Annotated in this window: 104 protein-coding genes, 5 tRNA genes and 2 pseudogenes (1 of these 111 cut by a window edge); 84 read left to right on the top strand and 27 right to left on the bottom strand. The window is 72.3% G+C overall.

Translation table 11 applies throughout. The annotated features are described in order from the left end of the window. The 9 genes from ilvC to cimA form a co-directional block, all read left to right on the top strand. Positions 1–903, top strand: the 3' portion of a protein-coding gene (gene ilvC, locus AB0K51_RS05745; protein WP_363450883.1) for a ketol-acid reductoisomerase. The gene continues 96 nt to the left of window position 1, outside the view; the window shows 903 of its 999 coding nt (coding positions 97–999); its start codon lies beyond the left edge, outside the window; it ends in the stop codon at positions 901–903. A 222-nt stretch (positions 904–1,125) separates the two neighbouring features. After that, a complete protein-coding gene (gene serA / locus AB0K51_RS05740) occupies positions 1,126–2,712 on the top strand; it encodes a phosphoglycerate dehydrogenase (RefSeq protein WP_363451041.1) in 1,587 nt (528 codons plus the stop codon). Between the two features lie 282 nt (positions 2,713–2,994). Beyond that, positions 2,995–3,153 (top strand): hypothetical protein, encoded by a 159-nt coding sequence (locus AB0K51_RS05735; protein ID WP_363450881.1) that lies wholly within the window; start codon positions 2,995–2,997, stop codon positions 3,151–3,153. 95 nt (positions 3,154–3,248) lie between these two features. Then, a complete protein-coding gene (locus tag AB0K51_RS05730; protein ID WP_363450879.1) occupies positions 3,249–6,389 on the top strand; it encodes a S8 family serine peptidase in 3,141 nt (1,046 codons plus the stop codon). Positions 6,390–6,417: 28 nt separating this feature from the next. Next, positions 6,418–6,999, top strand: a complete 582-nt coding sequence (locus AB0K51_RS05725; protein WP_363450877.1) for a Uma2 family endonuclease — start codon at positions 6,418–6,420, stop codon at positions 6,997–6,999. 63 nt (positions 7,000–7,062) lie between these two features. After that, positions 7,063–8,100, top strand: coding sequence for a 3-isopropylmalate dehydrogenase (locus AB0K51_RS05720; RefSeq protein ID WP_363450875.1), 1,038 nt, complete (start codon positions 7,063–7,065; stop codon positions 8,098–8,100). Between the two features lie 167 nt (positions 8,101–8,267). Next, positions 8,268–9,380: a branched-chain amino acid aminotransferase gene (locus tag AB0K51_RS05715; protein ID WP_363450873.1), complete on the top strand. Its 1,113-nt coding sequence runs from the start codon at positions 8,268–8,270 to the stop codon at positions 9,378–9,380. A 92-nt stretch (positions 9,381–9,472) separates the two neighbouring features. Next, complete coding sequence (locus tag AB0K51_RS05710) at positions 9,473–9,673, top strand: hypothetical protein (protein WP_363450871.1); 201 nt, start codon at positions 9,473–9,475, stop codon at positions 9,671–9,673. 332 nt (positions 9,674–10,005) lie between these two features. Then, positions 10,006–11,607: a citramalate synthase gene (gene cimA / locus AB0K51_RS05705; protein WP_363450869.1), complete on the top strand. Its 1,602-nt coding sequence runs from the start codon at positions 10,006–10,008 to the stop codon at positions 11,605–11,607. A 79-nt stretch (positions 11,608–11,686) separates the two neighbouring features. Here the strand turns inward: cimA and AB0K51_RS05700 are convergent, their stop codons facing one another. The 8 genes from AB0K51_RS05700 to AB0K51_RS05665 form a co-directional block, all read right to left on the bottom strand. Continuing rightward, a complete protein-coding gene (locus AB0K51_RS05700; RefSeq protein ID WP_363450867.1) occupies positions 11,687–12,271 on the bottom strand; it encodes an ATP/GTP-binding protein in 585 nt (194 codons plus the stop codon). Next, complete coding sequence (locus tag AB0K51_RS05695) at positions 12,252–12,887, bottom strand: DUF742 domain-containing protein (protein ID WP_363450865.1); 636 nt, start codon at positions 12,885–12,887, stop codon at positions 12,252–12,254. Before AB0K51_RS05695 ends, AB0K51_RS05700 begins: the two co-directional genes overlap by 20 nt. A 165-nt stretch (positions 12,888–13,052) precedes the next feature. Next, positions 13,053–13,466, bottom strand: a complete 414-nt coding sequence (locus AB0K51_RS05690; protein WP_363451039.1) for a roadblock/LC7 domain-containing protein — start codon at positions 13,464–13,466, stop codon at positions 13,053–13,055. A 10-nt stretch (positions 13,467–13,476) separates the two neighbouring features. After that, positions 13,477–16,899 (bottom strand): nitrate- and nitrite sensing domain-containing protein, encoded by a 3,423-nt coding sequence (locus AB0K51_RS05685; RefSeq protein ID WP_363450863.1) that lies wholly within the window; start codon positions 16,897–16,899, stop codon positions 13,477–13,479. 309 nt (positions 16,900–17,208) lie between these two features. Then, complete coding sequence (locus AB0K51_RS05680) at positions 17,209–17,793, bottom strand: ATP/GTP-binding protein (RefSeq protein WP_363450861.1); 585 nt, start codon at positions 17,791–17,793, stop codon at positions 17,209–17,211. Continuing rightward, complete coding sequence (locus AB0K51_RS05675) at positions 17,774–18,217, bottom strand: DUF742 domain-containing protein (protein WP_363450859.1); 444 nt, start codon at positions 18,215–18,217, stop codon at positions 17,774–17,776. The genes AB0K51_RS05680 and AB0K51_RS05675 overlap by 20 nt, the downstream gene beginning before the upstream one ends. Before the next feature lie 169 nt (positions 18,218–18,386). Beyond that, positions 18,387–18,800, bottom strand: coding sequence for a roadblock/LC7 domain-containing protein (locus AB0K51_RS05670; protein ID WP_363451037.1), 414 nt, complete (start codon positions 18,798–18,800; stop codon positions 18,387–18,389). A 13-nt stretch (positions 18,801–18,813) separates the two neighbouring features. Further along, positions 18,814–22,500: a nitrate- and nitrite sensing domain-containing protein gene (locus AB0K51_RS05665; RefSeq protein ID WP_363450857.1), complete on the bottom strand. Its 3,687-nt coding sequence runs from the start codon at positions 22,498–22,500 to the stop codon at positions 18,814–18,816. A 551-nt stretch (positions 22,501–23,051) separates the two neighbouring features. Here AB0K51_RS05665 and AB0K51_RS05660 point away from each other — a divergent pair. From AB0K51_RS05660 to AB0K51_RS05625, 8 genes are all read left to right on the top strand, one after another. Continuing rightward, complete coding sequence (locus AB0K51_RS05660; RefSeq protein WP_363450855.1) at positions 23,052–23,273, top strand: hypothetical protein; 222 nt, start codon at positions 23,052–23,054, stop codon at positions 23,271–23,273. 139 nt (positions 23,274–23,412) lie between these two features. Beyond that, a complete protein-coding gene (locus AB0K51_RS05655) occupies positions 23,413–24,216 on the top strand; it encodes a fumarylacetoacetate hydrolase family protein (protein ID WP_363450853.1) in 804 nt (267 codons plus the stop codon). Then, the gene (gene gltX / locus AB0K51_RS05650) at positions 24,209–25,708 is read left to right on the top strand and encodes a glutamate--tRNA ligase (protein ID WP_363450851.1); all 1,500 of its coding nucleotides are present in this window, start codon (positions 24,209–24,211) and stop codon (positions 25,706–25,708) included. Before AB0K51_RS05655 ends, gltX begins: the two co-directional genes overlap by 8 nt. 178 nt (positions 25,709–25,886) lie before the next feature. Then, positions 25,887–25,958 (top strand) — tRNA-Gln (locus AB0K51_RS05645). 21 nt (positions 25,959–25,979) lie between these two features. After that, positions 25,980–26,052, top strand: a tRNA-Glu gene (locus tag AB0K51_RS05640). Positions 26,053–26,088: 36 nt separating this feature from the next. Continuing rightward, positions 26,089–26,161: transfer RNA gene (locus AB0K51_RS05635), tRNA-Glu, on the top strand. 15 nt (positions 26,162–26,176) lie between these two features. Then, positions 26,177–26,249: transfer RNA gene (locus AB0K51_RS05630), tRNA-Glu, on the top strand. 4 nt (positions 26,250–26,253) lie between these two features. Beyond that, positions 26,254–26,328: transfer RNA gene (locus tag AB0K51_RS05625), tRNA-Gln, on the top strand. A gap of 130 nt (positions 26,329–26,458) precedes the next feature. Here the strand turns inward: AB0K51_RS05625 and AB0K51_RS05620 are convergent. After that, positions 26,459–27,172 (bottom strand): IclR family transcriptional regulator, encoded by a 714-nt coding sequence (locus AB0K51_RS05620; protein ID WP_033215067.1) that lies wholly within the window; start codon positions 27,170–27,172, stop codon positions 26,459–26,461. Positions 27,173–27,405: 233 nt separating this feature from the next. On the opposite strand from AB0K51_RS05620, the gene leuC reads away from it, so the two are divergent. The 4 genes from leuC to AB0K51_RS05600 all read left to right on the top strand — a co-directional run bounded on the left by leuC (position 27,406) and on the right by AB0K51_RS05600 (position 30,631). Continuing rightward, the gene (gene leuC / locus AB0K51_RS05615) at positions 27,406–28,827 is read left to right on the top strand and encodes a 3-isopropylmalate dehydratase large subunit (protein WP_363450849.1); all 1,422 of its coding nucleotides are present in this window, start codon (positions 27,406–27,408) and stop codon (positions 28,825–28,827) included. Positions 28,828–28,830: 3 nt separating this feature from the next. After that, the gene (leuD, locus tag AB0K51_RS05610; protein WP_363450847.1) at positions 28,831–29,427 is read left to right on the top strand and encodes a 3-isopropylmalate dehydratase small subunit; all 597 of its coding nucleotides are present in this window, start codon (positions 28,831–28,833) and stop codon (positions 29,425–29,427) included. Positions 29,428–29,649: 222 nt separating this feature from the next. Next, complete coding sequence (locus AB0K51_RS05605; RefSeq protein WP_030458857.1) at positions 29,650–29,853, top strand: hypothetical protein; 204 nt, start codon at positions 29,650–29,652, stop codon at positions 29,851–29,853. 133 nt (positions 29,854–29,986) lie between these two features. Beyond that, positions 29,987–30,631 (top strand): HU family DNA-binding protein, encoded by a 645-nt coding sequence (locus tag AB0K51_RS05600; protein WP_363450845.1) that lies wholly within the window; start codon positions 29,987–29,989, stop codon positions 30,629–30,631. A 226-nt stretch (positions 30,632–30,857) separates the two neighbouring features. Here AB0K51_RS05600 and AB0K51_RS05595 read toward each other — a convergent pair whose 3' ends face one another. Continuing rightward, a complete protein-coding gene (locus tag AB0K51_RS05595) occupies positions 30,858–31,595 on the bottom strand; it encodes a GntR family transcriptional regulator (RefSeq protein WP_363450843.1) in 738 nt (245 codons plus the stop codon). A gap of 139 nt (positions 31,596–31,734) precedes the next feature. Between AB0K51_RS05595 and AB0K51_RS05590 the strand changes: the two genes are divergently transcribed. After that, on the top strand, positions 31,735–31,980 hold the full coding sequence (locus AB0K51_RS05590) for a hypothetical protein (RefSeq protein WP_363450841.1): 246 nt from the start codon (positions 31,735–31,737) through the stop codon (positions 31,978–31,980). Next, positions 31,977–32,366, top strand: a complete 390-nt coding sequence (locus tag AB0K51_RS05585) for a hypothetical protein (protein ID WP_363450839.1) — start codon at positions 31,977–31,979, stop codon at positions 32,364–32,366. The genes AB0K51_RS05590 and AB0K51_RS05585 overlap by 4 nt, the downstream gene beginning before the upstream one ends. Before the next feature lie 30 nt (positions 32,367–32,396). On the opposite strand, the gene AB0K51_RS05580 is transcribed toward AB0K51_RS05585, so the two are convergent. Next, positions 32,397–32,618 (bottom strand): hypothetical protein, encoded by a 222-nt coding sequence (locus tag AB0K51_RS05580; protein ID WP_363450837.1) that lies wholly within the window; start codon positions 32,616–32,618, stop codon positions 32,397–32,399. Between the two features lie 17 nt (positions 32,619–32,635). Next, on the bottom strand, positions 32,636–33,253 hold the full coding sequence (cofC, locus tag AB0K51_RS05575) for a 2-phospho-L-lactate guanylyltransferase (RefSeq protein WP_363451035.1): 618 nt from the start codon (positions 33,251–33,253) through the stop codon (positions 32,636–32,638). Positions 33,254–33,616: 363 nt separating this feature from the next. Between cofC and AB0K51_RS05570 the strand changes: the two genes are divergently transcribed. Genes AB0K51_RS05570 through AB0K51_RS05560 form a run of 3 tightly spaced genes read left to right on the top strand, consistent with a single transcriptional unit; the run spans position 33,617 to position 36,591 of the window. Beyond that, entirely contained in the window at positions 33,617–34,420 is an 804-nt protein-coding gene (locus AB0K51_RS05570) for a lysophospholipid acyltransferase family protein (RefSeq protein WP_363450835.1), read from the top strand. After that, a complete protein-coding gene (locus AB0K51_RS05565) occupies positions 34,417–35,418 on the top strand; it encodes an NAD(P)H-dependent glycerol-3-phosphate dehydrogenase (RefSeq protein ID WP_363450833.1) in 1,002 nt (333 codons plus the stop codon). The genes AB0K51_RS05570 and AB0K51_RS05565 overlap by 4 nt, the downstream gene beginning before the upstream one ends. A 30-nt stretch (positions 35,419–35,448) precedes the next feature. Beyond that, positions 35,449–36,591, top strand: coding sequence for a D-alanine--D-alanine ligase family protein (locus AB0K51_RS05560; RefSeq protein ID WP_363450831.1), 1,143 nt, complete (start codon positions 35,449–35,451; stop codon positions 36,589–36,591). A 25-nt stretch (positions 36,592–36,616) separates the two neighbouring features. Here AB0K51_RS05560 and AB0K51_RS05555 read toward each other — a convergent pair whose 3' ends face one another. Both AB0K51_RS05555 and AB0K51_RS05550 read right to left on the bottom strand, forming a co-directional pair. Further along, complete coding sequence (locus AB0K51_RS05555) at positions 36,617–37,120, bottom strand: DUF3515 domain-containing protein (RefSeq protein ID WP_363450829.1); 504 nt, start codon at positions 37,118–37,120, stop codon at positions 36,617–36,619. Positions 37,121–37,139: 19 nt separating this feature from the next. After that, a complete protein-coding gene (locus AB0K51_RS05550; RefSeq protein ID WP_363450827.1) occupies positions 37,140–37,373 on the bottom strand; it encodes an Lrp/AsnC ligand binding domain-containing protein in 234 nt (77 codons plus the stop codon). 161 nt (positions 37,374–37,534) lie between these two features. Here AB0K51_RS05550 and AB0K51_RS05545 point away from each other — a divergent pair, with 161 nt between their 5' ends. From AB0K51_RS05545 to thiD, 3 genes are all read left to right on the top strand, one after another. Further along, on the top strand, positions 37,535–38,503 hold the full coding sequence (locus AB0K51_RS05545; RefSeq protein ID WP_363450825.1) for a thiamine-phosphate kinase: 969 nt from the start codon (positions 37,535–37,537) through the stop codon (positions 38,501–38,503). Between the two features lie 127 nt (positions 38,504–38,630). Then, positions 38,631–39,656, top strand: a complete 1,026-nt coding sequence (locus AB0K51_RS05540; RefSeq protein ID WP_363450823.1) for an ATP-dependent 6-phosphofructokinase — start codon at positions 38,631–38,633, stop codon at positions 39,654–39,656. Positions 39,657–39,686: 30 nt separating this feature from the next. Continuing rightward, the gene (thiD, locus tag AB0K51_RS05535) at positions 39,687–40,487 is read left to right on the top strand and encodes a bifunctional hydroxymethylpyrimidine kinase/phosphomethylpyrimidine kinase (protein ID WP_363450821.1); all 801 of its coding nucleotides are present in this window, start codon (positions 39,687–39,689) and stop codon (positions 40,485–40,487) included. 118 nt (positions 40,488–40,605) lie between these two features. On the opposite strand, the gene rpmB is transcribed toward thiD, so the two are convergent. Continuing rightward, on the bottom strand, positions 40,606–40,791 hold the full coding sequence (gene rpmB / locus AB0K51_RS05530; protein WP_014138233.1) for a 50S ribosomal protein L28: 186 nt from the start codon (positions 40,789–40,791) through the stop codon (positions 40,606–40,608). Between the two features lie 209 nt (positions 40,792–41,000). On the opposite strand from rpmB, the gene AB0K51_RS05525 reads away from it, so the two are divergent. The 10 genes from AB0K51_RS05525 to mutM all read left to right on the top strand — a co-directional run bounded on the left by AB0K51_RS05525 (position 41,001) and on the right by mutM (position 50,561). After that, positions 41,001–42,632 carry a DAK2 domain-containing protein gene (locus AB0K51_RS05525; protein WP_363450819.1) on the top strand — a complete coding sequence of 544 codons (1,632 nt, stop codon included), beginning with the start codon at positions 41,001–41,003 and terminating at the stop codon, positions 42,630–42,632. A gap of 60 nt (positions 42,633–42,692) precedes the next feature. Continuing rightward, entirely contained in the window at positions 42,693–44,897 is a 2,205-nt protein-coding gene (gene recG / locus AB0K51_RS05520; protein WP_363450817.1) for an ATP-dependent DNA helicase RecG, read from the top strand. Between the two features lie 105 nt (positions 44,898–45,002). Then, positions 45,003–45,506: a hypothetical protein gene (locus AB0K51_RS05515; RefSeq protein WP_363450815.1), complete on the top strand. Its 504-nt coding sequence runs from the start codon at positions 45,003–45,005 to the stop codon at positions 45,504–45,506. An 80-nt stretch (positions 45,507–45,586) separates the two neighbouring features. Then, the gene (gene rsmD / locus AB0K51_RS05510; RefSeq protein WP_363450812.1) at positions 45,587–46,171 is read left to right on the top strand and encodes a 16S rRNA (guanine(966)-N(2))-methyltransferase RsmD; all 585 of its coding nucleotides are present in this window, start codon (positions 45,587–45,589) and stop codon (positions 46,169–46,171) included. Between the two features lie 28 nt (positions 46,172–46,199). After that, a complete protein-coding gene (coaD, locus tag AB0K51_RS05505; RefSeq protein ID WP_363450810.1) occupies positions 46,200–46,685 on the top strand; it encodes a pantetheine-phosphate adenylyltransferase in 486 nt (161 codons plus the stop codon). Between the two features lie 125 nt (positions 46,686–46,810). After that, on the top strand, positions 46,811–47,932 hold the full coding sequence (locus tag AB0K51_RS05500; RefSeq protein ID WP_363450808.1) for an ATP synthase F0 subunit B: 1,122 nt from the start codon (positions 46,811–46,813) through the stop codon (positions 47,930–47,932). A 155-nt stretch (positions 47,933–48,087) separates the two neighbouring features. Next, positions 48,088–48,681: a DUF177 domain-containing protein gene (locus AB0K51_RS05495; protein ID WP_363450806.1), complete on the top strand. Its 594-nt coding sequence runs from the start codon at positions 48,088–48,090 to the stop codon at positions 48,679–48,681. A 49-nt stretch (positions 48,682–48,730) separates the two neighbouring features. After that, the gene (gene rpmF / locus AB0K51_RS05490) at positions 48,731–48,904 is read left to right on the top strand and encodes a 50S ribosomal protein L32 (RefSeq protein ID WP_035866499.1); all 174 of its coding nucleotides are present in this window, start codon (positions 48,731–48,733) and stop codon (positions 48,902–48,904) included. Between the two features lie 19 nt (positions 48,905–48,923). Next, complete coding sequence (gene rnc, locus AB0K51_RS05485) at positions 48,924–49,703, top strand: ribonuclease III (RefSeq protein ID WP_363451033.1); 780 nt, start codon at positions 48,924–48,926, stop codon at positions 49,701–49,703. Between the two features lie 3 nt (positions 49,704–49,706). Further along, a complete protein-coding gene (mutM, locus tag AB0K51_RS05480; protein WP_363450804.1) occupies positions 49,707–50,561 on the top strand; it encodes a bifunctional DNA-formamidopyrimidine glycosylase/DNA-(apurinic or apyrimidinic site) lyase in 855 nt (284 codons plus the stop codon). Positions 50,562–50,565: 4 nt separating this feature from the next. Here the strand turns inward: mutM and AB0K51_RS05475 are convergent, their stop codons facing one another. Beyond that, complete coding sequence (locus AB0K51_RS05475; RefSeq protein WP_363450802.1) at positions 50,566–51,486, bottom strand: hypothetical protein; 921 nt, start codon at positions 51,484–51,486, stop codon at positions 50,566–50,568. Between the two features lie 200 nt (positions 51,487–51,686). Between AB0K51_RS05475 and AB0K51_RS05470 the strand changes: the two genes are divergently transcribed. Then, positions 51,687–53,069, top strand: coding sequence for a hypothetical protein (locus tag AB0K51_RS05470; RefSeq protein WP_363450800.1), 1,383 nt, complete (start codon positions 51,687–51,689; stop codon positions 53,067–53,069). Positions 53,070–53,123: 54 nt separating this feature from the next. Here the strand turns inward: AB0K51_RS05470 and AB0K51_RS05465 are convergent, their stop codons facing one another. After that, positions 53,124–54,362, bottom strand: a complete 1,239-nt coding sequence (locus AB0K51_RS05465; RefSeq protein ID WP_363450798.1) for an MFS transporter — start codon at positions 54,360–54,362, stop codon at positions 53,124–53,126. A gap of 169 nt (positions 54,363–54,531) precedes the next feature. Between AB0K51_RS05465 and AB0K51_RS05460 the strand changes: the two genes are divergently transcribed. The 5 genes from AB0K51_RS05460 (at position 54,532) to ftsY (ending at position 61,399) form a co-directional block, all read left to right on the top strand. Next, on the top strand, positions 54,532–55,332 hold the full coding sequence (locus AB0K51_RS05460) for a hypothetical protein (protein WP_363450796.1): 801 nt from the start codon (positions 54,532–54,534) through the stop codon (positions 55,330–55,332). Positions 55,333–55,432: 100 nt separating this feature from the next. Beyond that, positions 55,433–55,726, top strand: a complete 294-nt coding sequence (locus AB0K51_RS05455; RefSeq protein WP_363450794.1) for an acylphosphatase — start codon at positions 55,433–55,435, stop codon at positions 55,724–55,726. Positions 55,727–56,110: 384 nt separating this feature from the next. Next, positions 56,111–56,314, top strand: coding sequence for a hypothetical protein (locus tag AB0K51_RS05450; RefSeq protein WP_363450792.1), 204 nt, complete (start codon positions 56,111–56,113; stop codon positions 56,312–56,314). Between the two features lie 233 nt (positions 56,315–56,547). Beyond that, entirely contained in the window at positions 56,548–60,147 is a 3,600-nt protein-coding gene (smc, locus tag AB0K51_RS05445; RefSeq protein ID WP_363450790.1) for a chromosome segregation protein SMC, read from the top strand. A 13-nt stretch (positions 60,148–60,160) separates the two neighbouring features. After that, positions 60,161–61,399, top strand: a complete 1,239-nt coding sequence (gene ftsY, locus AB0K51_RS05440; protein ID WP_363450788.1) for a signal recognition particle-docking protein FtsY — start codon at positions 60,161–60,163, stop codon at positions 61,397–61,399. Between the two features lie 127 nt (positions 61,400–61,526). Here the strand turns inward: ftsY and AB0K51_RS05435 are convergent, their stop codons facing one another. Further along, the gene (locus AB0K51_RS05435) at positions 61,527–62,192 is read right to left on the bottom strand and encodes a DNA primase (RefSeq protein WP_363450786.1); all 666 of its coding nucleotides are present in this window, start codon (positions 62,190–62,192) and stop codon (positions 61,527–61,529) included. Positions 62,193–62,626: 434 nt separating this feature from the next. On the opposite strand from AB0K51_RS05435, the gene AB0K51_RS05430 reads away from it, so the two are divergent. From AB0K51_RS05430 to AB0K51_RS05405, 6 genes are all read left to right on the top strand, one after another. Then, positions 62,627–64,081: a hypothetical protein gene (locus tag AB0K51_RS05430; RefSeq protein ID WP_363450784.1), complete on the top strand. Its 1,455-nt coding sequence runs from the start codon at positions 62,627–62,629 to the stop codon at positions 64,079–64,081. Positions 64,082–64,305: 224 nt separating this feature from the next. Then, positions 64,306–65,631 (top strand): ammonium transporter, encoded by a 1,326-nt coding sequence (locus AB0K51_RS05425; protein ID WP_363451031.1) that lies wholly within the window; start codon positions 64,306–64,308, stop codon positions 65,629–65,631. Then, entirely contained in the window at positions 65,631–65,969 is a 339-nt protein-coding gene (locus AB0K51_RS05420) for a P-II family nitrogen regulator (protein WP_363450782.1), read from the top strand. Before AB0K51_RS05425 ends, AB0K51_RS05420 begins: the two co-directional genes overlap by 1 nt. Before the next feature lie 91 nt (positions 65,970–66,060). After that, the gene (locus AB0K51_RS05415) at positions 66,061–68,499 is read left to right on the top strand and encodes a [protein-PII] uridylyltransferase (RefSeq protein WP_363450780.1); all 2,439 of its coding nucleotides are present in this window, start codon (positions 66,061–66,063) and stop codon (positions 68,497–68,499) included. A gap of 93 nt (positions 68,500–68,592) precedes the next feature. After that, the gene (gene ffh / locus AB0K51_RS05410; RefSeq protein WP_363450778.1) at positions 68,593–70,152 is read left to right on the top strand and encodes a signal recognition particle protein; all 1,560 of its coding nucleotides are present in this window, start codon (positions 68,593–68,595) and stop codon (positions 70,150–70,152) included. A 45-nt stretch (positions 70,153–70,197) separates the two neighbouring features. Next, positions 70,198–70,722, top strand: coding sequence for a GNAT family protein (locus AB0K51_RS05405; RefSeq protein WP_363450776.1), 525 nt, complete (start codon positions 70,198–70,200; stop codon positions 70,720–70,722). A gap of 7 nt (positions 70,723–70,729) precedes the next feature. Here the strand turns inward: AB0K51_RS05405 and AB0K51_RS05400 are convergent, their stop codons facing one another. Then, entirely contained in the window at positions 70,730–71,557 is an 828-nt protein-coding gene (locus AB0K51_RS05400) for an SAM-dependent methyltransferase (protein ID WP_363450774.1), read from the bottom strand. Positions 71,558–71,793: 236 nt separating this feature from the next. On the opposite strand from AB0K51_RS05400, the gene proS reads away from it, so the two are divergent. The 18 genes and pseudogenes from proS to AB0K51_RS05310 all read left to right on the top strand — a co-directional run bounded on the left by proS (position 71,794) and on the right by AB0K51_RS05310 (position 89,207). After that, positions 71,794–73,206 (top strand): proline--tRNA ligase, encoded by a 1,413-nt coding sequence (gene proS, locus AB0K51_RS05395; protein WP_363450772.1) that lies wholly within the window; start codon positions 71,794–71,796, stop codon positions 73,204–73,206. Positions 73,207–73,617: 411 nt separating this feature from the next. Further along, on the top strand, positions 73,618–74,196 hold the full coding sequence (locus AB0K51_RS05390) for a hypothetical protein (RefSeq protein WP_363450770.1): 579 nt from the start codon (positions 73,618–73,620) through the stop codon (positions 74,194–74,196). A gap of 275 nt (positions 74,197–74,471) precedes the next feature. Continuing rightward, on the top strand, positions 74,472–74,900 hold the full coding sequence (gene rpsP, locus AB0K51_RS05385) for a 30S ribosomal protein S16 (RefSeq protein ID WP_363450768.1): 429 nt from the start codon (positions 74,472–74,474) through the stop codon (positions 74,898–74,900). A gap of 2 nt (positions 74,901–74,902) precedes the next feature. Continuing rightward, complete coding sequence (locus AB0K51_RS05380) at positions 74,903–75,142, top strand: RNA-binding protein (RefSeq protein WP_363450766.1); 240 nt, start codon at positions 74,903–74,905, stop codon at positions 75,140–75,142. A 198-nt stretch (positions 75,143–75,340) separates the two neighbouring features. Further along, positions 75,341–76,009, top strand: coding sequence for a ribosome maturation factor RimM (gene rimM / locus AB0K51_RS05375; protein ID WP_363450764.1), 669 nt, complete (start codon positions 75,341–75,343; stop codon positions 76,007–76,009). A 5-nt stretch (positions 76,010–76,014) separates the two neighbouring features. Continuing rightward, a complete protein-coding gene (gene trmD / locus AB0K51_RS05370) occupies positions 76,015–76,833 on the top strand; it encodes a tRNA (guanosine(37)-N1)-methyltransferase TrmD (RefSeq protein ID WP_363451029.1) in 819 nt (272 codons plus the stop codon). A 154-nt stretch (positions 76,834–76,987) separates the two neighbouring features. Then, positions 76,988–77,338: a 50S ribosomal protein L19 gene (gene rplS / locus AB0K51_RS05365; RefSeq protein ID WP_363450762.1), complete on the top strand. Its 351-nt coding sequence runs from the start codon at positions 76,988–76,990 to the stop codon at positions 77,336–77,338. Positions 77,339–77,402: 64 nt separating this feature from the next. Then, the gene (lepB, locus tag AB0K51_RS05360; RefSeq protein WP_363450760.1) at positions 77,403–78,329 is read left to right on the top strand and encodes a signal peptidase I; all 927 of its coding nucleotides are present in this window, start codon (positions 77,403–77,405) and stop codon (positions 78,327–78,329) included. Between the two features lie 277 nt (positions 78,330–78,606). Further along, a pseudogene (gene lepB, locus AB0K51_RS05355) lies at positions 78,607–79,446 on the top strand (signal peptidase I); the annotation flags it as partial. A gap of 206 nt (positions 79,447–79,652) precedes the next feature. Further along, positions 79,653–80,576 (top strand): signal peptidase I, encoded by a 924-nt coding sequence (gene lepB, locus AB0K51_RS05350; protein ID WP_363450758.1) that lies wholly within the window; start codon positions 79,653–79,655, stop codon positions 80,574–80,576. Positions 80,577–80,743: 167 nt separating this feature from the next. Next, positions 80,744–81,490, top strand: a complete 747-nt coding sequence (gene lepB, locus AB0K51_RS05345; protein ID WP_363450756.1) for a signal peptidase I — start codon at positions 80,744–80,746, stop codon at positions 81,488–81,490. Between the two features lie 25 nt (positions 81,491–81,515). Beyond that, a complete protein-coding gene (locus AB0K51_RS05340) occupies positions 81,516–82,034 on the top strand; it encodes an NUDIX domain-containing protein (RefSeq protein WP_363450754.1) in 519 nt (172 codons plus the stop codon). 56 nt (positions 82,035–82,090) lie between these two features. Then, entirely contained in the window at positions 82,091–82,417 is a 327-nt protein-coding gene (locus AB0K51_RS05335) for a DUF2469 domain-containing protein (protein WP_030458804.1), read from the top strand. Between the two features lie 240 nt (positions 82,418–82,657). Further along, complete coding sequence (locus AB0K51_RS05330) at positions 82,658–83,128, top strand: YraN family protein (RefSeq protein ID WP_363451027.1); 471 nt, start codon at positions 82,658–82,660, stop codon at positions 83,126–83,128. Position 83,129: 1 nt separating this feature from the next. Continuing rightward, positions 83,130–84,782 carry a YifB family Mg chelatase-like AAA ATPase gene (locus AB0K51_RS05325; RefSeq protein ID WP_363450751.1) on the top strand — a complete coding sequence of 551 codons (1,653 nt, stop codon included), beginning with the start codon at positions 83,130–83,132 and terminating at the stop codon, positions 84,780–84,782. Positions 84,783–85,229: 447 nt separating this feature from the next. Beyond that, positions 85,230–86,369 carry a DNA-processing protein DprA gene (dprA, locus tag AB0K51_RS05320; RefSeq protein WP_363450749.1) on the top strand — a complete coding sequence of 380 codons (1,140 nt, stop codon included), beginning with the start codon at positions 85,230–85,232 and terminating at the stop codon, positions 86,367–86,369. Positions 86,370–87,687: 1,318 nt separating this feature from the next. Next, positions 87,688–88,491 (top strand): RNA polymerase sigma factor WhiG, encoded by an 804-nt coding sequence (gene whiG / locus AB0K51_RS05315; protein ID WP_363451025.1) that lies wholly within the window; start codon positions 87,688–87,690, stop codon positions 88,489–88,491. 59 nt (positions 88,492–88,550) lie between these two features. After that, positions 88,551–89,207, top strand: coding sequence for a helix-turn-helix domain-containing protein (locus AB0K51_RS05310; protein WP_363450746.1), 657 nt, complete (start codon positions 88,551–88,553; stop codon positions 89,205–89,207). 63 nt (positions 89,208–89,270) lie between these two features. Here the strand turns inward: AB0K51_RS05310 and AB0K51_RS05305 are convergent, their stop codons facing one another. Beyond that, positions 89,271–89,870 (bottom strand): M23 family metallopeptidase, encoded by a 600-nt coding sequence (locus AB0K51_RS05305; RefSeq protein WP_363450744.1) that lies wholly within the window; start codon positions 89,868–89,870, stop codon positions 89,271–89,273. A gap of 608 nt (positions 89,871–90,478) precedes the next feature. On the opposite strand from AB0K51_RS05305, the gene rpsB reads away from it, so the two are divergent. The 6 genes from rpsB to rlmN all read left to right on the top strand — a co-directional run bounded on the left by rpsB (position 90,479) and on the right by rlmN (position 96,245). Beyond that, positions 90,479–91,360, top strand: coding sequence for a 30S ribosomal protein S2 (rpsB, locus tag AB0K51_RS05300; protein ID WP_363450742.1), 882 nt, complete (start codon positions 90,479–90,481; stop codon positions 91,358–91,360). A gap of 160 nt (positions 91,361–91,520) precedes the next feature. Continuing rightward, the gene (gene tsf / locus AB0K51_RS05295; protein WP_363450740.1) at positions 91,521–92,360 is read left to right on the top strand and encodes a translation elongation factor Ts; all 840 of its coding nucleotides are present in this window, start codon (positions 91,521–91,523) and stop codon (positions 92,358–92,360) included. Positions 92,361–92,645: 285 nt separating this feature from the next. Next, on the top strand, positions 92,646–93,401 hold the full coding sequence (pyrH, locus tag AB0K51_RS05290; protein ID WP_363450738.1) for a UMP kinase: 756 nt from the start codon (positions 92,646–92,648) through the stop codon (positions 93,399–93,401). 79 nt (positions 93,402–93,480) lie between these two features. Then, on the top strand, positions 93,481–94,038 hold the full coding sequence (gene frr / locus AB0K51_RS05285) for a ribosome recycling factor (protein WP_030458788.1): 558 nt from the start codon (positions 93,481–93,483) through the stop codon (positions 94,036–94,038). 139 nt (positions 94,039–94,177) lie between these two features. Further along, positions 94,178–95,044 (top strand): phosphatidate cytidylyltransferase, encoded by an 867-nt coding sequence (locus tag AB0K51_RS05280; RefSeq protein WP_363450735.1) that lies wholly within the window; start codon positions 94,178–94,180, stop codon positions 95,042–95,044. A 100-nt stretch (positions 95,045–95,144) separates the two neighbouring features. Further along, entirely contained in the window at positions 95,145–96,245 is a 1,101-nt protein-coding gene (gene rlmN / locus AB0K51_RS05275; RefSeq protein WP_363450733.1) for a 23S rRNA (adenine(2503)-C(2))-methyltransferase RlmN, read from the top strand. 39 nt (positions 96,246–96,284) lie between these two features. Here rlmN and AB0K51_RS05270 read toward each other — a convergent pair whose 3' ends face one another. The 4 genes from AB0K51_RS05270 to AB0K51_RS05255 all read right to left on the bottom strand — a co-directional run bounded on the left by AB0K51_RS05270 (position 96,285) and on the right by AB0K51_RS05255 (position 100,217). Next, on the bottom strand, positions 96,285–97,427 hold the full coding sequence (locus AB0K51_RS05270) for a hypothetical protein (protein ID WP_363450731.1): 1,143 nt from the start codon (positions 97,425–97,427) through the stop codon (positions 96,285–96,287). Between the two features lie 10 nt (positions 97,428–97,437). Continuing rightward, positions 97,438–98,145 (bottom strand): ABC transporter ATP-binding protein, encoded by a 708-nt coding sequence (locus tag AB0K51_RS05265; protein WP_363450729.1) that lies wholly within the window; start codon positions 98,143–98,145, stop codon positions 97,438–97,440. 207 nt (positions 98,146–98,352) lie between these two features. Continuing rightward, positions 98,353–99,747 carry an aspartate aminotransferase family protein gene (locus AB0K51_RS05260; RefSeq protein ID WP_363450727.1) on the bottom strand — a complete coding sequence of 465 codons (1,395 nt, stop codon included), beginning with the start codon at positions 99,745–99,747 and terminating at the stop codon, positions 98,353–98,355. Beyond that, on the bottom strand, positions 99,744–100,217 hold the full coding sequence (locus tag AB0K51_RS05255) for an Lrp/AsnC family transcriptional regulator (protein WP_014138339.1): 474 nt from the start codon (positions 100,215–100,217) through the stop codon (positions 99,744–99,746). The genes AB0K51_RS05260 and AB0K51_RS05255 overlap by 4 nt, the downstream gene beginning before the upstream one ends. Positions 100,218–100,483: 266 nt before the next feature. Between AB0K51_RS05255 and AB0K51_RS05250 the strand changes: the two genes are divergently transcribed. From AB0K51_RS05250 to AB0K51_RS05230, 5 genes are all read left to right on the top strand, one after another. Continuing rightward, positions 100,484–101,929, top strand: a complete 1,446-nt coding sequence (locus tag AB0K51_RS05250; protein ID WP_363450725.1) for a gamma-aminobutyraldehyde dehydrogenase — start codon at positions 100,484–100,486, stop codon at positions 101,927–101,929. A gap of 174 nt (positions 101,930–102,103) precedes the next feature. Then, complete coding sequence (locus tag AB0K51_RS05245; RefSeq protein WP_363450723.1) at positions 102,104–103,462, top strand: aspartate aminotransferase family protein; 1,359 nt, start codon at positions 102,104–102,106, stop codon at positions 103,460–103,462. Between the two features lie 120 nt (positions 103,463–103,582). Further along, entirely contained in the window at positions 103,583–103,801 is a 219-nt protein-coding gene (locus AB0K51_RS05240) for a hypothetical protein (protein WP_363450721.1), read from the top strand. Positions 103,802–103,893: 92 nt separating this feature from the next. Further along, on the top strand, positions 103,894–104,922 hold the full coding sequence (locus AB0K51_RS05235) for a WXG100 family type VII secretion target (RefSeq protein ID WP_363450719.1): 1,029 nt from the start codon (positions 103,894–103,896) through the stop codon (positions 104,920–104,922). After that, complete coding sequence (locus AB0K51_RS05230; RefSeq protein ID WP_363450717.1) at positions 104,919–105,542, top strand: hypothetical protein; 624 nt, start codon at positions 104,919–104,921, stop codon at positions 105,540–105,542. The genes AB0K51_RS05235 and AB0K51_RS05230 overlap by 4 nt, the downstream gene beginning before the upstream one ends. 38 nt (positions 105,543–105,580) lie before the next feature. Here the strand turns inward: AB0K51_RS05230 and AB0K51_RS05225 are convergent, their stop codons facing one another. Beyond that, the gene (locus AB0K51_RS05225) at positions 105,581–107,230 is read right to left on the bottom strand and encodes a PucR family transcriptional regulator ligand-binding domain-containing protein (protein ID WP_363450715.1); all 1,650 of its coding nucleotides are present in this window, start codon (positions 107,228–107,230) and stop codon (positions 105,581–105,583) included. A 184-nt stretch (positions 107,231–107,414) separates the two neighbouring features. Between AB0K51_RS05225 and AB0K51_RS05220 the strand changes: the two genes are divergently transcribed. The 4 genes from AB0K51_RS05220 (at position 107,415) to AB0K51_RS05205 (ending at position 111,972) form a co-directional block, all read left to right on the top strand. Further along, positions 107,415–108,932 (top strand): gamma-aminobutyraldehyde dehydrogenase, encoded by a 1,518-nt coding sequence (locus tag AB0K51_RS05220; RefSeq protein ID WP_363450713.1) that lies wholly within the window; start codon positions 107,415–107,417, stop codon positions 108,930–108,932. Positions 108,933–109,057: 125 nt separating this feature from the next. Further along, positions 109,058–109,504: a hypothetical protein gene (locus tag AB0K51_RS05215; protein ID WP_363450712.1), complete on the top strand. Its 447-nt coding sequence runs from the start codon at positions 109,058–109,060 to the stop codon at positions 109,502–109,504. A 61-nt stretch (positions 109,505–109,565) separates the two neighbouring features. Continuing rightward, a complete protein-coding gene (locus tag AB0K51_RS05210) occupies positions 109,566–110,342 on the top strand; it encodes a hypothetical protein (RefSeq protein WP_363450711.1) in 777 nt (258 codons plus the stop codon). A gap of 106 nt (positions 110,343–110,448) precedes the next feature. Next, positions 110,449–111,972, top strand: coding sequence for a CoA-acylating methylmalonate-semialdehyde dehydrogenase (locus AB0K51_RS05205; RefSeq protein WP_363450709.1), 1,524 nt, complete (start codon positions 110,449–110,451; stop codon positions 111,970–111,972). Between the two features lie 93 nt (positions 111,973–112,065). Here AB0K51_RS05205 and AB0K51_RS05200 read toward each other — a convergent pair whose 3' ends face one another. Next, positions 112,066–112,707, bottom strand: coding sequence for a TetR/AcrR family transcriptional regulator (locus AB0K51_RS05200; RefSeq protein WP_363450707.1), 642 nt, complete (start codon positions 112,705–112,707; stop codon positions 112,066–112,068). Between the two features lie 22 nt (positions 112,708–112,729). Next, positions 112,730–113,461 (bottom strand): annotated as a pseudogene (locus tag AB0K51_RS05195) (DUF4166 domain-containing protein). Between the last annotated feature and the right edge of the window lie 1,302 nt (positions 113,462–114,763).

The raw sequence follows: 114,763 nt of genomic DNA, 5'->3' as shown, positions 1-114,763 counted from the left end.
GCGCTGTCGCTGCGTGACTCGGGCGTGGACGTCCGGGTCGGCCTGCTGGAGGGCTCCAAGTCCCGCGCCGCCGCCCAGGAGGCCGGGCTCCGCGTGGTCACCCCGTCCGAGGCCGCGGCCGAGGCCGACGTCATCATGATCCTGGTGCCGGACCCGATCCAGGCCGACGTCTACAAGGAGGCCATCGAGCCGAACCTGAAGGCGGGCGACGCCCTCTTCTTCGGCCACGGCCTGAACATCCGCTTCGGCTTCATCCAGCCGCCGGCCGACGTCGACGTCTGCATGGTCGCCCCGAAGGGCCCGGGCCACCTGGTGCGCCGCCAGTACCAGGAGGGCCGCGGCGTCCCGTGCATCGTGGCGGTCGAGCAGGACGCCACCGGCAAGGGCTTCGAGCTGGCGCTGTCCTACGCCAAGGGCATCGGCGGCACCAAGGCCGGCGTCATCAAGACCACCTTCACCGAGGAGACCGAGACCGACCTGTTCGGTGAGCAGGCCGTCCTCTGCGGTGGCACCGCCGCCCTGGTGAAGGCCGGCTTCGAGACCCTGGTCGAGGCGGGCTACCAGCCGGAGATCGCGTACTTCGAGTGCCTGCACGAGCTGAAGCTCATCGTCGACCTGATGTACGAGGGCGGCCTGGAGAAGATGCGCTGGTCGGTCTCCGAGACCGCCGAGTGGGGCGACTACGTGACCGGCCCCCGCATCATCACCGCCGACACCAAGGCCGAGATGAAGAAGGTCCTCGCGGAGATCCAGGACGGCACCTTCGCCAACACCTGGATCGCGGAGTACAAGGCGGGTCTGCCGAAGTACAACGAGTACAAGAACGCGGACGCCGACCACCTGCTGGAGACCACCGGCAAGAAGCTCCGCAAGCTGATGAGCTGGGTCGACGAGAGCGCCTGATCCTCTGCGGATCCGCTTGTACAACAAGGCTGTTCCCGTCCGGGTGATTTCGCCGGACGGGAGCAGTCCCGTATAGATCCCGCCGATAGACTCCCGAATACGCGTCAGGCCCACAGCGTCGTGCGTCTAGCTACGCGACATGCCACCTTCCCCCGCCACGTGTACGCCACCTTCCGTCGGGCGGGGTGAACCGGACAGTTAGGACACACTGTCGTGAGCACTGTGACATCCAAAAGCGCTGTCGTACTGATCGCCGAAGAGCTGTCGCCCGCCACCGTCGACGCGCTGGGCCCCGACTTCGAGATCCGGCACTGCAACGGTGCGGACCGCACCGAGCTGCTGACCGCGATCGCCGACGTCGACGCCATCCTGATCCGCTCCGCCACCAAGGTGGACGCCGAGGCGCTGGCCGCCGCGAAGAAGCTCAAGGTGGTCGCCCGCGCCGGCGTCGGCCTGGACAACGTGGACGTCGCCGCCTCCACCAAGGCCGGCGTGATGGTCGTGAACGCGCCGACCTCCAACATCGTCACCGCCGCCGAACTCGCGTGCGGCCTGCTGATCTCGGTCGCCCGCAACATCGCGCCCGCCAACGCCGCGCTCAAGCAGGGCGAGTGGAAGCGCAACAAGTACACCGGCGTCGAGCTGTCCGAGAAGACCCTCGGCGTGGTCGGCCTCGGCCGGATCGGCGTGCTGGTGGCCCAGCGGATGTCCGCGTTCGGCATGAAGATCGTCGCGTACGACCCCTACATCCAGGCCGCCCGGGCCGCGCAGATGGGCGTCAAGCTGCTCTCCCTGGACGAGCTGCTGGAGGTCTCGGACTTCATCACCGTCCACCTCCCGAAGACCCCGGAGACCATCGGCCTGATCGGCGAGGAGGCGCTGCACAAGGTCAAGCCGACCGTGCGCATCGTCAACGCCGCCCGCGGCGGGATCGTCGACGAGGAGGCCCTGGTCCGGGCGCTGAAGGACGGCCGGGTGGCCGGCGCAGGCCTGGACGTGTACGCCAAGGAGCCGTGCACCGACTCCCCGCTGTTCGGCTTCGACAACGTGGTCGCCACCCCGCACCTGGGCGCCTCCACCGACGAGGCGCAGGAGAAGGCCGGCATCGCGGTCGCCCGGTCGGTGCGCCTCGCGCTGGCCGGCGAGCTGGTGCCGGACGCGGTGAACGTCCAGGGCGGCGTGATCGCCGAGGACGTCCGTCCGGGCCTGCCGCTGGCCGAGAAGCTCGGCCGGATCTTCACCGCGCTGGCCGGCGAGGTGGCGGTCCGGCTCGACGTCGAGGTCCGCGGCGAGATCACCCAGCACGACGTCAAGGTGCTCGAACTCTCCGCGCTGAAGGGCGTGTTCGAGGACGTGGTGGCGGAGACGGTGTCCTACGTCAACGCCCCGCTGTTCGCGCAGGAGCGCGGCGTCGAGGTGCGTCTGACCACCTCCAGCGAGTCGCCCGAGCACCGCAACGTGATCACCGTCCGCGGCACCCTGGCCAACGGCGAGGAGGTGTCGATCTCCGGCACCCTCTCCGGCCCCAAGCAGACCCAGAAGATCGTCGGCGTGGACGCCTTCGACGTGGACGTCGCGCTCACCGACCACATGGCCTTCTTCCTGTACGAGGACCGGCCCGGCGTGGTCGGCACCCTCGGCCGGATCCTCGGCGACGCCGGCATCAACATCGCGGGCATGCAGGTCGCCCGCGACGGCGAGGGCGCGCTGGCCTCGATCACCGTGGACAGCGAGGTCTCCCAGGAGGTGCTGGCCGAGATCGCCGGTGCCATCGGCGCCAAGTTCGCCCGCGCGGTGAACCTCGGCTGACGGCCCCTCGACGGCCCTGACCGGCCCCCTCGCCCCGGCGGCGAGGGGGCCGTTCGCATGCCGCGGGGTGAACCCCGTCTCAGATACTAGGAAATCCAAGTAAATCTGCGGACAGTCGGGCCTCCCCGTCGTACCGTGGAGGGGTCATACGGTGTGCCACCCCTGCAAGCCAGGGTGCATGGCCCGTGCGGCCCGTACGCGGTGCGGCAGGCGACCCCTGCTAGGCGTACCCCCTCCCCACCCTCGTTGCGCGCCGCTGCGCCCCCGCACCAAGGAGCCGGTATGCCCTTCGTCGCAGACCGTCACACCCCCGCCGTTTCCCCCTCCGCCACCACCGCCGTCCCGCGCCGTCGCCGGCGCGCCGAGGCCGACCCCCGGGCCGCCGCCGCCCTGCAGCGCGCCCTGGACCGCCGCGACAACGGCGGCGTGACCGGCCACTGAGGCCAACTCGCCGACTACGCCGGGCGAGTGACGCAGTGTCACCCTGCGGGTGAACTTGCTCGCCCGGACCGGTGACCGCTCTCTAGCTTGGGGGCGTGCGCACCACCCCTCCCGGCGTCCTCCGCGCCCCGCTCGGCGTCCTCGCCGTCGCCCTCGCCCTGCTCGTCCCGGTCGCCCCGGCGTCCGCCCGACCGGCGGTGCCGGGCGGGCCGCAGGTGACCGTGCTGGTCGAGCTGAACGCCGAACCCGTCGCCGGGGCCTGGCGCCGCGCCCAGGACCAGGCCAAGCGCGAGCGGCGCGGCTCCGTCGAGGTGCGCCGGATCGCCGCGGACGCCGGCCGCGCCCAACGCGCCGCCACCGACCGGTCGTTGGACCGGCTGGCGGCCGCCGTGGGGGAGTCGCTGCCCGGCGTCCAGCCGCTGTACCGCACCCGCACCCTGGTCAGCGGCCTGGCCCTGCGGCTGCCGGCCGCCGAACTGCCCCGGCTCGGCACCCTGCCCGGGGTGCGCGCGGTCCACCCCGTGGCGCTCAAGTACCGCGCCAACGGCCACTCCGTGCCGCTCACCGGCGCGCCCGCGGTCTGGTCCGGTCCGGACGGCGACACCGGCGCGGGCGTGCGGATCGGCATCGTCGACTCCGGCATCGACTACACCCACGCGGACTTCGGCGGCCCCGGCACCGAGGAGGCGTTCCGCGCGGTCGACGGCGCCAAGCCCGCCCCCGCCGGGCTGTTCCCGAACGCCAAGGTGGTCGGCGGCCGGGACCTGGTCGGCGACGACTACGACCCCGACCCGTCCTCCCGCACCTTCCAGCCCACGCCGCACCCGGACGACAACCCGATCGACTGCATCCGCGGCGGCCACGGCACGCACGTCGCCGGCACCGCCGCCGGCCTCGGCGTCACCGCCGACGGCCACCCCTACGGCGGGCCGTACCGGCCCGCCCTGGACCCGGCCGCGTTCAAGGTCGGCCCCGGCGCCGCGCCCGGCGCCCAGCTGTACGCGATCCGGGTGTTCGGGTGCGACGGCTCCACCGACCAGCTCTCCGCCGCCCTCGACCTGGCCGCCGACCCGAACGGCGACGGCGACCTCGCCGACCGGCTCGACGTGGTCAACCTCTCCCTCGGCAGCGCGTTCGGCCGCCCCGGCGACGCCGACGCGCTGGCCGCCGACCGGCTCGCCGAACTCGGCACCGTGGTGGTCGCCGCGGCCGGCAACGAAGGCGACGCCTTCGGCATCGGCGGCAGCCCCGGCACCGCCGCCCGGGTGCTCACCGCCGCTGCCTCGGTCGACGCGCACGGCGACGCCGACGGCATCACCGTCACCGCCCCCGCCAGCCTGGCCGGACCGGTCCCGGCGCACTGGAGCAGCCGCTACACCGGCTGGGCGAGCACCGACGCCGAGGGCGAACTCGCCGTCCCCGCCGAGCAGTCCGACGGCTGCACGGCGTTCTCACCCGCCGACGCCGACCGCCTGCGCGGGAAGATCGCGGTGCTCGGCTGGCGGACCAAGGACGCCGACCGGGCCTGCGGCTCCGGGCCCCGCGCCGACCACGCCGCCGACGCCGGAGCGATCGGCGCGGTCTTCGCCGCCGACGGCGACTACCTCGCCGAGATCGCCGGCGACGACCGCGTCCCCGCCGCGCTGATCGCCCACTCCGACGCGCAGCGGCTGCTCGCCCCGCTCGGCACCGGCCCGGTCCGGGTCCGGCTCGCCGCCCCCGGCAACCCGCTGCACGGCGCGGTCGCCCAGGACCAGCCGCAGCGCACCGACACCCTCGCCGCCTTCACCTCCCGCGGCCTCGGCGTCCCCGGCGTGGTCAAGCCCGACCTGGCCGCGCCCGGCGAGACCATCTGGTCCGCCAAGGTCGGCAGCGGCACCGGCGGCATGCGCGAGGACGGCACCTCGATGGCCACCCCGCACCTGGCCGGCGTCGCCGCGCTGGTCCGCGCCGCCCACCCCGAGTGGAGCTCCGCCGAGGTCAAGGCCGCGCTGATGAACACCGCCACCGACACGTACGCCGGCCCCGACCGCACCGGCCCCGCGTACGGCCCCGAACGCACCGGCGCCGGCCGGGTCCGGGCCGACCTGGCCGTCCGCACCCCCGTGCTCGCCTACGGCACCGAGACCGACGGAGCCGTCGGCGTCTCCTTCGGCCCGGTCGAGGCCACCGGACCGCTCACCGCCACCCGCGAGGTGACGGTCCGCAACCTGGGCGACCGTCAACTCGGCTACGCGGTCGGCTACCGGGGCGCCACCACCGTCCCCGGCGCCTCCTTCGCGCTCTCGCCCGGCCGGATCGAGGTGCCGGCCCACGGCGCCGCCACGGTCACCGTCACCCTCCGGCTCGGCGCCGACCTCGGCCGCGCCCCCGACCCCACCCTCGACCTGCTGCAGGCCGGCCGGGCCCGCAGCTACCGCGGCGAACTCTCCGGACAGCTCACCCTCACCCCCGCCGACCCCGCCGTCCCCGCGCTGCGCGTCCCGCTGTTCGCCGCGCCGCGCCCCGCCAGCGCGCTCACCGCCCTCGGCACCGCCGCCGAGTTCGCCGTCTCCGGCGGCACCCGCCCCGGCCTGCTCACCGTCCTGCAGCCCGGCGGCGCCGGCGAACGCTGGCCGGACTGCCCCGGCCGCGACCTGTGCGTCACCGACCCGGGCGACCGCGCCGCCAACCTCCGCTACGCCGGCGCCGCCGTCGACGACCACGGCATGCTCTACCTCGGCGCCGTGCTGTGGAGCCCCGCCGCCACCCCCGCCGGAGCCTTCGGCGTCCGCGCCTCCCTCGACCTCGACGGCGACGGCACCCCCGACGCCACCGTCCTCGCCGACCGCCTCAAGGGCAGCGACGTCCTGGTCGCCCGCACCCTCGACGCCCGCACCGGCGCCGAACTCGACGTCCAGCCGCTCAACGGGCGCTGGGGCGACACCGACACCGCCCTGCTCGACTCGGACACCGTCCTGCTGCCCGTCCGGCTCGCCGCGCTCCCGCCGCTCACGGCGCCGCGCTACAGCCTCTGGACCGCCCAGTCCGACGACCCCGCCGACGCCCTCGCCACCCTCGGCCCCTTCCCCTTCGACCCCACCCGCCCGACCCCCGTCCTCCACCCCACCCACCCCGGCGACCACCTCCACACCCCCCTCCCCGACGCCCTGGTCCTGCACCACCTCAACCCCACCGGCCACCGCGTCCAACTCCTCACCCCGAAGGGTGACTCCACCGGAGAACCGGGCCGGTAGCCTGGCAGCACAGGCCAGAATCCCCACCATGGGAGCACTGATGAGCGTCGACCCGGACCCGTACCCGGACTGGCTCCGCCCGCCGGTCGGCGGCTACCGGGCCGACGACCTCGACCGACTGCCGGACCTCCCGCCGCACACGGAGCTGATCAACGGGAGCCTGGTTTTCGTGAGTCCGCAGACCCGATTCCACATGCGGACCATCCGCGCACTCGAGCGAGCCCTTGAGGACGCCACGCCGGCCGGGTGGGAGGTGTGGCGGGAGATGACCGTCAAGCTCAACTCGCGAAACCGCCCCGAGCCCGACCTGATGGTGGTGAACCAGCACGCGGTCACCGGCCCGAGGCAGACGTCCTGCGCGCCGGAGGACGTGCTGCTGGTGGTCGAGGTGGTCTCGGAGGAGTCCGAGGAACGGGATCGGGACACCAAGCCCCGGAAGTACGCGGCCGCCGGTATCCGCCACTTCTGGCGGGTGGAGAGCGACAACGGCCGACCCGTCGTCTACGTCTACGAACTGGATCCGGCGACGAAGGCCTACGGCGTCGCGGGTATCCACCACGGTCTCCTGAAACTCGACGTGCCGTTCCCGGTCGAGCTGGAGCTGAGCTGACACACCGTCCGGATGATGGACGGTGCGTGCTCATCGCCTGGGACGGGGAGTAGTGTCCGATTTATGTCTCGCACCATTCGTCTCGCTGTGATCCCGGGTGACGGCATCGGCCAGGAGGTCGTCGCCGAGGGCCTCAAGGTGCTCAGTGCCGCGCTGCCCGCCGACGTCAAGTTGGAGACCACCGAGTACGACCTCGGTGCCCGGCTGTACCACCGCACCGGGGAGACCCTTCCCGACGCGGTGCTGGAGGAGCTCAAGGGCCAGGACGCGATCCTGCTCGGCGCCATCGGCGACCCGAGCGTGCCGTCCGGTGTGCTGGAGCGCGGGCTGCTGCTGAAGCTGCGGTTCGCCTTCGACCACCACATCAACCTCCGCCCCGGCAAGCTCTTCCCGGGTGTGCGGTCGCCGCTGGCGGGCGACCCGGAGATCGACTTCGTGGTGGTCCGCGAGGGCACCGAGGGCCCGTACGTCGGCAACGGCGGCACGCTGCGCACCGGCACCCCGCAGGAGGTCGCCACCGAGGTCAGCCTGAACACCGCGTTCGGCATCGAGCGGGTCGTCCGGGACGCCTACCGCCGGGCCCAGGCGCGTCCGCGCAAGAAGCTGACGCTGGTGCACAAGAACAACGTGCTGGTGCACGCCGGCCACCTGTGGACCCGGATCTTCGAGCGGGTCGGCCAGGAGTTCCCCGAGGTCACCACCGACTACCTGCACGTGGACGCGGCGACGATCTTCTTCGTCACCAACCCCGCGCGCTTCGACGTGATCGTCACCGACAACCTGTTCGGCGACATCCTCACCGACCTCGCCGCGGCCGTCACCGGCGGCATCGGCCTGGCCGCGTCCGGCAACATCAACCCGAGCGGCGACTTCCCGTCGATGTTCGAGCCGGTGCACGGCTCCGCGCCGGACATCGCGGGCCAGGGCAAGGCCGACCCGACCGCCACCGTGCTGTCGGTCGCCATGCTGCTGGAGCACCTCGGATTCACCGCCGAGGCCGCCACGGTCGAGGCCGCGGTCGCCGCGGACCTGATCGAGCGCTCCGGCACCCGGTCCACCTCGGAGGTCGGCGACGCGCTCGCCGCCCGAGTATCCGGCTGACCGGCCGGTTCACAATTCCGGCCGGTGGGCCGGTTCATAGCGCACACAGCCTCCCGGCTGTTCGGCACGGCCCTCTTGATGCGAGTATCGACAGTGGGCCGTGCCGTCATGCGTTGTTCGCCTGGCGGAAAGGCCCAGCCCAACCCCACGGTGAAGGACAGACAGCCATGAGCACGCCCACCCAGGCGCCCATCACGTTCGACCTCAAGCCCTCCGCGCACCCGCTGTCCGACGCGGAGCGCGAGGCCCGACTGGCCAACCCCGGTTTCGGGCGCGTCTTCACCGACCACATGGTGACCATCCGGTGGACCGAGGGCCTGGGTTGGCACGACGCGCAGTTGACCCCGTACGCGCCGCTCGAGATCGACCCGGCCAACATGACGCTGCACTACGGCCAGTCGATCTTCGAGGGCCTCAAGGCGTACCGCCAGGCCGACGGGTCCATCGCGACCTTCCGTCCGGAGGCCAACGCGGCCCGCTTCCAGTCGTCCGCCCGCCGCCTCGCGATGCCCGAGCTGCCGGTGGAGACCTTCGTCGAGGCGGTCGAGCTGCTGGTCCAGCAGGATCAGGCGTGGGTGCCCAGCCAGCCCGAGCAGAGCCTCTACCTGCGGCCGTTCATGTTCGCCACCGAGGTCGGTCTGGGCGTTCGCCCCGCCAACTCCTACCTGTTCATGATCATCGCCTCGCCGGCCGGTGCGTACTTCCCCGGCGGCGTGAAGCCGGTCTCGGTCTGGCTCTCCGAGGACTACGTCCGGGCCGCGCCGGGCGGTACCGGCGCCGCGAAGTGCGCCGGCAACTACGCCGCCTCGCTGGTCGCCCAGGCCGAGGCCGCGGCCAAGGGCTGCGACCAGGTGGTGTGGCTGGACGCCGCCGAACACAAGTGGGTCGAGGAGATGGGGGGCATGAACCTCTACTTCGTCTTCGGCGAGGGCGAGGACGCCACCGTCGTCACCCCCGAGCTCTCCGGCGCCCTGCTGCCCGGCATCACCCGCGACTCGCTGCTCGGCCTCGCCGCCGACCTCGGCCACCGCGTCGAGCAGCGGAAGATCTCCACCGACGAGTGGAAGCAGGCCAACGCCGACGGCACCCTCACCGAGGTCTTCGCCTGCGGCACCGCCGCCGTCATCACCCCGGTCGGCGCGGTCAAGTCCCGCACCGCCGACTGGACCGTCGGCGCCGGCGAGCCGGGCCCGATCACCATGGAGCTCCGCAAGGCGCTGCTCGCCATCCAGGGCGGCCAGGCGCCCGACACCCACGGCTGGCTCCACAAGATCGTCTGACCCCGCGGCCCGGGCGTCCCCTGCCGGACGCCCGGGCTCGATAGCCTCGGAACCACCCACTCGTCGAGCTTCACGGAATGGAGGGAGGGACCATGACCGCCGCGACGCACGACGCGATGGCCGGAACGGACTCCCCGCTGTACCTGCTGGTGGACCGGCAGCGGAACGCCGTGGTGCTGTACAGCCACCCGGCGGGCGGCGACTACGCGGCCAGCAACGCCGTGCCGGTCGGGGACCCGCTGCCGCTGCCCAAGCCGTTCGGGTTCGACCTGGCGACCGAGCGGCTGACCTGACACGTTTCGGATGGCGAGACACGCGCGCCGCGGTCGTGGACATGTGCAAGACTCCGAGCGTGTCCTCGCTTTCGCTGATTATTAGCAGCAGGCGCGCCGGTCCGCAGTGACCGTTCCGTAGTACCACCCTGACCGCGGAGCGACCACGAGCGTCCAGACCCGCGCGCAGACCTCTCGCACCCGCGAGGGGTCTTTTGTTTTGCCCCAGGACCGGACCGGGCTCTCACGAGGGGGCCGGGGATACCGGGGCAGCGCGCGGGATGCTGGACAGTGGAGCCGGATTCCGAACCCGGCACTCAGCAGTAACTCCACCGAATGGAGAACCCAGGGCCATGACCGAGGCCAACAGCCGCCCGCAGGACGGCTTCCATGTCTTCGACACCACGCTCCGCGACGGCGCACAGCGCGAGGGGATCAACCTCACGGTGGCCGACAAGCTGGCCATCGCCCGACACCTGGACGAGTTCGGCGTCGGCTTCATCGAGGGCGGCTGGCCGGGCGCCAACCCCCGAGACACCGAGTTCTTCGCCCGGGCCGCCGCCGAGCTCGACCTGAAGCACGCGCAGCTGGTGGCGTTCGGGGCGACCCGGCGGGCCGGCGGGAAGGCGGCGGAGGACCCGCAGCTGGCGGCGCTGGTGGCCTCCGGCGCGCCGGTGGTGACGCTGGTGGCGAAGTCGCACGACCGGCACGTGGAACTGGCGCTGCGCACCACGCTGGAGGAGAACCTGGAGATGGTCCGGGACAGCGTGGCGTTCCTGCGCGCCCAGGACCGCCGGGTGTTCATCGACTGCGAGCACTTCTTCGACGGGTACAAGGCGAACCCGGAGTACGCGCTGGCGGTGGTGCGGGCCGCGCACGAGGCCGGCGCCGACGTGGTGGTGCTGTGCGACACCAACGGCGGGATGCTGCCGGCCGGGGTGCGGGAGATCGTCGCCGAGGTGCTGGCGGCGACCGGGGCCCGGCTGGGCATCCACGCGCAGGACGACACCGGCTGCGCGGTGGCCAACACGCTGGCCGCGGTGGACGCCGGGGCGACGCACGTGCAGTGCACCGCGAACGGTTACGGCGAGCGGGTCGGCAACGCCAACCTGTTCCCGGTGGTGGGCGCGCTGGAGCTGAAGTACGACCGCCGGGTGCTGCCGGCCGGCAGCCTGCCCGAGATGACCCGGATCTCGCACGCCATCGCCGAGGTGGTGAACCTGACCCCGTCGACCCACCAGCCGTACGTCGGCTTCTCGGCGTTCGCGCACAAGGCGGGCCTGCACGCCTCGGCGATCAAGGTGGACCCGGACCTGTACCAGCACATCGACCCGGAGCAGGTCGGCAACACCATGCGGATGCTGGTGTCCGACATGGCGGGCCGGGCCTCGATCGAGCTCAAGGGCAAGGAGCTGGGCTACGACCTGTCCAGCGACCGGGACCTGGCCGGCCGGGTGGTGGCGCGGGTCAAGGAGCAGGAGATGCAGGGCTACACGTACGAGGCGGCGGACGCCTCGTTCGAGCTGCTGCTGCTGGACGAGGTGAACGGCGAGCGGCGGCGGTTCTTCACGCTGGAGTCCTGGCGGACCATCAGCGAGCAGGGCCCGGACGGCCGGCCGGTCAACGAAGCCACCGTGAAGCTGCGGGCGAAGGGCGAGCGCAAGGTCGCCACCGGCGAGGGCAACGGCCCGGTGGACGCGCTGGACAGGGCGCTGCGGACGGCGCTGGAGCCGATCTACCCGCCGCTGGCCAAGATGGAGCTGGTGGACTACAAGGTGCGCATCCTGGAGGGCCAGCACGGCACCGGGTCGAAGACCCGGGTGCTGATCGAGTCCAGCGACGGCACCGCGAGCTGGTCGACGGTCGGCGTGGCGGACAACGTCATCGCGGCGTCCTGGGTGGCGCTGGAGGACGCGTACACCTACGGCCTGCTGCGGGCCGACCAGCAGCCCTAGGGCCGGTCGGGAAGCGCTGGAAGCCAGAAGCGTGAAGGGGGCGTGCGGAGCGGTCCGCACGCCCCCTTCTGACGCCGCGTCACCGGAGTCGGGCGAGGAGGGCGTGCTCGACGAGGGTGATGAGGGCGCTCTTGGCGCTGTCCCGACGGCGGGCGTCGAGGGTGATGATCGGGATGTCGGGGTTGAGCTGGAGCGCTTCGCGGACTTCCTCGGGGGTGTGGGCCTGGTGTCCGTCGAAGCCGTTGAGGGCGACGACGAAGGGGAGGCCGCTGTTCTCGAAGTAGTCGAGGGCGGGGAAGCAGTCGGCGAGGCGGCGGGTGTCGACGAGGACGACGGCGCCGATGGCGCCGCGGACGAGGTCGTCCCACATGAACCAGAAGCGGTCCTGGCCGGGGGTGCCGAAGAGGTAGAGGATGAGGTCTTCGTCGAGGGTGATGCGGCCGAAGTCCATGGCGACGGTGGTGGTCGTCTTGCCGGAGACGTGGCTGAGGTCGTCGATGCCGGCGCTGGCGCTGGTCATGACGGCTTCGGTGCGCAGCGGGTTGATTTCGGAGACCGCGCCGACGAGCGTCGTCTTGCCCACGCCGAAGCCGCCCGCGACGACGATCTTGGCGGAGGTGGTCGCGCGGCTGGGGGTGGCCGCGTTAGAGCTTGCGAAGTCCACTGAGGACCCTTTCGAGCAGCGTGACGTCGGGCTGGTTGCCGGATTCGCCGCCGGCTGCGGGCTGGTGGATGGCGACCAGGCCGGCCTCGGCCAGGTCCGCCACGAGGATGCGGGCGACCCCGAGCGGCAGTCCGAGCAGGGCGGAGATCTCGGCGACGGACTTCACGTCCGAGGTGCACAGGCCGCAGATCCGCTGGTGCTCGGGCAGCAGCGTGGCGAGCCGGGCCGGGTCGACCGAGGCGGAGACCAGGGCCTCCAGCGCCAGTTCGTACCGGGGCCGGGTGCGCCCGCCGGTCATCGCGAACGGCCGGATCAGCGGCTCGGCGTCCTCGTAGTCGTCGTACTCCTCGACGTGCCCGGGCTGGTCGTTCGGGTCCTCGTAGCGGTGCGGCAGCCCGGTCTGATCGGGGTACGCCTCCTGGCCGGGGTACGACCGGCCGTAGTCGCCCTGCTGCGGGTAGAAGCGCGGGTCGGGCTGCTGCGGCACGTACGACTGGCCACTCGGGTACTGCGGCTCGTACTGCTGACCGTGGCCGACGCCGGGAGCCCCGAATGCGTCGTGGCCGGTGCCCGGGTACGGGACGCCGAACTGGCCACTGTGGTCGGGCGGTGTCACGGTTCATCTCCTCAAGGGGTGCGGCGGTGCGGTGCGGGCCGCGTCGCCGGGGAGCGCCGTGGCCGGTGGTGCGGGGCCGTACAACGCCCGATCCCGAGGCCGCCGAAGCGACCTCGGGACGGGCAATGAGGTCTTTCGAATACCAGGACGGTATCCGACGAACCGTCAGTGCAGGAGACTGCCCTGGAGTTCGGCCCGCAGAGCGGGCGTCAGCACTGCTCCGGCGCGGTCCACGAGCAGTGCCATCTCGTAGCCGACGAGGCCGATGTCGGAGTCGGGGGAGGCCAGCACGGCGAGGGCGGAGCCGTCGCTGATGGCCATCAGGAAGAGGAAGCCGCGCTCCATCTCCACTACGGTCTGGGTCACTTCGCCGCCCTCGAAGATCCGGCTGGCGCCGGAGGTCAACGAGGTCAGTCCGGACGCGACGGCGGCGAGCTGGTCGGCGCGGTCCCGGGGGAAGCCCTCCGACATGCACAGCAGCAGACCGTCCGCGGAGACCACCACGGTGTGGGACACCCCGGGGGTGTTGTCCACGAAATTGGTGATCAGCCAGTTCAGGTTCTGTGCGGCCTGGCTCATCTGGGTCAACTCAACGCTCCTGCTGGTTCGAGCCGCCGAAGAGATCGGTGCTGCTGTTGTGCGGTCCATCTCCGTACGCCCCCTGGTCGGGGTCGATCCGGAAGCTGCCGGTGGCCTGGGTGTCGCCGCCGGCCTGGCGGCCCTGCTCGACGCCGCGGCGCAGGTTGGTCAGCCGGCCGCGCACCTCGTTCGGGTCGCGGGAGACCGCCGGGCCGTCCTGCTGGGTGGGCTTGGCGTTGCCCGGCACCAGGTTCTGCTTCGGCACCCGGCGGGGCAGGCCGGAGGCGGTGGTGCCGGCCGAGGACGGCTCGCGCAGCTTCTCGGCGCGCTGCCAGTCCCCGTCGTTCGGCGACTCCCACTCCGGGCGGCCCGCCGCGGTCGGACCGGTCGGGCCGTAGCCGCCGAGCGCCGACACGTCGTGGCCGCGCGACTCGGCGGGCGCCGAGGTGTCCTTCGCGCCGGTGAACCAGTTCGGGCTCTCGCCGGTCGACTGGCCGAACACCGGGGGGGAGCCCGCCAGCTGCTGGCCCGGACGGCGCTGCGGGAGCCCCGCGGCGGTCGCCCCGGAGGCCGAGCGGGCCGGCGGCAGCGCCGGGGTCTCCTCGGTCGGGTACGGGTGCCCGGCGGGCTCCTCGTAGCCGTAGTCCTGCTGCTGGTACCCGTCGGCGTACTCCGCCTCCTGGTACCCCTGCTCCGCGTACGGCGCCTGGCCGTAGGGAGCGGGCGCGAACGGGTCGTCCTGGTAGTGCTGCTGACCGGCGGGCGCGTACTGGTCGCGGCCGTACGGGTCCTGCTGGTAGCCGTAGGAGTCGTCCTGGTAGCCCTGCTGCGGCTCGAACGGGCGGCCGTAGGCGTCGTACTCCGGACGGCGGTAGTCCTGGCCGTAGTCGGCGGCGTAGGGCTCCGCCGGGTACTGCTCGGCCTCGTACCGCTCCTCGCCGTACGGGGACTCCAGGATCTCCGCCTCCACCGGCTCCTCGACGGCGGCCGACGGGCCCGCCTCCAGGGCGGCGAGGCGGCGCTGCTCCTCCAGGCGCTGGGAGCGCTGCATGGACTCCAGGGCGGGCGAGAAGCCGCCGCCGGCCTGGCCGGTCAGGTGGTCGTCGAAGCCGAGCTCGGCGGCGCTGCGCTGCGGCGCGTCGAAGGCGGGCCACTCACCGGTCGGCTCCTGCTCCGCGAAGATCCGGGAGACCGTGAACTCCTCCTCCGGCTCCGGCATCCGGCCGAGCTGGGTGAGCAGCTGCGGGAGCATGACGAGCGAGGTGGTGCCGGCCGACTCGCCGGACGGGCGGAGCTGGACGCGGATGTCGTGCCGCTGGGACAGCCGGCCGACCACGAACAGGCCCATGCGGCGGGAGATGGTGGCGTCGACGGTGGGCGGCTCGGCCAGCTTCTCGTTGATCTCGGCGAAGTCCTCGGCGGTCAGGCCGATGCCCTTGTCGTGGATCTCCACCAGCACCCGGCCGTCCGGCAGGCGGGTGGCGTTGACCAGCACCCGGGTCTGCGGCGAAGAGAACGAGGTGGCGTTCTCCAGCAGCTCGGCGAGCAGGTGGACGAGGTCGGTCACGGCGGGGCCGACCACGTCGGCCTCCGGGATGCCGGCGAGCTCGATGCGCTCGTAGTGCTCCACCTCGGAGGCGGCCGCGCGCAGCACGTCGACCAGCGGCACCGGGGTGTTCCAGCGGCGGCCCGGCTCCTCGCCGGCGAGGACCAGGAGGTTCTCACCGTTGCGGCGCATGCGGGTGGCGAGGTGGTCCAGCTTGAAGAGGTTCTCCAGCTGGTCCGGGTCGGCCTCGTTGTTCTCCAGGTCGGTGATCAGCGCCAGCTGACGCTGGATCAGGCCCTGGCTGCGGCGCGACAGGTTGGTGAAGATCGCGTTGACGTTGCCCCGCAGCAACGCCTGCTCGGCGGCGAGCGAGACGGCCTGCTGGTGGACCTGGTCGAAGGCGCGGGCGACCTCGCCGATCTCGTCCCGGCCCCACAGCGGGATCGGTGTCACCGAGGTGTCCACCCGCTCCGGGTCGGTCTTGGAGAGCTTGTCGACCAGCTCGGGCAGGCGGTGGTTGGCGATGTCCAGCGCGGCGGTGTTCAGGGTCCGCATGCCGAGGATCATCGAGCGGGCGATGAAGCCGGTGAGCAGACCGGCCAGCACCAGCGAGGCGATCACGATCAGCGAGTTGAGCACCCAGTCGGTGAACGCGCGGTCCTTGATGTTCTGCGCGTCGGCGACGACCTGGTCGAGCAGGGTGCTCTCCGCGCTGCGCAGCGCGTTCATGTGGCTCTTGGTGGCCTGCTCCCACAGCGGGCGGGTCAGGCCGTCCTTGCCGGCCGCGTCGATGATCGCGGCCGCGCCGTCGCCGCCGCGGGCGGCGATGGAGAGCTGGCTGGAGTAGGCCAGGCCGACGCTGAGCAGACCGCCCATGGTGGGCAGGCTGTGGCCGTCCGGCATGCGCAGCGGCAGCCGCTGGTCGGCGGTGGCCTGGGCGACCAGCGCGTCCGCGTAGGTCTTGACCTCGTCCTCGGCGGAGGCGGTGTTGAACTCGCCGATCGCGGTCGACTCCAGCTTGTTGGCGACCACCAGGCCGGAGATCAGGTCCTCGCCCTCGTGCGGGTCGACGCCGCCGACGCCGAGGCCGACCAGCAGGTTGAGCATCAGCGCGCGCTGGGTCGAGGCGGACGCCTTGGCCAGCGACATCGCGTAGATGGCGCGGCCCTTGGAGGTGACGTTGGAGGAGCCGAAACCGACCGAGTTGTCCATCGCCAGCAGCGGCGCGAACATCAGCGAGTACGCGCTGGCGGTCGCGGTGGCGAACAGCTCCGGCTTGTAGGCGTTGTCGCGCAGGTGCGGCAGGTAGACGGCGAGCTGCTCGAAGGCCGCGTTGCGGCGGGCCATCGTCGGGTCGTCCTTGATCTTGGCGAACTCGCTGCGGTAGGTGGCCAGCGCCTGGTCGGTGTTGGCGCGCAGCTTGGCGACCTCGCCCTTGTCGCCCTGCCCGGTGAGCAGCGGCACCAGGGTCTGGTCGCGCTCGGACTCCAGGGCGTCGGCGAGGTTGGTCGCGGCGCTCGCCACGTTGGCGATCTTCACCGCGCGGTCGGCCTTGTTGTAGTCGTCCAGCGAGGTGTTGACGCGCAGACCGCCGAAGACCAGGGCGATGACGACCGGGATGACCAGGATCGCCACCAGACGGGTCGGCACCCGCCAGTTCAGCGGCGACAGGAAGTCGTACCGGGATCCCGTGGCGGGGCGCTGCCTGGCGGCTCCCGGGGCGTCCTTCGCGGCACCGGGGCGCTCGGCCTCGCCGGCGGCGGGGCGGCCTGCGCCGCGTTCCTCGGCCGAGCTGAACGCCGAGAACTGGCCGGTGGGCTGAGTCCCCGGCTCCTGCTGGCGGGGCTCGGAGCGCCGCTGCGGGGTGACTGGCTGCTTACGCCTCACTCGACAACAACCTCTCGACCGACTGGCGGCCATGGATCAAAGCGGCGGCTACCCCCCGACGGGCCGCGACCCGCGTGGGTCCTACGGGGTAGCAGGAATTTCAACACGAGCCGGAGGAGCGGACAAACGGCTCCTCCACCCCGTGCGCCAGGGGTGGAAATCGGACATTCGGGGGCGATCCCCCGCAAACTTCAAGGTCATTGCCGCGCACCGGATTTGGGCCACTACGCAGTGTCAGTCAGACCCGTCAAATGCCTACCGAACTGTTACCGGGGGACGCGAACCATCTGCGGAAGCGTCCCCCGGACGTCACCGGAGTCGGGCGAGGAGGGCGTGCTCGACGAGGGTGATGAGGGCGCTCTTGGCACTGTCCCGGCGCCGGGCGTCGAGGGTGACGATCGGGATGTCGGGGTTGAGCTGGAGCGCCTCGCGGACCTCTTCCGGGCTGTGGGCCTGGTGTCCGTCGAAGCCGTTGAGGGCGACGACGAAGGGGAGGCCGCTGTTCTCGAAGTAGTCGAGGGCGGGGAAGCAGTCGGCGAGGCGGCGGGTGTCGACGAGGACGACGGCGCCGATGGCGCCGCGGACGAGGTCGTCCCACATGAACCAGAAGCGGTCCTGGCCGGGGGTGCCGAAGAGGTAGAGGATGAGGTCTTCGTCGAGGGTGATGCGGCCGAAGTCCATGGCGACGGTGGTGGTCGTCTTGCCGGAGACGTGGCTGAGGTCGTCGATGCCGGCGCTGGCGCTGGTCATGACGGCTTCGGTGCGCAGCGGGTTGATTTCGGAGACCGCGCCGACGAGCGTCGTCTTGCCCACGCCGAAGCCGCCCGCGACGACGATCTTGGCGGAGGTGGTCGCGCGGCTGGGGGTGGCCGCGTTAGAGCTTGCGAAGTCCACTGAGGACCCTTTCGAGCAGCGTGACGTCAGGCGTACCGCCCGACTCGCCCGCGGCGGCGGGCTGGTGGATGGCGACCAGACCGGCCTCGGCCAGGTCTGCGACGAGGATGCGGGCGACCCCGAGCGGGACTCCCGCCAGCGCGGAGATCTCGGCGACGGACTTGACCTCGCGGCACAGCGAGACGATCCGGGCGTGCTCGGGGAGCAGGCCGTTGGAGTTCGCGGTGCCGGTGGACGAGATCAGCGCCTCGATGGCCAGCTGGTAGCGCGGCCGGGTGCGTCCGCCGGTCATCGCGTACGGACGGACCAGCGGCTGCTGCTCGTAGCCGCCCGACTGCTGGCCGCCGTACCCGCCGGCCTGCTGTCCGCCGTAGCCGTTTCCGTACCCGTTGCCGTAGCCGGCGGGTGTCGGGGGCGGGGTCATGCGTCCTCCTTGTGCTGCAGCCGTCCGCAGCGGGTGCTCTGCCGGAGCGTTGCCGGCTGACTGGGTGTCAGCCGCGGTGCGGCGACGACTTGGGGTGGGGTGCCGGACCCGGGTCGGGAGGGTCCGGCACGGTGAGGGACGTTCGGGAGACGTGGGTGGGGACGGACCGTCAGTTCAGCAGGCTGCCCTGGAGTTCGGCCCGCAGGGCGGGGGTCAGGACGGCCCCCGCGCGGTCGACGAGCAGGGCCATCTCGTAGCCGACGAGGCCGATGTCGGAGTCCGGCGCGGCCAGCACGGCGAGGGCGGAGCCGTCGCTGATGGCCATCAGGAAGAGGAAGCCGCGCTCCATCTCCACCACCGTCTGGTTGACCTCGCCGCCCTCGAAGATGCGGCTGGCGCCGGAGGTCAGCGAGGTCAGCCCGGAGGCGACCGCGGCGAGCTGGTCGGCGCGGTCCCGGGGGAAGCCCTCCGACATGCACAGCAGCAGACCGTCGGCCGAGACCACCACTGTGTGGGACACCCCGGGGGTGTTGTCCACGAAATTGGTGATCAGCCAGTTCAGGTTCTGTGCGGCCTGGCTCATCATCTGACTCAACTCAACGCTCCTGGTGCTCGGGGCCGAAGCCGTTGTTGCCATCGGCGTCGAAACGGCCGCCCTGGGCTCCCCGGTAGCCACCGGCCGTCCCGCCGAAACCGTCGAAGCCCGGCTGCTGCGGCGCGGGCCGGCCGGAGCCGCCCTGCGTACCGCCAGCCTGGCGGCCCTGCTGGATGCCGCGGCGCAGGTTGGTCAGCCGGCCGCGCACCTCCTCCGGGCTGCGCGAGACCTGCGGACCCGTCAGCGGGGAGGCCTCGGCGCTGCCGGAGACCAGGTTGGCCTGCGGCGTGCGGCGCGGCAGCCCCGAGGTGGTCAGCCCGCTGGTGCTGGGCTCGCGCATCTGCTCGGCCCGCCGCCAGCGCTCGTCGTTGGCGGACGGCCGCCACGGCGCGTCGGCCTCCTCCGGCCGGTTGCCGAACGGCTGCGCCGGGCGCTGCTGCGGCTGGCGCGGCTGCTGGCCGGGCTGGCCCTGCGGAGCCTGCTGCGGCCGCGGAGCCTGCTGGCCCTGCTGCGGGCGCTCGCCGAACTGCTGCTGCGGCTGCGGGCGCTCGCCGAACTGCTGCTGCTGCGGAGCGGCCTGCTGCCGGGGGGCCGGGCGCTGCTGGGCCTGCTGCGCCTGCGGCGCGGCCTGCCGGGGCTGCCCGAGGCCGGGAGCGGTGGTGCCGGGACGCTGCGGCTGGTAACGGACCTGCTCCCGGCCGGCCGGGCCGGCCTGCGGCGCCGCGGCGGACTCCGTCGCGGTCGGCAGCGCCATCGGCTGCGGACGCTCGACGAACTGCTGCTGCGGAGCGGCCTGCGGGGCGGGCATCGGAGCGCCCTGGCCCGCCGGGTCCGGCAGCACCGGCTCCACCAGGCCGAGGCCCAGCGGGTCGCGCGGGTCGATGTCGGACGCCTCGAAGCGCGGGCGGGCGAACGAACCGGTGGACTCCGCCGCCGACTCGGTCGGCTGCTGCGGCAGCGGACGGCGCTGGGCGGGCGGCTGCTCGGCCCAGCCGTGCTGGGTCGGCTCACCGGCACCCGGACCGGCCGGGCGCTGCCGCTCCGGGCCGGCCGGACGGCGCTGGCCCTGTGGGGCGCCCTGCGGCGGGCCCTGCGGGGTGCGGCGCGGCGGCTGTCCGCCGCCGGGGCCGCCCTGCAGGCCGGGGGCGCCGGAGGCGCCCGGGACCCGCCGCGGCGGCAGGCCGCCGCCGGTCGGGGCACCGCCGCCGGCGGGGGCACCGGTCGGAGCGCCCGCGCCCGGCAGGCCGGGGGCGGGGTTCTCGCGCAGCGACTTGCCGACCGAACGGGTCGGCAGACCCTGGCCTGCGCCCTTGCCGAACGCGCCGCCGGGGCCGAAGCCGCCGTCGCCCTGCGGGGCGGCCGGAGCGGACGGGCCGCCCTGGCCGGCCGGGGCGAACAGGTTCCGGCCGCCGCCGTCCGGGCCCTGGCCGAGCTGCGGCCGGCCGGCCGGAGCGCCGCCGGGGCCGCCCTGGCCGAGCGCGGTGCGGGCGCCGGGCAGGTCGCCCGCGGGGCGACCCTGCTGACGCGGCGTCGGCGCCATGCCGCGCGGCGCCTTGCCGCTCTGGGCGTTGCCGCCCGGGCGGCCGCCGCGGCGGTCGGCGGAGTTGGTGACGTCCACCGGGAGCATGACCAGCGCGGTGGTGCCGCCGGAGTCGGACGGGCGGAGCTGGATCCGGATGCCGTGTCGCAGGGACAGGCGGCCGACCACGAACAGACCCATGCGGCGGGAGACCGAGACGTCCACCACCGGCGGGTTGGCCAGGCGCTCGTTGATGTCGGCGAGGTCGTCCGGGGAGAGGCCGATACCGGTGTCGTGGATCTCGATCAGCACCCGGCCGTCCGGCAGGGCGTGGCCGGTGACCCGGACGCGGGTCTGCGGGGAGGAGAACGAGGTGGCGTTCTCCAGCAGCTCGGCGAGCAGGTGGACGAGGTCGTTGACGACGCGGCCGGCGACCTCGGCGGAGGGCACCGAGGCCAGTTCGATGCGCTCGTACTGCTCCACCTCGGAGGCGGCGGCGCGGAGCACGTCGACCAGCGGGACCGGGCGGGTCCAGCGGCGGCCCGGGTCCTCGCCCGCGAGGACGAGGAGGTTCTCACCGTTGCGGCGCATGCGGGTCGCGAGGTGGTCGAGCTTGAACAGCGAGGCCAGCTGGTCCGGGTCGGCCTCGCGGCTCTCCAGCTCGGAGATCAGCGACAGCTGACGCTGGATCAGGCCCTGGCTGCGGCGCGAGAGGTTGGTGAACATCGCGTTGATGTTGCCTCGCAGCAGCGCCTGCTCGGCGGCCAGTCGGACCGCCTCGCGGTGCACCATGTCGAAGGCGTGCGCCACGTGGCCGATCTCGTCCGCGGAGTCGACGCCGACGGGCTCGACGGTGACGTCGACGTCGTGCGGGTCGCTCTCCGACAGGGTCTTGACCAGCTCGGGCAGGCGGCGCTCGGCGACGTCCTCGGCCGCGGTCTGCAGGCGGGTCAGCGAGCGCACCATCGAGCGGGCCACCAAGGCCGCGCCGGCGATGGCGACGACGAGCACCAGGGCGACCAGCGAGGCGTTGATGACCGACTGGGTGTCGGCGTCGGACTGCAGCTTCTGCGCCTTGCCGTCGAGCACGTCCAGCAGCGTGGACTGGATCTTCTGCTCGGCGTTGATCTTGGCGCTGGCCTTGTCGTACCAGTTCTTGTAGGAGATGTCCTCGGCCTGCTTGATGCCGTTCGGGTTGAGGACGGCCTTGGTGAACCGGTCGGCGTCGGCGATGACCTGGTTGTAGCTCATCTGCGCGCGCAGCGCGCGGGCCTCGGCCTCGCCGTAGATGGCGGTGAAGTTGGCGAGCGCGTTGTCCTCGGCGCTCTGCAGCCGGATGCCGAAGGTCTCGTCGGAGCTGGACAGGTTGGCCTCGACCGGGTGGGCGAGCGCGGCGGCGATCAGCGCGCGCTGCATCGAGGTCGATTCCTTGGCCAGCGAGAACTGGTGCAGGGCCCGGGTGATCTTGATCAGCTCGGTGGAGTTCGAGGTGATCGCGATGTCCTGGGTGATGCCGATCAGGTCCTTGATGATCACGTCGTAGCTGGTGATCGTGGCCTGGATGTTGTCGGCCTTGTTGTACGCGCTGTTGCGCGCGTCGGTGAGCTGGTTGAGGTCCTTGCGGACCTGCAGCAGCAGGGTCTTGGAACCGGCCTGGTCCAGGTCGTCGAACTTGTCGGCGCTGGTGGCGAACTTCCGGGACAGCGCGTTCGTCTGCTTGTACGCGTCGGCGATGTCCGGGTCGTCGTGGCTGCCGCCGGCGGTCAGCGGACCGGCCGAGACGTCGCGCTCGTACTGCAGCGCGTCGGCCAGCGAGGTGGCGTTGCGCGCGAGCTCGGCCAGGTCGCTCATCTGCGACAGCTGGCGGGAGTTCTCCATCGAGGACTGCACGCGCAGGCCGCCGAGCGCCAGCGCCACGATCACGGGGAGGAAGAGCAGCGCGATCAGGCGGGTGCGGATGCGCCAGTTGCGCATGGCGAAGCGGCTCAGGCCGGTGGCGCGGCGGCGGTTGAGCGTGCCGCGCAGCCGGGAGCGGCGGCTGGGCTTGTCGCCCTTTCTGCCGCTCTCGTCGGCGGGCGCGGCAGAACCGTCCGCGGCCTCCGTGTCTCGTCTGTCGGCGGGCGGCTCGGAGCTGCTGCCGAAGGGCCGCTCGCCGGGGCCCGTCGTCATCGGTGCTGCCTGGTGGGGGCCAGCCTTGGGCTCCCGCGACTCCGGGTCACCCGCGGCGCCGCTGCCCCTCTTGAAACGTCCCTGCACTGGCGTCGCAACCTCTGGACCGGGCGCCCTTCCCCGCCGGGCGGAGATAGGGCGGTGTCGAGTTTTTCCGTGGCATTCCAGCACAGCGGCGGAAGTCCAACAAGGGCCGTTACGACACGGTGTCCTGGGCCACCCTCTGCGCGCGGCAACTCACCGTGCGTGTCTCGAACACCCCGGAATACGGTCTTTTTCGGACACTCGGCGGAGCCATGTCAATGCGGAGGTAGATCAGCTTGTGCGGAGAATGTCTGAGATATCCGTAATGACGGATTTCACCAAAGGTCCGGAATCGCCGAGTCCATGGCATTTGCGGGCGCAATTGTGAGCAAACTCACAGCGCGATGTGTAGCTTTGGTCACGGCCACTGTGGAATGGGCTCCCTAACCTGGCAGGGTCGACCGGAGCCTGCCCGCCCGGCGGCGCTCCCAAAAGTCCAGCCGACCGAAACCAAGGTGTTGACCCTGATGTCCGAGACCACCACGCAGGCCGACGACTCCACGCTGCGCGCCGGCTCGACGGCCAACCCGCGCCGCACCACGCTGGCCTCGGTCGCGGACTTCGCCGAGCTGCCCGGTTTCGCGCCCTCCGCGCCGCGCGAGTACGCCCCCCAGCTGCCCGCCGTGACCGCCAACCCGCGCCGCACCCAGCTGATGGTCGCTCCGGCCCCCCGCCTGCCGCGGGACTGACACCCCGTCCACCCGCCCGCCGCCGGGTCGGGGAGCGGTGTGCCGATAACCTGGTGACCACGAGCCGGGCCCGGTCCTGCGGGCTCGGCAACCGTCCGGGAGCGTCCGGACGGTCGACGAACCGAGAGGTTGCCAGGCTGTGCGTATCGCCAGGTTCTCCGTCCGCGAAGGGAGCCCCGCGGCGGGCTCGGTCTCCTTCGGAATCATCGAGGGCGACGCCGCGCAACCCGAGTCACTGACGGTGCACGCGCTCGCCGGGCACCCGTTCGGCGCGATCCCGCAGCCGACCGGCGAGAGCTACGCGCTGGACCAGGTCCGCCTGCTGGCGCCGATGCTCCCCAGCAAGGTCGTCGCGGTCGGCCGCAACTACGCCGCGCACGCCGCCGAGCTGGGCAACGAGGTCCCGGCCGTGCCGCTGACCTTCTTCAAGCCCTCCACCGCCGTCATCGGCCCCACCGAGGCCGTCGCCTACCCGCCGTTCTCCTCGGACGTGCAGTACGAGGCCGAACTCGCCGTGGTGATCGGCCGGATGTGCCGCGAGGTGCCGCTGGAGCGGGTCCCCGAAGTGATCTTCGGCTACACCTGTGCCAACGACGTCACCGCCCGCGACGTGCAGCAGCGCGAGGGCCAGTGGGCCCGCGCCAAGGGCTTCGACACCTCCTGCCCGCTCGGCCCGTGGATCGAGACCGAACTCGACCCCGCCGACCTGGCCATCACCTGCACGGTCAACGGCGAACTCCGCCAGGCCGGCCGCACCTCCCAGATGGTCCGCTCGGTCGCCGAGCTGATCGTCCACGTCTCCGAGGCGATGACCCTGCTCCCGGGCGACGTCATCCTCACCGGCACCCCCGCGGGTGTCGGCCCCCTGAACATCGGCGACGAGGTCGCCGTCTCCGTCGAAGGCATCGGCACCCTCTCCAACAAGGTGATCAAGCGTGGCTGAGAAGAACCCCGGCGTCCGGGTCCGCTTCTGTCCCTCCCCGACCGGCAACCCGCACGTCGGCCTGGTCCGCACCGCCCTGTTCAACTGGGCCTACGCCCGGCACAACGGCGGCACCCTGGTGTTCCGGATCGAGGACACCGACGCCGCCCGCGACTCCGAGGAGTCCTACCAGCAGCTGCTGGACTCGATGCGCTGGCTGGGCTTCGACTGGGACGAGGGCCCCGAGATCGGCGGCCCGCACGCCCCCTACCGCCAGTCGCAGCGGATGGACGTCTACGCGGACGTCGCCGAGCGCCTGCGCGCGGCCGGCCACGCCTACCCCTGCTACTGCACCACCGAGGAGCTCGACGCCCGCCGCGAGGCGGCCCGCGCGGCCGGCAAGCCCTCCGGCTACGACGGCCACTGCCGCGAGCTGACGGAGGACCAGGTCGCGGTCTACGAGCAGGAGGGCCGCCAGCCGATCCTCCGCTTCCGGATGCCCGACACCGCCCTCGCCTTCGAGGACCTGGTCCGCGGCCCGATCTCCTTCGACCCGAAGGACGTCCCCGACTACGGCATCGTCCGGGCCAACGGCGCCCCGCTGTACACCCTGGTCAACCCGGTCGACGACGCCCTGATGGAGATCACCCACGTCCTGCGCGGCGAGGACCTGCTCTCCTCGACGCCCCGTCAGATCGCGCTCTACGCCGCCCTCGCCGAGATCGGCGTCGGCAACGGCACCACCCCGCGCTTCGGCCACCTGCCGTACGTGATGGGCGAGGGCAACAAGAAGCTCTCCAAGCGCGACCCGCAGGCCTCGCTCAACCTCTACCGCGAGCGCGGCTTCCTCCCCGAGGGCCTGCTCAACTACCTGGCCCTGCTGGGCTGGTCGCTCGCCGAGGACCGCGACATCTTCGACATCGACGAGATGGTCGCCGCCTTCGACATCGACGACGTCAACGGCAACCCGGCCCGCTTCGACCTGAAGAAGGCCGAGCACATCAACGCCGAGCACGTCCGCCGCCTCGCCCCCGAGGAGTTCGTCAAGCGCCTGGTGCCCTACCTCCAGGCCGCCGACCTGCTCCCCGCCGAGCCGACCGCCGAGCAGCTCGAGCTGCTCGCCCAGGTCGCCCCGCTCACCCAGGAGCGGATGGTCGTCCTCTCCGAGATCGTCACCATGGCCGGCTTCCTGTTCGTCGCCCCCGAGGCCTTCGCGGTCGACGAGGAGGACGCCGCCAAGGTGCTCACCGCCGACGCCCGCCCGGTGCTGGAGGCCTCGGTCAAGGCGCTCACCGAGCTGGCCGACTTCACCCCCGACCCGATCCAGGCCGCGCTGCGCGAGGCCCTGGTGGAGGGCCTGGGCATCAAGCCCAAGTTCGCCTTCACCCCGCTGCGGGTCGCGGTCACCGGCCGCCGGGTCTCGCCGCCGCTCTTCGAGTCGATGGAGCTGCTCGGCCGCGCGGAGACGCTGCGCCGGCTGACGGCCGCTCTGGAGCTGCTGCCGGCCTCCTGAACCGGAGTCGGACCGCCTGCGGGCCGGGGTCGCTGACCTGGCCCGCAGGTGTCCGGCGCGCAGCCTGCGGTTATCGATTTTGGAGCCGGGCGGGGCGTCGGGTAATGTTCTTTCTGCGCCGCCCGGGCAGGGGGGCGCAAGACACCGAGGAAGACCCCGCAGAGGGGTTGAACTCTGGTGGGGTATGGTGTAATTGGCAGCACGACTGATTCTGGTTCAGTTAGTCTAGGTTCGAGTCCTGGTACCCCAGCGCAGCACCTCAGTGCAGCAAGCCCCCGTTGTGTAGCGGCCTAGCACGCCGCCCTCTCAAGGCGGTAGCGCCGGTTCGAATCCGGTCGGGGGTACGCAATTCTTGACAATTGCACAGATGAATGAGACTCGCCCCCGTTGTGTAGCGGCCTAGCACGCCGCCCTCTCAAGGCGGTAGCGCCGGTTCGAATCCGGTCGGGGGTACTCATTCAAGCTAGGGCCCCCGTTGTGTAGCGGCCTAGCACGCCGCCCTCTCAAGGCGGTAGCGCCGGTTCGAATCCGGTCGGGGGTACTTTTGGGGTATGGTGTAATTGGCAGCACGAGTGATTCTGGTTCATTTAGTCTAGGTTCGAGTCCTGGTACCCCAGCCAAAATGCTCAGCCAATGAAGCTCCGGGAAACCGGGGCTTTTTTGCATGCCCGAATTCGGCATTTCTTCGGCCGTGAACGTGTGCCCCCCGACCTCCGGGTCGGGGGGCACACGTCGTGGGGCGCGGCGGCGTCAGCTGCGGCGGAGGGCCTCGGTGAGGCGGTTCGCGGCCTCGATGATGGCCTGGGCGTGCATCCGGCCGGGGTGGCGGGTGAGGCGCTCGATCGGGCCGGAGACCGAGACCGCGGCGACCACGCGGTTGGAGGGGCCGCGGACGGGGGCGGAGACGGAGGCCACACCGGGCTCGCGCTCGCCGATGGACTGGGCCCAGCCGCGGCGGCGGACGCCGCTGAGCGCGGTGGCGGTGAACCGGGCGCCCTGCAGGCCGCGGTGGAGGCGCTCGGGCTCCTCCCAGGCGAGCAGGACCTGGGCGGCGGAGCCGGCCTTCATCGGCAGCGTCGAGCCGACCGGGACGGTGTCGCGCAGGCCGGACAGGCGCTCGGCGGCGGCCACGCAGATCCGCATCTCGCCCTGCCGGCGGTAGAGCTGGGCGCTCTCGCCGGTGACGTCGCGCAGGTGCGTGAGCACCGGGCCGGCGGCGGCCAGCAGGCGGTCCTCGCCGGCGGCGGCGGAGAGTTCGGCGAGCCGGGGGCCGAGGATGAAGCGGCCCTGCATGTCCCGGGTGACCAGGCGGTGGTGTTCGAGTGCGACGGCGAGTCGGTGGGCCGTGGGCCGTGCCAAACCGGTGGCGGCGACCAGCCCCGCCAACGTGGCGGGGCCCGACTCCAGTGCGCTGAGCACCAGAGCGGCCTTGTCGAGAACGCCGACGCCGCTAGTGTTGTCCATGTCTCGATACTGCAGTCTCAAGTGGCGAGACGCAAGTTCAATCTCGCGAGAAAAGCGCCACTCTTGGAGTCAGCAGCCCGGGAGACACCCAGCACGGACCCGTACCACGGTGTCCACATTCTGGACGGTCCGGCGTGCAGGTCGCGACTCCAAGCGAGCCTCACAGGGCGGCACGGGACAAGACCTCGACATCCACGAGAAGGCCGGCAGAGCGGCCGGCTGGAGGGAATCCGATGGGACGGACACTCGCAGAGAAGGTCTGGGACGACCACGTCGTCCGGCGCGCCGAGGGCGAGCCCGACCTGCTCTACATCGATCTGCACCTGCTGCACGAGGTGACCAGCCCGCAGGCGTTCGACGGCCTCCGGCTGGCCGGCCGCCAGGTCCGCCGCACCGACCTGACGATCGCCACCGAGGACCACAACACCCCGACCCTGGACATCGACAAGCCGATCGCCGACCCGGTCTCCCGGGTCCAGCTGGAGACGCTGCGCCGGAACGCCGCGGAGTTCGGCGTGCGCATCCACTCGCTGGGCGACGTCGAGCAGGGCGTGGTGCACGTGGTCGGCCCGCAGCTGGGCCTGACCCAGCCCGGCATGACCGTGGTCTGCGGCGACTCGCACACCTCGACCCACGGCGCGTTCGGCGCGCTGGCGTTCGGCATCGGCACCAGCCAGGTCGAGCACGTGCTGGCCACCCAGACGCTGCCGCTGGCCCCGTTCAAGACCATGGCGATCACCGTCGAGGGCGAGCTGCCCGAGGGCGTCACCGCCAAGGACCTGATCCTGGCGATCATCACCCGGATCGGCACCGGCGGCGGCCAGGGCTACGTCCTGGAGTACCGCGGCTCGGCGATCCGCGGCCTCTCCATGGAGGCCCGGATGACCATCTGCAACATGTCCATCGAGGCGGGCGCCCGGGCCGGCATGATCGCCCCGGACCGGACCACCTTCGACTACCTGCAGGGCCGCCCGCACGCCCCGCAGGGCGAGGACTGGGACGCCGCGGTCGCGTACTGGGAGACCCTGGCCACCGACGAGGACGCGGTCTTCGACGCCGAGGTGTTCATCGACGCCGCCGAGCTGACCCCGTTCGTCACCTGGGGCACCAACCCCGGCCAGGGCGCGCCGCTGGGCGCCAACGTGCCGAACCCGGAGGACTTCTCGGACCCGCAGGAGCGGATCGCCGCCGAGAACGCGCTGAAGTACATGGGCCTGGAGGCCGGCACCCCGCTGCGCGAGGTGAAGGTCGACGCGGTCTTCGTCGGCTCCTGCACCAACGGCCGGATCGAGGACCTGCGGGCCGCCGCCGCCATCGTGGAGGGCCGTCAGATCGCCGACGGCGTGCGGATGCTGGTGGTGCCCGGCTCGGTCCGGGTCGCCCTGCAGGCCGTCGAGGAGGGCCTGGACAAGGTGTTCACCGCCGCGGGCGCCGAATGGCGGCACGCAGGCTGCTCGATGTGCCTGGGCATGAACCCCGACCAGCTGGCCCCGGGCGAGCGCTGCGCGTCCACCTCGAACCGCAACTTCGAGGGCCGCCAGGGCAAGGGCGGCCGCACCCACCTGGTGTCCCCGCAGGTCGCCGCCGCCACCGCGCTGCTGGGCCGGCTGGCCGCGCCGGCGGACCTGTCGAACAACGTTGCCGTGGAGGCCTGAGCCATGGAGAAGTTCACCACCCACACCGGCCGCGCCGTCCCGCTGCGCCGCTCCAACGTGGACACCGACCAGATCATCCCGGCGCACTGGCTGAAGAAGGTCACCCGGTCCGGTTTCGAGGACGGCCTGTTCGAGGCGTGGCGCAAGGACGAGTCCTTCGTGCTGAACCGCCCCGAGCGGCAGGGCGCCACCGTGCTGGTGGCCGGCCCCGAGTTCGGCACCGGCTCGTCCCGCGAGCACGCCGTCTGGGCGCTGCAGAACTACGGGTTCCAGGCGGTCGTCTCGTCCCGCTTCGCCGACATCTTCCGCGGCAACTCGCTGAAGAACGGCCTGCTCACGGTGGTCCTGCCGCAGGAGACCGTGGAGCGGCTGTGGGAGCTGACCGAGGCCGACCCGACCGCCGAGATCACCGTCGACCTGGAGGCCCGCGAGGTGCGCGCCGAGGGCGTCACCGCCTCGTTCGAGCTGGACGACAACGTGCGTTGGCGTCTGCTGAACGGTCTGGACGACATCAGCATCACGCTGCAGGAGGAGGGGGCCATCGACGCGTTCGAGGCCACCCGCCCGGCGTTCAAGCCGCGCACCCTCCCGGCCGCCTGACGGTCCGCTTTCTGACGGAGCGACAACAAGACCCGCCCCCACCCGGGGGCGGGTCTTCGTTGTTCGCAGGGGAGTTCGTCACCCGCGAATAGACCCTGGTGTAGCGCAACTCCGCACAGATGGCACAATCGTTGCATGCACCACAACCCCGAACCTCCGTACCCGGGTGGCGAACCCGCGTCTTCGGAGGACCGGGACGGTGCTGCCGACTCGGAAGTCACCGTGCTCTACGCACTGGTGGCCGAGCGGTTGAAGCAAGCCCACGCCCGCGTTCACGCGCTGAACGTGTCGACGGACGCAAAGACCGCTCTCACCCGACAACTGCTGATCGTCACCGAGACCGCCAAGCGTGATCTTCCGGAGGCGGCACGGCGGTTGAGTCGCTTTGTGCAGGACCTCGACGAGGGGCGGATGCCGCCCCGGTGAGCACCTCCATGCGCAAATCCATTGCGACACTAGGGTGATTCACGCGTTTGGTAATTGAAAGTCCGCAGATACATACCTAACGTGCGAAAAGAACGGATGGAATCATCCGGCGCCCGTTTCCGAAGGGGAAGACGTGAACAAGGCTCAGCTTGTCGAAGCGGTGGCCGAGCAGCTGGGCGGTCGCAAGGCTGCCGCAGAGGCCGTCGACGCAGTGCTCGACACCATGGTGCGTGCCGTCGTGGCGGGTGACCGCGTCTCGGTCACCGGTTTCGGCACCTTCGAGAAGGTGGAGCGCTCGGCGCGCTTCGCCCGTAACCCGCAGACCGGCGAGCGGGTCAAGGTCAAGAAGACCGCGGTGCCGCGGTTCCGCCCGGGCCAGGGCTTCAAGGACCTGGTCTCCGGCAGCAAGAAGCTGCCGAAGGACGGTCCGTCGGTCAAGAAGGCGCCGAAGGGCTCGCTGACCCCGGGCAAGACCGGTGTCGCCGCCACCCCGGCCGCCAAGCGCGCCGCGACCAAGCGGGCCGCCGCCGCCGCGACCCCGGCCGCGGCCAAGAAGGCCGCCGCGAAGAAGACCACCACGGCGAAGACCGCCACCGCCAAGAAGGCGACCCCGGTCAAGAAGACCACCACCGCCAAGACCACCACCGCCAAGACCACCGCGGCGAAGAAGACCACCACGGCCGCGGCGGCCAAGAAGACCGCCACCGCCAAGAAGACCGCTCCGGCGAAGAAGACCGCCACGCGCAAGACCACCGCGCGCAAGTCCACCGCCAAGTAGTCACAACCTTCCTGGCGCCGGGTCAACCCGGCGTGGGCGCACCCGGGCCGCGACGGCCCCGCGCCGGGGTTTCCGCACGCCGGAGCCCCCGGCGGGGGACGTCGCGGCCCGGTTGTGTACGGGCGGCTGACCGGGCGTCGGTTCCGGCCGCGCCGCGGCGGCGGGTCGGCCGCTTCCGGCCGGGTCGGCTCCGACCGGGGAATTCGGCCTCGTACCGCCGTGGGAATTACTCCGGCTGTTCCACCGTCAGCTCGTAGCGGATCTCCCAGCGGGAATCCGGAATCACCAGTTCGGCGGTCTCCACCGGCCGGCCGGTGTCGTCGAGGCAGGTCCGCTCGACCAGCGTCACCGCATCGCCCGCCGACAGCCCCAGCAGCGTGGCCTGCTCCGCGGTGGCCCGGGCGGGGCGCGGGCGCTCCACCACGCGCGTCACCCGCACTCCGATCTCCGCCATGCGCGCCACCACGCCCCGGCCCTTCAGCGGACCGAGCTCCGGCATCAGCACGGAGGTCCCCCCGGTGATCGCCATCGGCTCCCAGGAGTCGGCGAGTTGGACCGGCCGACCGTCCAGCAGGAACTCGTAGCGGGTGTGCACGGTCGGCGCGCCGGGCTCCACGCCCAGCCGCCGGGCGATCCGATCCGGCGCCGGCGTGCGGGCCGCCGAGTGCGACTCGCACAGCGCGTCGGCCAGTTCGGCCGGGAAGCCGCCGACCTGGCGGGTGCGCACCATCGGGTGCCGCTCGACCGGCTCGCGGACGTACGTGCCGGAGCCCGTGCGGCCCTCCAACAGGCCCTCCGCGATGAGCACTTCCTGGGCCCGCTGGAGCACGTTCGGCCCCACTCCGTAGCTCTCCGCCAGCTGTGCGCGCGACGGCAGCCGCTCGCCGATCGGCCACTCGCCGGCCGCGACCCGGCGGCGCAGGTCGTCCGCGACGCGCAGGTACGGCGGGTCCTGTGAGGGCATCTGGCAGCTCCCGGCGGAAGGCACGGCCTGCCGGATGCGGCAGGACGGGTGAGTCAGGTTGACAATCTAATGCATCAGGTGGAATCTAATGCCTTAGCTTCACTTTGCGTGATCGACTGACCTCGGGGAGAGGCGTGGCGTGCGAACCACCAGGGTGTTTGACCTCGCCGCGCAACTCGCCGCAGCCACCGGGGCCGAAGCCCGCATCCGCCGCCTGCCGGGCGGCGGCTACCGGGTCGAGGCGATCCTGCCCGGCGAACCCGCCGACGAGGACCACCTCCGGGTCCTCGAGGTCCTCGCCGCCGCCGATCGCTACGGCCACCGCTACACCGCCCGATCCCACACCGTCTGGGCCGAGTTCGACCCACCCCAGGAGCCACCGTGAAGAACACGCCTCCCGGCTACACCGTCTGCGTCGAGGGCGTCACCGAGGCGGCGTCCTTCCGCGCCCTCGCCGACGCGCTCACCTCGCTGTGGGCCGTCCTGCGCACCCTCCCGCTGGGCTGGACCCAGTACGAGGCCTACCGCTACTTCTTCGGCCCCGGCGCCCCCGAACGCACCGCGGCCTTCCTCGCCCGCGACGGTCAACTCCTGCTCACCGCAGCCCTCCTGGGCCGCTCCCACCTGATCCGCGTCACCCCCGGGCACCCCGGGCCCGGACCGCTGCGCCTCGAACCCGGGCCGCTCAAGCTGCTCGCCACCGCGGAGGTCCGGTCGCTCTGGCGCGGCGAGGCGGAGCCACCCCGACCCGAGCAGCGCAGCAGCGGGTAGCCGTACCGCGGGCACCGGGCCGACGCCGGGTCAGGAGGCCTGCGGGTCCGGGAAGGTCGGCAGGGTGAGGAAGACGACGCGGCGGTCGGAGCCTTCGCCGGTGGTGCGGATGCGCAGGCGCTGACCGGGGCGCAGCAGGCGCAGGCCGCCGGCGTCGAAGGCCGGGGCGTCGAACGGGACGGGGGTGCCGTCGTCGAGCAGGACCGAGCCGGATCGGGTGGCGGGGTCGAAGGTGAACGCGGTGGCCTGCATGGCAGCAGCATAGAGCGTCAGAGCAGGGCCGCGGTGGCCGGGCCGAGGCCGAGCGCGGCCGCGGCGGCGAGGTCCGCGGGGGTGTCGACGTCGCGTCGCACCGAGGGCACGTCGGGGAGCAGGAGCTCGCGTGCGCCGCCCGCCGCGTGGCCGTTGCGGGAGTCCGGGCCGAAGGCGGGGCGCAGCGCCACGCCGGGCGCGCCGGCGAGCAGCGTGGTGCCGGTGCCGGGGGCGTCGGCGAGGAAGGCCCGGCCGCGCGGGGGGACGGCGGCCAGCACCCGGGCGAGTTCGGCGGACCGCAGCGCCGGCAGGTCCGCGGAGAGGGTGGCGACGGGGGAGTGCGGGGCGTACCGCCGGGCGGCGCGCGCGCCGTGCGCGAGGGCGGGGTTGAGGCCGCCGCCGGGCTCGTCGGCGATCGCCGTCGCACCGAGGGCGGTCAGCGGCGCGGCGGCGGCCGCGTCCCGGGTGACCACCAGCACCCGGGCGACGGCCGGGCAGGCGAGCGCGGCGGCGACGGTGTCCAGCGCGAAGGCCAGCGCCAGCCGCGGGCGGAGTGCGCCGAGCGCCGCGAGCCGACTCTTCGCCTCGGCGAGCGGCTTCACCGGCACCACCAGCGTCCATCCCGCGTACGGCACTTCGGCCGGGGCGTCGTCCGGGGCGTCGCGGACGCCCGGCAGCGCCGCCGTCCGGCCCGGGCCGCTCCGGTCCGCCGGGCGGGGGCCGGCGAGGGTCCGAGCCTGCCCCGGGGCGGGTGGGGTGGCGGCGGCGGGGCGTACGGTGTCCTCTGTCATCGGCGCCATTGTGGCGTCGGCCGGGGAAGCCTGGCCAGCGGCCCGTGCCGCCGGCGGGGCCGCGGCGGCACGGCGGCGGCGGTGGCCGCTCGACACGGACTCGGCCCGCGGGTGAGACTGGTCGGCGCCTCGGAGCCGCAGGTCGGCCCCGGCGAGGAGAGACCGCGGCACCGTGCAGTGGCGCCGCACGAAAGAGGAGGAGCTGGGGTGGCCCGCCGCTCTAACGCCAGGTTCGGCAACGCCGACTACGGGATCTGGTACCGCTTCGCGGCGGTGCTCGTGAAGCCGGTGACCATCGCCCTGGCGAAGGCGGACTGGCGCGGCTGGGAGCACCTGCCCGAGAAGGGCGGCTTCATCGCGGCGGTGAACCACAACTCGGTGATCGACCCGGTGTTCTACGCGCACTGGCAGTACAACTCGGGCCGCCCGCCGCGGATACTCGGCAAGTCCTCGCTGTTCTCGATCCCGTTCATCGGGTTCATGCTGCGCAAGACCGGCCAGATCCCGGTGTTCCGCGAGTCCACCGACGCCGCCGAGGCGTTCCGCTCCGCGATCGACGCGATCGACCGCGGCCAGTGCGTGCAGTTCTACCCGGAGGGCACGCTCACCCGGGACCCGGACCTGTGGCCGATGACCGGCAAGAGCGGCGCCGCCCGGGTCGCGCTGATGACCGGCGCGCCGGTGATCCCGGTGGCGCACTGGGGCGCGCACGAGATCATCCCGCCGTACGGCCGCGGCGGCGGCCGCAAGTACCGCCTGTTCCCGCGCCACACGGTGACCGTGGCGGCCGGCCCGGCGGTCGACCTGAGCAAGTACCAGGGCCAGGAGCTGACCGCGCAGGTGCTGCGCGACGCCACCGAGGACATCCTGGACGCGATCACCGCCGTGCTGGCGGAGGTCCGCGGCGAGCAGGCCCCGGCCGAGCGCTACGACATGCGCAGGGCCGCGCGGGAGCGGGCCGCCGCCGCCGAGGCGAAGAAGGACCGCGCCGCCGAGGAGGGCGGCCGGTGACCCGCTGCGCCGTGATGGGGACCGGCTCCTGGGGCACCGCCTTCGCGATGATCCTGGCCGACGCCGGCTGCGAGGTGACCCTGTGGGGCCGTCGCAAGGAACTGGTCGAGGCGATCGACCGGGACCACGTCAACCCGGACTACCTGCCGGAGTTGACGCTTCCCGGGTCCATCCGGGCCACCACCGACGCCGCCGCGGCGCTGGCCGGCGCGGACTTCGCGGTGCTCTCGGTGCCGTCCCAGACGCTGCGCGAGAACCTCGCGCACTGGGCGCCGATGATCGAGCCGCAGACCGTGCTGGTGAGCCTGATGAAGGGCATCGAGCTGGGCACCGCGAAGCGGATGAGCGAGGTGGTCGAGGAGGTCGCCGGCGTCGCCGCGGAGCGCGTCGTGGTGGTGTCCGGGCCGAACCTGGCCGGCGAGATCGCCAACCGCCAGCCCGCCGCCACCGTGGTCGCCTGCACCGACGAGACGGTCGCCAAGCGCTTCCAGACCGCCTGCCACACCCCGTACTTCCGGCCCTACACCAACACCGACGTGGTGGGCTGCGAGCTCGGCGGCGCGGTGAAGAACGTGATCGGCCTGGCGGTCGGCATGGCCAACGGCATGGGCCTGGGCGACAACACCAAGGCCACCCTGATCACCCGCGGCCTGGCCGAGACGACCCGCCTGGGCCTCGCGCTCGGCGCGGACGCGCACACCTTCGCGGGCCTGGCGGGCATGGGCGACCTGGTGGCGACCTGCTCCTCGCCGCTGTCGCGCAACAACACCTTCGGCACCAACCTGGGCCGCGGCATGACGCTGGCCGAGACCATCGCCGCCACCAGCCAGACCGCGGAGGGCGTGAAGTCCTGCGAGTCGGTGCTGGACCTGGCCCGGCGCAACGGCGTCGACATGCCGATCGTCGAGGCGGTGGTCGACGTCGTGCACAACGGCCGCCCCACCCAGGAGGTACTGAAGGGACTGATGGCCCGTTCGGCCAAGCCGGAACGCCGGTGACCGAAATCGGACGGTAGTCTCAACTGCGATATGAGCATCGAACTGACCTCCCCGAACCACGCGGCGAAGCCGCGCGTCGCGATCGTCTTCGGCGGCCGCAGCTCCGAGCACGCCATCTCGGTCTCCACGGCCGGCAGCGTGCTCAAGGCGATCGACCGGAGCAAGTACGAGGTGCTGCCGATCGGCATCACCCACGAGGGCCGCTGGGCGCTGGTCGCCGACGAGCCGGCCCGGATGTCCATCACCGACGGCAAGCTGCCGGACGTCGCCCAGGTCGCCGACTCCACCGAGGGTCAGGTCGCGCTGCCGGTCTCCCCGGTCAGCCGCGACGTGGTCTGGAACGAGCCCGGCGCCGCGCCCAAGGTGCTCGGCGAGGTCGACGTGGTGCTGCCGCTGCTGCACGGCCCGTGGGGCGAGGACGGCACCGTCCAGGGCCTGCTCGAACTCTCCGGCGTCCCGTACGTCGGCTCCGGCGTGCTGGCCTCCGCGGTCGGCATGGACAAGGAGTTCACCAAGCGGATCCTGGAGTCCAACGGGATCTTCGCGGGCAGCTACACGGTGATCAAGCCGCGCGAGTGGGAGACCGAGGCCGGCCGCGCCGCCGCCCGCTCCCGCGTCGAGGCGCTCGGCCTGCCGCTGTTCGTCAAGCCCTGCCGGGCCGGCTCGTCCATCGGCATCACCAAGGTCAAGGACCTCGCCGACCTGGACGGCGCGATCGAGGAGGCCCGCCGGCACGACCCCAAGGTCATCGTCGAGCGGGGCGTCGAGGGCCGCGAGATCGAGTGCGCGGTGCTGGAGTTCGAGGACGGCCCGCGGGCCAGCGTCCCGGCCGAGATCCTGGTCGGCGGCGACTTCGAGTTCTACGACTTCGAGGCCAAGTACATCGACTCCTCCGAGGTCGAGATCCCGGCGAAGCTCACCGCCGAGGAGACCGCCGAGATCCGCCGGCAGGCGATCGCCGCGTTCGAGGCGCTCGGCTGCGAGGGTCTGGCCCGGGTCGACTTCTTCCTGCTGGACGACGGCCGGTGGATGGTCAACGAGATCAACACCATGCCCGGCTTCACCCCGATCTCCGCGTACCCGAAGATGTGGGAGGCCAGCGGCCTGTCCTACGCGGAGCTGATCGACCGCTTGCTCGCCGCCGCGCTGCGCCGCTCCACCGGCCTGCGCTGACCGGCTCCCGCCGGAGGGGCTTGGCCTACAGCCCCTCCGGCACCGTCGCCTTGATCGCCTCGGTCAGCGAGCTCAGCGGGTCGAGGTAGTTGGCGTAGGCCCCGTCGGGCACCTGCACCTCGACGTACGCCTTGCGCAGCGTCGCCACGAAGTAGTAGCCGCCCCGGCCGTCCCGGCCCATGCCGAACTGCACGCCGTTCACCTCCGGCGCCTGCTTCAGCGGGTCGTCGTCCAGGTAGTCCGGCCGCTCGATGCCGCACCTGAGCACCGTGCGCGGCGAGGAGGACCAGGCCGCGGTGTACGGCGAGGCGGGGGAGGGGTCCTGCCGGCGGTGGCCCAGCACCTGGTCGGGCAGCGCGTCGTGCAGCGCCCGGCAGTACTCCGCGGCCGCGGCGCGCGGGACCGGCGGGGTGACGTCCGCCGGGCCGCTCCACGCCGTCGCCAGCCACGCCGTGCAGCCCAGCAGGGCGGCGGGCGGGGCCAGCCAGCGGACGGGCGCGGGCAGCCGGGTCAGGACGTTGCGGGACACCCGACGATGGTAAGCGCCGCTACAGGCGCACCACCGGGCAGGTCAGGGTGCGGGTGATGCCCTCGACCTGCTGCACCTGGGCGACCACCAAGCGGCCCAGCTCGTCGATGGAGTCCGCCTCGGCCCGGACGATCACGTCGTAGGGGCCGGTGACGTCCTCGGCGGTGATCACTCCGGTGATCTTGGCGATGGACTCGGCGACCGCGGTGGCCTTGCCCACCTCGGTCTGGATCAGGATGTAGGCCTGCACCACGGTGGACCTCCAGGCGGCTGGGTGGGGGAGTTGCTGACCGGCAGTCTGATCACCACGCTACCGCGCCCGGTGCGGGGAGGGGAGCCCTCGGCGGGCCCGGAGGGCGTACGCTGCGCGCGGGGGGCGCACCCCATGACACGTGGACTCGGGAGGACGGGCTGATGCAGGGGACCGTGGGCGAGCTCGGGGAGTTCGGGCTCATCCGGGAACTGACCGCCCGGCTGTCGATGACCCCGGCGGTGGAGCTCGGACCCGGCGACGACGCGGCCGTGGTCAAGGCCCCGGACGGCCGGGTGGTGGCCACCACCGACGTGCTGATCGAGGGCCGGCACTTCCGCCGCGACTGGTCCACCGCGTACGACGTCGGCCGCAAGTCCGCCGCGCAGAACCTCGCCGACGTGGCCGCCATGGGCGCCGTCCCCACCGCGCTGCTGCTCGGCCTGGTCACCCCGCCCGACCTGCCCACCACCTGGGCCACCGAGCTGATGGACGGTCTGCGCGACGAGTGCCAGGTGGCCGGCGCCACCGTGGTCGGCGGCGACGTGGTCCGCGGCGACACCATCACCCTCGCCATCACCGCCCTCGGCGACCTGCAGGGCCGCCGCCCGGTGGTGCGCTCCGGCGCGCAGGTCGGCGACGTGGTCGCGGTCACCGGCTGGCTCGGCTGGTCCGCGGCCGGGCTGACGGTCCTTCAGCGCGGTTTCCGCTCGCCGCGGGCCTTCGTCGAGGCGCACCGCCGCCCCGAACCGCCGTACCACGCCGGCCCCGCCGCCAGCGACCTCGGCGCCACCGCGATGGTCGACGTCAGCGACGGTCTGGTCGCCGACCTCGGCCACATCGCCCGGGCCAGCGGCGTCGACATCGACGTGCGCGCCGCCGACTTCGACGTCCCCGCGCAGATGGCCGACATCGGCCAGGCGGTCGGCGTCGACCCGCTGGTGTGGGTGCTCTCCGGCGGCGAGGACCACGCGATCCTGGCGACCTTCCCGAAGAGCGTCCAACTCCCGGCCCGCTGGCGGGTGGTCGGCGAGGTGGCGCGCACCGCGCGCCCCGGCCGCGGCGGCACCGTCACGGTCGACGGCGCCCCCTGGAACCGGGCCGCCGGCTGGGACCACTTCGCCGCGCAGTAGCCGCTCGGCTTCCCCGGAACGGCCCCGCCGACCGCGTAGGCTTGGCGGGTCGGGCGGACCGACAGCGTCGACGGTCCGGTCCACCAACGCGGGGGCGCGCGCCCCCGGGAGCGGGAGAGTACGGCCCATGCGAATCGGCGTCCTGACCAGCGGCGGCGACTGCCCCGGACTCAACGCGGTGATCCGCTCCGTGGTGCACCGCGGCACCGACGTCCACGGAGACGAGATCCTCGGCATCGAGGACGGCTTCCTCGGCTTGATCGAGGGCCGCGCCCGCCCGATCTCGCACGACGACGTCACCGGTCTGCTCACCCTCGGCGGCACCATCCTCGGCTCCGCCCGGGTCCAGCGCGACCGGATCCGCTGGGCCGTCGAGCACGCCGGGGAACTCGCCGAGAAGCTCCGCATCGACGCCCTGATCGCGATCGGCGGCGAGGGCACGCTCACCGCCGCCAAGCTGTTCAGCGACGCCGGACTGCCGGTGGTCGGCGTCCCCAAGACCATCGACAACGACATCGACGCCACCGACGTCACCTTCGGCTTCGACACCGCCGTGCACGTCGCCACCGAGGCCATCGACCGGCTCAAGACCACCGCCGAGTCCCACCAGCGGGTCATGGTGGTCGAGCTGATGGGCCGTCACACCGGCTGGATCACGCTCACCGCCGGGATGGCCGGCGGTGCCCACGGCATCCTGATCCCCGAGAAGCCCTTCGACATCGAGGCGGTCGCCCGGATGATCGAGGAGCGCTTCCGACGCGGCAAGAAGTTCGCCATCATCGCGGTCGCCGAGGGCGCCAAGCCGCTCCCCGGCACGATGCGCTTCGAGCACGGCCAGGTCGACCAGTTCGGCCACCAGACCTTCGGCGGCGTCGGCACCCGGCTCGCCGCGGAACTGGAGAACCTGCTCGGCAAGGAGGCCCGGCCCGTCATCCTCGGCCACACCCAGCGCGGCGGCACCCCCACCGCCCTCGACCGGGTCCTCGCCACCCGCTTCGGCTGGCACGCCGTCGAAGCCGTCCACAAGGGCGCCTTCGGACACTTCACCGCCCTGCGCGGCGGCGAGATCCGCCTCGTCCCGATCGCCGACGCCGTGGTCCAGCTCAAGACCGTCCCGCAGGACCGGTGGGCCGAGTCCGAGGCGGTGCTCTGAGACCCCGGCCCGGTCGGTAGGTTGGGGCGCATGACCACGAACACCGCCCCGCCCCGGGTGCTCACCGTCGCCGGCTCCGACAGCGGCGGCGGCGCGGGCATCCAGGCCGACCTCAAGGCCATGCTCGCCCTCGGCGTCCACGGCATGAGCGTCATCACCGCCGTCACCGCGCAGAACTCGCTCGGCGTCCAGGGCTACTGGGAGCTTCCCGCCGAAGCCGTCCGCGCGCAGTACCGCAGCGTGGTCGACGACATCGGGGTGCAGGCGGTCAAGACCGGCATGCTCGCCTCCATCGAACTCGTCGAGACCGTCTCCGAGCTCCTCGCCGACACCCCCGCCCCGGTCGTCGTCGACCCGGTCGGCGTCTCCAAGCACGGCGACGCGCTGCTCGCCGCGGAGGCCGTCGCCACGGTCCGCGAACGCCTCCTCCCGGTCGCCACCCTGGCCACCCCCAACCTGCACGAAGTGACGCAGCTCACCGGCCTGACCGTCACCGGCGAGGCCGACATGCTCGCCGCCGCGCGGGCCCTGCGGGACCTCGGGCCGACCTGGGCGCTCATCAAGGGCGGCCACCTCGAAGGCGAGGCCGCCGACCTGCTGCTCGGCCCCGACGGCGAGACCCACTGGTACCGCGCCCCCCGCCACGACAACCGCCACACCCACGGCACCGGTTGCACCCTCGCCAGCGCCATCGCCGCCGAACTCGCCAAGGGCCACCCCGTGCCACTGGCCGTCGCCCACGCCAAGACCTACGTCACCGGCGCCATCGAACACGGCTTCGCCCTGGGCGCGGGCATCGGCCCGGTGGACCACTTCTGGCGCAACCGGTGAGCTTTTAGGGGCCCGGGGAGCCGTCAGGGGCTACTCCAGGCGGCAAAATAAAACAGCCGACCTTCCCCCGAAGGGGAGAGTCGGCTGTTGAAGGGTGACCGGGTTACCGGTCTGCGCGTCAGCGCGAGACCTTACCGGCCTTGATGCACGAGGTGCAGACGTTGAGCCGCTTCGGCGTCCGCCCGATCACAGCGCGCACCGTCTGGATGTTGGGGTTCCAACGACGGGGGGTGCGGCGGTGCGAGTGGGAGATACTGTTGCCGAAGCCCGGCCCCTTGCCGCAGACGTCGCAGTTGGCAGCCACAGGAGTCACTCCAAGACTTCAGATCAGGTACTTTGAACAGCCCGGGGTGTTCCAGGCAACCGGGAGAGCATACAACGGTGACTCCCGCTCAACGAAACTACCACGATGACGAGGGTGATCGTTTCGGGCGGGCACCGATAACCTGCCAGCATCGCCCCTCGCCACCGCGCCCCGTCGCGTTTCCGTGGCGTTCATCCGGAGGAGACCTGGTGCTGGACACCCTCGACGCCCCGGCCGTCCGCACCTGGTGCCGGCTGGCACTGGCGGCCCTCGGCCAGGCCCGCGAGGAGATCGACGCGCTGAACGTCTATCCGGTGCCGGACGGCGACACCGGGACGAACCTGTACCTGACCGTGGAGTCGGCCGCGGAGGCGCTGGACGCGGTGTTCGCGGCGGAGGAGAAGCCGGAGCTGGGCGTGGCGGCGACCGCGGTGGCCCGCGGGGCGCTGATCGGGGCGCGCGGGAACTCGGGGGTGATCCTGGCGCAGTGGCTGCGCGGGGTGGCCGAGGTGCTGGCCGAGGACGGGGCGCTGGGGGAGGCGTTGCGGCACGGCGCGCGCTCCGCCTACCAGGCGGTCGCGGAGCCGGTCGAGGGCACCCTGCTGACGGTGGCGTCGGCGGCCGCCGACGCGGCGCAGCGGGTCGCGGACGGCCTGACCGGCCAGGCGCAGGCGGCGTACCGGGCGGCCCGGCAGGCGCTGCTGCTGACGCCGGGGCAGCTGGCGGTGCTGGCCGAGGCGGGTGTGGTGGACGCGGGCGGGCGCGGCCTGGTGGCCGTGCTGGGCGCGCTGGTGGACGCCGTGTCCGGGCAGGAACCGATGGGTCCGATGGCGCTGAGCCGGTACGCCGAGCAGGGGGAGCAGGCGGCGCACGCGGCGGCGGTGGCGGCCTGCGAGGGACAGGAGCGGCCGCCCGGACCGGGCCACCCGGCGTTCGAGGTGATCTACCTGCTGGACGCGGAGGACTCCCGACTGCCCGGGCTGCGCGAGCGGTTGGGGCGGCTCGGGGACTCACTGGTGATCGGCGGCGGGGACGGGCTGTGGAACGTCCACGTGCACGTGGACGACGCCGGGGCGGCGGTCGAGGCGGGCGTCGAGGCCGGACGGCCGTACCGGATCAGGATCACGCACTTCGCGGAGGCGGCGGCCCGGGCGGGGGAGCGGGAGGAGACCGTCTCGCACGGGCGGGCGGTGCTGAGCGTGGTGTCCGGCAGCGGGCTGGCGCAGCTGTGCGAGCAGGCCGGGTCGGCGGTGCTGGCGGCCGACCCGGACCGGCCGCCGGCCAGCGCCGAACTGGTCGCCGCGGTGCACCGCTGCGCGGCCCGCGAGGTGGTGCTGGTGCTGAACGACCCCGAGCTGCGGCCCGCCGCCGGGGCCGCCGCCGACCAGCTGCGCGAGGAGGGCGTGCGGATCGCGGTGCTGCCGACCCGCTCCCCGGTGCAGGGGCTGGCGGCGCTGGCGGTGCACGACGCCGCGCGGCGGTTCGACGAGGACGTGGTCGCCATGACCTCCGCGGCCGGTGCCACCCGGTACGCCGAACTCGCGGTCGCCGAAGGGGAGTCGTGGACCATGGCGGGCGTCTGCCAGGCCGGCGACGTGCTCGGGCTGATCGACGGCGACGTGGCGGTGATCGGCGAGGACCTCACCGAGACCGCGATCACCCTGCTGGACCGGATGCTCGCGGCCGGCGGCGAACTGCTCACCCTGGTGCTGGGCGAGGAGGCCCCCGCGGACCTCGCCGAGCGGCTGATCGGGCACGCCCGGCGGATCCGTCCGGAGGTCGACGCGGTCGCCTACCAGGGCGGCCAGGAGGCGGCCCCGCTGCTGATCGGGGTCGAGTGAGGCTCGAGTGCGGGGCCGAGTGGGCCGGAACGTCGGCGCTTTGGTGTCAAATGGGATCCGATGGGCGCTCTCGATGAACCACTGACCAAGCTGGTCGGCGATCGCACCGCCAAGGTGCTCGCCGACAGCCTCAAGCTGCGCACGGTCGGCGACCTGCTGCACCACTACCCGCGCCGGTACGTCGAGCGCGGCCAGCTCACCAGCCTGGACGAGCTGGAGGTGGACGAGCACGTCACCGTGCTGGCCCGGGTGGAGAAGGTCACGCTGATCCCGTTCCGCGGCCGCAAGGGCGACCGGCTGGAGGTGGTGGTCACCGACGGGCGCTCCCGGCTGTCGCTGGTCTTCTTCAACCAGGGCTGGCGGCAGAAGGATCTGCGGCCCGGCCAGCAGGGGCTGTTCGCCGGCAAGGTCGGACTGTTCAACCGCACCCGCCAACTCGCTTCGCCCGACTACCAGTTGATCGACGACGAGGAGGGCTCCTCGGCGGCGAAGCAGTTCGCCGGACGGCTCATCCCGGTCTACCCGGCCAGCGCCCAGATGCCCAGCTGGAAGCTGTCGCTGTGCGTGGAGACCGCGTTCACCAAGCACCTGGCGGACGTCGGCGAACCGCTGCCCGCCGAGCTGCGCGCCGCCCACGAGCTGATCCCGCTGCCCGAGGCGCTGGAACTCATCCACCGCCCGCACAACCAGGTGGAGAAGGAGCGCGCCCAGAACCGGCTGCGCTGGGACGAGGCGTTCGTCCTGCAGGTCGCCCTGGCCCAGCGCCGGGCCGCCGACTCCGCGCTGCCCGCCGTCCCGCGCCGCGCCGTGCCCGGCGGACTGCTCGACGCCTTCGACGCCCGGCTCCCCTTCACCCTGACGGACGGTCAGCAGAAGGTGTGCGGCGAGATCTTCGCCGACCTGGCCACCGACCACCCCATGCACCGGCTGCTGCAGGGCGAGGTCGGCTCCGGCAAGACGCTGGTCGCGCTGCGCGCCATGCTCGCCGTGGTCGACGCCGGCGGCCAGGCGGTGCTACTCGCCCCCACCGAGGTGCTGGCCCAGCAGCACCACCGCTCGATCGTCGAGATGATGGGCGACCTCGCCGAGGGCGGGATGCTCGGCGGCGCGGAGCACGCCACCAAGGTCGCGCTGCTCACCGGCTCGATGGGCGCCCCCGCCCGCCGCCAGGCGATGCTCGACATGGCCTGCGGCGACGCCGGGATCACGATCGGCACCCACGCGCTGATCGAGGACAAGGTGCAGTTCCAGGACCTCGGCCTGGTCGTCGTCGACGAGCAGCACCGCTTCGGCGTCGAACAGCGCGACGCGCTGCGCGCCAAGGGCGGCCAGCCACCGCACCTGCTGGTGATGACCGCCACCCCGATCCCGCGCACCGTCGCGATGACCGTCTTCGGCGACCTGGAGACCTCCGTCCTCGACCAGCTGCCCTCCGGCCGCTCGCCGATCTCCACCCACGTCGTCCCCGCGCTGGAGAAGCCCAACTTCCTCACCCGCGCCTGGGAACGGGTCCGCGAGGAGGTCGGCAAGGGCCACCAGGCGTACGTGGTCTGCCCGCGGATCGGCGACGAGGAGGAGCCGGCCAAGGGGAAGAAGAAGCGGAAGGACGACCCGGAGGAGGTCGACGCGGGCGCCGACAGCGAGGAGCGGCGGCCCCCGCTCGCGGTGGTGGAGACCGCCGAGAAGCTCGCCAAGGGCCCGCTGGCCGGGCTGCGGGTGGAGATCCTGCACGGCCGGCTGGCACCCGACGCCAAGGACGACGTGATGCGCCGGTTCGCCGCCGGGCAGGTGGACGTGCTGGTCGCCACCACCGTCATCGAGGTCGGCGTCAACGTGCCCAACTCCACCGCGATGGTGATCATGGACGCCGACCGGTTCGGCGTCTCCCAGCTGCACCAGCTGCGCGGCCGGGTCGGCCGCGGCTCCGCCCCCGGACTCTGCCTGCTGGTCAGCGACATGCCCGCGGCCTCCGCCGCCCGGGCCCGGCTGGACGCGGTGGCCGGCACCCTGGACGGCTTCGAGCTCTCCCGGATCGACCTGGAGCAGCGCCGCGAGGGCGACGTGCTCGGGCAGGCCCAGTCCGGCGTGAAGTCCTCGCTCAAGGTGCTCTCGGTGCTCGACGACGAGGAGGTCATCGCCACCGCGCGCGCCGAGGCCACCCGGCTGGTCGCCGCCGACCCCGCACTCGCCGACCATCCCGAGCTGCGCACCGCGCTGGAGAGCCTGCTCGACGAGGACCGCGCGGAGTACCTGGAGAAGGGCTGACGGCCCGTCGGACCAGGCCGGGATGTCAGTGCTCCGGGAGAGAATGTTCGTGTTCGGGGCGCACTGCCAAGTCGCGCTCCCGACACGAGAATTGGGGGTCATTGCATGGCATTCCGTCACCTCAACGAGCTCCCGCTCGGCGACAAGGTCTTCCGGATCGAGGTCGCCAGCGAAGACGATCGCGAAGTCACCCTCACCCTGACCGGCTGGCGCGAGGGCAACTCCGCCAACCCGATCGCCTCCGGCAAGCTCCGCCTCCCGGTGGAGGACGTCGCCTCGCTGCGGATCGCGCTGAACCGCGCGCTGCGCGCCCTGGCGATCGTCGCCGACGTCTCCGAGCCGATTCCCGACCGCGACGTGCTGCGCGAGCTCTACCCCGGCCACGGCTCCCCCTGGGTGCCCCAGCACGAGGAGGAGCTGGTCCGCCGCTTCCACGACGGCGAGACCATCGCCCGGATCGCCGCCCGTTACGGCCGTACGCCCGACTCCGTCCGCACCAAGCTGCGCGAGCTGGGCCACGACCCGCGCCGCCCCGAGTACTGCCCGCCCGACGGCTGCCTGAGCTGGTCGCGCTACGCCTCGCCCGCGCTGCTGGGCGCGGCGGAGTAGACGCGCGGGGAACTGCGCGACCGGCCACCCTGCACCGGTTAGGGTCGATCGCGCAGTTCCCCGAACCCGAAGGACCATCCATGCCTCGCGTGATCGCCGGCCGTGCCGGAGGCCGCCGTCTCGCCGTGCCGCCCGGCCGGAACACCCGCCCGACCTCCGACAAGGCCCGGGAGGCGATGTTCTCCACCGTCGAGGCGCTGTACGGCCCGATCGGCGGGGCGCGGATGCTGGACCTGTTCGCGGGCAGCGGCGCGGTCGGCCTGGAGGCGCTCTCCCGCGGGGCGGCGCACGCGCTGCTGGTGGAGTCGGACGCGAGCGCGGTGAAGACCGTCCGGGAGAACGTCCGGGTGCTCGGCCTGCCGGGCGCCGAGGTGCGTGCCGACCAGGCGGAGCGGGTGATCGCGGGGGCGCCGCCGGCCGCGCCGTACGACCTGGTGTTCCTCGATCCGCCCTACGCCGTGGCCGACGAGACGCTGCGGGAGATGCTGGTCACACTCCGCTCGGGGGGCTGGCTAGCGGAGCATGTTCTCGTCACCGTGGAACGCAGCACCCGCGGGGGCGAGTTCGGCTGGCCGGACGGCTTCGAGGGGCTGCGCTCGCGTAAGTACGGCGAGGGCACCCTCTGGTACGGTCGCGCCGCCACCGAGGTTGATCAAGACTCGTAGCAACGAACCCCGACAAGGGAGCACCCGCATGCGCCGCGCCGTCTGCCCGGGGTCCTTCGACCCGATCACCAACGGACACCTCGACATCATCGAGCGCGCCTCGAAGCTGTACGACGTGGTGCACGTGGCGGTGGCGATCAACCCGAGCAAGCAGGGGATGTTCTCGATCGAGGAGCGGATCGCGCTAATCGAGGAGACCACCGCGCACCTGGGCAACATCCAGGTCGAGTCGCACCGCGGCCTGCTGGTGGACTTCTGCCGGGAGCGCGGCATCCCGGCGATCATCAAGGGCCTGCGCGCGGTCAGCGACTTCGACTACGAGCTGCAGATGGCGCAGATGAACCACGGGCTGACCGGCGTGGAGACGCTCTTCGTGCCGACCTCGCCCACCTACAGCTTCCTGTCGTCCAGCCTGGTCAAGGAGGTCGCCTCGCTCGGCGGCGACGTCTCCCACCTGCTGCCCGCCAAGGTGAACGCCCGGCTGGTCGAGCGGATCGCCGAACGCCGGAACTGACACGGCGTTGTGAGTCGCGGGGGCCTGGGCCGTACAGTCTGTACTCCCGCCCCGGGACGGCATCCGCAGCCCCGGGCACTGCCTCCGCCGCACCTCGGCGGCACACGGAAAGACAGAAGGCGCCCGTGGACGTGCAGCAGAAACTCGACGAGATCATCGCCATGGTCGAGAAGGCCAAGGCTATGCCGATGTCGTCCTCGTGCGTGGTCAACCGTGCCGAGCTGACCGGCCTGCTCCGCGACCTGCGCGACGCGATGCCCGCGGAACTCGCCCAGGCCCAGTCGGTGGTGGCGGACCATCAGCAGATGGTGGCGGACGCCCACGCCCAGGCCGACGAGATCATCCGCGGCGCGCACGACGAGCGCGGCTCGCTGATCTCCGACACCGAGGTGGTCCGGCAGGCCCAGGCCCAGGCGGACCGGATCCTCGGCGAGGCCCGTACCGAGGTGCAGACCAAGCGCGCCGAGGCCGACGACTACGTCGACTCCAAGCTGGCCAACTTCGAGGTGGTGCTCACCAAGACGCTCGGCGCGGTCGGCCGCGGCCGGCAGAAGCTGCGCGGCGACTCCGGCCTCTACGAGCCGGAGCAGGAGGCCGAGGACGGCGAGGAGTTCCAGCCGCGGATCAGCCCCAGCCCGGAGGCGGACGAGTACGTCGATGTGAAGCTCGCCACCCTGGAGGCGGTGCTCTCGGCCACCCTGGAGGCGGTCGGCAAGGGCCGCGACAAGCTGCTCGGCAAGGCCCCGATCGACGAGCTCGGCGCCTACCTGGCCGCCGCCGACGAGGCCCAGCAGCTCAAGGACCGGGCCGAGGCGGTGGCCGCCGGCTTCGCCGACGGCGGCGAGGAGCAGGCCTGGTACGCGGACGTCCCGCAGCAGCAGTCCTGGCCCGAGCAGACCCCGGTCGCGGCCGGCTGGCAGCACCCCGGCGAGGACCCCTACGCCCAGCCGCAGGCCCCGCAGTACGCCGAGGTGTACAACGGCGGCTACGACCCGGCGGCGGCCCCGCAGACCGACCCCTACGGCCAGCCCTACGGCTACCCGCAGCAGCAGGTCGACCCGTACTACCAACAGCAGCAGCAGTACCAGCCGCAGGCCTACGACCAGTGGGGCAACCCGCTGCCCGCCGACCCGCACGGCTACCAGCAGCAGCCGCAGGTCCCGCAGCAGCCCGGGCTGGACGAGACCAGCTTCTTCGACACCAGCATGATCGACATGACCAGGCTGCGAGAGCTGGGTGGCCGCTAGGCGGCGAGTTGGGTTCGGCGCGGACTCTCCGGTAGTCTGACCACTCCGGCCTGTTCGTGCCGGGTTCGCCGCGCGCCCGCACACGGGCCGCGCACCGCAGGAACCACATCCGCGCCACGCAGGAATGCGTGTCGCCACCAGGAAGTCAGGAAACCTTGAACCGCCTCGACCACCGCGACCCGCTCGTGTTCGACACGCATGAGCTCGGCCGTCGCCCCGGCTCGCTGCGCAAGGTCTCCCGCACCCTGGAGGCCCCGGCGGAGCTGGGGATCGCGGATGTGATCGGCGTCCCGGAGAAGAGCGAGATCAAGCTGGAGCTCCGCCTGGAGTCGGTGGTCGAGGGCGTGCTGGTGACCGGCACCGCCGAGGCCCACGTCGAGGGCGAGTGCTCCCGCTGCCTGGAGCCGGTGGAGGACGACCTGGAGGTCGACTTCCAGGAGCTGTACTACTACCCGGAGTCCGAGGAGCGTCACCGCGCGGTTGCGGGGGACGACTTCGACGAGGAGTCCGAGGACGAGACTTACCGCCTGGAGGGCGACCTGTTCGACCTCCAGCCGGTGCTGCGTGACGCGGTGGTGCTCGCACTGCCGCTGCAGCCGGTGTGCCAGGACGACTGCCTGGGTCTGTGCTCCGAGTGCGGGGCCCGCCTGAGCGACGACCCGTCGCACCACCACGATGCCGCCGATCCCCGGTGGGCGGCTCTGCAGGGACTCTCCGCCGCCCCCGGCGACGAGGGTGACGAGGAATAAGACACAGCGGTACCCGTGAGGGTCCCGCCGTAGAACCAGGAGATTTACCGTGGCTGTTCCGAAGCGGAAGATGTCGCGCAGCAACACGCGTCACCGCCGTTCCAACTGGAAGGCCGTCGTGCCCGCGCTCGTCGCGTGCGACCGCTGCCACGAGCCGAAGCTCGCGCACATCGCGTGCCCGAGCTGCGGCACGTACAACCGTCGCCAGGTCCTCTCGGTCTGATCGGCGGGTGCACGGATCGATGTCGGACGGTGGCAGTTCCTCTCGCAAGCCGACCCCTGCGACCAACGGGGGTAAGGGCAGCGGGCCGGCCTCGACCGAATACGACGTCCTGGAAGGGCGCCTCGGGTACCCACTTGAGCGCGCCCTTCTGGTACGTGCCCTGACCCACCGCTCGTACGCGTACGAGAACGGCGGGTTGCCCACCAACGAACGCCTGGAGTTCCTCGGCGACTCGGTGCTGGGCCTCGTGGTGACCGACACCCTCTACCGCCTCCACCCGGAGGTCGCCGAGGGGACGCTCGCCAAACTCCGAGCCGCGGTGGTCAACTCCCGCGCGCTCGCCGAGGTCGGCCGCGGCCTGGACCTCGGAACCTTCATCCGGCTCGGCAAGGGTGAGGAGGGTACCGGGGGCCGTGACAAGTCGTCGATCCTCGCCGACACCGTCGAGGCCGTGATCGGTGCCATCTACCTCGACCAGGGGCTCGACTCGGCCACGGACTTCGTCCACCGGCTGTTCGACCCGCTGATCGCGGAGTCCGCCCAGCTCGGCGCGGGCCTGGACTGGAAGACCAGCCTCCAGGAACTCACCGCCGCCGTCGGCATCGGCGTGCCCGAGTACGTGGTCACCGAGTCCGGACCCGACCACGAGAAGACCTTCACCGCCGCCGCCCGGGTGGCCGGCGAGGACTTCGGCACCGGCACCGGCCGCTCGAAGAAGGAAGCCGAACAGAAGGCCGCCGAGTCCGCCTGGCGGGCCATCAAGGCCAAGCACGACGGCGACTCCTCCGCGGCCGCCTGAGCCGTGCCCGAACTCCCCGAAGTCGAAGTCGTCCGCCGCGGCCTGGCCCGCTGGGCCGCGGGACGCCGGGTCTCCGACATCGAGGTGCTGCACCCGCGCGCGGTCCGCCGCCAGCCCGGTGGCGCCGAGGAGTTCACCGCCCTGCTGCGCGGCCGGACCCTCGGCGAACCGCAGCGCCGCGGCAAGTACCTGTGGGTGCCGCTCGACGACGGCCTCGCGCTGCTCGGCCACCTCGGCATGAGCGGCCAACTGCTGGTCCAGGAACCCTCCCTGGAGGACTCCGTACACCTGCGGGTGCGGCTGCGCTTCGCCGACGGCGGCACCGAGCTGCGCTTCGTCGACCAGCGGACCTTCGGCGGCCTCGCCGTCGAGGAGGCCGAGCCCGGCGACCCCGAGTCGACCCCGCTCTCGCTCGCCCACATCGCCCGCGACCCGCTCGACCCGCGCTTCGACGACGACGCCTTCGTCGCCGCCCTGAAGGCCAAGCGCACCACGGTGAAGCGCGCCCTGCTCGACCAGACCCTGATCTCCGGCGTCGGCAACATCTACGCCGACGAGGCCCTCTGGCGCAGCCGCCTCCACTACGACCGCCCCACCGCCACCCTGACCCGCCCCACCGCCCTGGCGCTGCTCCAGCACGCCCGCGACGTGATGACGGCCGCGCTGGCGGTCGGCGGGACGAGCTTCGACTCGATGTACGTCAACGTCAACGGCGAGAGCGGCTACTTCTCCCGCGACCTCGACGCGTACGGCCGCGAGGGCCGGCCCTGCCGCCGCTGCGGGACGGCGATGCGCCGCGACGCGTGGATGAACCGCTCCAGCTACTACTGCCCGAAGTGCCAGCGCCGGCCGCGGTGAGCGGTCACTGCTTGTTGGCGGCGGGCTGCTGGTGGTCGCGGTCGGCCTGCTGCAGCGCCCCCGCGCTCTCGCCCTCGCCGAAGTAGGCGACGCCGACCGCGCTGACCACGGCGAGGACGAAGCCGGAGGCGGCGAGCCAGCCGAGGCCGGGGCGCGAGGAGTCGCCGAGCCACAGCACGCCGACGGCGCCGGGGACGACGGTCTCGCCGACCACGAGGGCGGCGGTGGCGCCGTTGACCGAGCCGACCTGGAGGGCGACGGTGTGCAGGTACATGCCACCGAGGCCGCCGACCAGGACGGCGTAGAGGGCGGGGTCGGCGAGCAGCGCGGTGATCGAGAACGGCTGGACGCCGTCGAGGATGCGCACGCCGATGCCGAGGGCGCCGAAGCCGAGGCCGGAGAGCAGGCCGGCCACGATGGCACCGCTGGAACCGAGCCGGCGGACGATCAGGGAGCCGCCGGCGATCAGGACCACCGAGCCGATCAGCAGCCACCAGTGGAAGGAACGGGCGGCGTCGTGGCCGCCCTCGGGCCCGGCGGCGACGGCGAGCAGCACCAGGGCGCCGCACAGGATGCCGATGGACAGCCACTCCAGCTGACGCAACCGCAGGCCGAGCAGCTTGACCGAGAGCAGCGCGGTGATCACCAGGTTGGCGCTGATGATGGTCTGCGACAGAAACAGCGGCAGCAGCCGCGCGGCGAGCGCGCCGAGGCCGAAGCCGATGAAGTCCAGCACCGTGCCGAGGATGAACTCCCAGGTGACGGCGGCCTTGGCGGTGGAGGACAGGCTCGGGCCGCCGTGCTCGGTGACCGCCTCGGCGGAGGCCTCCTGGCGGGCCGAGCGGCGGGCGCCGAGCGCTTGCAGCACCGAACCGGTGCCGTAGCAGACGGACGCCGCGACGGCGGTGACGAGGCCGAGAATCACCAGGGGCTCCTGTCGAGGAGGGGAAGATCGTCCCCCACTATGCCCGTTCGGCGGGCGTGCGCGGAGCGCGGAGGGTGAACTCCGGCCGGTCGGCGGGGGCGCGGGGCGCCGTCCTCGGCCTGCGGTAGGGGGTGGTCCCGGGGACGGATCGGCCTGGGGTAGGGCGTGGGTTCGAGTCGCGGACCGGTACCGTCTGAAGTATGAGAACTGTGCTCCGCCGCCCCCGGGCCTCCGTGCCGGCCGCCGCGCTGGCCGTGCTGCTGGGCCTGCTGATGCTGTTCGGCCTGTCCGCACCCGCCTCGGCGGCGGGGCTGAACGACGCGGCCGACTCGCTCAAGAAGTCCCAGGTGTACGTCGACCCGTCGATGACCGCCCGGTTCTCCAAGGACCAGGCCGACGCGCTGGCGAAGAAGCTGGAGAAGGCCGACAAGCCGATCTTCGTCGCGGTGCTGCCGGACAGCCCGGCCTACCCGCCCAAGACCCTGGCCAACGACCTGCGCACCAAGGTCGGCATCGTCGGCGTCTACGCGATCTGGCGCGGCAACGAGTTCAAGGCCTTCTCCGACGCGAAGGCGCTGCCCCCCGCCGCCTCCGACCGGATCGCCGGCGCCGCGGTGCGGTCGAACTCCGGTGACATCAACGCCACCGTCAACGAGTTCGTCGACAGCGCCGCGAAGCAGACCAAGGGCGACGGCCCGAACCACAGCATCTCCGCCGCGGTGTTCATCGTCCCGATCGTGATCCTGGGCCTGCTCGGCGGCGGCGTCTTCCTGCTGTTCCGGCGGGCCAAGAAGCGCAAGCAGGAGAAGGCCCGGGCCGAGCTCGCCCAGCTGCGCACCGTGGTGGACGAGGACATCACCGCCTTCGGCGAGGAGCTCGACCGGCTGGAGTTCAACCCGGGCGCCCCCGACGCCGACGACGTGCAGCGCACCGACTACTCGCGCGCGCTGGACGCCTACGACCGGGCCAAGCGGACCATGGACGAGGCGAAGAAGCCTGAGGACGTCCTCCCGGTCACCGAGGCGCTGGAGGACGGCCGGTTCGCGCTGGCCACGCTGGCCGCCCGCCGCGAGGGCCGGCCGCTGCCGGAGCGCCGGGTCCCCTGCTTCTTCGACCCGCGGCACGGCCCCTCGGTCGCCGACGTCCAGTGGGCCCCGCCCGGCGGCGCGCCCCGCTCCGTCCCGGCCTGCGCCGACGACGCGGCCCGCCTCGCCAGCGGCCAGGCCCCGGACATCCGCACCGTGGAGACCGAGCACGGCCACCAGCCGTACTGGAACGCCGGCCCGGCCTACAGCCCCTGGGCGGGCGGCTACTTCGGCGGCGGCATGCTCCCCGGCCTGCTGGTCGGCACCGTGCTCGGCTCGGCGCTCTCCTCCCCGGGCTACGCCTACGCGGCCGGCGACTACGGCCACGGCGGCACCGTCGACTACAACGACGGCGCGGACGCCGGCGAGTACTCGGGCGCCGACTTCAACTCCTCGGACTTCGGCGGCGGCTTCGACGGCGGCAACGACTTCGGCGGCGGCGGCGACTTCGGCGGCGGCTTCGACGGTGGCGGCGGCGGGGACTTCGGCTCGTTCTGATCCGCTCGTCCTGATCCGCCCGACGGCCCCCGGTCCCCGGACCGGGGGCCGTCGTCAGGTCCGGACCCGTGCGGTCGCGTCCGCTCCGGCGGGCACCGGCCGGTCCGCGGGCTCCCGGCGGCCCAGCACGAGGACGGTGACCGCGCAGGAGGCCAGCTGCCAGAGCGCTCCGAACCCGAGCACCGCGGCCGTCCCGGCGGCGTCCGCGACCGGCCCGGCCAGCGCCAGCCCGACCGGCCCGAAGGCGAAGGCGCCGAGCGTGCCGTACGCGCTGACCCGGCCCAGCGCCTCGGCGGGGACGTGACGCTGCGTCAGGGTGGCGAACAGGGTGCCGCAGACGATCGAGGTCACCCCGGCCCCGGCCGCCGCGAGCGCCACGCCCGGGAGCGGCCACCCCAGCGCCAGCGCCCCCGAGGGCAGCGCCCACCCCGCAGTCGCCGCAACCGCCGTGCGCAGCGGACGCCGCGGCTGCCGGCCCAGCAGCACCAGCCCGCCCAGCACCGCGCCCGCCCCGTACGCGCCCATCACCAGCCCCCAGCCGCCGGGCCCGCCCAGCCGGTCGCGCGCCACCACCGGACCCAGGACCAGGAACGGCGCCCAGACCAGCAGGTTGAACAGGCACGCCTGCAGCGACGACACCCACAGCCACCGCCGCCCGCCGAACTCGCCCCAGCCCGCCCGCAGCTCGGCCACCAGCGAGGCCCCGCCCGGACGCGGCGCCCCGCCCGGCAGCCGCAGCAGCGCCAGCGCGGCGAAGCCCGCCGCGTACGAGGCGGCGTCCGCCAGCAGCACCCAGCCCGGCCCGGCCACGGCGGTGAGCAGCCCGGCCAGCGCCGGTCCGGCGACCGCGGCGCCGTTTCGCGCGATGCCCAACAGGGCGTTGGCGTCCGCGAGTTCGTCGGCCGGCAGGAGCCGCGGCAGCAGCGCCTCCAGGGCCGGCAGGAACACCGCCTCGGCCAGGCCCCACAGCACCATCAGTGCCGCCAGTGCCCAGACCCGTCCCTGCCCGGCGAACAGCAGCCCGGCGACGGCCGCCTGGGTCAGACAGCGCAACCCGTCCGAGCCGAGCATCACCCGCCTGCTGCCCCACCGGTCGGCCGCCGCCCCGCCGAGCACCAGCAGCAGCACGATCGGCAGGATCCGCGCGGTCATCACCACACCGAGCGCCGATCCGCCGCCCCCGCCGTCCAGCACCGCGAACGCCACCGCGACCGAGGCCATCGAGGACCCGAAGAGCGAGACGGCGTACCCGGCGAAGAAGAGGCGGAACTCGGGTCGTGAAGTCGGCTTCATGACGGCAGCGTGCCCCGGGCGATCCGCGCCCGGCAAGGTCTTTGGCCGAAGAAGTTGAGCCAGTGTCAGGCAATTTTGGCGAAGGTGGAGACAGTCGCAGTAAATTCAGGATTTACCGCAGTACATCGCCGTGGTTGACGCGTCATCCACTCATAGGTTTACTGCGGTCATGACGATGCCCGTGGAGTTTGCCGTCGCAGCGGAGCGGTACCTGGCGGAGGCCCGGCTCGGGGAGGGGTCGCGGCGGGTCTACCGGATCGCGCTGCACACCTGGGCCTGGCTGCTGGTGGAGCGCGTCCCGCCGGTGGGGGCGGAGCGGCGGCGGGCGGATCCGCCCGTGGTGCCGTTGGCGCTGCTGGACGGGCCGGGCGCGGCGGAGCGGGTGGCGGCGGCGTTCGCGTCGCGGGCCGCGGCGGTCGGGGCGCGGACCGCGAACCGCGAGCTGTCGGCGCTGCGCGGGGCGGTCCGGTGGTGGCGGGGGCGGGGCTGGCTGACGGTCGACCCGGTCGAGGGGGTGCGGCCGGTGGCGGCCGAGCCGGCCGGGGGGCGACCGACCGAGGCCGAGCTGCGCGCGGTGCTGGCGCTGCGGGTGCCGCTCCGGGAGAAGGTGCTGTGGCACCTGGTGCGGGAGACCGGCGCGCCGATCGAGCGGCTGCTGGCGCTGGACGTGGACCGCCTCGACCTGGCGAACCGTCGGGCACGGGTGGGCGCGGGGGAGCGCCCGCTGCGCTGGCGAGGCGGGGCGGCCCGGCTGCTGCCGCTGCTGGTGGCCGGCCGGAGTGCCGGCCCGCTCTTCCTCACCGACCGGCGCGCCCCGGCCGGCACCCCGGTCGGCGACCGCTGCCCGCTCACCGGTCGGGCCCGCCTCTCCTACCGGCGGGCCGCCGAACTGTTCACCGCGGCCACCGCCCCGCTGGATCCGGCCGGCCGCGGCTGGACGCTGCACCGGCTGGCCGAGCCGCACCGGTAGTGGACCCCCGGAGTGCCCGGCGTGCTCGGTGGGGAGGGTCGGTGGAAGGGGCGTGAAGCCCGTTCCGTGCGCCCTGTTCGTGCCGGACTATGGTCAGCACATGCAAGGTCGTGACAGTCACCATCCCGTTCGCGCCACCATCTGGGTGCGCGGGCGAGTCCAGCAGGTGGGGTTCCGCTGGTGGACCAGGGCCAGGGCTCTGGAGATCGGGCTGACGGGCTACACGAGCAACCTCGGCGACGGCCGCGTACAGGTGGTCGCCGAGGGGTCGCACGCGGACTGCGAGCGGCTGATCGCCGCGCTGCGCGGGCCCGGAACGCCAGGTCAGGTCACCGGTGTCACCGAGATCTGGACCGCCGTGGGCGAGGGGTACGAGGGCTTCGCGATCAGATGAGCACACCGCGGTTGCCGGTCGGAGGAGAGCCGCCGGCAACTGCCGGTGTCATGCGGTTGCCTTCTGGGCAGACTCGTGGTTGACTCCGCAAGCGTAGTGATCCACTACCCCGGCCGATGGCGTGCGCACTCCGCTATGCAGGTGACAGGGGCGCGGTAGCGTGCGGTGATCGTGTTGACCCGTACCGTCTTTGGTGAGACGCTGGAAACCCGCGCACAGGTCTGCGTTCAACCGGCGGGGCCACGCCGTATGAGTTCGCTGCTCAGCTTCGGCTGCCTCGTAGTGCCCAGCCAGCACGTCCGGCTGCTCAGACGCGTGCGTATCCCTTCCCCCAAGACCCACACCGTACACGGTTCGGTCACTCAGCGTGGAGGACCATACATCATGGCAAAGGCGCTTCTCGGGTACGTCGGCGGCCCCGACCCGCGAATGCTCACCGAGATGCGACGGCTGCAGCAGCGCGTCCAGGACCTGGAGAACGAGCTCATGAAGCTCCAGGCCGAGAACGACGAACTGTCCGCCGTCGTCGACGAGCACTCGCTGCTCAGCAGCATCGACCTGGACCAGCGCGAGCCGGCCCTCACCTGATCGCTCGTGGTCCTCACGATCGACGCTGTGGTGCACTGAGCTTCCCCGTCAGGGGATGGCAGCCTGCAAGGGACGTCCGAGGTGGACGTCCCTTCGTCGTTTCCGGAAGTCTCTTTTGCCGTAAGGTGCCCGGCCCGCGGCGTGGTCAAACCGTCGCCTGAGGGTCCGTCGGCAGCCCGGCCGGATACAGTCGCCAACGGCGGCGGTGACGGCGAGGCGAGGAGGGTCGGGCGGTGCACCTGAAGAGTCTGACGCTGCGCGGCTTCAAGTCCTTCGCCTCGGCCACCACCCTGCGTTTCGAACCCGGCATCACCTGCGTGGTCGGGCCCAACGGCTCCGGCAAGTCCAACGTGGTGGACGCGCTGTCCTGGGTGATGGGCGAGCAGGGCGCCAAGTCGCTGCGCGGCGGCAAGATGGAGGACGTGATCTTCGCGGGCACCAGCGGGCGCGCCCCGCTCGGCCGCGCCGAGGTCAGCCTCACCATCGACAACACCGACGGCGCGCTGCCCATCGACTACTCCGAGGTCACCATCACGCGGACCATGTTCCGCAACGGCGGCAGCGAGTACGCGATCAACGGCACGGTCTGCCGGCTGCTCGACATCCAGGAGCTGCTCTCCGACTCCGGCATCGGCCGCGAGATGCACGTGATCGTCGGCCAGGGCCAGCTCGACTCCGTGCTGCACGCCGACCCGATGGGGCGGCGGGCCTTCATCGAGGAGGCGGCCGGCGTCCTCAAGCACCGCAAGCGCAAGGAGAAGGCGCTGCGGAAGCTCGACGCGATGCAGGGCAACCTCAACCGGGTGCAGGACCTGGTCGCCGAACTGCGCCGCCAGCTCGGGCCGTTGGGACGGCAGGCGAAGATCGCCCGCCGGGCCGCCGGGATCCAGGCGGAACTGCGCGACGCCCGGCTGCGGCTGCTCGCCGACGACCTGCTGACGCTGCGCCGGGCCGTCGAGGCCGAGGTCGCCGACGAACTCGCCCTGAAGCTGCGCCGCACCACCGTCGAGCAGGAGCTCGCCGCGGCGATCCAGCGCGAGGCGGTGCTGGAGGCCCAGGTCGAGCAGCTCGGGCCGGCCCTGGAGGCGGCCCGGCAGACCTGGTACCGGCTCTCCTCGCTGGCCGAGCGCACCCGCGGCACCATCGGACTGGCCGAAGCCCGGATCCGCGCCGCCGCCACCGCCGGGCAACTGGAGGAACGGCGCGGCCGCGACCCCGAGGAGCTGGAGCGGGAGGCCGAACGCGTCCGCGAGGAGGAGGCCGCGCTCGAGGAGGCCCTGGAGCAGGCCCGGTACGCGCTGGCCGAGGCCGTCGAGGAACGCGCCGAACTCGAACGGGAGCTGGCCGCCGAGGAGCTGCGGCTGAAGGCCGCCGCCCGGGCGATCGCCGACCGGCGCGAGGGACTCGCCCGGTTGCAGGGCCAGGCCGCCGCTGCCCGCTCCCGGGCCGGCGCCGCCGAAGCCGAGATCGAACGGCTCGTCGCCGCCCGCGACGAAGCCGTGCTGCGGGCCGAAGCCGCCCAGGCCGAGTACGAGCAGCTGCGCGAGCGGAGCGAGGAGTCGGCGGCGGGCGACGAGGAGCTGGACGCCCGGGTGGAACAGGCCCGGGCCGCGCTGCGGGACGCCGAACGGGCGGTGTCCGCGGAGCGCGAGGCGCTCGCCGCGGCGGAGAAGGAACGCGCCGCGCTGACCGCCCGGCACGACACCCTGGCCCTCGGGCTGCGCCGCAAGGACGGCAGCGGCCGGCTGCTCGGCGAGCCCGGCGTACTCGGCACCGCCGCCGAACTGCTGGTGGTGGAGGCCGGGTTCGAGCTGGCGGTGGCCGCCGGGCTGGGCGCCGCCGCGGAGGCCGTGGCGGTGCGCGGGCCCGAGGTCGCCGTCGAGGCGCTGGCACGGCTGCGGGCCGAGGACGCCGGACGGGCGGTGCTGCTGATCGCCGACGGTGCGGCGGACCTCGCCGTGGTCGGCGGGTTGCCCGAAGGCGCGCGCTGGGCCGCGCAGTTGGTGAGCGGCCCGGAGTCGGTGGCGGCCGCGGCGCGGTGGCTGCTGCGCACCGCCGCGGTGGTCGAGGACCTGGCCGCCGCCGGGGGGCTGCTCGCCGCGCTGCCCGACTGGACGGCCGTCACCCGCGACGGCGACCTGCTGTCGGCGGCGGTCGCCCAGGGCGGCTCGGCCGGAGCGCCCAGCCTGCTGGAGACCCAGGCGGCGGTCGCCGAAGCCGCCCGGGGGATCGAGGAACTCGACCGGCGCTGCGCCGAGTCGGCCGAGCGGCTGGCCGAGCGCGCCGAGCAGCGCCGGGAACTCGTCACCGAGGTCGAGCAGTTGACGGTCCTTCGGCGTCAGGGCGAGAAGCAGCGGGCCGAACTCGCCGGGGCACTGGGCCGATTGGGCGGCGCTGCCCGGGCCGCCGCGGGCGAGGCCGAGCGGATGGCGAGCGCCGCCGCCAAGGCCGAGAGCGGACTCGGCGACGCCCGGGCCGCCGCCGAGGAGCTGGCCGAACGGCTCGCCGCCGCCGAGGAGTCGGCCGAGTCCGGCGAGGACGAACCCGACCCCGCCGAGCGGGACCGGCTGGCCACCGCCTCCTCCGCCGCCCGGCAGGGCGAGATGGAGTCCCGGCTCGCGGTCCGCACCGACGAGGAGCGGGTCCGCTCGCTGTCCGGCCGCGCCGACCAGCTCGACCGCGCTGCCCGCGCCGAGCGCGAGGCCCGCGCCCGCGCCGCCGAGCGCCGGGCCCGCGCCCGCCGGGAGTCCGCCGTGGCCACCGCCGTCGCCGCCGGGGCCCGCCAACTGCTCGGCCGGATCGAGGAGTCGCTCGCCGCCGCCGAGACCGAACGCGCCGCCGTCGAAGCCGACCGCAGCGGCCGGGAGACCGAGCTGCGGCAGTTCCGCGAACACGGCCGCGAACTCAAGGCCGAACTCGACCGGCTGGTCGACGCCGGGCACCGCGACGAGGTGCTGCGCGCGGAGAAGCGGCTGCGGATCGAGCAACTGGAGTCCAAGGCCCTCGACGAGTTCGGCATCGAGGGCGGCGAGCTGCTGAACGGCTACGGCCCCGACCAGCCCGTCCCCGCGCCGCCGCCCGAGGACGGGCAGGAACCCGGCGAGCCGCGGCCGTACGTCCGCGCCGAGGTGGAGAAGCGGCTCAAGGCCGCCGAGCGCGCGTACCAGCAGCTGGGCAAGGTCAACCCGCTGGCGCTGGAGGAGTTCGCCGCGCTGGAGGAACGGCACAAGTTCCTCGGCGAGCAGCTCGACGACCTGCGCCGGAGCCGGCGTGACCTGATGGACATCGTCCGCGACGTCGACACCCGGGTCGAGCAGCTGTTCACCGCCGCGTACCACGACACCGCCGCGCAGTTCGAAGGCGTCTTCTCCCGGCTCTTCCCCGGCGGCGAGGGCCGGCTGATCCTCACCGACCCGGAGAACATGCTCACCACCGGCGTCGAGGTCGAGGCCCGGCCGCCCGGCAAGAAGGTCAAGCGACTCTCGCTGCTGTCCGGCGGTGAGCGCTCGCTCACCGCGGTGGCCATGCTGGTGTCGATCTTCAAGGCCCGGCCCAGCCCGTTCTACGTCATGGACGAGGTCGAGGCGGCGCTCGACGAAACCAATCTGCGGCGACTGATCGCGATCATGGAGGAGCTCCGGGAGAGCTCCCAGCTGATCGTGATCACCCATCAGAAACTCACCATGGAATCCGCCGACGCGCTGTACGGCGTGACCATGAAGGGCGACGGCATCTCGCAGGTGATCAGCCAGCGGCTGCGGATGCCGGAGAAAGCCGGGAAGAAGCAACAGTCGGAGTCGTCGGAGCCGGGGGACGGCGTAGGCGCTAAGTGATACTGGACGGGTTATGGAATACGTGATCCTTGCCGTAGTCATCGCGGTGGTCGCCGTCGGCGCGATCGCCGGGCTCGTCGTTTCCGGCAGACGACGCAAAGAGCTGAGCAAACCGACCGCGCAGCCGACCATCACCGCGCCTGCGCCCGCGCCGAAGCCTGAGGCGGAACCGAAGGCCGAGGCGGAGCCGGGGGCCGGGGCTGCTGCGGCTACGGCTCCGGAGGCCCGGGCCCAGGCCCAGGCTGCGGAGGCCGAGGCTGTGGCGCCCGAGGCGCCGGCCGAGGAGGTGCGGATCGAGGAGGCGGAGGCCGCCCCCGCGATCGAGGTGCCCGAGCCGACCGCGGGCCGGCTGGTGCGGCTGCGCTCCCGGCTGTCGCGTTCGCAGTCGACGCTCGGCAAGGGCCTGCTCACGCTGCTCTCCCGGGACCGGCTCGACGAGGACACCTGGGAGGAGGTCGAGGACACCCTGCTCACAGCGGACGTCGGTGTCGCGGCCACCCAGGAGCTGGTCGAGAACCTGCGCACCCGGGTGAAGGTGCTCGGCACCCGCACCCCCGACGAACTGCGCGCGCTGCTGCGCGAGGAGCTGGTCAACCTGATCGGCCCCGAGATGGACCGCACGGTCCGCTCGGTCAAGCACGAGGAAGGCCCGGCGGTCGTCCTGGTCGTGGGCGTGAACGGCGTGGGCAAGACCACCACGACCGGCAAGCTCGCGCGCGTGCTGGTCGCCGACGGGCGCAGGGTGGTGCTCGGCGCGGCCGACACCTTCCGGGCCGCCGCCGCCGACCAGCTGCAGACCTGGGGCGAGCGGGTCGGTGCGCACACCGTCCGCGGCCCCGAGGGCGGCGACCCCGCGTCGGTCGCCTTCGACGCGGTCAAGGAGGGCATCGCCGAGGGCGTCGACACCGTCCTGGTCGACACCGCCGGGCGACTGCACACCAAGACCGGCCTGATGGACGAACTCGGCAAGGTCAAGCGGGTGGTCGAGAAGCACGGGCCGGTGGACGAGGTGCTGCTGGTCCTCGACGCGACCACCGGACAGAACGGGCTGGTCCAGGCCCGGGTGTTCGCGGAGGTCGTGGACATCACCGGCATCGTGCTCACCAAGCTGGACGGCACCGCGAAGGGCGGCATCGTGATCTCGGTCCAGCGGGAGCTGGGCGTTCCGGTGAAGCTGATCGGACTCGGCGAGGGCGCGGACGACCTGGCGCCGTTCGAGCCGGGGGCGTTCGTGGACGCGTTGCTCGGCTGAGAGCTGGTGCGAGATCGGCCCGTGGAGGGGAGTTCCCTCTGCGGGCCGATCTCGCTGTGGGGGAGTGGTTGCTCGCGCAGTTCCCCGCGCCCCTGGCGTTGCGCGTCCTGGCGGTGCGCGGCCGGTGCTAGCTGGCGAATTCGGCGGTGCGGTGGTGGCGGGTGCGGTGGCAGGCGTAGGCGAGGGTGCCGAGGAGGAGACGGGCCTCGGGCGGGGCCTCGTGGGTGGGGCGGCGCAGCCATCGCATCGGGCCGAGGGCCGCGAGGGGGGTGGGCGGGGCGGCGAGGTAGGAGCCGAGGCCGTGGCAGGTGAGGTCGAGCGAGGCGTCGTCCCAGCCCATCCGGTAGAGCAGGTCGGGGAGCCGCTCGGCGGTGCCGGGGGCGACGAAGAAGAGCAGCCGGCCGGCGGGGGAGGCGAGCACCGGGCCGACCTGGGTGCCCATCCGTTCGAGGCGTACCAACGCCTGCAGGCCGGGCTGGGCCGGGACGTCGAGGACGTCGAACTGGTGGCCGGTGGGGAGCAGCAGCGGGGCGTCGGCCGGACAGTCGGCGGCGAGGTCCGCGGCGGTGGCGCCGGGCGGGATCGCGGGGCCGACGCCCAGGTGCAGGTTGGGCGCGGCGCAGCGCGGAACGCCGCAGTCGCAGCCGGTCTCGGTGTGCGCGGGCGGGCTGCCGGCGGCGAGGGTCCAGCCCCAGCGCCCGGAGTACTCGGCGGCGGCCTGGAGCGCGGTGGGCCGGGTGCGGCGGCGGGCGCCGAGGGGTGCGAGCCGCAGGGTGCCGAACAGCTTGTCCATGCCTCCCCCAACAGGTTCAGCTTGCCGGTGGTTACGGGATGGTGACGGACCGTCGACACTTGGGCGTGTGGCGCGGGGCGCGGTGGCGGCGCGCGCGGACCGGCGCACACCGATCCGGGTGGCGCTGGCGAGCAGGCGCCTTGCACCGGTGCGTCGGATGCCGGATCGTCGTTGCCGCAACGCGTGCCTCCTCCGGGTCCTGGCATGTGCCGGGGTCATGCGGGGTGATTCCCAGTGAAGCGCGCATCGTCGTCCGGTAGTTCACTCGTGGGGGTGGCGAAAGGTGGCGTTTCTCCGGCGTTGCTCCCCCGGATGGCGGAGGGCCGCTACGTTCGGCATACGGAACGCAGCGGACCGGTCACGCGGTCGGCGGTTGGACGAGATCGAGTCAGGCGAGCGGGGCCCCGGGGTCGGGGCGGGATGGGGACGGACCCATGGGTGAGAAGCAGCCGAACGAGAAGCTGGGCTCCTGGTTCGCGCGCAGCGGTTGGTCGAAGGGTGAGCTGGCGCGCCAGGTGAACCGCCGGGCACGGCAGATGGGTGCGCACCACGTCTCCACCGACACCTCCCGGGTGCGCCGCTGGCTGGACGGCGAGCAGCCGCGCGAGCCGATCCCGAAGATCATGTCGGAGCTGTTCTCGGAGCGCTTCGGCTCGGTGGTCTCGATCGAGGACCTGGGCCTGCGCGCCGCCATCCCGGTGACCACCGTGGGCAGCGGGGTCGACCTGCCGTGGAGCGCGCCGCAGACGGTGCAGCTGATCAGCGAGTACTCGCGCAGCGACCTGATGCTCAACCGCCGTGGATTCCTGGGCACTTCGCTGGCGCTGACGGCCGGTGCGGCGCTGATCGAGCCGATGCAGCGGTGGCTGACGCCCGGTCCGAGCGGCGCGCCCACGCCGATCCTGGCGGCGGCCAACGGCGGGGAGCGGTTCTCCGGCCGGCTCTCCGAGCCGGAGCTGCAACTGCTGGAGCAGACCACCGAGATGTTCCGCCAGTGGGACGCGCAGAACGGTGGCGGGCTGCGCCGCAAGGCGGTCGTCGGCCAACTCCACGAGGTCACCGACCTGTTGCAGGAGACCTACCCCGAGGCGACCACCAAGCGGCTGTTCCGGATCACTGCCGAACTCGCCCACCTGGCCGGCTTCATGTCGTACGACGTGGGCATGCACCCGAGCGCGCAGAAGTACTACGTCCTGGCGCTGCACGCCGCCAAGGAGGCCGGGGACCGGCCGTTCGGCGCGCTGATCCTGACCGACATGAGCCGGCAGATGATCCACCTCAACCGCGGCGAGGACGCGCTGGAGCTGATCCACCTGGCGCAGTACGGCAGCCGGGACACCGCGACCGCGCGCCAGCAGGCGCTGCTGTTCGCGATGGAGGCCCGGGCGTACGCCACCATCGGCGAGGTCAACCGGTGCGCCCGCGCGGTCCGGCTGGCGGAGGACACCTTCAGCGACATCCACTCCGGCGAGGACACGCCGCCGTGGCTGCGGTTCTTCTCGACCGCCGAGCTGAACGCGGAGAACGCGCACTCGTACCGCGACCTGGCGTACACCTCCAGCCGCGGCAACGCGATGGCCAAGCAGGCGGAGCCGCTGATGACCAAGGCGGTCGACCTGTTCAAGCAGGACCCGGACCACGTCCGCACCTACGCCTTCAACCTGGTCGGCATGGCCTCGGTGCGCCTGCTGCAGAACGAGCCGGAGGACGCGGCGAAGTACTGCGAGGAGGCGGTGGACATCGCCAAGAAGGTGCGCTCGGAGCGGCTGAACACCCGCGTGCGCAAGACCTCCGAGGCGGCCACCCGGGACCACCGCGGCGTCCCCGGCGTGGACCGGCTCGCCGAGCGGGTGGTGCACGACATCCCGGAGTTCGTCTCGGTCGTCTGACCCGACCGGAGGGGCGCGCAGACGTATAACACGCCGTGTCCAGTACGCGTCACCTGCCGTGGTTCACGCGCCCGTAACGGGCGCGTCAACCACGTCACTGCGGCGAAACACCGAGCCGCATCGGCCGAAACCCACCTTCGGCACTCTCCTCTCATCGCCGACACGCCGGGATGGCACGGGACAGGTGTCCCGGCGTGGAGCGGCCTTCATTCGAGGAGACGCCGATGCCGGACGGCTTCAGCGCGGGCGATACCGCCTTCGTATTCATCAGTGCGGCCCTGGTCATGTTGATGACCCCGGGCCTGGCCTTCTTCTACGGAGGCATGGTCAGGGTCAAGAGCACCCTCAACATGCTCGTGATGAGCTTCATCTCGCTGGCGATCGTCAGCGTGCTCTGGGTGCTCTACGGGTACTCGCTGGCCTTCGGCACGGACGCGGGCGCCGGTCTGATCGGCAACCTCGACCACGTGGGCATGCGCGACATCGGGATGAACAGCCTGACCGGAACCATCCCGGTCACCGCGTTCGCCGCCTTCCAGCTGATGTTCGCGATCATCACCCCGGCGCTGATCAGCGGCGCCATCGCGGACCGTGCCAAGTTCGCCGCCTGGAGCCTGTTCGTGGCGCTCTGGGTGACCGTCGTCTACTTCCCGGTCGCGCACTGGGTGTTCTTCTTCGACGGCGGCAACGGCGGCTGGCTGGGCGACCGCAACGGCGTGATCGACTTCGCCGGCGGTACCGCGGTGCACATCAACGCCGGTGCGGCGGGCCTGGCCCTGGCGCTGGTGCTGGGCAAGCGGATCGGCTTCAAGAAGGACCCGATGCGTCCGCACAGCCTGCCGCTGGTGATGCTCGGCTCCGGCCTGCTGTGGTTCGGCTGGTTCGGCTTCAACGCCGGCTCGGCGCTGGCCGCCAACGGCGTGGCGGGCATGGCCTTCATGAACACCCAGGTGGCCACCGCCGCCGCGGTGCTCGGCTGGCTGGCCTACGAGAAGATCCGGCACGGCGCGTTCACCACCCTCGGCGCCGCCTCCGGCGCGGTGGCCGGCCTGGTCGCCATCACCCCGGCCTGTGGCTCGGTGTCGATGCTCGGCGCGCTCGCCATCGGCGTCATCGCGGGTGCCGCCTGCGCCGCCGCGATCAGCCTGAAGTACCGCTTCGGCTTCGACGACTCGCTCGACGTGGTCGGCGTCCACCTGGTCGGCGGCATCATCGGCTCGCTGCTGATCGGCCTGTTCGCCACCGGCCACGTCGGCCAGACCGCGTCCGGCCTGTTCTACGGCGGCGGCTTCACCCAGCTGGGCAAGCAGACCCTCGGTGTGGTCGTGGTCCTGGTCTACTCCTTCGTCGTCTCCTGGGTGCTGGGCTTCGGGATCCAGAAGACCATCGGCTTCCGGGTCTCCGAGGACGTCGAGGTGGCCGGCATCGACCAGGCCGAGCACGCCGAGTCCGCCTACGACTTCACCGCGGTCGGCGCCAGCATCGCCCGCGCCGTGGCGGCCCACCCCACCGCTCCCGCCAGCACCCAGAAGACCGAGGTCGACGCCTGATGAAGCTCATCACCGCCGTCATCAAGCCGCACCGACTGGACGAGGTCAAGGAGGCCCTGCAGGCCTTCGGCGTGCACGGTCTGACCGTCACCGAGGCCAGCGGCTACGGCCGGCAGCGCGGCCACACCGAGGTCTACCGCGGCGCCGAGTACACCGTCGACCTGGTGCCGAAGGTCCGGATCGAGATACTGGCCGAGGACGAGGACGCCGAGCAGTTGATCGACGTAGTGGTCAAGGCCGCCCGCACCGGCAAGATCGGTGACGGCAAGGTCTGGTCCGTCCCGGTCGAGACCGCGGTACGCGTCCGCACCGGCGAGCGCGGACCCGACGCCCTCTAAGCCCTACGATTCCCACACACTCCCTGGCGGACCTGCCCACGCGGCAGGTCCGCCGGAGGCGTATCGGCACCAGCACGCACCGGGAGCAGATGTGAGCAGCACCGACACCGAGTACGGCTACCCGGCCGAGCGGGCCCGGCTGCTGGCCGACGGCGCGCGCACCGGCCCGGAGCGGCGGGCCGCACTCTCCGCGCTCACCGACGGCTGGCTGGCCGGCCTCTACCGGGCGGCGGGCGCACCGGCGCGCACCGCGCTGGTCGCGGTCGGCGGCTACGGCCGCGGCGAGCTCTCCCCGCGCAGCGACCTCGACGTGGTGCTGCTGCACGAGGGCCCGCTCGACGGCGCCCTGGCCGAACGGATCTGGTACCCGGTGTGGGACGGCGGGATCTCCCTCGACCACGCGGTGCGCACCCCCGCCGAGGCGCGCGCGGTCGCCGCCGAGGACCTCAAGGCGCAACTCGGCCTGCTGGACGCCCGCCACCTGGCCGGCGACCCGCAGCTCACCGCCGACCTGCGCTCCGCCGTGCTCGGCGACTGGCGTGCCACCGCGCCGACCCGCCTCCCCGAGCTGCACGCCCTGGGCCAGTCCCGGGCCGAGCGGCACGGCGAGCTGTCCTTCCTGCTGGAGCCCGACCTCAAGGAGGCCCGCGGCGGCCTGCGCGACGTGGTGGCGCTCAACGCGGTGGCCGCCACCTGGCTCGCCGACGCCCCCCGGGACGGGCTGGGCGCCGCCGCCCGCACCCTCGCGGACGTCCGCGACGCGCTGCACCTGGTCACCGGCCGGGCCACCGAGCGGCTCAGCCTGCAGGACCAGGACCAGGTCGCCGAACGGCTCGGCGTGCTCGACGCCGACACCCTGCTGCGGCAGGTCTACCAGGCCGCCCGCACCATCGCGTACGCCTCCGACGTGACCTGGCGCTCGGTCGAGCGGGTGCTCGCCGAGCGCGGCCGCAAGATCCGGCGCACCACCCGCTTCGGGTTCCCGTTCAACGGCAGCCGGCGGGCCCAGGTGGGCCCTGGCCTGCCGGAGCGCACCCCGCTCGCCGAGGGCGTGGTCGAGCAGGACGGCGAGGCGGTGCTCGCCATGGGCGCCAGGCCCGCCACCGACCCGGTGCTGCCGCTGCGCGCCGCCGCCGCGGCCGCGCAGGCCGGGCTGACCGTCTCGTACGCCACGGTGCGCCGGCTGGCCGCGGAGACCAAGCCGCTGCCGGTGCCCTGGCCGGACGAGGCCCGCGAGCAGCTGGTCACCCTGCTCGGCGCGGGCGAGGCCTGCCTGCCGGTGTGGGAGGCGCTGGAGGCGGAGGGGCTGATCAGCCGGCTGCTCCCGGACTGGGAGCGGGTGCGCTGCCGCCCGCAGCGCAACGCGGTGCACCGCTGGACCGTCGACCGGCACCTGATCGAGACCGCGGTGAAGGCCGCCGCGATGACCCGCCGCACCGCCCGCCCCGACCTGCTGCTGGTCGCCGCGCTGCTGCACGACATCGGCAAGGGCTGGCCCGGGGACCACTCCGAGGCGGGCGAGGTGATCGTCCGCGACGTGGCCGCCCGGATGGGCTTCGACCGGCAGGACATCGACACGCTCGCCCTGCTGGTCCGCCACCACCTGACCCTGGTGGACACCGCGACCCGCCGCGACCCGGACGACCCGGCCACTGCCGACCTGATCGCCAAGACCGTCGGCACCCAGACCCACCTGGAGCTGCTGCACGCCCTCACCGAGGCCGACGCCACCGCCACCGGCCCCGCCGCGTGGTCGAGTTGGCGGGCCCAGCTGGTCGCCCAGCTGGTCGCCCGCACCGCGGCCCTGCTGGCCGGCGACGCCGTGCTGCCGGACGACGCCGCCGACTCGACCGCCGACCCGACGGCCGACCAGGAACGCCTCGCCGTGGAGGCCGCCCGCACCGGCGCGCCCGCGCTGGCGCTGACCGCGCACGCCGAGCCCGCCGAGGGCTCCGGCACCGAGCCGATGGGCGTGGAGCTCACCCTCGCCATCCCCGACCGCCCCGGCCTGCTCGGCACGGTGGCCGGCGTGCTGGCCGTGCACCGGCTCGCCGTCCGCAAGGCCGGGCTGCGCGAACTCGACCCGATCGGCGCCGGCCCGGTCCTGCTGCTCTCCTGGATCGTCGCCGCCGAGTACGGCGACCTGCCGGAGGCCGCGCGGCTGCGCGCCGATCTGCGGCGCGCCCTGGACGGTTCGCTGGACGTGGCGAAGAAGCTGGCCGAACGCGACGCCGCCGCGCCGCGCCGGCGCGGCATCAGCACCCCGCCGCCGGTGGTCACCGTCGCCCCCGGCGCGGCCTCGCAGAGCGCCACCGTGCTGGAGGTCCGCGCGCACGACGCCCCCGGCCTGCTGCACCGGATCGGCCGTGCCCTGGACGCCGCCGGGGTCCGGGTCCGCACCGCGCACGTCTCCACCCTGGGCGCCGAGGCGGTGGACGCGTTCTACGTCACCGACAGCGAGGGGAGGCCGCTGGAACCCGCCCGCGCCACCGAGGTCGCCCGCACCGTGCAGAGCGCTCTCGGAGGCTGAACCCACAGGGCCGCAACCGTCCGCCGGACGGGCGGATACCCTTGGGGACGACGACAGTACCCGTACCGATGCCGCAAGGGACCCGCGACCGACGTGTTCGACACTCTTTCCGACCGCCTCGCAGCGACGTTCAAGAACCTCCGGGGCAAGGGCCGCCTCAGTGAGGCGGACATCGACGCCACCATGCGCGAGATCCGGATCGCCCTGCTGGAAGCGGATGTCGCGCTCCCCGTGGTCCGGGCCTTCATCAAGCAGATCAAGGACCGGGCGCTCGGCTCCGAGGTCTCGGGCGCGCTGAACCCCGCCCAGCAGATCATCAAGATCGTCAACGAGGAGCTCATCGGCATCCTCGGCGGCGAGACCCGCCGCCTCCGGTACGCCAAGACCGGCCCGACGGTGATCATGCTGGCCGGCCTCCAGGGCGCCGGCAAGACCACGCTGGCCGGAAAGCTCGGCCACTGGCTGAAGAAGCAGAAGCACACCCCGCTGCTGGTCGCCTGCGACCTCCAGCGCCCCAACGCGGTCAACCAGCTGCAGGTGGTCGCCGAGCGCGCGGGCGTCGCCTTCTACGGCCCGCAGCCCGGCAACGGCGTCGGCGACCCGGTGCAGGTCGCCCGTGACTCGATCGAGTACGCGAAGCAGAAGCAGTACGACGTCGTGATCGTCGACACCGCCGGCCGCCTCGGCATCGACGCCGAGCTGATGCAGCAGGCCGCCGACATCCGGACCGCCGTCGACCCGGACGAGGTCCTGTTCGTGGTCGACGCCATGGTCGGCCAGGACGCGGTCACCACCGCCCAGGCCTTCCTCGAGGGCGTCGACTTCACCGGCGTGGTGCTCTCCAAGCTGGACGGCGACGCCCGCGGCGGCGCGGCCCTCTCGGTCGCCCACGTGACCGGCCGCCAGATCATGTTCGCCTCCAACGGCGAGAAGGTCGACGACTTCGACGCCTTCCACCCCGACCGGATGGCCTCGCGCATCCTCGGCATGGGCGACGTCCTCTCGCTGATCGAGAAGGCCGAGCAGACCTTCTCGCAGGCCGAGGCCGAGAAGATGGCCGCCAAGCTGCAGGGCGGCGGGAAGGACTTCACGCTCGACGACTTCCTGTCGCAGCTGGAGCAGGTCCAGAAGATGGGCTCGATCTCCAAGCTGCTGGGCATGCTCCCGGGCATGGGCCAGATCCGGGACCAGATCAACAACATCGACGACAAGGACGTCAACCGGGTCGGCGCGATCATCAAGTCGATGACGCCGGCGGAGCGCACCGACCCGAAGATGATCAACGGCTCGCGCCGGCTGCGCATCGCCAAGGGTTCGGGCGTCCAGGTCGGCGAGGTCTCCAGCCTGGTCGAGCGGTTCTTCGAGGCCCGCAAGATGATGACCGCGATGGCCTCCGGCAAGGGCATCCCCGGGATGCCCGGCATCCCCGGCATGGGTGGCGGCGGCAAGCGCTCCGGCAAGAAGGCCCCGGTCGCCAAGGGCAAGCGCAAGAGCGGCAACCCGCTCAAGCGGGCCCAGGAGGAGGCGGCCGCCGCCGAGCGCAAGGCCCTCGGCCCGGGCCAGGCCGGCGCCCCCGGCGGCGCGTTCGGCCTCCAGCCGGGCCAGGGCCCGGCGGACTTCGAACTCCCCAAGGAGTTCAAGGACCTGCTGTAGCGGAGCCGGGGGCCCGCATTGTCGACGCTGCGTCAGAATGGGCAGATGCGCGTGACGATCCGAGCCCCCCGCCCCGACGACGTCGTCCAGTACGCGGAGACGGTCCGCCGCTCCGCCGAGCACATCGGGCGGTGGAACCCGGTCGAACCGGACGGGCTGCCCGACCTGTTGAGCCGTCAGGGCCTCGGCCTGCGAACCTTCCTGATCGTCGACACCGCCACCGGCGGCCTGGTCGGCAAGTGCAACGTGGCGAACATCGTGATGGCGCGCTTCTGCAACGGCGTCCTCGGCTACGACTCCTACGTGCCGTACGCCGGCACCGGCCGGATGTCCGAGGGGATGCGGCTGGTGGTGGAACGGTGCTTCACCCCGGAGGCGCGGGGCGGCCTGGGCCTGCACCGGCTGGAGATCAACGTCCAGCCGGACAACGAGCGCTCGATCGCGATGGCGCGGCGGCTGGGCTTCCGCCACGAGGGCTTCACCCCGCGGATGCTCTTCCTGCAGGACGCCTGGCGCGACCACGAGCGCTTCGCGCTGACCGCCGAGGAGTGGCCCACCCCGGAGCGCTGACGCCCCGTCAGGACCAGGCCCGTTCGCCGACCACCCGGACCCGTTCGCCGATCACGTAGCGGAAGACGTTGGTCATCCGCACCGAACCGTCCGGGCGCAGGAACGGGTGGAGCGCCTCCTCCAGCTCCTTGGCCACCAGCGCGGAGCCGGCGGACGCCTCGGCCCGGTCGAACAGGCCGGTGGAGAGCATGCCGCGGACCGCCGAGTCCAGGTCCGCGTACGCGAACGGGCAGGACACCCGCCCGCTGCCGGCCGGGCGCAGACCGGCGCCCGCCAGCAGCGACTCCAGGACGCCGGGGCCGCTCAGCGCGAACGGGGCGGGGTCGTCCAGCGGCGTGTGACGGCGCGCCACCTCCAGGACGGCGGCGCTCTCGCAGCGCTCCGGCGGACCCCAGCCGGCCACCACCAGCAGTCCGCCGGGCAGCGTGCGCACGGCGGCGCTCGCGACCAGCGCGGGCGTCGGGAGCTGCTCGAAAACCGTCACCAGGGAGTGCGCCGCCCGGGGGACGGGCTGCGCCGAACGGGCGAGGCACGCTTCGGGCACGACCTTCAGCCCGCGGGCCGCCGCCAGCTCCCGCAGCTCGCCGTCGGCCTCGGTGCCCTCCACCAGCGCGCCGCGTCCCCGGGCCAGCAGCAGCGCCAGCCCCGAGCCGCAGCCGACGCCGAGCAGACTGGTCGCCGCTCCGACCTCCAACTGCTGGAAAACGGCCTGGTAGAGGGGGACCAGCATGCGCTCCTGGATCTCCGCCCAGTCCCGCGCCCGACCGCGCGACTCCGTCGGGGACTCCGCCCGGAGGCGGTCGACGGTGCTGCCGGTCACCTGCGCTGAAGCCATCGGGGCCTCCCATTAGGTCCTCGGATTGGGCAGCGTCCGCCGCCGCCGTGCGCCCCCCGGCCAAACCGCCCCTCCACCAGCGAACAGCGGCTCGCCGTCGTCGTCCAGAGGGGTGCGAGCAGGTATCCGCGCGCCGCAGGTGTGCGCCCCGGGGTGTGCGCGGGGGTACCGGAGCGGACCGGACCCCGGCGAAACGGATTCACAGTCAGGCCCCGCATCCCCGTACCATTCGCCCCATGGCTAAGGCACCCGTTCTCACTCCCCAGGCGGACGACTTCCCCCGCTGGTACCAGGACCTCATCAACAAGGCAGAGCTGGCCGACAACGGTCCGGTGCGGGGCACCATGGTCATCCGACCGTACGGCTACGGGCTGTGGGAGCGGATGCAGCAGGAGATGGACGCCCGGATCAAGAAGGCCGGCGCCCAGAACGCGTACTTCCCGATGTTCATCCCGCAGTCGTACCTGACCAAGGAGGCCGAGCACGTCGAGGGCTTCGCCCCCGAGCTCGCGGTGGTCACGCACGGCGGCGGCAAGGAGCTGGACGAGCCGGTCGTGGTCCGGCCCACCTCCGAGACGATCATCAACGAGTACTTCTCCAAGTGGGTGCAGAGCCACCGCGACCTGCCGCTGCTGATCAACCAGTGGGCCAACGTCGTCCGTTGGGAGCTGCGCCCGCGCGTCTTCCTGCGCACCACCGAGTTCCTCTGGCAGGAGGGCCACACCGCCCACGCCACCTACGAGGACGCCCGCGACTACGCCTCGCGCATCCACACGGACGTGTACGGCGACTTCATGACCAACGTCCTCGCCATCGACGTGGTGCTCGGCCGCAAGACCGCCAAGGAGCGCTTTGCCGGTGCCATCAACACCCTCACCCTCGAGGGCATGATGGGCGACGGCAAGGCCCTGCAGATGGGCACCAGCCACGAGCTGGGCCAGAACTTCGCCAAGGCCTTCAACACCACCTACCAGCTCCAGGGCGCCGAGCGCGAGTACGTCTGGCAGACCTCCTGGGGCGTCTCCACCCGGATGGTCGGCGGCCTGATCATGTCCCACGGCGACGACAACGGCCTGCGGGTTCCCCCGCGGCTGGCCGCCGTCCAGGCCGTGGTGCTCGCCATCAAGGGCGAGGAGGACGTGCTGGCCAAGGTCCGCGAGATCGGCGCCAAGCTGGAGGCCGCGGGCGTCCGGGTGGTCGTGGACGACCGCACCGACACCCCGTTCGGCCGCCGCGCGGTGGACTGGGAGCTCAAGGGCGTCCCGCTGCGCATCGAGGTCGGCCCGCGCGACCTGGAGGCCGGCACCGCGATGCTGGTCCGCCGGATCGCCGGCGGCAAGGAGCCGGTGGCCGTGGATTCGCTCGCCGCGATCGTCCCCGGAATCCTCGAGCAGGACCAGGAACTGCTGCTCCGTCAGTCCCGCGAGCGCCGCGAGTCCCGCACCGTCGACGTGAAGACCCTCGACGAGGCCGTCGAGGCCGCCGCCACCGGCTGGGGCCGGATCTCCTGGGCCGACCTCGGCCCGGAGGGCGAGGCCAAGTTGGCCGAGCAGGGCGTGTCGGTGCGCTGCATCGTCGCCGCGGACGGCACCGTCCCGGCGACCGACGGCCAGGAGGGCAATGTCGCCCTGGTCGCCCGCGCGTACTGAGGCCCTCCGTCGAAATCCGCGACCGGGTTTCACCACGGAGCGTGACGGGCGTGATGAGCTGCGCAATCGCAACCGAGATCGGGGATTTCCCGAACCCCGGTTCGCGTACTAGCAGTTGAGATTACTGACCGGTCAACTCCCCGCGGTACCTCACAAGCGGTACGGTATACGGCCCGTGGCCCTGTCAATTTCGGACAGGCCGCGGGCCGTCCGCCGTGGGGATGTTGGGCTCCGCGGCGGGTGTTGAGAGCCCGGCGAAACCCGGCGGGCCCAAACGTGCAGGGGGTTGGTCTTGCGTCAGTCCGGAACCGTGCAATTCGCGCGCGGAAGTGCATTCCTGAGAGTTCGCTGGGAATTCCCGAACACCGGGACCCAGCGGAACATCGCTTCTCTCCCCATCGTTGGTACAGCGTGAGCACGACACAGCCCCTCGTCCTGGCGGCCGAACTGGCCGCCGCCTGGAGCGACATCCAGGCCTACCACCGAGACCTCCCCGACCTGGCCTCGCCCGAGGCGCTGATCGGCGAGTCGTCCTCGGCCTGCGGTACGCAGCTCAACTTCGAGCGGCTGCTGCACGAGGCTGCCCACGGGCTGGCCGCCGCCCGCGAGATCCGCGACACCTCCCGGGCCGGCCGGTACCACAACCGCCGCTTCCTGCTGCTCGCCTCCGAGCTGGGCCTCGCTCACCCGGTCGAGCCGCACGCCAGCAGCGGCTTCTCGCAGGTGACGATGGGTCAGGAGACCCGCGACCGGTACGTCGAGACCATCGAGCGCCTGGACCGCGCGCTCGGTGCGCACCAGCTCGCCGTCGCCGGCGAGGGAAACCACCGCACCTTCCGCGGACCGGCCGCCCGGCACGGCTCCTCGGGCGGCGGCGTCCGCGTCAAGGCGGTGTGCGGCTGCGGGCGCAACGTCCGGGTCGTCCCGTCGGTGCTCGCCCAGGCGTCGATCGTCTGCGGTGCCTGCCAGCAGCCGTTCAAGATCGCCTGATCCCGGCCGGTGAAGCGTTCCGCCGGAGCCGTCGGCGGTGCGCACTGCCCGTACCGGCTGGGGTTGACATCGCGCGAAGGTCCTGCCGCGACCGTGCGGGGGCGCGGTCCGGGAGGGCCTTGGCGATGTGGCAGAATGGATGGCTGAGTACTCGGCAGCCAAGCAGGACCCTCTCTCCTAACGGCTGGCGTGTCCCTTGAACAGCACTCGCCCCGCAACCCCACGCGGGCGCCGGGAGCTGCTCACCCACGTCAACACCAGGAGAATCCACACCCGTGGCTGTCAAGATCAAGCTGAAGCGTCTGGGCAAGATCCGCTCCCCGCACTACCGCATCGTCGTCGCCGATTCGCGCACCAAGCGTGACGGCCGCGCGATCGAGGAGATCGGCATCTACCAGCCGACCTACAACCCCTCGAAGATCGAGGTCGACGGCGACCGCGCCCAGTACTGGCTGTCCGTCGGCGCCCAGCCGACCGAGCCGGTGCTCGCCATCCTGAAGCTCACCGGCGACTGGCAGAAGTTCAAGGGCCTGCCGGCTCCGGAGCCGCTGAAGGTCGCGGAGCCCAAGGTCGAGGACTTCTCGCACCTGTTCGCCAAGGCCGTTGCCGGCTTCGAGGACGCCACCACCGGTGTCGCCATCACCCCGAAGGCCAAGAAGGCGGACAAGGCTGACGAGGCCGAGGCCGCTTCCACCGAGGCCTGAGCATGATCGAGGAGGCCCTCGATCACCTGGTGAAGGGCATCGTCGAGCACCCCGACGAGGTGCAGGTCCGCTCGCGCAACCTGCGCCGCGGCCACACCATCGAGGTGCGGGTGCACCCTGACGACCTCGGCAAGGTGATCGGCCGGGGCGGCCGAACGGCTCGCGCTCTGCGCACCGTGGTCGGCGCCCTCGGCGGTCGCAACGTCCGAGTCGACCTGGTCGACGTGGACAGCATCCACTGACCTGTTCGACCAGGTCCACTGACCTGTCCGGTCGGCCATGCCGACCGGCTCGGGTCGGCCACCAGGTTTCAGGACCGGCCGGGACGCATCCGTCCCGGCCGGTCCTTTCCCGTTTCCGGGACACCGAAGCTTTCCGGGACACCGCAGTACCTCAGACCATCGCAGACCACCGCAGATCACCGCAGGAGAACGATCACCGTGCAGCTCGTCGTCGGCAAGATCGGCCGCGCCCACGGCATCCGGGGCGACGTCAGCGTCGAGGTCCGCACCGACGAGCCGGAGCTCCGGCTCGGGCCCGGCGCGGTACTCGCCACCGACCCGGCCGGCATCGGCCCGCTGACCGTCGAATCCGGCCGGGTGCACAGCGGACGCCTGTTGCTGCGCTTCGCCGGCGTCAAGGACCGCAACGCCGCCGAGGCGCTGCGGGGCACCATGCTGATCGCCGAGGTCGACCCGGACGACCGCCCGGACGACCCGGACGAGTACTACGACCACCAGCTCATCGGCCTGGACGTGGTGCTGGCCGACGGCACCCCGGTCGGCGAGCTCACCGAGGTGATCCACCTGCCGTACCAGGACCTGCTGACCGTCCGCCGCCCCGACGGCACCGAGGTCCTCGTCCCGTTCGTCGAGCGGATCGTCCCCACCATCGACCTCGACGAGCAGCGCGTCGTCCTCACCCCGCCGCCCGGCCTGATCGACCCGGCCGAGGCCGTGGTGGTCTCCGCCCGGGAGGAGGACGCGGAGGATGACTCGGAGGAGGGCTCGGACGAGGATGCCGCGGGTGGTTCGGATGGCGTCGATGGCTCCGACGGTTCGGGCGGCTCGGCTGGTTCTGACGGTGACCCGGCTGGTGGTGCGGCGTGAGCGACATGCGGATCGACGTCGTCACCATCTTTCCGGAGTATCTGGAGCCGCTGAACGTCTCGCTGGTCGGCAAGGCGCGCTCCCGTGGCCAGCTCGACGTCCACCTGCACGACCTGCGGCAGTGGACCACCGACATCCACCGGACCGTGGACGACACCCCGTACGGCGGTGGGCCCGGCATGGTGATGAAGCCCGAGCCGTGGGGCCTGGCGCTGGACGCGGTGGTCGCCGCCGGACCGGAGGGCGAGGTGCCGACCCTGGTCGTACCGACCCCGAGCGGACGGCCGTTCACCCAGGAACTGGCCCAGGAACTCGCCGCCCGCCCCTGGTTGGCCTTCGCGCCCGCCCGGTACGAGGGCATCGACCGGCGGGTCATCGAGGAGGCGGCGACCCGGATGCCCGTGGTCGAGGCCTCGATCGGCGACTACGTGCTGGCCGGCGGCGAGGTGGCCGTCCTGGTGATGGTCGAGGCGATCGCCCGGCTGCTGCCCGGGGTGCTGGGCAACGCCGAGTCGCACCGCGACGACTCCTTCGCCCCCGGCGCGATGGCCGACCTGCTGGAGGGCCCGGTGTACACCAAGCCCGCCGAGTGGCGCGGCCGCGAGGTGCCGGAGATCCTTCTCAGCGGCCACCACGGGAAGATCGCCCAGTGGCGCCGGGAGCAGGCGTTCGAGCGCACCCTCGCCAACCGGCCCGACCTGGTGGCCCGTTGGCAGCGTGAGGCGTTCACCAAGAAGGAGCGCGAGGCGCTGAGCGTGCTCGGACTGGCCTGGGACGACACCGCCGGCCGATTTCGGTCTGTGGCCGAGGCTGTGGAAGAATAGGCGACTGCTGTCTGTCGCCGGACTCCCTTCTGGGGTGTCAGTGGACCGGTGCCCTCGCCACGGGGGGATCATCGCCAGCCGACGCGACCCGCAGCACCTTCCAGTTGAGACGAATTTCCGTGGGCGGCCCGTGGCGCCTGCGATGGAGATAACCATGAGCAACAAGCTCGCTGGTGTCGACGCGGCTTCGCTGCGCACCGACATCCCCGCCTTCCGCCCCGGCGACACCCTGAAGGTGCACGTCCGAGTCATCGAAGGCAACCGCTCGCGTGTGCAGGTCTTCCAGGGCGTCGTCATCCGCCGCCAGGGCGCCGGTATCGGCGAGACCTTCACCGTCCGCAAGGTCAGCTTCAACGTCGGCGTCGAGCGCACCTTCCCGGTGCACACCCCGGTCGTCGAGAAGATCGAGGTCGTGACCCGCGGTGCGGTCCGCCGCGCCAAGCTCTACTACCTGCGTGAGCTCCGCGGCAAGGCCGCGAAGATCAAGGAGAAGCGCGACGCGTGATCGCGCTTGCTTAACGGGGGTCGGCCCTCCTGCCGGTGTAGACCGGCGGGATAAGCTCACCCCGATGAGCACGCACGAACCACCGACGGACCGCGACGGCAGTCCCGACCCCACGGGTACGGACTCGCCGTCGCGGTCCGTCGTCGTTTCCGGCACCGTGGCCGTTTCCGTGGCCGTTTCCGACGAGGGTTCCGACGCAGTTACTGAGGCAGCTTCTGATCCGGTTTCCGGTGCGGTTTCCGGCGCTGCTTCCGGTGCGGTGTCCGACGATCGGGTCGGGGCCGTCGGTGGCGGGGCCGAGGACGAGGCCGCCGAGGTAGGGCTCGGTCGGCGGTGGACGCGGGACCTGCTGTGGATCGGTGCGGTGTGCTTGCTCGTGCTGCTGCTGGTGAACGCGTTCGTGGCGCGGCCGTTCGGCGTGCCGTCCGGGTCGATGGAGGGCACGCTGCGCCCCGGCGACCGGGTGGTGGCCAACCAGCTCGCCTATGCCTTCGGCGGGCATCCGCAGCGCGGTGACGTGGTGGTCTTCGACGGCATCGGCTCCTTCCTGCCGTACGCGGCCGAGCCCTCCGGCGTGCGCAAGCTGCTGCTGGGCGCCGGACTGGCCCCCGCCGGGGACACGGTCTACGTGAAGCGGGTGATCGGGGTCGGTGGCGACCGGATCACCTGCTGCGGCTCCGACGGCCGGCTGCGGGTCAACGGCGTGCCGCTGGACGAGAGCGCGTACCTGTTTCCGGGTGACGCACCGTCGGCGGTGCCGTTCGACATCGTGGTGCCGGACGGGAAGCTGTGGGTGATGGGCGATCACCGCAGCGCCTCCAGGGACTCCCGCGACCACCTCGGTCAGCCGGGCGGTGGCGCGGTGCCCGAGGACAAGGTGATCGGCCGGGCGGACTGGGTGGTCTTCCCGTTCGGCCGCGCCACCTCGCTCGACCGGCCTGCGGCGTTCGCCGCTACAGGGGGGACTGGTGGCCATGGGGACCCGAGGTAGACCCAGATCCGCAGCCTCAGGTGACTCGTCCGCCCGCAGGGAGCGGAGCCTTCCGGCGGACGTCGGCGCGGGACCGGACGAGTGGTCGGGTTCGGCAGGCCGGCGAGCCGCCGGACGGGACGGGAGCTCCGGGCGGGACGGCAGCGCCGGACGCAATGGCAGTACCGGACGCAACGGCAGTGCTGGCCGCGACCGGAGCGGTGGGCGGGACGGGCTCGCCCGGCGGGACGGCGTCGACGGGCGGGGCGGAGGCGGCGGCGAGGAGCGGGCGCACCGCGGGCGGGCCGAGCGGCGTCGGACGGCGAAGCGTGCGGCGCGGCGAAGCCGTCGTTCCTTCCTGCGCGAGCTGCCGCTGGTCGTGGTGGTGGCGCTGGTCATCGCGCTGCTGCTGAAGACCTTTCTGGTGCAGGTGTTCGTCATCCCCTCCGGGTCGATGGAGCAGACCCTGCAGATCGGTGACCGGGTGCTGGTGGACAAGCTGACCCCGTGGTTCGGCAACGAGCCGAGCCGCGGCGAGGTCGTGGTGTTCAAGGACCCGGGCGGATGGTTGGAACCCGACCACAAGCGGTCCTCGGACGGGCCGGTGATGCGGGACGTGAAGTCGGTGTTCACTGCGGTGGGACTCCTTCCGTCCGATGACGAGCGGGACTTGATCAAGCGGGTGATCGGCGTCGGCGGTGACACCGTGGAGTGCTGCGACGCGCAGGGTCGGTTGAGCGTGAACGGCAACCCGCTGGACGAGCCGTACATCGCGACCGGGAACGTGCCCTCGCGGATCACCTTCAAGGTGACGGTGCCCAAGGGACGCCTGTGGGTGATGGGGGATCACCGGGACCTGTCCGCCGACTCCCGCTACCACATGGGCAATCCGGGCTCCGGCACCATCCCGGTGGGGAACGTGGTCGGCCGGGCGTTCGTGGTGGCGTGGCCGTTCTCGCACTTCGGTCAACTGAATGTTCCCGATTCACTCTCCTCGTTGCCGGTACGGGCGGCAGGATCAGCGGTAGTTGAGCCGGTTCCCTCGGAACCCCCGCTCGTTATGGGTGTGTTGGGCGTCTTGCCGGTGGTGGTTCGGCGGCGTGGGCCGCGGTCGAGGGGCGGGCCGGTGCCCGGTTGACGTTCTGGTCGGCGCGTGGGAGCACGGGCATGCCGACCGGGAGTGATAGAGAAGTGCAGTGGTGCTCGGTTCCGGCCTGGTGTCGGGCGTGCCCTGGTAGGGCAAGCCAGAGGCGGGTTGAAGGTCGATCGCAGAGTGTGGTGCCCGCTGTGCGGCACTGGTGAGCGCGGACGCTCGGGCGTCCGCACAGCGAGGGAGGAGATGTCGTGGGGGATCTGGTGATCGGTGCCCGCTCCGGTGGCCCGGAGCCCGACGGGGAGCCTGTGGGTAACCATGAGGGCATGCACGGGGACGAGGGCGACGCTGCCCGGCGCCCGGCATCGGCCGAGCCGGCGGCGGACGCCGACGAGGGTTCCGAGGAGGAGAGCCGGCCTGCCAAGCAGCGCTCCTTCTGGAAGGAACTGCCGATCCTGATCGGCATCGCGCTGATCCTGGCGCTGGTGATCAAGACCTTCTTCGTCCAGGCGTTCTCGATCCCGTCGGGCTCGATGGAGAACACTCTGCAGGTCGGCGACCGCGTACTGGTCGACAAGCTCACCCCGTGGTTCGGCTCGGAGCCGGAGCGCGGCGAGGTGGTGGTCTTCAAGGACCCGGGCGGCTGGCTGAACGACGAGCCGACCCAGCGCAGCGACAACGCTTTCGTGCGCGGCATCCAGGACGTCTTCAGCTTCATCGGTCTGATGCCCTCCAGTGACGAGAAGGACCTGATCAAGCGGGTCATCGCGGTCGGTGGCGACACTGTCGAGTGCCAGGGCACCGGGCCGGTCAAGGTGAACGGCATCGCGCTCGACGAGCCGTACATCTTCCCGGGCAACACCCCGTGCGGGGAGAAGCCCTTCGGCCCGCTCAAGGTGCCGGACGGACGGGTCTGGGTGATGGGCGACCACCGCGGTAACTCGCTGGACTCCCGGTACCACCAGGACCAGCCCGGCGGCGGCACCGTGCCGGTCGGGAACGTGGTCGGCCGGGCGTTCGTGGTGGCGTGGCCGATCGGCGACTGGGCGACCCTGCCGGTGCCGGCCACCTTCGACCAGAAGGGGCTGTCCGCCGGCAGCCCGCTGACGCCGCCGCTGACCGGAGCGGCGCTGGCCGTCCCCGCCGTGTGGTGGATCCGCAGGCGTCGCCGCTGACCGTTCGCAGGCCATCCGCGAACGACTCTTGCGCGGGTCGTGGTACTCGTGAGTAATCTGCTCGCACGTACCACGGCCCGCAGTGCTGTCCGCCCCCTGGCGGTCCACCTCGGCCGGGCCACGAGCGCTCGACCGGAGCGCGCCAGTGCCAGGAGAGGGCGAAGCCGATGAGCAGCGTCGCGGAGCGGACCCCGCCCACCCAGGCGGAGCCGACCCGCCGCCGGAGCGCGGCGTCGATCGTGCAGGGGGTGCTGATCGCGCTGGGGTTCGCGGCACTGGTCGGCGGCTTCGTGGTGATCGCCGTCCTGTACCGGCCCTACAAGGTCCCCAGCGGGTCGATGAGCCCCACCGTGCAGATCGGCGACACCGTGCTGGCCCGCACCGCGGACGGGAAGTCCGTCGGCCGCGGCGACATCGTGGTCTTCCAGGACCAGGAGTGGGGCAACGCCACGATGGTGAAGCGCGTGGTGGCGGTCGGCGGCGACACCGTCTCCGGCGACGACACCGGCCGGATCTCCGTCAACGGACACCCCGTCGACGAGCCCTACCTGCCGAAGGCCACCGCGCCCAGCACCGCGTTCACCGTGACGGTGCCCGAGGACCGGCTGTTCCTGCTCGGTGACTACCGCGGCAACTCGCTGGACTCCCGCAGCCACCTCGACGTGGCGTCCGGCACCGTCCCGGCCGCCGGAGTGAAGGCCAGGGTCGAGGCGATCGTCCAGCCGCTGTCCCGGGCAGGCATGGAGAAGCGCACAGCTGCCTTCGACGTACTGGGTGCGCCGAGTGCGCACCAGCAGGGACCCCTGGTGCCGGCCGCGTGGACGTCGGTCGGCGGGGCGGTCCTGATCGTGCTCGCCTCGGCGGCCGGCTGGGCGGTCTCGCTGACCCGCCGGCTGCGTCGGCGGCGGGCCTGACCCCGGTGCGGGTGGAGCCTGCGGGTTGATCCGTAGACGCGCGCAGACCTTCAGGACGGAGGCGACCCAGGTGGCGGTGGAGCGGCGAAGAGCCGTCCGGGTGCTGCTGCTGGACCCGCGCGACCGCGTCCTGCTGCTGCACGGCACCGACCCGGCCGTGCCCGGCGTGGACTGGTGGATCACGCCCGGCGGCGGCGTGGAGCCGGGCGAGGGGTTGGCCGAGGCCGCCCGGCGCGAGCTCGCCGAGGAGACCGGGCTGACGGCGGTGGAGCTGGGACCGGTGATCGCGTACGGCACGACGAGGTTCTCCTTCCAGGGCAGGGACTACGAGCAGGAGCAGTGGTTCCAGCTGGCCCGCAGCGAGCGGACCGAGGTGTCGCTGACGGCGGGCGGACCCGAGGAACACGCGCTGCTACTGGCGGCGCGCTGGTGGACAGTGGAAGAACTGCGGACCACCGGGGAGACCGTGTACCCGCACGGATTGGCCGACCTGGTGGAGCGTGTTGTGACGGAAGGGCCGCCAGAACTTCCAGTAAGGCTCTGAGCACAGGCTGGGTGGTCCACAATGGGGTGGACGTGACGAGTGAGGGGACGCTTGGAATGAGTGCCGAAGACCTCGAGAAGTACGAGACCGAGATGGAGCTCAAGCTCTACCGGGAGTACCGGGATGTCGTCGGCCTGTTCAAGTACGTGATCGAGACGGAACGGCGCTTCTATCTCACGAACGACTACGACCTGCAGGTGCACTCGGTGCAGGGCGAGGTGTTCTTCGAGGTGTCGATGGCGGATGCGTGGGTCTGGGACATGTACCGACCGGCCCGGTTCGTTCGGAAGGTCCGCGTGCTGACTTTCAAGGACGTCAATATCGAGGAGCTGGCCAAGAGCGATCTGGAGCTGCCCTCGGACGACTCGGCGTTCGGGAACTGACCCGTCGTTCGGGAACTGACGGATCTTCGAAAACTGACGCTCTGCGGCTGAGCGCCCGGCGCTGACCAGCAGTCGGAGCCGGGGCACTGAGACTCGTCCGGTCGGCCCGGCGGTGTCCAGCGCATTTTCGATTTGTCCCCCCTGCGGGTGACATCGGTTATCCACAGGCCCGAGTTATCCACAGGTCTCGGGATTTTCCTGGCTCACTTCCGCACCGGAACGGCAACCTTCCGGCCGGAGGTGATTGCCGTGCAGATTTCCCGGAAGAGTTCCACCAACGGCCTCGGCCGCTACGGCGAGGAGGTCGCCGCCCGCCGGCTGGCGGAGGGCGGACTGCGCATCCTGGAGCGCAACTGGCGGTGCGCCGAGGGCGAGCTGGACATCGTCGCCCTGGACGGGGACACCCTCGCGGTCTGTGAGGTGAAGACCAGGTCCGAGCGAGGCTTCCAGCACCCTGCGGAAGCGATCGACCAGACCAAGGCCGAACGTCTTCGCCGTCTCGCCGAGCGCTGGCTGGCCGAGCGCTGGCCCGAGCACTTCTCCCGTCTGGCCCAGAGCGCCGGGTACGTCGGCGGTACCAAGCCGCCGCTGTCTGCGGTGGACGGTGGACCGGCGCCCCCGCCGCCCGGCGGAGTGCGCATCGACCTGATTGCCGTGGTCAATCCGCTCAGGGGTGCCGCTGCGGTCGAGCACCTGCGCGGGGCGGTGTGAGATGGCATTCGCCCGCACCTGCTCGGTCGCCCTGGTCGGAGTCGACGGCGTCGTCGTCGAGGTCCAGGCCGACCTGGAACCCGGTATCGCCGCCTTCAGCCTGGTGGGTCTTGCGGACAAGGCCCTGCTGGAGGCCCGAGACCGGGTACGCGCCGCCGTCTCCAACAGCGGCGAGAAGTGGCCACAACGAAAACTCACCGTGGGCCTCACACCGGCCTCCGTACCCAAGAGCGGCAGCGGGTACGACCTGGCGGTGGCCTGCGCCGTCCTGGCTGCCGCCGAACGGCTCGACCCGGCGTCGATCGACGGCCTGCTGATCATCGGAGAACTGGGCCTGGACGGCCGCGTACGTCCGGTGCGCGGAGTCCTGCCCGCGGTGCTGGCGGCGGCCGACGCCGGTTACCGGAAGATCGTGGTCGCGGAGCAGACCGCGGCCGAGGCGGAACTGGTGCCCGGTGTCTCCGTCATCGGCGTCCGCAGCCTGCGCCAGCTCATCGCCATCCTCACCAACGCACCTGTCCCGGAGGAACCACCTGACCTCCTCGTCGGACGACCGGACTCGATGCTCGCCGGGATCCTGCTGCCCGGTCTCGGAGTCCGCGACGTCTCCTCGGACCGACCCATCCGGCCAGACCTCTCCGACGTGGCGGGCCAGTACGAGGCCCGCCAGGCACTGGAGATCGCGGCGGCGGGCGGCCACCACCTCTACCTGAAAGGGCCACCAGGGGCCGGCAAGACCATGCTGGCCGAACGGCTCCCCGCCCTGCTCCCACCACTCACCCAGGCCGAAGCGCTCGAAGTGACCGCGATCCACTCGGTGGCCGGCCTGCTACCGCACGACCGGCCGCTGGTCGACACCCCGCCGTACTGCGCGCCGCACCACTCCACCACCATGCCCGCCATCGTGGGCGGCGGGACGGGACTGCCCAGGCCCGGGGCCGTCTCCCTCGCCCACCGGGGCGTGCTCTTCCTCGACGAGGCGCCGGAGTTCCCGGTCCGGGTCCTCGACGCACTCCGCCAACCCCTGGAATCGGGGGAGGTGATGATCGCCAGATCCGCGGGCTCGATGCGGCTGCCCGCCCGATTCCTGCTCTGCCTGGCCGCCAACCCCTGTCCCTGTGGCCGCTATTCGATGAGAGGAGAAGGCTGCGAATGCACGCCCGTCATGGTCAACCGCTACCAGGCCCGGCTCTCCGGGCCGCTGCTCGACCGGGTGGACCTCCAGGTACAGGTCGCGGGGGTCACGAAGGCCGAGCTGATGCAGCAAGGCGGAAGAGCCGAGAGCACGGCCGTCGTCGCCGCGCGCGTGCAGGCCGCCCGCGAACGTGCCGCCGTCCGCCTCGCCGACACCCCGTGGCGTACCAACGCCGAAGTGCCCGGGCACGAGTTGCGTACCCGCTGGCGCCTCGCACCCGGTTCACTCGCCGACGCCGAGCGTGACCTCGAGCGGGGCCTGCTCACCGCACGCGGACTCGACCGGGTCCTACGCGTCGCCTGGACGATCGCCGACCTCGTCGGTCGCGGCTGCCCCAACCGCTCCGATGTCCAGACCGCCCTGGCCCTGCGCACCGGAGTCCACCGGGCCGTCTACTCCACCGACCGCCGGGTCGACCCGTACCAGGACGTCGACGCGGACCTCGGCGGCGAGTGCTGATCAACCGTCACCCCACGTTCCCGTCCACCCCGTTACAGCCGCCGAGGAGATTCGGTGACCGCACTGCCCACTCCCCACGACCACCGAGACCACCTCTGTGACGGCCCGCGTGGCGGACCGAGCCCACCATCGGCTCACCACTCCCACCCCGCCCAGAGGCCCGTGACGAGTACCCACGAGCTGGCGAGTTCCGGGGACCAGCTCGGCTGCCTGATCCGAGGAGGCGGTCCGTCTGCGGTACGCCAGCGCCACCACGACCAGCCCGACACCGCGCCAGCACCTACCGCGGCTCAGACCACCGGCCAGACCGCGGCGCAGACCACCGCCCAGACTGCGGCTTCGGCCGTGGTGGCTGAGGCCCCGGCCCGGGCTTGGCCCGAGGCATTGCCCCTGTCGTTCGAGAGGAGTGACAACTGGAGCGACCGGCCGACCAATTGGGCCGCCACGGTGGTCGCGACCGAACCGCCCGAGCCGGACCGGGTGGCCAGGGCGGCGCTCACCCGACTGATCGAGCCCGGTGACGCGGCCATCGGGCGAACCATCGGACGGCTCGGCGCGGTCGCCCTGCTGCAGGGTCTTCGGGACGGTGCGTCGTCGGGTCAACTCGGCCTGAGCACCGACCGGATCGCGGCCTACCAGGAGAGACTCCGTCAGTTCAAACCGGCGGCGGACCTCGCCCGGGTCGAGAAGCTCGGTGGACGGTTCATCATTCCGGGCGACACCGAATGGCCCTCGCAGCTCGACGACCTCGGGGACGGTCGACCCGTCGGGTTGTGGGTGCGCGGCAGACCATCGCTTCGCCTGCTCGCGCTGCGCTCGGTGTCGGTGGTCGGCGCACGGGCCTGTACGCCCTACGGTCGGTACGTTGCCGGCCGGCTCTGCTCGGAGCTGGCCGAGCGCGGCTGGGTGGTGGTCTCCGGGGCGGCGTACGGGATCGACACCGCCGCGCACGGCGGGGCGCTCGCGGTCGGCGGGATGACGATCGCGGTGCTCGCCAGCGGGGTGGACATCTGCTACCCGCGCGGGAACACCGAGTTGATGGAGCGGATCACCGGCCAGGGGCTGCTGGTCAGCGAGCTGGCGCTCGGGATGCACCCGACGCGGTTCCGGTTCGTGCTGCGCAATCGCGTGATAGCGGCACTGACCAGGGGAACCGTGGTGGTCGAGGCGGCCCTGCGCAGTGGCGCGCTCAGCACCGCGCGCCGGGCCAGAGACCTCAACCGCCACACCATGGGGGTCGCGGGCCCGGTCACCTCCGAGCTGTCCGCAGGTGTCCACGCGTTGATCAGGAGCGGCGCGGCGACCCTGGTCACCGATGGGGCGGAGGTCGGCGAGCTGATCGGAGCGATCGGCGACGACCTGGCCCCGGAGCGGGTCGGCCCGATCGTGCCACGGGACCTGCTGGAGCCACCGGTGGCGCGGGTCCTTGAGGCGGTGCCGGCCAGCGCGGAGGGCGCCCCGGTGCATCGGGTCGCCAGATATGCGGCGCTTTCCCCGGAGGAGACGCTGCAACGGCTCCACGAACTGAGCTCGCTCGGCTTCGTCGAACGGCACGGCGCGCGTTGGAGGTTGGTACGACGCAAGTGACGGCGGCCCGGGTGGTGCGGACCTGGGCGGGTGGAGTATGGCGTGGGAGAGGAGTCAACGGGTCGGTGCGGGTGGCGAGTTGGGCGTCCGGCGGGACGGTTCGTCGGGCTGGGAAGAGGCGGCGGCGGATGGCGAAGGGCCGGTGGATGAGGTGATCCGGAAGGGCGCGCCGGGTGGCGGCCCGGTCGGTGGATGTGCTGACCGACCGTCAGCGGCCGGGCCGCGCTCGGACGGCTCGACGCGCCGGTGGAGCCCAGTGCTGCCACCGGATCGGGGGACGCCCGAGTGGCGGTAGCGCTGTGCAGCTACTCGGTCACGCTACGCTCGTTTATGGCGTCCCTATCAGCACATGACTCGGCAGAACGGCGCAGACCAACGCATGCCCACTCACATTCCCGGACACAGGGTGACCGGTGACGGTCGGTCCGCGGACGGGACCGGGGCCGAGGCCCGCAGCGCCGCGGAGCTGCGAGCCAGGCCACCGGGAGCCGTGGGAATGACAAGGCCGGGCACCCCCCCGACCGCGACCCCGCAGCCCCCGTCCCGTCCCGCCTCCGCCTCGCCCGTACCCCGCCCGCCCGCCTCGCCGATCCCGTCGGTCTCGCAAGTCCCCCCGTCGGTTTCGCAGGGCTCATCGGTTTCGCAAGGCCCGTCGGTTCCACAGGGCCCGTCGACGCGGCAGCCTCCGCCGCGCCCGCAGGCCGAGCGGCCGGCCCCGGTGCTTCCGTGCCCACAGGTGGCACCGCCCACCGCCGTGACGAAGACCCAGCCGCACGGCGCCACTTCCGCCGAACTGCCGCCCACAGGGACGACCCCGCAGCTGGGCGGTCAGGGCAACGTCGCCCAGCGCGGCGGCAAGACGGCCGACACACCGGCGGCGGGAGCCCGTCCGCTCAGGGGCCAGCCGAAGCGGACCGCCCGGTCGAAAGACGCACCAGCCCGAAGCCTGCAGGTGGGGAAGCAAGCAGACGGCATCCCGGCGGTACGGACCCAACCGGACACCGGCCGGCAGGGGCCCGGCCCGGACGGGACGGGCCAGCGCGCGACGGTCGAGCCGGACCTGCCCCCCGCGCAGCCGACCGTGGTGGTCCCCGCGCCCGCAGTGGGTGGCACGCCAGCGGCGGGAGGCGGGTCGGTTCCGGGCGGCGGGCCCGCTGACAACCGACCCGTCGACTCCGGCACCGCCGACCGTCCGGTCGACCCGGGTGCTGACCGGAAGGTCGACCCCGGCGCCGACGGGGCAGCAGGAACCGACGGGGCAGCACGAACCGGCGAGGCGTCGGGGGCCGGCGAAGCACCGGGGACCGGCGCGGAGAACGTGGAGAAGGGGAAGGCGAGCGAGCGTGCGAAAGGAGGTGCGGATCAGACGGCGCTGCTGGCGCTGTGGCGCTCGTACAAGGAGACGGGTGACCACGGGCTGCGGGACCAGTTGATCCTGCATTACTCGCCGCTGGTGAAGTACGTGGCGGGCCGGGTCGGTGTGGGGCTGCCGGCCAACGTGGAGCAGGCGGACTTCGTGTCGTCTGGGATCTTCGGGTTGATCGATGCGATCGAGAAGTTCGACATCGACCGGGCGATCAAGTTCGAGACCTATGCGATCAGCCGGATCCGCGGGGCGATCATCGACGAACTGCGAGCGCTGGACTGGATTCCCCGGTCGGTCCGGCAGAAGGCGAAGGCGGTCGAGCGGGCGTACGCCACGTTGGAGGCGCGGCTGCGGCGGACCCCGCACGACCCCGAGGTGGCCACGGAGATGGGCATCTCGCTGGACGAGCTGCACACCATCTTCAGTCAGCTGTCGTTGGCCAACGTGGTCGCGCTGGACGAGTTGCTGCACTCGGCCAGCGAGGGCGGCGATCGGCTGACCCTGATGGAGACGCTGCCGGACAGCGGGGCGGACAACCCGGTCGAGATCGTCGAGGACCGCGAACTGCGGCGGCTGCTCGCCTCCGCGGTCAACACGCTGCCCGAGCGGGAGAAGACCGTGGTGACCCTTTACTACTACGAGGGCCTCACGCTGGCCGAGATCGGTCAGGTGTTGGGCGTGACCGAAAGCCGGGTCAGCCAGATCCACACCAAATCGGTGCTGCAGCTGCGGGCGAAACTGTCCGACGTGCGCTGAACCGGTCGGCTGTGGCGGTAAGCCGCTCCGGCCGGCGGCGGCCTCCGTAGAGTTGGGACGTGCCGAAAATCCGGGCGGCCACAGTGGCCGAGCATCGCCAGTTACAGCAGGCCGCGCTGCTCGACGCCGCGCGCACCCTACTGGCGGAGGGCGGCCGGGAAGCGCTGACGTTCGGTGCGCTGGCCGGGCGTACCGGGTTGGCCCGCTCCTCGGTGTACGAGTACTTCCGCTCCCGGGCCGAGCTGGTGGAAGCCCTCTGCGCGGCGGACCTCCCGCTCTGGGCCGCCGAGATCGAGGCGGGGATGGCCACCTGTGACGGTCCGGCCGAGCGGATCGAGGCGTACGTGCGCGGTCAGCTGGCGCTGGCCGGGGAACCGGTCCACCGCGCCGTGGTCGCCGTCGCCGAGTCCGAACTGGACCCCGCCGCCCGGGAGCGGATCCGCGCCGCCCACGGTGGGCTGACCGCGATGGTGGTCCGGGCGCTGGAGGAGTTCGGCCACGCCCGTCCGGCCGTCGCCGCGTCGCTGCTGCAGGGCGTGGTGGAAGCTGCCGTCCGCCAGCTCGACCGGGCCCGCGAAGCCGATGGCGCGACCGACCAAACCGCGCGGGAGATCGCCGATGCGGCGGTGGAGTTCGCACTGGACGGCCTCCGCCGAGACCACCGAGACCGCCGGGAACCTGCGGCCGGTGACCCGCGGTCGGCGATGACTTCCTAGGCGCCGGCCATCGCGGGCGGTGCCGCACCTGACGCCCCATCACAACGAGGGCGAGGGCGAGGGCTACGGTGCGGGCGAGTCGAGCGGGAGGAGCCGGGCGCGGCCGGTGCCCAGCAGGGCGAGCGGGTCGAGGTAGCGGGTGCCGCGCAGCAGCCCCCAGTGCAGGCAGTCGACGGGGCAGTGGCCGGAGTCGGCGGTCAGTGCGCCGATCGGCTCGCCGGCCGAGACCGCGGTGCCCACCGAGACGGAACCGGCCACCGGGAGGTAGGTGGTGCGCAGTGGTGGGCTGCCCGATCCGGGATGGCTGACCACCACGACCGGACATCCGGCCACCTGCCCGGAGAAGGTGACCACCCCGGGTGCCGCCGCGCGCACCGCCGTCCCTGGCGAGGCGGCCAGGTCCACCCCGCGATGCCCCGCCGCCCAGCGCACCGGCGGCGGATCGAACCGCCGAAGCAACCCTGACGCGTCCCCGACCGGCCACGCCCGCCCCGGTCCGACCCCCAGCGCGCCCTCCCTCAGCACCTCGCCCCTGACAGCCCCGGCCGCGGTCACCCCGGACAGCGAAGCGGCCCTGCTCCCCACACCCCCCACCACGGCGACGACCAGCACCCCGACGATCACCAGCCGCGTCACCGCCCGGGTCGCGACCCGCACACGCACCACCACACCCCACCGCACACCGACCTCCCGACCAACAGCGAAGACGATCACCGCAGACGACCACCGAAGGCGAGCACCGAAAGCGGCCAGCAAGAGCGACCGGCGAAGCCACCTGCCGTGCCGCCGACGCGGCGGCCGACGGCACCGCGCCCACCCTCGCCGCCGCGCCGTCCGCCCCGCGCGCGGAATTCCGTGGCCTGTGGACAAACCCCGGCTGTGGACAACTGCCGTCCCTCGCAGGGGTGAACGGCGGACGGCGGCCAGGCAGTGGTGGTGCTGAACAGGGAGGCGGGACCGCGCGGAGTCGCTCGGTGCTCGGGGCTTCCCGTACACTTCACACGCGACCCGGTCTGCCGGGTCGACTTCGCACGCCCCGCCACCAACGGTCCGGCTTCGCCGGGATGGCCGTTCGGTGCGAGTGCCGCTCGGTCCGCCGAGCCTGCCGAGGCCGCAAGCCCCGTGCAGGCCAAGCGGCTTGGCACGTCGGGGCGTCAGGCGTGGCGGTCGCCCGACCGCTACGGACAAACCGAGTACCTCGGCACCCCGCAAGGCGCGATCAGCTCGCAGTCCTCGCGGCGCGCCGGGCAACACACCGAGGAGTACGGCACATGGCCGTCGTCACGATGCGGGAGCTGCTGGAGAGCGGCGTCCACTTCGGTCACCAGACCCGTCGTTGGAACCCGAAGATGAAGCGTTTCATCTTCACGGAGCGCAACGGCATCTACATCATCGACCTCCTGCAGTCGCTGAACTACATCGACCGCGCCTTCGAGTTCGTCAAGGAGACCGTTGCCCACGGCGGCAGCGTCCTCTTCGTCGGCACCAAGAAGCAGGCCCAGGAGGCCATCGCCGAGCAGGCGACCCGCGTGGGCATGCCGTACGTCAACCAGCGCTGGCTGGGTGGCATGCTGACCAACTTCTCGACCGTCTACAAGCGTCTGCAGCGCCTCAAGGAGCTCGGCGAGATCGACTTCACGGATGTGGCCGGCTCCGGCCTCACCAAGAAGGAGCTCCTGGTCCTCCAGCGCGAGTACGACAAGCTGGAGAAGACCCTCGGCGGTATCCGCGACATGCAGCGCGTTCCCAGCGCCGTCTGGATCGTGGACACCAAGAAGGAGCACATCGCGGTCGGCGAGGCCCGGAAGCTCAACATCCCGGTCGTCGCCATCCTCGACACCAACTGCGACCCCGACGAGGTCGACTACAAGATCCCGGGCAACGACGACGCGATCCGCTCCGTCACCCTGCTGACCCGCGTGATCGCCGACGCCGTCGCCGAGGGCCTGAAGGCCCGTGCCGGTGTCGCCAAGGGCGACACCAAGGCCGAGCCGGGCGCCGACCAGCCGCTGGCCGACTGGGAGAAGGAGATCCTCGAGGGCGAGAAGGCCGCTGAGGCCCCCGCCGCCGAGGCTGCTGCCGAGGCCCCCGCCGCCGAGGCCGTGGCCGACGCCGCTGCCGAGGCTCCGGCCGCCGAGGCCGAGCAGGCCTGACGTACCACCAGGGTGAGGGGCACCGGCCGGGCTGAGCCGGTGGGTGCCCCTCTCTCCCGTGCCGGGGGCTTGCACCACGAGCTCCCGTGCCAGGGGCCCGGACCACGAGGCCCCGGCACCTCCCCACGCTGACACGCGAGATGTGAGAAGAGATCACACCATGGCGAACTTCACCGCCGCGGACGTCAAGAAGCTCCGCGAGCTGACCGGCGCCGGCATGATGGACTGCAAGAAGGCCCTGGACGAGGCCGAGGGCGACGTCCAGAAGGCCGTCGAGCTCCTGCGCATCAAGGGCCAGAAGGGCGTTGCCAAGCGCGAGGGCCGTGACGCCTCCAACGGCGCCGTCGCCGCGCTGATCGCCGAGGACAAGAAGTCCGGCGTCCTGGTCGAGCTGAACTGCGAGACCGACTTCGTCGCCAAGGGTGGCAAGTTCGTCGAGGTCGCCGACGCGATCGCCGCGCACGTCGCCGCCACCTCCCCGGCCGACCTGGACACCGCCCTGGCCTCCGAGATCAACCCGGGCCAGACCGTCCAGCAGTTCGTGGACGAGGCCAACGCGACCCTGGGCGAGAAGATCGTCTTCCGTCGCTTCGCCCAGTTCGACAACGACGGCTTCGTCGGCCTCTACATGCACAAGTCGGACCCGGACCTGCCGCCGACCATCGGTGTCCTCGTCGAGCTCGACAAGGAGAACGCCGAGACCGCCAAGGACGTCGCGCAGCACATCGCCGCCTTCGCGCCGAAGTACCTCTCCCGCGAGGAGATCCCGGCCGAGGACCTGGAGAACGAGCGCCGCGTCGCCGAGGCCACCGCTCGCGAGGAGGGCAAGCCCGAGGCTGCCCTGCCGAAGATCGTCGAGGGCCGCGTGACCGGCTTCGTCAAGGAGAACGCCGTGCTGGAGCAGGCGTTCGCCAAGGACAACAAGAAGACCGTCGCCAAGGTCCTCGAGGAGTCCGGCGTCACCCTCAAGCGCTTCGTCCGCTTCCGCGTCGGCGCCTGAGACCGTTCCGCGCCGCCCTTCTCCACCGGCCCGGCCGCACGCCGGACCTAAAGTAGAAGGGCCACCCGTCCCGGCGGACGGAGGAACGCGCCGACCGCGCCCTCCAGCACCCCGTGGGGGCGGCGTCGGCACCATGAACGACGAGGAGGCCATTGCCGTGCAGGAGACCGTACCGGTTCCCGCGGCAGTGGCCTCCTCTCGTGTACACGGCCCAGGGCCCGCACGTCCGGCGCCGTGAGTAGCACTTGCAGATCTGCTGACCAGCAGGCGGAGAAGGAGAAGTCCATGCAGGAGACGCAGGAGACCGCGGACACCGGCGCCCGCCGCCGGGTACTGCTCAAGCTGTCCGGCGAGGCGTTCGCCGGCGGCGGCGGCCTCGGCGTCGACCCGGACGTGGTGCACGCCATCGCCCGCGAGATCGCCACGGTGGTGCGCTCCGGGACGGAGGTCGCCGTGGTCATCGGCGGCGGCAACTTCTTCCGCGGCGCCGAACTCCAGCAGCGCGGCATGGACCGGGCCCGCTCCGACTACATGGGCATGCTCGGCACGGTGATGAACTGCCTGGCGCTCCAGGACTTCCTGATCAAGGAGGGCATGGAGACCCGGGTGCAGACCGCCATCACGATGGGCCAGGTCGCCGAGCCGTACCTGCCGCTGCGCGCCATCCGGCACCTGGAGAAGGGCCGCGTGGTGATCTTCGGCGCCGGTATGGGCATGCCGTACTTCTCCACCGACACCACCGCGGTCCAGCGCGCCCTGGAGATCCACGCCGACGTCCTGCTGATGGGCAAGAACGGCGTCGACGGCGTGTACGACTCGGACCCGCGGACCAACCCGGCGGCGGTCAGGTTCGACTCGCTGGACTACACCGAGGTGATCGCCCGCGACCTCAAGGTGGCGGACCTGACCGCGATCACGCTGTGCAAGGACAACGGGCTGCCGATCCTGGTCTTCGAACTGCTCGCGGAGGGCAATATCGCCCGTGCGGTCAAGGGTGAGAAGATCGGCACACTCATCAGCGAGGATTCCGCCCGGGCCTAGGCGTCGGGGCTCTGAGCAGCAACAGCCGTCCGGGGCACCGGTACGGGACAAAGCAGATGATCCGGACAGGGAGCACACAGTGATCGATGAGACCCTCCTCGAGGCCGAGGAGAAGATGGAGAAGGCCGTCGCCGTCGCCAAGGACGACCTGGCCGCCATCCGTACCGGGCGTGCGCACCCGGCGATGTTCGCCAAGATCGTCGCGGAGTACTACGGCGCCCTGACGCCGATCAACCAGCTGGCCTCGTTCTCCGTTCCGGAGCCGCGGATGGCCATGGTCACCCCGTTCGACAAGACCGCGCTGAAGGCCATCGAGACCGCGATCCGCGACTCGGACCTGGGCGTCAACCCGTCGAACGACGGTTCCGTCATCCGGGTGGTGCTCCCGCAGCTCACCGAGGAGCGCCGCCGCGAGTACATCAAGCAGGCCCGCGGCAAGGGCGAGGACGCCAAGGTCTCGGTCCGCTCGATCCGCCGCAAGGCGAAGGACGCGATCGACAAGCTGGTCAAGGACAAGGAGATCGGCGAGGACGACGGCCGCCGCGGCGAGAAGGAGCTCGACGACCTGACCGCCAAGTTCGTGGCGCAGATCGACGAGCTGCTCAAGCACAAGGAAGCCGAGCTGCTGGAGGTCTGATCCAGGCTCCGCACACGCCCCGGACCGGCGGTCACACCACCGCCCGGCCCGGGGCGCGGCTCGACCCGGCCGACACCAAACGGGTCACGCGCGGCAGCCTCCGGCATAGCGAGGGGGCGACGCGGCACAGACTCAGATCATGCCCCCCGTCCAGGAGACCTCCGTGGCCCAGACCGACCAGCAGCCCCGCAAGCCGCGCGGTGGCCGCAACCTGCCCGCCGCGATAGGTGTCGGCGCCGGCCTGGGGGCGGTGATCGTGGCCTCGCTGTTCGTGGTCAAGGCGGTCTTCATCGTGGTGGTCGCCGCCGCCGTCGCGGTCGGCGTCTGGGAGCTGACCAGCCGACTGGCCGAGCGCAAGGACGTCCACGTCCCGCTGATCCCGCTGGTGATCGGCTCCGTCGGCATGGTGATCACCGGGTACTTCGAGGGCGGCCAGTGGGCCGCCGCGGTGCTCGCCCTCACCGGCCTGGCGCTGATGGTCGCCCGGATGGCCAGCCCGCCGGAGAACTACCTGCGCGACATAACGGCCGGGGTGTTCACCGCCTTCTACGTCCCGTTCCTGGCCACCTTCGTCGCCCTGATGCTGGCCGCCGACGACGGCGCGTGGCGGATCCTGCTGTTCCTGGTCGTCACCATCTGCTCCGACACGGGCGCGTACGCCGTCGGCTACAAGTTCGGCCGCAACAAGCTGGCGCCGACCATCAGCCCCGGCAAGACCCGCGAGGGCCTGGCCGGCGGCATCGGGCTGTCGATGGCGGCCGGCGCCCTGCTGATGCAGTTCGTCATCGACGGCGGCAGCTGGTGGCAGGGCCTGATCCTGGGCGGCTGCGCGGCCGTCACCGCCACCCTCGGCGACCTCGCCGAGTCGATGATCAAGCGCGACCTCGGCATCAAGGACATGGGCACCCTGCTCCCCGGCCACGGCGGAATCATGGACCGCCTGGACTCCCTGCTCCCCACCGCCCCGGTCGTCTGGCTCCTCCTCACCGCCTTCGTCGGCGGCTGAGCCGCACCACCCTCCCGAAGGCCCCCGCCCGCGGGGGCCTTCGGCGTTCCCGGAACACGCCGCTCGGCTCGTCAAGTGGATCTGAGACACTGGATGAATCATGCCTAAGCCCGGAGAACTGACCTTTGTCGCGCCGCGCGGCGCCAAGCCCCCGCGACACCTCGCCGACCTCAGCCCTGCCGAGCGCAAGGAGGCCGTTGCCGAGTTGGGCGAACAGCCGTTTCGCGCGAAGCAGTTGGCCAACCACTACTTCGGGCGGATGTCGACTGACCCGGCGGAGTGGACGGACATCCCGGCTGCCAGCCGGGAGAAGCTGACCGAGGCGTTGCTGCCCGAGCTGATGTCGGTGGTGCGGCACGTGTCGTGCGACGACGACGCGACGCGAAAGACGCTGTGGAAGCTGTTCGACGGGACGCTGGTCGAGTCGGTGCTGATGCGGTACCCGGACCGGGTCACCATGTGCATCAGCTCGCAGGCCGGCTGCGGGATGAACTGCCCGTTCTGCGCGACCGGGCAGGCCGGGCTGACGCGGAACCTGTCCACGGCCGAGATCGTCGAGCAGATCGCGTCCGGCATGCGCGACCTGAAGTCCGGCGCGGTGCCCGGTGGTGAGGCGCGGCTGTCGAACGTGGTGTTCATGGGCATGGGCGAGCCGCTCGCCAACTACAACCGGGTGCTGGGCGCGATCGGCCGTCTGACCGACCCGGCTCCGGACGGCTTCGGGCTCTCGCAGCGCGGTATCACGGTCTCCACCGTCGGCCTGGTTCCGGCGATGCACCGGTTCGCGGACGAGGGTCTGAGCTGCCGGCTCGCGCTCTCGCTGCACGCCCCCGACGACGAGCTGCGCGACGAGCTGGTGCCGGTCAACACCCGCTGGAAGGTCGACGAGGTGCTGGATGCCGCGTGGAACTACGCGGACAAGTCCGGCCGCCGGATCTCCATCGAGTACGCGCTGATCAAGGACATCAACGACCAGGCGTGGCGCGCCGACCTGCTCGGCCGGCTGATCAAGAACCGCCGGGTCCACGTGAACCTGATCCCGCTCAACCCCACCCCCGGCTCCAAGTGGACGGCCTCCCGCCCGGAGGACGAGCGTGAGTTCGTTCGCCGCCTCCAGGCCCACGGCGTCCCCACCACGGTCCGCGACACCCGCGGCCAGGAGATCGACGGTGCCTGCGGCCAGCTCGCCGCGGCGGGTTAGGACCGGCCAGGTCCAGTGCTCTGCCCCCTCCTCCGGACGCTAGAGGAGGGGGCAGAGCACTGCCGTCAGGCCGCCCGTGATCAGCAGGACCGTGCCGACGGTGAGCGTGCGCAGGGCGACGGCGCCGGTGAGCAGCGAGGGCGGGGTGCCGAGGCGGTCGAGGGCGTCGGCGGTGGGGCGGCGGGCGGCGCGCAGCTCGTGGAGACGGGCGGCGAGGGCCGCGATCGCGCAGGCCAGCACGAGGATGCCTTCGACCAGGGTCAGGGCGGGGACGGCGGTGTCGTGGTCGGCCCAGTTGCGGGCGGCGACCAGCAGCAGCACGACGATCGCGGTGAGCACGGCCACCGGGGCGCCGAGCCGCCGGGACTGCGCGGCGAGGCCGCGGCCGGCCAGCAGCCGCAGCGGGGCGGGCCGGCCGAGCGCGAGCAGGCGGCCGGCGACCAGCAGGAGCGGGCCGGTCCACAGTGCGACGGCGGTGGCGGTGACGGTCCAGCCGATCAGCAGGGCGGGGCTGGTGGCGGGCAGACCGCCGGGCAGGGCGACGGTGCGGCCGTCGACGCCGGCACCGGGGCGCAGGCCGTACAGCTGGAGGCCGAGGCCGACCACCAGGAGTCCGGCGGGCAGTGCGAGGCGTAGCGGGGCGAAGGTGGGGCCGGCGGGTTCGGCGGGGCGGCCGGGCAGGCGTTCCGGGAAGTCGACGGCGCAGGCGGCCGAGACCCCGGCGACCAGCGGCAGGACCGCGAGCAGGGTGATCGGTGCGACGGCGGGCAGCGGGACGCCCATGCCGAGGTCGGGGGCGAGCGTGGGCCCGGCGATGTCGTTGCGCAGCACGAGGAAGAGCAGCAGGGTGGCCGCGGAGCCGAGCACGCAGGCGAGCGCGATCTCGCCGGCGATGAGCAGCCGGATCCGGGTGGGTCCGGCACCGGCCGCGGTGAGCCCGGTGATGCGCTCGGGGTGCTGCGCGGGGACGGCGCGGGCCGCGACGGCGGCGAACCAGGCGACGGCGGCCAGCGGCGGCAGGCACCACAGCAGCCGGTCGAGCGAGGCGCCGGCGGGTTCGCTGAGCGCGCGGCCGAGGGCGCGCAGCAGGAACGCGGCGACCACCGCGGCGGCGGTGGCGGTGAGCAGTCCGCGCGCGAGGTCGAGGGTGCGGTAGCCGCGGGCGAGTCTGAGGTAGTACACGGCTGGCCTCTCAGCGCCCGGCGGGGACGGCGGCGGTCTCGGCGGTGAGCCGGCCGTCGACCAGGTGGACGGTGCGGTCGGCGAACCGGGCGAGAGCCGGGTCGTGGGTGGCCAGGACCAGGGTGAGCTGGTGGGAGCGGGCGGCGCTGGCGAGTATCCGCAGCACCTGTTCACGGGCGTCGCGGTGGAGCGGCGCGGTGGGGTCGTCGGCGAAGACCACGGGCGGCTCCGGGGCGAGCGCGCGGGCGACCGCGATCCGCTGGCGCTGGCTCTGCTGGAGCTGGGCGGGCCGGAGCTTGGCGCAGTCGGCGACGTCGAGCCGCTCCAGCCAGTCGGCGGCGGCGCGGTACGCGGCCTTGTGCCCGGCGCCGGCCAGCAGCAGCGGGAGGGCGACGTTCTCACGGGCCGTCAGTTCCGGGACCAGGTGCGGTTCGGAGCCGACGTAGCCGAAGCGCTCGCGGCGGAGCTTCTCGCGGCCGGTGCGGCTGAGGGTGTGCACGGGGGAGCTGTTGAACCAGACCTCGCCGTCGTCGACCGGGAGCTGCGCGGAGAGGCAGCCGAGCAGGGTGGACTTGCCGGAGCCGCGCGGTCCGGTGACGGCCAGCATCTCGCCCACGCGGACGCCGAGGGAGACGCCGCGCAGGGCGGGGGTGCCGTGGTGGGACTTGACGATCCCTCGGGCCCAGAGCACGTCGTTGTCGGGCGGGGCCGCTGACATGTGATCCATCCAGGTGCCGACGGGGATATGACAGTCGTCAGATTAGAACGATCGGGCGTCCTCGCGGGTGCGCCGCACTGCTCCGATCAGGGATGAATCGGTGCGAAAGCGGCGTGTTGGCCGACAGATTCACTCCCGGGTACGCCGAAGGGCGGTCCCGACGTGAGGAGTCGGGGCCGCCCTTCGGTGGAGGGTGGGGAAGGAGGATCAGATCTTCTGCCACGCGTCGGAGAGGCTGGTCCGCAGGATCTGCTCGATCTCGTCGAAGGTCGACTGGTCGGAGATCAGCGGCGGGGCCAGCTGCACGACCGGGTCGCCACGGTCGTCGGCGCGGCAGTAGAGGCCGTTGTCGAACAGGGCCTTGGAGAGGAAGCCGTACAGGACGCGCTCGACCTCGTCGTCGTTGAACGACTCCTTGGTGACCTTGTCCTTCACGAGCTCGATGCCGTAGAAGTACCCGTTGCCGCGGACGTCGCCGACGATCGGCAGGTCGCGCAGCTTGTTCAGGGTGCCCAGGAACTTCGACTCGTTGTCGAGCACGTGCTGGTTGAGGCCCTCGCGCTCGAAGATGTCGAGGTTGGCCAGCGCCACCGCCGAGGAGACCGGGTGGCCGCCGAAGGTGTAGCCGTGCAGGAAGGTGTTGTCGCCCTTGTAGAACGGCTCGGCGATGCGGTCCGAGATGATCGTGGCGCCGATCGGGGAGTAGCCCGAGGTCATGCCCTTGGCGCAGGTGATCATGTCCGGCACGTAGCCGAACTTGTCGGCGCCGAACATGGTGCCGAGGCGGCCGAAGGCGCAGATGACCTCGTCCGAGACCAGCAGCACGTCGTGGCGGTCGCAGATCTCGCGCAGGCGCTGGAAGTACCCGGGCGGCGGCGGGAAGCAGCCGCCGGCGTTCTGCACCGGCTCGACGAAGACGGCGGCGACGGTCTCGGGGCCCTCGAAGAGGATGGCCTGCTCGATCTCGTCGGCGCACCAGCGGCCGTACGCCTCGGGGTCGACGGTGCCGTCGGGGCCCGCCAGGTACGCCGGGGCGCGGTAGATGTTGGTGTTCGGGGCCTTGTGGGTGCCCGGCACCAGCGGCTCGAACGGGGCCTTCAGGCCCGGCAGGCCGGTGATGGAGAGCGCGCCCTGCGGGGTGCCGTGGTAGGCGACGGCCCGCGAGATGACCTTGTACTTGGTCGGCTTGCCGGTCAGCTTGAAGTACTGCTTCGCCAGCTTCCAGGCGGTCTCGACCGCCTCGCCGCCACCGGTGGAGAAGAAGACCTTGTTGAGGTCGCCGGGCGCGTAGTTGGCCAGGCGCTCGGCCAGCTCGACGGCCTTCGGGTGGGCGTAGCTCCACACCGGGAAGAAGGCGAGCTCCTTGGCCTGCTTGGCGGCGGCCTCGGCCAGCTCCTCGCGGCCGTGGCCCGCCTGGACCACGAACAGGCCGGCGAGGCCGTCGAGGTACTTGCGGCCCTTGTCGTCCCAGACGTAGGTGCCTTCGCCCTTGACGATCGTCGGCACGGGGGAGTTCTCGTACGACGACATGCGGGTGAAGTGCATCCACAGGTGGTCGTAGGCGGTCTTGGAAAGGTCCTTCTGCGCCGGCTCGGCTGTCATCGGGTGCCCCAGGTGTAGGTCTGTTTCCGGAGCTTCAGGTAAACGAAGCTCTCGGTGCTCCGCACGCCGGGAAGCGAGCGGATGCGCTTGTTGATCAGTTCGAGAAGGTGTTCGTCGTCCTCGCACACCAGTTCGGCGAGCAGGTCGAAGGACCCCGCGGTGCACACCACGTAGTCGACCTCGTCGAAGGCGGCCAGCGCGTCGGCGACCGGTTCGATGTCGCCCTCGACCCGGATGCCCACCATCGCCTGGCGGGTGAACCCGACGGTGAGGGGATCGGTCACGGCGACGATCTGCATCACGCCCTGGTCGAGCAGCTTCTGGACCCGCTGGCGTACGGCCGCCTCGGACAGGCCGACGGCCTTGCCGATGGCGGCGTACGGGCGACGCCCGTCCTCCTGCAGCTGCTCGATGATCGCCTTGGAGGCGGCGTCGAGGGGAACGCTGGCGTTCCGGTCGCGGTTGGCCACGCCGCCACTGTGCCGGACCGGGCGGAGAAGCGCAAGCCGCCGTGCTGCTGATTTCGTCGCCGATTCGAAGATCGGGCGCGGAAAGCGTCGCGTCTGGCGAGGCCCCCTGTCGATATCGATGGCGATGGCGCTACTCTGACGACGTACACGCGGGCGCGTGCACGCCCCCGAACGTGGCTTGTCGCTGACATGCCGTGGTCACCGAGTGCCGGAGGTAACCTGGCGCCGGGGCTGCAACGTGGCAGGCCCAGACCGAGGAGAGATCCGTGAGCGAGCTTCGTACGCTGCGCAACTACATCAACGGCGAGTTCGTCGACGCGGCGGACGGCCGCACGCTCGACATCGTCGACCCGACCACGGGCGAGGTCTACGCGACCTCGCCGCTCTCCGGCGCCGCCGACGTGGACGCCGCGATGGACGCAGCTGCCGCCGCCTTCCCGGCCTGGCGCGACGCCACCCCGTCCACCCGTCAGAAGCTGCTGCTGAAGATCGCCGACGCGGTCGAGGCCCGGGCCGACGAGATCGTGGACGCCGAGGTCCGCAACACCGGCAAGCCGCGCGGGCTGACCCTCTCCGAGGAGATCGGCCCGATGGTCGACCAGCTGCGCTTCTTCGCCGGCGCCGCCCGTCTGCTGGAGGGCAAGGCCGCGGGCGAGTACATGGACGGGATGACCTCGATCGTCCGCCGCGAGCCGGTCGGCGTCTGCGCGCAGGTCGCGCCGTGGAACTACCCGATGATGATGGCCGTGTGGAAGTTCGCCCCGGCGATCGCCGCGGGCAACACCGTGGTGCTCAAGCCGTCCGACACCACCCCGGCCTCCACCGTGCTGCTGGCCGAGATCATCGGCGGCGTGCTGAAGGACCTGGAGCTCCCGGCCGGCGTCTTCAACGTGATCTGCGGCGACCGGGAGAGCGGCCGCCTGATGGTCGAGCACCGCACCCCGGCGATGGCCTCCATCACCGGCTCGGTCCGGGCCGGCATCCAGGTCGCCGAGTCCGCCGCGAAGGACGTCAAGCGGGTCCACCTGGAGCTCGGCGGCAAGGCCCCGGTCGTGGTCTTCGAGGACGCCGACATCGCCGAGGCGGTCGAGGGCATCTCGGTGGCCGGCTTCTTCAACGCCGGCCAGGACTGCACCGCCGCCACCCGCGTGCTGGTGCACGAGTCCATCCACGACGCCTTCGTGGAGGCGCTGGCCAAGGCCGCCGCCGACACCAAGACCGGCGGCGTGGACGACGAGGACGTGCTGTACGGCCCGCTCAACAACGCCAACCAGCTGAAGCAGGTCGCCGGCTTCATCGAGCGCCTCCCCGCGCACGCCAAGGTCGAGACCGGCGGCCACCGGGTCGGCGAGGTCGGCTACTTCTACGCGCCGACCGTGGTCTCCGGCCTGCTGCAGGACGACGAGATCATCCAGAACGAGGTCTTCGGCCCGGTCATCACCGTGCAGAAGTTCACCGACGAGGACCAGGCCGTGGGCTACGCGAACGGCGTCGAGTACGCCCTCGCCTCCTCGGTGTGGACCAAGGACCACGCCCGCGCCATGCGGATGTCGCGCCGCCTGGACTTCGGCTGCGTGTGGATCAACACCCACATCCCGCTGGTCGCGGAGATGCCGCACGGCGGCTTCAAGAAGTCCGGCTACGGCAAGGACCTGTCGTCGTACGGCTTCGAGGACTACACCCGGGTCAAGCACGTGATGACCGCGATCTGACAGGGCGACAACAGGGGCGCGAGGAACTGCGCGCGCAACCATGCATCCACATAGGGCGATGCCTGGTCGCGCGGTCCTCGCGCCCCCTCGCGTTTCCACCGTGTCAGGGCGACATGCGACTCGCGTGACAGGATGAAACTGCCCAGCGGGAGGACGTCTCCCTACGCTGGATGCATGAGCATCCCCACCGCTGACTCAGCCGCCGGGCAGGCCGTCAAGGCCGCCGACCGCGCGCACGTCTTCCACTCGTGGTCCGCCCAGGCTCTGATCGACCCCCTCGCGGTGGCCGGTGCCGAGGGCTCCTACTTCTGGGACTACGACGGCAACCGCTACCTCGACTTCTCCTCGCAGCTGGTGAACACCAACATCGGGCACCAGCACCCGAAGGTGGTCGCGGCGATCCAGGCGAAGGCCGCCCAGCTGTGCACCATCGCCCCGGGCTTCGCCGAGGAGTCGCGCAGCGAGGCGGCCCGGCTGATCGCCGAGCGCACCCCCGGAGACCTGGACAAGATCTTCTTCACCAACGGCGGCGCCGAGGCGAACGAGAACGCGATCCGGATGGCCCGGCTGCACACCGGCCGGCACAAGGTGCTCTCCACCTACCGCTCGTACCACGGCGCGACCGCCAACGCGATCACGCTGACCGGCGACCCCCGGCGCTGGGCGAACGAGACGGGCGTGTCGGGCATCGTGCACTTCTGGGGCCCGTACACCTACCGCTCCAACTTCCACGCCGAGAACGAGGCGCAGGAGTGCGAGCGGGCGCTGGCGCACCTGGAGCAGACCCTCGCGTTCGAGGGTCCGGGCACCGTCGCGGCGATCATCCTGGAGACCGTGGTCGGCACCGCGGGCATCCTGATCCCGCCGGCCGGCTACCTGGCGGGCGTGCGGGAGATCTGCGACCGGTACGGGATCGTGTTCATCCTGGACGAGGTGATGGCCGGCTTCGGCCGCACCGGCGCGTGGTTCGCGGCGGACCACTGGGGGATCACCCCGGACCTGCTGACCTTCGCCAAGGGCGTGAACTCCGGCTACCTGCCGCTCGGCGGTGTGGCGATCTCCGCGGAGATCGCCGAGACCTTCGCGCAGAGGGCGTTCCCGGGCGGCCTGACCTACTCGGGGCACCCGCTGGCCTGCGCCTCCGCGGTCGCGACGATCAACGCGATGGCCGAGGAGGGCATCGTGGAGCACGCCCGGCACATCGGCGAGAACGTGCTCGGCCCCGGCCTGCGCGAGCTGGCCGTGCGCCACCCGTCGATCGGCGAGGTCCGCGGTCTGGGCGTGTTCTGGGCGCTGGACCTGGTGAAGAACCGGGAGACCCGCGAGCCGCTGGTGCCGTACAACGCGGCCGGCGAGGCGAACGCGCCGATCGCGCAGCTGGCGGCGGCGTGCAAGCAGCGCGGGCTGTGGCCGTTCACCAACATGAACCGCTTCCACGTGGTGCCGCCGTGCACCGTCAGCGAGGAGGAGGCGAAGACCGGTCTGGCGATCCTGGACGAGGTGCTGACCCTCACCGACGCGCACACGGTCTGACGTTTCGTCACCGAAGGCCCCAGGCACGCCGCCCGGGGCCTTCGTGCTGCCCCGGCTACCACGAGAGACAACCCGTCTGTACGATGATCGGCTGAAATTTGGTACGACATTGGGGAAGTCATGGGGGATCAGGGATTCCGGGTCCAACCGGAACAACTGGAGGCCTACGGGCGGCTGATCGCGGATCAGTCGGCCCGGATCGACGCGGTGCGGTCCCGGTTGGCCGGAGTGCCGCTGGCCTCCAGCGACTTCGGGAAGCTGCCGGGGTCGGACGAGCTGTTCCAGGCGTACCAGGAGCACGCGCGGGCCGAGGAGCAGAACTTCGGCGACCTGTCGTAGCTGCTGGACGGCGCCGGCGAGGCGCTGCACAGCGTGGGCGGGAACTACCGCGAGCTGGACGAGGAACTCGCCGCGGGTCTGGGAGGCCAGGGATGACCGCGCTCGCCAGCGTCGACTTCGGCCAGGTCGGCGACGCGTACAAGTGGACCCGCGACCAGGTCGACGCGGTCACCGCGCCGCTGCCCGACCTCAGCAACCCGGTCAGCGACGGCCTGGACGCCGGGCTCGACCACATCGTCAAGGCCGCGCTGGACGCCACCGGCCTGATGGACGTGCTGGAGAAGGTCACCGGCAACCTGGCCGGGCTCACCGCCGCCGCCCAGGAGTGGCAGGCCCAGGCCAAGGAGATGCACGCCGTCGCCGCCGATCTGCGGGCCGGCGCCGGACCGCTGGCCGAGGGCTGGCAGGGCGCCGCCTCCGCCTCGTTCGGCGCGTACCTGGGCCAGGTGGTCGAGGGCATCGACGCGACCGCCAAGGACATGGAGCAGGTCGCGCAGATCATCAGCCAGGCCGCGGCCGAGTGCAAGCTCGCCGAGGACCTGATCATCGGCATCATCCGGGAGGCGATCGAGACCCTGATCGTCAGCCTGGCCGCCATGGTGATCGTCGACATCGTCACGGTCGGCCTGGCCACCATCGTCGACGCGCTGGTCGTCGAGGCCGAGATCGCGGTCTACATCGCCCGGGTCGAGCGGGTGTCGGTGAAGCTCGCCGAGGCGCTCCGCGACCTGATGCGGGCGGTCAAGGAACTGCGCACCGTCAACCGCACCTGGAAGGGCTTCAAGGACGCCAAGGCCGCGGCCAAGGTGGTCCGCAAGATCGGCAAGAAGCCCTGGAAGGCCGGCCTCGGCGTGCTGAAGAACCCCGACAACCTGCCGATGGAGGCCCGCCTGCTGCACGCCGGCGCGGCGATCGGCGTCAAGGAGGTGTTCTCCACGATCAAGGGCGGCATCAAGGCGCCGATCGCGCTCGGCCTCGGCGCGGGCGGCCCCGCGAGCGTGCTGACCGACGCGCTCAAGGACGACGGGAACGTCGACGCCCTCACCGGAGCCCTCGACGGCCCCGGCAAGCAGCAGCCCTACCGGGTGCCCAAGAACCGCATCGAGGAGGCGTTCGGATGAGCCTGCCCCACGGCGGCGCCCCGCCGATCCACGAACCGAGCCGCTACGGCGGCGGCTCCTACCTGGCGCTGGCCGCACCGCTGCTGGCCCCCGGCGAGCAGGTCCGCGGCATCGTCGACGCCGACCTCGGCGACCTGATCCGCCGCGTCCCGCGCAAGTACCGCAGCCGGAACCTCGCGCTCGGCACCGAGCTCGCGCTCGGCGCCGTCAGCACCGCCTTCGACCTGATCGGCTCCTTCGCGGAGGTGGTCGAGGACTGCACCTGGGGCCTGATCCGCAGCCTCCGCCGACTGGTGCGCGGCCGCGGCCTGACCGGCGGCTGGACGAGCCAGGCCGGACGGTTCGTCATCACCGTGCGCGCCGGCGGCCACTGGGACGGAGGCTACTCCAACGACGACGTCCTGCTGGTCCTCACCGACCGGCGGATCCTGCTCGCCCACGAGTCCCGCGGCGCCCTCACCGCCCTCGGCGACCTGCCCTACCCGCAGCTGCGCCGGATCGAGAACCGCCACACCTGGCTCTCCAACCGGGTCGACCTGCACTTCGCGGACGGCTCGCTGGCCGCCCTGGAGGTCTCCTCCACCGAGACCGCCGCACTCCAGGCCCTCGGGCCGCGCTGACACGCCGGCCGGCGCCGGCACCCCGCCGTGACGGGGTGTCAGCGCCGGACCGCGTCCAGCGCCAGCAGCGCCACGTGCAGCGACAGGCACGACTCGACCTGGTCCAGGTCGACGCCCAGGATCCGCTCCACCTTGTGCAGCCGGTCGTAGAACGACGGCCGCGACAGGTGCGCGGCGTCCGCCGCCGCCGACTTGTTGCGGCCCTGCTCCAGGTAGATCCGCAGCATCTGCACCAACTGCCCGCCGTGCTCGGCGTCGTACGCCAGCAGCGGGCCCAGCTCGCGCTCCACGTAGGTCTGCAGCCGCTCGTCGTCGCGCAGCAGGTGCAGCAGACCGCGCAGCCGCACGTCCGGAAGCCGGTAGTAGGCGGCGGCCCGGCCGCCGGGGGAGTCGTGCAGCGCCGCGTCCGCGACCTGGGTCGCCTCCAGCAGGGTGCGGCGGGCGTCGCGCACCGAACCCACCGAGGAGCCGACCGCTATCACCGGCGCCGCCGCCGCGCCGTCCCGCGCCGACTCCGCGACCAGCCGCCGCAGCGTCGCCGCGAAGGTCTCCAGCGCGGTGTGCTCGTCCTGCTGCGCGCCCAGCGTGATCAGCACCCCCACGCCCTCGTCGTCCAACGCGCCGACCAGCGCCGACAGTCGGCTGGTACGGATCGCGGTGGCCGCCAGCTCGGTGAAGTCGCGCAGCCGGGCCTGCGCCTCCAGCGCAGCCGGCAGCGGACCCTGACGCTGCCTCAGCACCACGCCCACCAGCCGCCGCCCCTCCAACGGCACCCCCAGCGCCTGCGCGCGCAGCGCCACCTCGGACACCGTCAGCGCGTGGGTGAGGATCCCGGACAGCAGCGTGCGGTGGGTCTGCCGCTCCAGCGACTCCCGGTCGCGCACCACCAGCCGGTTCAGCGCCAGCGTCGCCGCGCCGCGCTCCAGCAGCATCGCGTGCGGGTGCGGCACGTCCGGCGGCAGCGGGACCGGCTCGTCCACCAGCACCAGCCGGCCCCAGTCCTGCCCGCGCGCGCCGACCGCCGTCACCAGCCAGCCCGACCGCGGGTCGTAGCCGGTGCGGCCCGCCGGGTGCACCCCGCGCGAGCGGCGCTCCCAGTCCTCCAGCAGCTCCACCTCGCCGTGCCCCGCGGTCTCGTGCGCCAGCACCTGGTGCGCCAGGTTCTCCAGCACCACCGGCGCGCCCGCCATCCGGCCCACCTGCCGGACCACCTCGGCCGGCTCGGCGCCCTCGATCGCCAGCTCGTTGAAGACCTGGTGCACCGCCTCCGACACCCGCAGCTGCTCCAGCTGCGCGTTCACCACCAGCGCGTGCACCGCCTCGGTCACCGCGACGAACTTCAGCTCCCGGCGCAGCACGACCAGCGGCAGGTTGTGCCGCTCCGCGGCCGCGACCAGCGCCCGGGGCAGCGAGTCGAAGTAGCGCCGGCCGAACTCGATCACCAGCCCGGCCACCCCGACCTCGTCCAGCTCGCGCACGTACCGGGCCAGGCCGTCGCGGTCCTCCGGCAGCGCGATGCCGGTGGACAGCACCAGCTCCCCGCCGCGCAGCACCCCCGCCACGTCCGGCAGCTCGCTGACGTGCACCCAGCGCACCGGGCGCTCCAGCGCGCCGGCGCCCGCCACCACCTGGGGCAGACCCCGGCGCATCACGTCGAGGTCGAGCACACGGGCGACGGTGGGGAGCATCGCGGGTACCTCCGGGGGTTCTCAGGGTGTCAGGGCAATCATGCAGGTCCGCGACGCTGTGTCGCCCATTCGCAGCCTTGCAGCGTGTAAGCCGCTGCACATGCGCCCTGGCGGAGTGACCCTTGCCCGGGGCACCCCGTCCGAGGCATCGTCGGCCGGGTCGAGTAGGCAATGGAGGCAACTCATGGACCTGACCACCTTCAGCGACGGCGCGCAGTACATCGCGGGCCGGCTCACCCGGGGCTCCGGTGGCGGCGACCCCTTCACGGTGGTCAACCCCGCCGACGGCTCCACCGTCCTGGAGGTCGAGCTCGCCACCACCGCCGACGTCGACGCCGCCGTCGCCGCCGCGCGTGCCGCGCTGCCCGAGTGGTCCCGGGCCACCCCCGGCGCCCGCGCGGAGGCGCTGAACCGGCTGGCCGGCATCCTCGGCGACCAGGCCGGCCAGCTCGCCCGGGTGGAGACCGCGCAGACCGGCAAGCCGATCAAGCTGTCCACCGAGTTCGACGTCCCCGGCACGGTCGACAACACCGCCTTCTTCGCCGGCGCCGCCCGCAACCTGGAGGGCAAGGCCGCCGGCGAGTACAGCGGCGACCACACCTCGTACGTACGCCGCGAGGCGATCGGCGTGATCGGCTCCATCGCGCCGTGGAACTACCCGCTGCAGATGGCCGCCTGGAAGATCCTCCCGGCGATCGCCGCCGGCAACACGATCGTCCTCAAGCCCGCCGAGCTGACCCCGCTCACCGCGCTGATGTTCGCCCGCGCCTGCACCGCGGCCGGCATCCCCGACGGCGTGGTCAACGTGGTCACCGGCGCCGGCCGCACCGCCGGCGAGCACCTGATCGGCCACCCCGACGTCGCCATGGTCTCCTTCACCGGCTCCACCGCCGTCGGCCGGCGGGTCGCGGAGATCGCCACCGCCACCGTCAAGCGCACCCACCTGGAACTCGGCGGCAAGGCCCCGTTCGTGGTCTTCGATGACGCCGACCTGGACGCCGCCGTGCACGGCGCGGTCGCCGCCTCGCTGATCAACAGCGGCCAGGACTGCACCGCCGCGACCCGCGCCTACGTCCAGCGCCCGCTCTACGACGCCTTCGTGGCCGGTGTCGCCGAGCTCTACCGGGCGATCCGCCTCGGCGACCCGCTCAACCCGCAGACCGACCTCGGCCCGCTGGTCTCCTTCGCCCACCGCGACCGGGTGGCCGGCTTCGTCGAGCGCGCCCGCTCCTACGCCACCGTGGTCACCGGCGGCCGCGCCGAAGGCAAGGGCCACGACGGCCACGACCTCTCGCTCGGCGCCTACCACCTGCCCACCCTGATCACCGGCGCCGCCCAGGACAGCGAGGTCGTCCAGGGCGAGATCTTCGGCCCGGTGCTGGTCGTCCTGCCCTTCGACGGCGACGAGGAGGGCCTGCGGCTGGCCAACGACACCCCGTACGGCCTGGCCGCCTCCGCCTGGACCCGCGACGTCCACCGCTCGCTGCGCGCCACCCGCGAGATCGCGGCGGGCTGCGTCTGGGTCAACGACCACATCCCGATCATCAGCGAGATGCCGCACGGCGGGTACAAGTCCTCCGGCTACGGCAAGGACATGTCGCAGTACTCGCTCGACGAGTACACCCAGGTCAAGCACGTCATGTTCGACACCACCGCGGTGGCCCGCAAGGACTGGCACCGGACGATCTTCGGCGACCGCTGACCGGTCGTCAGGCCGCCCCGTCGCGGCGATCCGTCGAGGCGATCCGTGTAAGAGACCACCCGCTCCTCGCTCTCCCGTGTGGCAGGCACCCCCGGCCCGCCACCCGGGAGAGACGAGGAACACCGGTGGACACCCCCCGCTACCCCAGCGCCCTGCACTGGCTGGCCGACGCCGCCCCGGACCCCGACGCCTGCCGCCGAACCTGGGAGCGCACCCGGTTCGGCCTCGCCCTGCTGCCCGCCGGCCGCCGCTGGGACGTGCTGCACGCCCCCGGCCGGATCGGCCGCCCCGCCGCCGCCCTGCTCGACCGGCTCGGCTGCGGACCCGTCCTGGAGGACCCCGCCGCCGACACCGTCGGCTTCCTCGTCCCGGTCGGCACCGCCGGACGCTGGATCGGCAGCGGCATCCGTTCCTCCGGCGACGGCACCTGGATCGCCGTCCCGCACCCCACCCGCCCCACCCGCGGCGCGCACTGGCTGGTCCCCCCGCACCGCACCGGCCGACTGGTCGACCCCGCCGCGCTGGAACTCGCCCTGCACGACGCCGCCGCCCGCCTGCGCACCCACGGCTGACCGCCCGGACGCACCGGCGGCGCACCCGCCGCCGACCGCCCACGCGCGCAAGACTGTCCCCATGGACACCAGCACCGCCGCCCCCGGACCGCCCGGCGCGCCCGAGCAGCCGGGACTGCCCGGCACCGCACCGCCGCCGCCGCCCACCGTGGACCGCGCCCGGCTGCTCACCGACGCCCAGCCCTACTGCCTGCAGCACGCCCTCGCCCTGGCCGGCCCCGAAGCCCTCCGCCTGCACGGCCTCCCGGTCGGCCGCGCCGCCCGCACCGCCGACCTGCAGCTGATCACCGCCGAGGGCCCGCCGCTCGCCGACCTCGCCGGCGGACTCGCCGAAGCCCTGCGCGCCGCCGGCCACCTCGTCCGGGAAGCGCCCGGCACCGCCCGCCGCGCCCAGCTCACCGTCACCGCCGGCCCCACCGCCCTCGGCCTCGAACTGCGCCGCGAACCGCTGCACCACCCGCCGATCCTCCCCGCGGGCGCGCCCGTCCCCGTCACCGAGCTGACGGACACCGCCGCGCTCGCCGTCCTCACCCTGTGCGAACGCGCGCTGCCCGCCGACCTGTTCGCCCTGTACGCGCTCACCACCCGGTTCCGCGAGGGCGAACTCCTCGCCCTGGCCAGCGCGTTCGACGAGGAGTTCACCGCCCGCACGCTCGCCGACCGGCTGGAGACCGCCGCCGCGCTGCTCCCGCCCTGGGCCCCGGAGCCCCGGCAGTGGGCCGAGGCCTGGGCGCAGGACCTGCGGCTCGACCTGCTGGAGACCACCGAACTCGCCGACGGCCTGCACGACCCGTACCTGGACGCGCTCGACGAGGAACCGCCCGCCGACGACCTGTAAGGGTGAATCTCGGTTCCCCGTCAGGGTGCTCGTTGAGGAGGGCCCTCGGCCCGCGCAGACTGGAGGAGAGCGCGGGATGTCCGTGGACCATCGGAGGCAGAGACCCTTGAGCAAGCACATCAAGCACTGGATCGGTGGCCAGTACGTCGCCACCGCCGGAACCGCGCCCCGCCGCGGCGACATCCACGACCCGGCCACCGGCCAGGTCACCGGTCAGGTCGACTTCGCCGAGATCACGGAGGTCGACCAGGCGGTCGCCGCCGCCGCCCAGGCGTTCGGCACCTGGCGCAACGCCTCGATCGCCAAGCGCACCCAGGTCCTGTTCAACTTCCGCGAGCTGTTCAACGCCCGCAAGGACGAGCTGGCCGCGATCATCGTCGCCGAGCACGGCAAGGTGCACTCCGACGCCCTCGGCGAGCTGGCCCGCGGCCAGGAGGTCGTCGAGTACGCCTGCGGCATCCCGCAGCTGATCAAGGGCGGCTTCACCGAGCAGGCCTCCACCGGCATCGACGTCTACTCGATCCGCCAGCCGCTCGGCCCGGTCGCCATCATCTCGCCGTTCAACTTCCCGGCCATGGTGCCGATGTGGTTCTTCCCGATCGCCATCGCGGCCGGCAACACGGTCGTCCTCAAGCCCTCCGAGAAGGACCCGTCCGCCGCCAACTTCATCGCCGAGCTGTGGAAGGAGGCCGGCCTCCCGGACGGCGTCTTCAACGTCGTGCACGGCGACAAGGTCTCCGTCGACCGCCTGCTGGAGCACCCCGACGTCAAGTCGGTCTCCTTCGTCGGCTCCACCCCGATCGCCCGCTACGTGTACGAGAACGGCACCCGCTACGGCAAGCGCGTGCAGGCCCTCGGCGGCGCCAAGAACCACATGCTGGTCCTCCCCGACGCCGACCTCGACCTGGCCGCCGACGCCGCCATCAACGCCGGCTTCGGCGCGGCCGGCGAGCGCTGCATGGCGATCTCCGTCCTGGTCGCCGTCGACCCGATCGGCGACGAGCTGGTCGAGAAGATCAAGCAGCGGATGGCCGCCCTCAAGGTCGGCCCCGGCTGCAACGGTGACTCCGAGATGGGCCCGCTGGTCACCGGCCAGCACCGCGACAAGGTCACCTCCTACCTGGAGTCCGGCGTCGCCGACGGCGCCGAGCTCACCGTGGACGGCCGGAAGCACCCGATCGCCGCCGAGGACGCCACCGGCGCTCCCACCGCCGACGGCTACTGGCTCGGCCCCACCCTCTTCGACCACGTCAAGCCGGGCATGTCCGTCTACAACGACGAGATCTTCGGCCCCGTCCTCTCCGTGGTCCGCGTCCCCTCCTACGACGAGGGCCTGGAGCTGATCAACGCCAACCCCTACGGCAACGGCACCGCCATCTTCACCAACGACGGCGGCGCGGCCCGGCGCTTCCAGAACGAGGTCGAGGTCGGCATGGTCGGCATCAACGTGCCGATCCCGGTCCCCGTCGCCTACTACTCCTTCGGCGGCTGGAAGGCCTCGCTCTTCGGCGACAGCCACGCCTACGGCCCCGACGGCGTCCAGTTCTTCACCCGCGGCAAGGCCGTCACCCAGCGCTGGCTCGACCCCTCGCACGGTGGCATCAACCTGGGCTTCCCCACCAACAGCTGACACCACCGCGACACCCGCCGGACGGCCGGCCCCACTCCCCGGGGCCGGCCGTCCGGCCGTTCCCGCGCCCGGGGCCCCCGCGCGGCGGCCCCGTCAAACGGTCCCGTTGCTCCGGACCTGCCGGCGCACCGTCGCGGTGACCGCCCGCGACACCACCGGACCGAGCCCGTCCACCACCTCGACCAGCACCCCCAGCCCGTCCAACGCGGCGAACGCCCCCGCCGCACCCTCCGGGTCCACCCCCTCGTACAGCTCCAGACCGATGAACGCCGCGGTCACCGCCCGCGCCAGCCCCGGCAGGTCGAGGAACTCCGCCATCAGGTGCCCGGTGAACAGCCGCACCAGCACGGCCTCGATCTCCACCGTCCACAGCCGCAGCCCCTCCGCCGTCACCTCGGCCAGCTGCGGATACCCCCGTGCCCCCGCCAGGAACTGGCCCAGCAGCGCCACGTTCCCGTCCGCCCGCTCCTGCGCGTGCAGCTCCTGACCGACCGTCAGCAACTCGCGCAGCGACCCCACCTCCGCCAGCCGCTCCCGGTACCGGCCGACCCGCGCCGCGGTCTCCCGGAGCGCCGCCGCCGCGAGCAGCCCCTCCACGGTCTTGAAGTGGTAGAACACCAGCGCCTGATTGGCCCCGATCTCCCCGGCAATGCTCCGCGCCGACACCCCCGAGATCCCGTGCCGCTTGAGCGCGCCGATGGCCGCGTCCATCAACCGCTCACGTGTGTCGCTCATGCGCCGCAGCGTAGCCCGCACCTCACATCCGGAAGGACTCGCGCACCGGCCGCACATGGCGCGGAACCCCCTCCGGCCCCACCCGCGGGTACTCCGCCGTGAACCACCCCTGGTACCCCAGCACCAGCCCCACCACCGGATTGGTCACCCGCACCCGGATCCGGAACCGCCCCTCCCGCTCGTCGAACCACTCGTGCAGGTCCGCCCGCCCCGTCAACGCCTCCGGCAGCGCGGGCGACCCCGCCAACTACGACACCCGCTGCGCCCCCGACGAGATCACCAGCCCGCCCCGCGCCGTCACCCCCACCCGCAGCTCCACCGCCAGGTGCTGGTGCGTCCCCAGGTAGTCGATCACCGTCCCCGCCCGCCCCGGCGCCGCCACCATCGTCGCGTCGAACCGCCGCGGCCGGACGAACTGGAAGGTCCGCACGAACGTCACCGTCTCCCGCCCGAACCCGTCCCGGTAGGCGTAGTTGGCGATGGTGAACGGCACGTCCCGCCCGTGCTCCGGGAACAGGATGTTGCGACGCGTCCCGAGTCGCAGGAACGGCGCCACCACGGCCGGCCCGCGTTCGACCCGCTCCATCCGACCCGTCCCGATGCACGCGATCCCGTCGGCACTGGAGAAACCGAACCGACGCTGCAACTCCGGGTGCAGCCTCGTGAACTCCTCCCCGAGCGCATCCCGGAAGATCGACCCGCTTGGAGCGGGCGAGACGGCGGACGCGGGCGGGGCGATCAGCGTGACAGTCATGGCAGCTCCAGGGAGTTCAGTAGACGAGGCGGCCGCGCGGCAGCACGACCGGTGGAATCCCGCCGCGGCCTGCGTCGGCAACGGCGAGCCGCGGGCGTGACGGGGGAGGGGGGAACCAGGACGGAGAGCAGGAGGACGGCGACACCGGCGGACAGCCCGAGGCCGACCCGGCCGGACGCCGCCACCGCCGTCCCCGCGGCGACGGCGGCGCCGATCCGCGCCGCGACCTCGCCCAGGCCGTGGACGAGCGCCCGCTCCGGCGACACCCCGCGCTCCGCCCATAGCCCGCACCACCCACCGGTCGCACCCGGCACCCCCCGGCCACCGCCAACCCCGGTAGTCGTAGCCGGTCACGAAGGTGACCCCCGGCACCCCCTCCACCCGCAGGTACCGCCAGTAGCCGGCCCCCTCCTGCAACGGCGACCACCCCGAGTCGGCCGCGAACCGCAAGGCACTGACCCGCGACCCGTCCGCCCGCTCCCGCTGAACCGACGTCACCCCCGTCCCGGTCAGCGCCGGCCCCCGCGACAACCCCAGCCGGTAGCGGAACCGCACCGGCTCGGCCGCACCGTCGACGTACTCGATGCGACTGAACCGCGCGTCCCAGCGCTGGTGCTGCCCCGGCTGCTGGGTGAGCTCCCAGACCAGCTCCGGATCGGCTCGGATCTGCACCTCCACATAGAGCGGCGCGGCCCTGCGGCGGCCCTGACGACGGCCTTGGCTTCGGCCTTGACGACGGCCCTGATGACGGCCCTGATCAGGCATGGATGTCCCCCTACCGGGCCGGTTTGAGCGAGTGCTCAACTCCGGCGGCGCCATCATGGCAGAGGTTTGAGCGATCGCTCAAGGGGCCTGGCGGGCAGGTGCGCGGCGAGCGTCGTTTGCACTCCACCGCCAATCGGCGTAGTGTTCACTAGTCGCTCGGCAGGGAGCACCGGACACGTTTCTTCGTGGACGGTCCCGGGGTGGCCAATCCTCGTGAACCACCAGTTGATCCGTACCGGGTCGCGTCTTTTCGCGTCTCCGTTCGTATTTGCTGTGCGCTTTTTCGGAGATTGCGGCCGATTCGCTTTTCGGAGCGGGGATCGGCTAGAGTTTGAAGCGTCGGACGGGCCGTCAGGTCGCAGAAGACGAAAGCGAGTCGGGAAAGAGCACGAGCTCGGATCTGATAAGCTGGGAACACGAAAGAACGAAGCGCCCGGAGGGCCGGTCGGAAGGCCGCCTGAAGGAAGTGTCCGTTCCTTGAGAACTCAACAGCGTGCCAAAAGTCAACGCCAGATATGTTGACATCCCCGGCCTCGA

Origin of the sequence: Kitasatospora sp. NPDC049285 (genome assembly GCF_040678815.1) — a bacterium.
GTDB lineage: Bacteria > Actinomycetota > Actinomycetes > Streptomycetales > Streptomycetaceae > Kitasatospora.
The sequence above is the reverse complement of the archived record's forward strand: the minus strand, read 5'-3'. Positions and strand labels throughout refer to the sequence as shown.

Excerpts from the sequence above, each read along its gene's own strand:
- AB0K51_RS05710 (WP_363450871.1), top strand. The coding sequence starts at position 9,473 with ATGACCGCCGCGACGCACGACGCGATGGCCGGAACGGACTCCCCGCTG.
- AB0K51_RS05675 (WP_363450859.1), bottom strand. The coding sequence starts at position 18,217 with ATGACCCCGCCCCCGACACCCGCCGGCTACGGCAACGGGTACGGAAAC.
- AB0K51_RS05425 (WP_363451031.1), top strand. The coding sequence starts at position 64,306 with ATGCCGGACGGCTTCAGCGCGGGCGATACCGCCTTCGTATTCATCAGT.
- AB0K51_RS05560 (WP_363450831.1), top strand. The coding sequence starts at position 35,449 with ATGAGCATCGAACTGACCTCCCCGAACCACGCGGCGAAGCCGCGCGTC.
- AB0K51_RS05690 (WP_363451039.1), bottom strand. The coding sequence starts at position 13,466 with ATGAGCCAGGCCGCACAGAACCTGAACTGGCTGATCACCAATTTCGTG.
- AB0K51_RS05245 (WP_363450723.1), top strand. The coding sequence starts at position 102,104 with ATGAGCATCCCCACCGCTGACTCAGCCGCCGGGCAGGCCGTCAAGGCC.
- rnc (WP_363451033.1), top strand. The coding sequence starts at position 48,924 with ATGTCGGACGGTGGCAGTTCCTCTCGCAAGCCGACCCCTGCGACCAAC.
- AB0K51_RS05230 (WP_363450717.1), top strand. The coding sequence starts at position 104,919 with ATGAGCCTGCCCCACGGCGGCGCCCCGCCGATCCACGAACCGAGCCGC.
- AB0K51_RS05725 (WP_363450877.1), top strand. The coding sequence starts at position 6,418 with ATGGGAGCACTGATGAGCGTCGACCCGGACCCGTACCCGGACTGGCTC.
- AB0K51_RS05240 (WP_363450721.1), top strand. The coding sequence starts at position 103,583 with ATGGGGGATCAGGGATTCCGGGTCCAACCGGAACAACTGGAGGCCTAC.
- ftsY (WP_363450788.1), top strand. The coding sequence starts at position 60,161 with ATGGAATACGTGATCCTTGCCGTAGTCATCGCGGTGGTCGCCGTCGGC.
- AB0K51_RS05420 (WP_363450782.1), top strand. The coding sequence starts at position 65,631 with ATGAAGCTCATCACCGCCGTCATCAAGCCGCACCGACTGGACGAGGTC.
- AB0K51_RS05405 (WP_363450776.1), top strand. The coding sequence starts at position 70,198 with ATGCGCGTGACGATCCGAGCCCCCCGCCCCGACGACGTCGTCCAGTAC.
- AB0K51_RS05470 (WP_363450800.1), top strand. The coding sequence starts at position 51,687 with ATGAGAACTGTGCTCCGCCGCCCCCGGGCCTCCGTGCCGGCCGCCGCG.
- AB0K51_RS05335 (WP_030458804.1), top strand. The coding sequence starts at position 82,091 with ATGAGTGCCGAAGACCTCGAGAAGTACGAGACCGAGATGGAGCTCAAG.
- AB0K51_RS05595 (WP_363450843.1), bottom strand. The coding sequence starts at position 31,595 with ATGCCCTCACAGGACCCGCCGTACCTGCGCGTCGCGGACGACCTGCGC.
- AB0K51_RS05380 (WP_363450766.1), top strand. The coding sequence starts at position 74,903 with ATGATCGAGGAGGCCCTCGATCACCTGGTGAAGGGCATCGTCGAGCAC.
- AB0K51_RS05430 (WP_363450784.1), top strand. The coding sequence starts at position 62,627 with ATGGGTGAGAAGCAGCCGAACGAGAAGCTGGGCTCCTGGTTCGCGCGC.
- AB0K51_RS05265 (WP_363450729.1), bottom strand. The coding sequence starts at position 98,145 with ATGTCAGCGGCCCCGCCCGACAACGACGTGCTCTGGGCCCGAGGGATC.
- AB0K51_RS05515 (WP_363450815.1), top strand. The coding sequence starts at position 45,003 with ATGGCATTCCGTCACCTCAACGAGCTCCCGCTCGGCGACAAGGTCTTC.
- AB0K51_RS05620 (WP_033215067.1), bottom strand. The coding sequence starts at position 27,172 with ATGGACAACACTAGCGGCGTCGGCGTTCTCGACAAGGCCGCTCTGGTG.
- AB0K51_RS05210 (WP_363450711.1), top strand. The coding sequence starts at position 109,566 with ATGGACACCAGCACCGCCGCCCCCGGACCGCCCGGCGCGCCCGAGCAG.
- AB0K51_RS05465 (WP_363450798.1), bottom strand. The coding sequence starts at position 54,362 with ATGAAGCCGACTTCACGACCCGAGTTCCGCCTCTTCTTCGCCGGGTAC.
- AB0K51_RS05665 (WP_363450857.1), bottom strand. The coding sequence starts at position 22,500 with ATGACGACGGGCCCCGGCGAGCGGCCCTTCGGCAGCAGCTCCGAGCCG.
- AB0K51_RS05735 (WP_363450881.1), top strand. The coding sequence starts at position 2,995 with ATGCCCTTCGTCGCAGACCGTCACACCCCCGCCGTTTCCCCCTCCGCC.
- AB0K51_RS05225 (WP_363450715.1), bottom strand. The coding sequence starts at position 107,230 with ATGCTCCCCACCGTCGCCCGTGTGCTCGACCTCGACGTGATGCGCCGG.
- AB0K51_RS05400 (WP_363450774.1), bottom strand. The coding sequence starts at position 71,557 with ATGGCTTCAGCGCAGGTGACCGGCAGCACCGTCGACCGCCTCCGGGCG.
- AB0K51_RS05545 (WP_363450825.1), top strand. The coding sequence starts at position 37,535 with ATGCAGGGGACCGTGGGCGAGCTCGGGGAGTTCGGGCTCATCCGGGAA.
- rsmD (WP_363450812.1), top strand. The coding sequence starts at position 45,587 with ATGCCTCGCGTGATCGCCGGCCGTGCCGGAGGCCGCCGTCTCGCCGTG.
- AB0K51_RS05455 (WP_363450794.1), top strand. The coding sequence starts at position 55,433 with ATGCAAGGTCGTGACAGTCACCATCCCGTTCGCGCCACCATCTGGGTG.
- rlmN (WP_363450733.1), top strand. The coding sequence starts at position 95,145 with ATGCCTAAGCCCGGAGAACTGACCTTTGTCGCGCCGCGCGGCGCCAAG.
- AB0K51_RS05720 (WP_363450875.1), top strand. The coding sequence starts at position 7,063 with ATGTCTCGCACCATTCGTCTCGCTGTGATCCCGGGTGACGGCATCGGC.
- AB0K51_RS05260 (WP_363450727.1), bottom strand. The coding sequence starts at position 99,747 with ATGACAGCCGAGCCGGCGCAGAAGGACCTTTCCAAGACCGCCTACGAC.
- coaD (WP_363450810.1), top strand. The coding sequence starts at position 46,200 with ATGCGCCGCGCCGTCTGCCCGGGGTCCTTCGACCCGATCACCAACGGA.
- AB0K51_RS05325 (WP_363450751.1), top strand. The coding sequence starts at position 83,130 with ATGGCATTCGCCCGCACCTGCTCGGTCGCCCTGGTCGGAGTCGACGGC.
- rplS (WP_363450762.1), top strand. The coding sequence starts at position 76,988 with ATGAGCAACAAGCTCGCTGGTGTCGACGCGGCTTCGCTGCGCACCGAC.
- AB0K51_RS05200 (WP_363450707.1), bottom strand. The coding sequence starts at position 112,707 with ATGAGCGACACACGTGAGCGGTTGATGGACGCGGCCATCGGCGCGCTC.
- pyrH (WP_363450738.1), top strand. The coding sequence starts at position 92,646 with ATGCAGGAGACGCAGGAGACCGCGGACACCGGCGCCCGCCGCCGGGTA.
- AB0K51_RS05660 (WP_363450855.1), top strand. The coding sequence starts at position 23,052 with ATGTCCGAGACCACCACGCAGGCCGACGACTCCACGCTGCGCGCCGGC.
- leuD (WP_363450847.1), top strand. The coding sequence starts at position 28,831 with ATGGAGAAGTTCACCACCCACACCGGCCGCGCCGTCCCGCTGCGCCGC.
- thiD (WP_363450821.1), top strand. The coding sequence starts at position 39,687 with ATGACCACGAACACCGCCCCGCCCCGGGTGCTCACCGTCGCCGGCTCC.
- lepB (WP_363450756.1), top strand. The coding sequence starts at position 80,744 with ATGAGCAGCGTCGCGGAGCGGACCCCGCCCACCCAGGCGGAGCCGACC.
- AB0K51_RS05435 (WP_363450786.1), bottom strand. The coding sequence starts at position 62,192 with ATGGACAAGCTGTTCGGCACCCTGCGGCTCGCACCCCTCGGCGCCCGC.
- tsf (WP_363450740.1), top strand. The coding sequence starts at position 91,521 with ATGGCGAACTTCACCGCCGCGGACGTCAAGAAGCTCCGCGAGCTGACC.
- recG (WP_363450817.1), top strand. The coding sequence starts at position 42,693 with ATGGGCGCTCTCGATGAACCACTGACCAAGCTGGTCGGCGATCGCACC.
- rpsB (WP_363450742.1), top strand. The coding sequence starts at position 90,479 with ATGGCCGTCGTCACGATGCGGGAGCTGCTGGAGAGCGGCGTCCACTTC.
- AB0K51_RS05715 (WP_363450873.1), top strand. The coding sequence starts at position 8,268 with ATGAGCACGCCCACCCAGGCGCCCATCACGTTCGACCTCAAGCCCTCC.
- AB0K51_RS05280 (WP_363450735.1), top strand. The coding sequence starts at position 94,178 with ATGCCCCCCGTCCAGGAGACCTCCGTGGCCCAGACCGACCAGCAGCCC.
- trmD (WP_363451029.1), top strand. The coding sequence starts at position 76,015 with ATGCGGATCGACGTCGTCACCATCTTTCCGGAGTATCTGGAGCCGCTG.
- proS (WP_363450772.1), top strand. The coding sequence starts at position 71,794 with ATGGCTAAGGCACCCGTTCTCACTCCCCAGGCGGACGACTTCCCCCGC.
- AB0K51_RS05460 (WP_363450796.1), top strand. The coding sequence starts at position 54,532 with ATGACGATGCCCGTGGAGTTTGCCGTCGCAGCGGAGCGGTACCTGGCG.
- cimA (WP_363450869.1), top strand. The coding sequence starts at position 10,006 with ATGACCGAGGCCAACAGCCGCCCGCAGGACGGCTTCCATGTCTTCGAC.
- AB0K51_RS05450 (WP_363450792.1), top strand. The coding sequence starts at position 56,111 with ATGGCAAAGGCGCTTCTCGGGTACGTCGGCGGCCCCGACCCGCGAATG.
- AB0K51_RS05670 (WP_363451037.1), bottom strand. The coding sequence starts at position 18,800 with ATGAGCCAGGCCGCACAGAACCTGAACTGGCTGATCACCAATTTCGTG.
- lepB (WP_363450760.1), top strand. The coding sequence starts at position 77,403 with ATGAGCACGCACGAACCACCGACGGACCGCGACGGCAGTCCCGACCCC.
- AB0K51_RS05220 (WP_363450713.1), top strand. The coding sequence starts at position 107,415 with ATGGACCTGACCACCTTCAGCGACGGCGCGCAGTACATCGCGGGCCGG.
- leuC (WP_363450849.1), top strand. The coding sequence starts at position 27,406 with ATGGGACGGACACTCGCAGAGAAGGTCTGGGACGACCACGTCGTCCGG.
- AB0K51_RS05540 (WP_363450823.1), top strand. The coding sequence starts at position 38,631 with ATGCGAATCGGCGTCCTGACCAGCGGCGGCGACTGCCCCGGACTCAAC.
- AB0K51_RS05580 (WP_363450837.1), bottom strand. The coding sequence starts at position 32,618 with ATGCAGGCCACCGCGTTCACCTTCGACCCCGCCACCCGATCCGGCTCG.
- AB0K51_RS05235 (WP_363450719.1), top strand. The coding sequence starts at position 103,894 with ATGACCGCGCTCGCCAGCGTCGACTTCGGCCAGGTCGGCGACGCGTAC.